A 114612-nucleotide genomic window follows, 5' to 3' on the forward strand; every position below is an offset into this window, starting at 1 on the left:
CTGCAAGATCACTCATGCCTATCACGGCACCTACACACCGTGAGCGCACTTCAGACACAAGATGGGCCCCGCCCGACATGGCAGCCGAGCGGGGCCGAGTCCTGCGCCTACGGGCACTTAGCGCCGAGTGGTCCAGTGCATGCCGGGCAGCTCGTCCCACTGTGCGAGCGGGCCGTACAGGTGCACGCAGTCAGGGCACACGAAGTGCGTGAACCAGGCGCCGCCGCTCTGCTTCTGCACTTCGCCTACGGGGACGGGTGCTGTCGTCTGGTGGCCGCAGATGCCGAGCACGGGTCGCGTGGGGGTGGTGGGCTCGCTGGTGACTCCGTCGGGGGTCATGCGGACACCTTCCGGCGCACGGCAGTGATGTTGATGGTGTCGAAGTCGTACTCGACTCCGATTTCACTGAAGGCTGCCGCACGCCACCGCTCGCGCTGGTCCGGTGTCAGGTCTTGGGCTTCCTCGGCGTGGAAGATCTCGCGAACCGTCTCGGCGCTCGGCGTCCGCCACGGCTTGAACCACGCAGGGACGGGGTCGGGCTCCGGTTCGGGCTGCCACATGGGGTCAGGGGTCGGCCGCAACGGTGGGGTGGACTGCTCCGCGGAGACTCGTCGGTCGACAAGGAACCTGGCGGTGTGCCGTCCGGGCTCGGCGCGGCGGGCTCGGGGCAGTAAGGCGAGCACCCAAGACAGGGTGCGGGCGATAGCATCACGCACGGTCGTTTCAGCTCCTGTGTAGCTGTCTCGGCAAGCCCCGGTGGACCGGTCCTACGCGGTCTGCCGGGGCGCTTTGGCTACCTGGCGCGTCTCGGCGGGCGCGACGGCGCCAGGACGACGAAGCCCCGTCCATCCGCAGCAGAGGGGCGCCGGGACGGACGGGGCGAGGAGAGATCAGCGCAGGGCGGCGAGGACGCGGCTGCGCAGCGTCTCGTCAGCGATCGTGTCGATTCCCCGCCATGCGTACCCGCTGACCTCTTCCTCCTGGAGCGTTACGGAGTGCTCGCCCGTCACCTGGAAGACGTAGCGGAAGTCAGCGTGCCAGTGAGCGGGCTCGTCCTTGCTGTCATTGGCGGGGATGGGGTGCACGTCCACGTGGACCGGGGTTGGCTGGACGGGGGCGACGCTGAGAGTGATCCCGGTTTCTTCGACCAGTTCGCGCAGGGCGGCGTGCATCAGGTTCGTGTCCTCGGGCTCCAGGTGCCCGCCGGGGGTCAGCCACTTGTCCAGGGCCACGTGGTGGATGAACAGTGCTTGGCGCTGGTCGTTGACGAGTACGGCGCCCGCGGTGGCGTGGCCGCGGAACTCCTTCCGGCTGGTCACGTCGGCTCCCTGGTCCAACAGCTCCGACAGGGGCGCGAGCGTGTGCTTGTCCTCGGGATGGGCGTCGGCGTACCCGGTGAGGGTGGTTCGGATGTGGGTTGCCGTGATGGGCATTCGATCACCTGTTGTAGTAGTGGAGCCAGGTAGCCGCGATGGCTGCCCGGTCGGTGGCGGGGACTTCGTGCAGGGTGGCGTCCAGACCGCCGCGGGCCAGCATGGCCGCGCCCGCGATGATTTCGGCTTGGACGAGGAAGATGAACGGCCCAACGCTCGCGCCGTGCAGGAAGTTGACGGCGTTGCCGCCATTCAGCAGGTAGAAGTAGTGACCCGTGGTGGTGTACCGGGTCACGTTCTCTCCGGCGCTGTCCCGGACGTAGCCCGCGGGCAGGCCGTCCAGTTCCAGTTCGTCTTCCGAACTGGTCACGGTGGCCACGTAGGCGCCGTTCTTCAGGCGAGGGAAGTCCTCGCCGCGCAAGCTGAGTCCCCCGGTGGCGCACAGCACCAGTCCAGCGGTCTCCAGAGCCTGGTCACGGTCTCGGGCTACTTCGAACCCGTGTGACATGGCTTGTGTCTGCCGTACCGGGTTGATGTCGTAGACGATGACCCGCACACCCTTGACATGCAGCAGCCGGGCGATGCTGGAACCGAGCTTGCCGAAGCCGAGGACCAGCGCGGGACGTCCGTGCAGGATGTCGCCACGCCCTCGCAGAAGGGCTTCGGCGGAGAAGACGACCGACTGGCCCACCAGGAAGTCTTCCGGGTCCTTGAGGGGCGAGCGCGCGACGGACACCACGGGGCACGGCAGCTTGTCCCTGTCGGCGTACCGCTTGTGGCCGTTCTCGGTGTCCTCGACCACGCCGAGGATGTGACCGGTGAAGCGGGTGCACAGTGCGTCCAGCGAAGGGGCGAAGTACCCGCCTACATCGAGCAGAACGACCGGCTCCCCCGCCGCCCTGGTCTCCAGGTAGGTCACGGCAGTGTCCGCGTCGGCGAAGGTCTCGCGCGTCAGTTCGTCACACGCCACGACCTGTTCCACCTCGCGCTGGGCCATCACGTCGATGGACTTCGGCTTGGGCAGCACGGCCCGCAGGACGGTTGCCTTGCCGATGGCCCTGATGAAGGCGGGGCGCTCGGGTAAGAGGTGTGTGATCAGCAATGAGGACGGCCGCTCGGGCGGCGTGAACCCATCAGCGATCCTGCTGAAGTAGTTTTCCAGTCGCGCTCGGTCCGTGGCTTCCATGGGCCCCTCTCTCTCGGGTTCCAGGCGAGAGCTGTTCGACTGCCCATCCGGGAAGATCCAGACGGCCTTCTGAGACCGCTCCGCAGATACCCCGCCTTGGGCGATTCACCAGTACAGGGATAGGCATCGGGAGGTGCCAGCGCGGGAGTGCCGCATCTCTGCCGCATCGCTGCCGCATACTGGACTCAACGGAGTCTCTGACCTGGTACAACGGCAATCCAGAGAGCGGGGAGGCGACATGGCCAGGCGAGAGAGCTTCGTGAAGCGCCGCAAGGCGATGGGTTTCAGCCAGGAGTCTCTAGCTGAAGCCATCGGAGTGGAGCGAACAACCGTGAGCCGCTGGGAGACCGGTGAAACCGCTCCGCAATCCTTCCACCGGCCGGACCTTTGCCGGGAGCTGAAGGTATCCGTATCTCAACTGGATTCATTGATCCACGGTGGAGATGGCGGCCCGCGGGCAGTGCCCGCGACAACTACCCAGTCGATGTCGTCTCTTCCTGCACATGATGACGAAATGGAAGCCCTGGAACTTGTGCGGCGAGTGGCAGCCAGTGACGTCGGGGGTGAAACGCTCTCACGCCTTGAGCTGGTTTTTGATGAACTAGCGAGGCAGTATCCGTCTTCCGCTCCGCAGGACCTCTTGGTGCGGGTGCGTAAGTACTCGGCATATGTCAGTCACTTGCTGGACGCGAGGAAGACCTTGGCCGAGCATCGGCAGTTGCTGGTCCTCGGTGGTTGGTTCTCACTGTTGGGAGCAACACTCCACATCGACCTGAACCAGGAGCATGCCGCGACGGCACGGTTGCACACAGCCATGACGCTGGCCAAGCACGCCGGGCATGCTGAAATCCAAGCCTGGTGTTTCGAGACGGACGCGTGGCGGGTCCTTACTGCTGGTGATTACGCCAAGGCTGTGGAGCTGAGCAAGGCGGCTCAAGCCCTTGCGCCGAAGGGAAGCTCCGTTGAAATCCAGGCGACGGCTCAAGAGGGGCGTGCGTACGCCAGGCTCGGACAAGTAAATGAGACGTACGGCGCCATAGGTCGAGTCAACGCGCTCGTCTCTCCCATGCGATTCCCAGACCACCCCGAGCATCATTACCAGTACGACCCTGGCAAGTCCGTTTCCTACACTGCGACTACCCTGGTTTGGGTAGGTGACCCGGCAGCCGAAGAGTACGCGCGTGAGGTGATCAATCGGCTTGCCCCATCGAATGACATCTCGACATGGCCGCGTCGCGTAGCCTCGGCCAATATCGATCTCGCACTGTCGCTGGTAGTTTCCGATCGAGTGGACGAAGCCTGTGACGCCGCGCAGCGAGCCATCCTCTCAGGGCGTGTCGTTCCCTCCAACCGCTGGCGCGCCCTGGAAGTCGTGCAGGCCGTCGAGTCTCGCAAAATTTCAGAGGCCAGTGACCTGCGAGAGGCGTATGAGGGAATGCGGCAACCCGAGATAGAGGCTCGCTAGTTAGCCTCCAAGTCACGCCATAAGCCCCCGTATTCGCCATCCTGGTAAGGGTGACGAATGCGGGGGCTTTGAGTGGGTCAGCCGTTCAGGACGCCGGTGAGGCGGGCGGCCGCCTTGCCGCCGAACAGTGCGAGACCGCAGTAGAAGTCGATACGGGTGCGGTAGACGGGCTTGTCGTGGGACTCGCCGAGGTCGGTGACCTGGATGCCGCCGTTGGTCAGGCCGGAGGCAGCGGCATCGGCTTCGGAGGAGCCGAAGCGCACGGCGTAGATGTCGCCGGTCTGCTTGCCGCCCGTGCCGGTTGTCAGGGGCAGCACGTCGGTGCCGTCTAGATTCTGTCCTGCGTCCAGGAGTGGGACGCCGTTCCAGGCAACGGTGCGCTTCCCCGCAATCTCAGAGGGGAGGAGTTCGCCGCCGCCGAGCCGGCGGAACCCGGACACGATCTTGGCGCGGATCTCGGCGTTCATGTACAGCGCGCCGTTGGCTCCGTTGATGCCGCGTATCTGCGCGGTCAGCGCGTCCAACGCATCGAAGAAGTCATAGCCGTTGACTACGGGGCCCACGCCCTTTGCGTCCAGGACTTGAGAGCCGAGCAGCCGCTTGCGCAAACCGTCGAACCCCTTGGGGTTCATCGCAGTGTCGCCGTTGAAGAACTGGTCCGCAACGTGGATGGAGGCGGCCTTGACCTTCATCACGGTCTGAATGGCCCGCTGGTCGTTCAGGTTTCCCCGGGTCTGCACGATGAACTTGTCCACGTCCGCGTCACCGCCGAGGATGGCCGGCGTCTCGTTCCGCTGGTTCACGGCACCGGTGCTCTCCGGGTATGCCTCGTTCACTGCCCGGAACGAGACGCAGGGGAGGGAGGATTCTTCGTTGTAGCGATATGCGTTCCCCGCCACGTCGATCAGCGGCAGTCGATCCAGGAGGGGAGACTCCTGAACGAACGTCTCGATCACTCCACGCCGTAGATCATCCTGAGAGAGCTTCGCGGACTCGGACAGAGTCAATGCCATAAGAGTTCTCCTTAGTAGGTAGCCGGAATTCGGCATACCAAGTGAGCGCCAGAATGCCTGGCGATGCGCATGGCCCACGGGAACACTCAAATGAGCCATGCGAGTTTTTCGCCTCCCTGCCGATCTGGCAGCGGAGAAGAGGGGGAGTACCCCCCTGGTCGAGCCGCGAACTATGTCTGAATTGGCTTCGCATTCGCGGCAGCCCAACCACCAGGTTGCCGTTTCGCGGTCTCGCGGTTGTGACAGCGAGTGCACAAAGGCCGAAGCCTGTTCGGCGCGTCCGGATCGGCGACGCCTTGCGCCACCAACTCACGCCGAGACAAAGGGAAATGGTCAGCGACCGTCGCCGTGCGACCGCACAGCAGACACCACGGGTTGCGGTACAGGTAGGCACGGCGGATGCGCTGCCAACGGGTTGCATAGCCCCGCTCGGCAGACGTACCGCGCTGCTGCTCGGCCTCGCGCCGATGCTTCTCACAGCGCCCGCCGGCCCGGGTCAGCTCGGAGCGCCCCGGGACAGAGCATGGGGGGCGGGGCTTACGGGGCATGGGGGATCGCCTCCCTGGGATGCACGTGTACGGGATGCGCGTGTACGTCCCCCTGACCCTCAGCCGGGTACTCGTCGGCGGACTCCATCCCGTCGCCGCTCACGATCACGGTCGGGAACGGCCATGATCGCGAGTCGTGGCAAATCTGTGCCACACCAATGCTTTTGCCTCCAGCGCTACGACCCGCACGCCGCCCCGGCATTCCGGCCCCGCCTTCTTCCAGCTCAGCGAGTCAGCGAGGCTCTGCGCTCGGGGTGCCGCGTTGGCCAATCGGGGTGCCGCGTTGGCCAAAGTGTCAAAGTTCGCGCGGCCCGTTTGAACAGAACCGCATCATGACGCTTACCGGGTGCGGGGAGATAGCCTCAACTCGCGATCAGCGCGATACGTCGCAGGGGCATCAGGCCCCTGATCTGCACTAGGAACCCCTTCACGCCCACGTCGTCACTGACCTCCCATCCCGAACTTGCTTCCTCAAAGTGCGAATCGGCCGATAACGACCCGGTCACTTCTCATCGCGACATAACGTCGTGCTCAACCGGATACCTCCGTCGTGGCGTTGTCGCTTTCCTTTACTTACGTCACGCAACGGCGCGCGACAGGAGCCAGAAGCCATGAAGATCAAGCAGAACGAAGCCCAGAAAGAGGACGCCCACATGAGTCGCAGCGCGGACAGCCACACTGCAACCCCTGCTGTCGAACTACGCTGCGGCGGGCTGTACTTAACCGTGCAGCGTGTGCCTGTATGGCTCGTCTCGCTGATCACCACAGCCGCCGGAGCCGGGGCCGCCTGGTGGACGAGCCGCTAAACAGCGGCCCCGAACTCCGTCGCAGTCTTGAGCTGGTGGCACCCCCGGCACAGCACCTGAACGTTGCGCGGCGCTGCCACGCTGCCTGAGCGCTCTTGGACTTCTGGCGTCCCTTCTCGTTCTGGTGGTCCTCGAACTCGGCGAGGGTGGCGTCTATCTCGGGCTGTGGGTCATAGCCGGTATCTCGATGACGCGGTTGATCTGGATCTGTCCGGCAGCCTTCAGGAACTCGTCGGTCACATGGTCGTCGACCCATTCGGCGCGCACGGTGCACGGGGCGGGGCAGTAGGTCCCGTACTTGTACGACGAGCACCGGTAGGCACCGGAGGACCGGTTCAGGTACATGCGCTCGTTGCACCCGTTGCAGTGGATGACGCGTAGCAACAGTGCCGTGGAATCGGTGCGCTCGGGAGCCCTCTGTTCGATCGGCTTGGGGGTGAGGAGTGCGGCGGCCTGGTCGAACTCTTCACGGGTGAGGATCGGCTCCGTGGTCGCCATGACCGGGTCGCCCTGGTCGTCGCGCACGGGCTTGCTCCGGTGCATCTTCCACCCCATGAGAGCTTCGTCGGTCAGCATCTTTTCGATGGTCTGTGCTCGCCACTGTGCGGGCTTCTTCGCGGGCTCGTCCGTGGCCGGGGCGGTCTTCTTCTTGGTGCGCGCCTGGTAGGCGGTCCAGTGCGCCGAGGGGGGCAGCACGCCGTCCGCGTTGAGCCCGCGCGCGATGGTGTGCAGCCCTCGGCCGTCTAGCGCCAGAACACCAGGGCATCAAACGCGTCCGGGGGCGTCAGCCATCCGCCGAGCTGTGGACGGTCGAAGGGGCCGACCAGGGACGCGGACACGTCCAGGTCGACCGCTTCCCGCAGGGCAGCGCCCTCGCCGAAGGTGAGCCGAGAGCTGCCGCCGCTGCGTCGTCGGCCTCGCGCTGCCGCTCCGGGCTCGTCGTCTCGTCGGTACGGACGGACAGCCGGATGCAGCGGACACCGCGCAGGGTTTCAGTGCACCCCGCCAATACACTCGTGTTCTTGTCCTCCATACCGTCTGTGGAGGACAGCGAGTTCCTTACGGCTGTGACCTGCGGGCATGCCACCATGACCCGATCTCTCCAGAAGTGTCACTCTGGAACATCGGGAAGGGGCGGGATTGGGGAGCCCCCGGCAGGGTCAGGCCAGAAGCCACTCGCTGAACTCCGCCGTCCCCCGACCCCCCGCACCCCCATGCGCAGCCGTCATGAACATCCCCACGTCCTGGGCGGAGGCCGCCCCGGGGACCGGGACGGAGGCGACGGTGCGCCAGGTGGCGCCGGAGTCGGTGGAGAGGGCCCCGGTGAAGGTCCCTCCGGTCCGGGAGAGGCGGAGGAGGACGGGGGCCTTGACGCCGGTGACGCGCCGGTAGGTGTCGAGGGTGCCGTCACCGGTGGTGTCGTAGGAGAGGACGACGCCGTTGGCGGGGGTGACGGCGAGGTTGAGGAAGCCGGGGGAGCCGGGGGTGGAAAGGGAGTTGCGGGCGATGATGCCGGCGCGGGCCCAGGGCCCGGTGACGGCCTGGGAGTCGACGCGGAGGGTGACGGACACCCCGTCGCGCAGGGCCCCGGGCCGGTAGAGGGTGCCGAACTCGGCGGTGCCCCGCCACAGATCGGCCCCGCTCCCGTCGATGGCGTACCGCTTGTCGAGCTCCCCGAAGACGGCCCCGCTGTTGGTGTAGGTCTCCCAGCCGGGCGCGAGGGGCCCGGCGACGAAGAGGGTGCCTTCGTGGACGGCGGGCACCCGCTTCTCGCCCAGCGGCCCGTAGCGGGCGGTGAGGGTGTAGGGGAGGGGGCGCAGCGGCCGGTCGAGGGGGGTGTCGGGGGCGTCGGCGCGCCAGGCGACGGTGCCGGTGCCCCCGGCGGGCACCCGGGGCAGGGACGTCGGCCCGTCCGGCTCGGCGTCGAGGCCGGTGAGGGTGAAGTCGACGCGGCCGGTGGCGCGCAGCCCGTTGACGTTGTGGAAGCGGGCGGTGACGCGGGCGTGCCCGCCGGGCGGGAAGGAGGGCGGCTCCGCGGTGACGTCCAGGGAGCCCTGGTAGGGGGCGCGGGCGAGGACGTCGTGGGCGCGGGCGGCGGTCCGGTGGGCGTCGCCGACGGGCCGCAGGGAAAAGTCCTTGCGCTCCCGCGTCCAGGGCTCCTCCACGGCTCCGTACCAGTCGACGGGCGTGGGCGCGCGCCCGGCGGCGAGCGCGTCGTCGAGTTCGTCGAGCCACTTCTGCCAGCGCGGCAGGTAGAAGTCGCCGGTCAGGCCGTGCCATTCGCGGTTGCCGTAGTCGTGGAGGTTGCCGGGGTCGGAGGTGGGCCGGTCGCCCCAGACGGTGATGAGGACCTTCGCGGTGCGCTCGAACTCGACGCGCTCGGTGTCGCTGGTGGCGAGGCGCCGGGCGTCCTCGATCCAGGGGCCGAGCAGGAACGCCGGATGTGTCCCTGTGACGTCGTCGGAGAGCCGCATGAGGCGCAGCCACAGGTGCGACAGGGCACGGAAGGTGTCCTGGTCCTTGCGCGTGTACGCGGCCCTGAGCTGGGGCAGGAGCTGGCGGCTGCGGTGGGCGATGGCCTGGCGTGCGACGTCGACGAGGTCGTGCTTGTAGGCGGCGCTGCGCCGCAGTCCGCCGGCGACGCCGAGGAGCCCGGCGAGGGCGGCGTCGAAGCGGCCGGGGTCGTAGGTCAGGGCGCGCGGCGCGTACTCGGCGGCGCGGTTCGCGGCCAGGTCGGGGCGGGCGGCGAAGAGCGAGTCGTGCGGGTCGCTGCGCTCGACGGCCCGGTGCTGGTACGCGGTGTCGTGCAGGGCGCGCCAGGCGGCGCGGGCGCGGCGGTCACGGCCGCCGTAGCGGAAGTCTGCGTACGCGGTGAACCAGTCGGCCCGGTCCACCTCCTCATCCATCCAGGCCAGTTCGGAGAACAGCTCGAAGGCCGCCGGGTCGCGGTCGGTGGCCTCGGGCATGTACGCGGTGCCCACGAGCGCGCTGTCCGGCTTGTCGCGCCAGGCGAAGAACCGCTCCTGCCACAGGTGCGTACGGGCGCCGATGGTGGAGCGGCCGCCGAAGTTCGGGATCGAGCCGAAGGCGTAGGGCGTGCCGCCCCAGTCCTTCTCGCGGTCGCTGACCTTCTGGTAGCGGTCGGAGACCCCGTCGACGATCAGCATCTTCTCGCGGTCGACGGCGTCCAGGAGCGCGGGCAGCGGGTTCTCCTGCCAGCCGAGGATCACCCAGGTCGCGCCGGGGTGCGCGGTCCGCAGGGCCTTCTCGACGCCCTTCGCGGCGGCCGGTACGGGCACGTCGCCCGGGGTGCCGCCCTCGTGCAGCAGGTCCATCTTGAAGTGCTGGGCCGCGCCGAAGAGTTCGCGCTGGTGGCGGTAGAAGGACGCGGCGACCCGCGCGAAGGCGTCGGTGCGCGGGTCGAGCCAGTCGGGGCGCTTGAAGCCGTGCCAGACGCCCTGCGGTACGACGCGCGCGTCACCACCGTTGCGGGCCACGAAGCCGTCGGGGACGTGCCCGTAGTAGCCGGGGAGCACCGGCGCCATGCCGAGCTCGCGCAGCCGGTCGACGATCCGGCGGCCCAGGGCGACACGGCGCTCGATGATCTCGGGGGAGAGCGGGCCGCCGTACCCGGACAGGTTCTGCAGCAGCCACCACGGCTGGTGCGAGGGCGCGGGCAGCCAGGCGCGGGACTCGGCGTCGGTGTAGTGGAAGTCCTTCAGGAGGCGGTGGTAGACGGCTTCGGTGCCCGCGATGGTGAGCACCTCGTTGCAGCCGTGCAGCGCGAGGACGTCGATCATGCGCTCCCAGTACGGCCAGTCGGCGTACGGGGCGGTGTAGCCGTCGTTGGTGTCGTTGAGGGCGAAGCGGTGGCGCAGCGCGGTGGAGCGTTCCAGCGGGCGACCGGGCGCGGGCAGGCGGCGCGGCAGGTCGAGCTGGCTGCCGTTCCAGGCGATGTGCGCGCCGCACACGTACTTCAAGTACCAGTGGACGCCGGTGAGCAGCACGGCGGGTGTGGTGCCCGACACCTCGATCCGCCCCGTGGAGCCGGTCACGCGGAAGCGGTCCCTGCCCCCTTGGGCCGGTACGAGTCTGAGTCTGAACTGATCCGCGTGATGCGGGAGGTGCCGATTGAGCACGGAGCGCGCGGAATCCGTATCGAGGGCGGGGCCCGTGGCGGGCCCCTCGGCCGCACGGGCCGGAGCCGGGGCGCCGACGGCGGCCTTGATGCTTCCGAGGCCTGTCAGGCCGATGGCGCCGGCGGTGCCGAGCATGGTGCGTCGCGACGGTCCGTACATGTGTACCCCCTGCGTCGATGACTGCGGCGCACGGTATCCGGGCGGCCTTCAGCGCTCAACGGTGCGTACGGAGAAGGCGAGTTCGCATCGCCGGACGTGACAGGAGGAAGCGATGAGGAAGATGGTGTGGGCGGCGGGAGCGCTTTCGGCCACGACGCTCGGCCTGGTCATCGCGGCGGGTCTCGCCGCGGGCTCCGACGACGGCTCCGGCGGCGACGGCGCGGACCGGGCGGCGGCCGGGGCGCCGAGGACGGCCACCGGGACCCTGGAGCAGTTGGCGGCGAAGGCCGAGTGCGCGCCCGACATCCAGACGAACGCCGACGAGCTGCGGCAGGCCAAGTGCCAGAACGAGGACGGCCGTTTCGTCCTCGCGACCTTCGCCACCGACCGCGGCGAACGCGACTGGCTGAACGCGGCCAAGGACTACGGCGGTACGTATCTCGTCGGCAGGAAGTGGGTCGCCGTCGGGGACCCGGCCGTGGTCGGCGCGCTGCGCGGCCGGCTCGGCGGGACGGTGGAACGGGCCTCGCACCACTCGCCGTGAGGGAGGGTGGTGGGGGGAGCGAGGCCTCCGGGAAGTCGCCCTGGGCACGTAGGGCGCTTTCCGCCGTCACCGCGCGGAGCCGACCGCGCAGCAGTCGGGGGGCCTCCCCGGCCGGGACGGGCCGGGGAGCGGGAGGGTCAGGTGCAGCGGCGGTTGGTGTTGATGCACTTGGCGACGCGCTGCATCAGCCGCTCGTCGAACACGTTGATGAAGTCACCGTGGTCGGTGATGGGTTTGTGCAGCTGCTCGGGGAAGGAGTCCACGGCGAAGCCGGGGCCCGGCGGCACGTCGTAGACGACGCGCTGCACGAGCTGCGGGATGGCGCGGAAGCCCTGCGGGCAGCGGCCGCTGCGCTGGTCGGCGAACGCCACGTGGGTGCGGTGGTTGGCGCTGTCGGTGTTCTGGCCGTCCCAGCAGCTCTGGAAGTTGAAGGTGCGCACGACCTTGCTGCCCTGGGGGCAGATCGGATACTTGTCCTTCAGCTGCCGGTTCTCGAACCCGGTGCAGCTCCAGGACGCGTTGGCATTGGCGTCGCCATTGGTGAAGGCCTTGGCGTCACCGGTGATGATGCGCAGGAAACGCGGCATCGCGGTCACCTTGCCGACCGGACTGCCGACGAACTTCAGCGTGACCTGGTCCGGCGTCTGGATCTCGCCGACGTTCTTGTCCTGGCCGCCGCCGTCCGCGTCGGCGTCGTTCTCGTCGTTTCCGTTCTGCAGTCGAAGCACCGGCCAGTAATACGTGGACTTGTCGCCCTGATTACGGCAACTGGTGTCACCGTTCGCGAGATCGTCGTCACCGGAGAAGGCATCCGTCTCCTGGTTTCCGACGTAATCGTGCATATGGTGGGCGCCATTGCTCACACCGGGCGCGACGATGACATTGTCCGGATTGAACTTTCCGTTCTCGTTCGTTCCGCAATTCGTGGTGAAGGTGCCGCGTGACGCGCCGCGTTGTTTGCGCGGCTTCTGGACATTGGGGCGGACCGACTTGATGTCGACGAAGTCACCGGCCTCGGGGCCGTTGCCCGCCTGGCCCTGGCCCTGGCCTTGGTCCCCGCCCTGCCCGTCGCCTTGGCCGTCGCCTTGGCCGTTGCCCTGGCCCTGGTTCTGGCCCTGGTCCTGGCCGCCGTCCTGGCCCTGGTCACCGCCGTTGCCGTCCTGGCCCTGGTCACCGCCCTGTCGGCCGCGGCCGTCGTCGTCGGCGCGCAGGGTGCACGGCGCCATGCCGTCCAGGTTCTCGGGCGCCCGGCCGTCCTGGTCGATGGCCGAGCGGATGTTCTCGATGGTCGGGCGCCGCTTCTCCTCCAGCGGGCCGAGCACGGAATTCTTGTCCTCGGCCTCGGCGAACCGCGCGTAGGCGTCGGTGATCTGGCTGTCGAGCGTGGCGAGTTCGCGGTCGACCTCGGCGCGCGCGCCCTCGGGAACCTCCGGGAGCTGATTGCCGACGTCGGGGCAGCTGATGGTGGTCGCCTGCTGCCCGCCGCCCTGAGCCTGGTTCTGTACCTGGCTTTCCGGCGGCGGACCCCCGCCGTCCTCGGCATTCGCGTAGACATTCACCGCGACAAGTCCGCCGCCGCCCAGGATGAGCGCCGCCGACGCGGCGATCGCCCGCCCGGCCAGTTTTGATCGTTTTCGTGACGTGCGTCGTGAGGTGCGTCCCATGGGGCTACGTACGCAACAGCGGTCCGCCGTGTTCAAAGCCCGCCGGGAAATTCTCGGCGCGAACTCCCGTACGTATCAACGCCCTTGATCGAGATAGGCGAGAACCGCGAGGACACGGCGGTTGTCGTCGTCCGACACCGGCAGGTCGAGCTTCGCGAAAATATTTGAGGTGTGTTTGGCGATGGCGCGCTCCGTCACCACGAGCTGCCCCGCGATCGCGGCGTTGGACCGGCCCTGCGCCATCAGTTCGAGGACCTCGCGCTCGCGCGGCGTGAGCGCGCCGAGCGGCTGATCGCTGGAGCGCCGCGAGAGCAGCTGCTGGATGACCGTCGGGTCCATCGCGGTGCCGCCCGCGGCGACCCGGCGCACCGCGTCCACGAACTGCTCCGCGTCGAAGACCCGGTCCTTGAGGAGATAGCCGACCCCGCCGTTGCCGTCGGCGAGGAGCTCGCGCGCGTACAACTGCTCCACGTGCTGCGACAGGACCAGCACCGGCAGTCCGGGACGGGCCCGCCGGGCCGCGAGCGCGCATTGCAGGCCCTCGTCCGTGTGCGAGGGCGGCAGCCGGACGTCGACCACGGCGACGTCCGGCTGCAGCTCCGCCAGGGCCTTGGTCAGCTCGGGCCCGGTCTCGACGGCCGCCGCGATCTCGAAGTCGAATGCCTCCAGCATCCGCACGAGACCGTCGCGCAGCAGGAAGAGATCTTCGGCTAGGACAACTCGCAAGGGATCTCCATGGTCACCATGGTCGGACCGCCAACGGGGCTGCTGACGGCCAGTACGCCGTCGAATGTACCCAGTCGCCGTTCGATTCCGCTCAGCCCCGACCCGGCGCCGATCTCCGCCCCGCCCTTGCCGTTGTCCGTGACCGCGATCCGCAGCATGCCGTCGGCGTGGTGCACGTCCACCCAGACGCGCTCCGCCTCCGCGTACTTCACCGCGTTCGTCAGGGTCTCGCTGACCGCGAAGTACGCGGCCGCCTCCACCGGCTCGTCCAGGCGGCCCGGCAGCTCCACGTCGACCTCCGTGTCCAGCGGGAGCCGCAGCGCGAGGGCCTTCACCGCGTCGCCGAGGCCGCGCTCGGCGAGCACCGGCGGGTGGATGCCGCGGACCAGGTCCCGCAGCTCGGTCAGCGCCTCGCCGGAGTTCTGCCGGGCCTTGGCCAGCATCTCCTTGGCCTTCGCCGGGTCCTTCTCCACCAGCGCCTCGATGGTGCCGAGGTCCATGCCCATGGCGACCAGGCGGGCCTGCGCGCCGTCGTGCAGATCGCGCTCGATGCGGCGCAGCTCGGCGGCGGAGGTGTCCACCGCGTCGTGCCGGGTCTCCTCGAGGCGGTCCACGCGCAGCGCGAGCTCGCGCTCGCGCATCGAGGTGGTGGGCGCGAGCAGGCTGCGGGCGAGCAGGAAGTGGCCGCGGACGATGGCCGGGTTGACGTACAGGGCGAGCACGCCGAGGGCCGTGCCGAGCACGGCGGCACCGCTCGCCGTCAGCTGCGAGGTGACGTGGATGAAGCCGTACCACTCGCCGCCGCCCGCCTCGTGGATCGGCCGCCACACGCCGAGGGCGAGCACCCAGCCGTACACCGGGTAGAGCACCAGCGCCGGCGCGAAGATCACGACGGTGAAACCCGCCGTCATGTCGACCAGGAGCCACTGCAGGTCACGCCAGGTCGCCGGGTCCTTCAGCATCCGCAGGCAGCGCGCGACCTGGCCGACGGCGCCGGGCGGCTCGTCCGCGGGCGGCTGCCGGTAGGGGATCGGGATGCGCACGCCCGACCACTCGGCGGCGTGCACCCGGCGCAGATTGGCGAACCTGGCCACGGCCGTGAGGACCACCGGGGTCGTGAAGAGGCCGATCCCGAGCACGATGAACGCGATCGAGACCACCGCGAGGACGAAGAGCGTGATCGACCCGGCCAGCGAGATGATCGCCAGATACAGGCCGCGCGCCCCCGACTCCAGTGCTTCGCGCACCCTCGACGTCTTCATGATGTCCCTCTCCTCAAACGGTCCGTACGCGGTCGCTGCGTCCGGCACTCGCACAGTCTCCCTGCTCAGGGCGGCCCGGGTCATGGGGCCGGGCACCCGCTTCGGGGTGTTGCCAGCACCACCTCCGGGCGGGGCCCTGTGCCTCACCGACAGGGGGGCTCGGCGGCTGGGGCCGTACGTCGCCGATTCCTAGCGTGGATCACGTCAGTTCGGCTTATCTCACGCTTACTCAACTGGGGGCGAAGGACATGAGCGCCAAGGGGCGAAACCTCGCGGCACGACTCGGGGTGTGGAGCGCACACCATCGCAAGACGGCGATCCTTGGCTGGCTGCTTTTCGTGGTCCTCGCCACCGTGATCGGCGGTGCCACCGGCACCGTCACGGCCACCGACGACGAGATGGGCGTCGGCGACTCGGCCAAGGCCTCGAAGATCCTCGACGACGCCGGGATCGACGAGCCCGCGGGCGAGCTCGTCATGGTCGGCGCCAAGTCCGCCGACGGCTGGAAGGACGCCGCGGCCGACCTCTCCCGGGCGCTCCGCGACACCGGCGAGGTCGAGAACCTGAAAGCGCCGCTGCCCTCCGAGGACGGCAAGGAGGCGCTCCTGCGCTTCGAGATGAAGGGCAAGTCCGACGAGGCCGCGGACCAGGTGCAGCCGGTGCTCGACGCCGTCGCCGCGGCCAAGGACGCCGGTGCGGAACGCGGGATCAGCGTCCACCAGTTCGGTGACGCCAGCTCCGAGAAGCACCTCAACGACCTGCTCGCCGACGACCTGAAGAAGGCCGAGTTCACCGCCGTGCCGCTGGCCCTCGGCATCCTCCTCGTCGCCTTCGGCGCCGTCGTGGCCGCGCTGCTGCCCGTCGGGCTCGCGCTCACCGCCTGCGTGGCCGCCTTCGGCCTGCTCTCCCTGGCCAGCCACTCGCTGCACCTGTTCGAGACCACGTACTCCGTCATGTTCCTGATGGGCCTCGCCGTCGGCGTCGACTACTGCCTGTTCTACCTGCGGCGCGAGCGGGACGAGCGGGCCGCGGGGCACGACGCCGAGACGGCGCTGCGCATCGCCGCCGCCACCAGCGGGCGTGCCGTCCTGGTGTCCGGCCTGACGGTCATGGTGGCCATGGCGGGCATGTTCCTGTCCGGCCTGCTCCTCTTCAAGGGCTTCGCCGTCGCCACCATCCTGGTCGTCTGCGTGGCCATGCTCGGCTCCGTCACGGTGCTGCCCGCGCTGCTCGCCTGGCTCGGCGACCGCATCGACGCAGGACGCATCCCCTTCCTCAACCGCCGTTCCAAGAAGGGTGTCCACGCCAGTGGTTCGTTCGCCGGATCGGTCCTCAAGCCGGTGCTCGCCAAGCCCAAGTTCTTCGCGGTCGGCGCGACCGTGCTGCTGCTCGCCCTGGCCGCGCCCGCCCTCGGCATGAAGACCGAACAGCTCGGCCTGGAGAAGCAGTTCGGCTCGGACGCGCCGCTCTCGGTCTCCTTCAAGGAGATCACCGAGGAGTTCCCCGGCGGTCCGGCGCCCGCCCGGATCGTGGTCAAGGCCGACGACATCACCTCCGCCCCGGCGCGCGACACCGTCCGGGCGCTGAAGCGGCAGGCGGGCAAGGCCGCCGAAGTCACCGTCCACGCACGCCAGAACGTCGCCGAGATCGCCGTGCCGCTGCCCGGCAGCGGCACCGGCCCCGACGCGAAGAAGGCCCTCGCGGACCTGCGTGACGAGGTCCGTGAGGTACGTGACGGGGGCAGCGGGGGAGTCGAGGCGTACGTCGGCGGGGACCTGGCCGAGTCCGAGGACTTCAGCGACCAGCTCTCCAAGGGCATCGTGCCGGTGTTCCTCTTCATCGCGGCCGTCACGTTCCTGCTGATGCTGTTCAGCTTCCGGTCCGTGGTGATCGCCGTGACCTCCATCGGCCTCAACCTGCTGTCCGTGGGCGCCGCGTACGGCGTCATGACCGCCGTCTTCCAGCACGGCTGGGGTGCCTCGCTGATCGGCTCGGAGAAGGTCGGCGCCATCGAGAACTGGATGCCGCTGTTCGTCCTCGTGGTCCTGTTCGGCCTGTCCATGGACTACCACGTGTTCGTGGTCTCCCGGATCCGTGAGGCGCGGGACCAAGGGCTCGGCAACCGGGACGCGATCCGTGAGGGGATCACGCGGACCGCGGGGGCGGTGACCGGTGCGGCCGTGATCATGGTGGCCGTGTTCGCCGTCTTCGGTACGTTGTCCATGCAGGACATGCAGCAGATGGGGGTCGGGCTCGGGGTCGCGGTCCTCCTCGACGCGACGGTGGTCCGGATGGTCCTCCTGCCCTCGCTCATGAGTCTGCTCGGTGAGCGGAACTGGCACACTCCGCGTTGTCTCCGGTGGCTTCCTCACGTCTCCCACGAGGCGTCGGTCCCCGGGGCCGCGGCCCCGGCGGCCCCCACCTGGCAGCGTGTCTGAGCCCCCCCACGCGGGGCCGGCCCCACTCGCCCCTGCCGGGGGTGGGTGGGGTCGGCGCTGTTCCGCCGCTAGCGCGGCGGGTGTCTCCCACCCGCCCGCCCGTTTCCAGCCGACCGGACGGTGGACGTCTCCTGCGGGGGTTGCCCGCCGTCGGCGGCCGGACGGTCGTCTTCTCCGCCGCTAGCGCGGCGGGTGTCTCCCACCCGCCCGCCCGTTTCCAGCCGACCGGACGGTGGACGCCTCCCGCGGGGGCTGCCCGCCGTCGGCGGCCGCGGGTTGGATTCCCGCTGCCGCTGCCGCTGCCGCGGTGCGGTGCGGGTGTCGGGAGTCCTGCTCTCGCCGCTGGGGGCGATCGTGCCGCAAGGCGATAGGGGGCTCCTCTGTCCGAGCCGAGCCCCCGTCCCACGGCGCCCTCGACGTCCAGGGTCACCAGCCCCGGGCAACAGCCCGGCAGACCTCCGGCCCCCGCCCCCGGCCCCCGCCGACGAACAGCACCGGGTCGAGCCACTTCACGCGCGCAGCGCCACCCCCTCCTTGTCCGGCGCCAGCCCCACCACCGGCCGGTCGGCCCGCTGCGGGGCCACCCCGCCGAGGCTCCGGAGCCAGCCCCACGTGTCGGAGGCCGTGTCGAGCGGGCTCCGGCACCGCAGTCCGGCCCGCAGGGCCTTGGTGACGCTGGTGTCGTGCATCGTGTCGTAGAGCTCGCCGGGCGGCAGCCACACGGGGAGTTCCTGCCAGGGCTCGATGCCCGCGGCGAGGACGGTCTCGGGGGGCGTCCAGACGAGCTCCACCCCGGGCGCCCCCGCCACACGCACGCACGCGTCGAGCAAGTCCCCCATGGTGACGTGCCCTTGGGGACAGATGACGTTGTAGGGACCGGAGAGCCCCGCGGCCACGGCGTCCAGCGTCCACGCGGCGAGATCGCGTACGTCCACGTACTGGACGGAGGCGCCCCGCGGCCCGGGCGCGAGCACGGCTCCGCCCCGGGCGACCCGGTTCAGCCACCACGGCAGCCGCCCGATGTTCTCGTAGGGGCCGAGGATCAGGCCGGCCCGCACGTGCAGCGTGCGCTCCGCGCCGAAGGCGCCCTCCGCGGCCAGCTCACCCCCGCGCTTGTCCTCCGCGTAGGCGACGGCATCGGCGTCGGGGTCCCCGTCCACGACGGGGTAGGACTCGTCGGACCCGGCCTCGCCGGGGTAGCGGTAGACGGAGGCGCTGGAGACGTAGGCGTAGCGCCCGGCCCGCCCGGCGAGCAGCCGCGCCGCGTCCCGGACGACCCGCGGGGCCCCGGACCACGTGTCGACGACGGCGTCCCACGTGGCGCCCTCGGCAGCGAGCGCCGCAAGGCCGGCCTCCGTGGTCCGGTCCCCGTGGACGGCCCGCGCCCCGTCCGGGGCGGCGTGCCGCCCCCGGTGGAACACCGTCACGTCCCAGCCCCGCGCGAGCGCGTCCTCGGTGATGGCCCGCCCCACGAACTCCGTACCACCCAGCATCAGAAGTCTCATGGACGACGACTCTGACGGCAGGTGCCGCCCGGGGGGAACCGGATTCCGCCAGCGGAAGAATCGTTCAGCCGCAGGAGGAATCCGGCCAGGTCCGGACGACCGCCCGGGGGAGGGTCCCGGCGGCTCTCATCCGGCGGTCGGCGGCGCGTACTTGTAGCCGACCCGCCGCACCGTCTGGATCGCCGACCGGTGCTCGACCCCGAGCTTGCGCCGCAGCCGGGCGATGTGGACGTCGACGGTCCGCCCGTCGCCCACGTGCCCGTACCCCCACACCGTCGTCACCAACTGGTCGCGGGTGTGCACCCGGTGGGGGTGGGCGACGAGATGCGCGAGCAGCTCGAACTCCAGGTACGTGAGGTCCAGCGGCTGCCCCTCGACGTGCGCGGAGCGCCGCGCGGTGTCGATGCGCACCGGCCCGCGGCCGTCCGTGTCGGGCGACGGCTCGGGCTCGGCCGCGACGGGGCCGGCGGGGATGTGTTCCTGGCCGGCGGGCAGCAGGACCAGGTAGCCGATCATGGGCGGCTGCCCGGGACGGGCGGGCAGCGTGTGCTGGGGCGCGGGCAGCAGCGTCGCGCCCGGCGGCAGGAAGCCCGAGATGTCGGCGAGGCCGGACACCTGGGCGACTTCGTCGGGGGCCACGGCACGCAGGCGGCCGCGGGCGGCGGAGGCGGTGGGGCGGGAGGCCGCCGGGGCCGTGGGGACGGCGGCGGGGGCGGCGGAGAAGGAACGGGAGTTCGCCATGAGGTCAGCTCTTTCGCGCGAAGGAGTCGTCGAGGACGTACGTCGTGCGCGTCAGGCCGGAGGCCGGGGAAACGGCTTCAGAGGGCCCGCGCGGTCAGCGCGCGGCAACACACCCGGTCGAAGTCGTGATGCTGCCGGGAAGGCCAGAAAGGCTCGAGGTCACAGTGACCCGTCGCGGTGATCTGGAAGCTGCCCATGGCTCCATTGAAGCAGATGAGGACGGGTTCGGCGGATCCCTCTCGCACCTTGATACGACCCCTTGGCGAGCGCGTGGCCCGAAACGGCCCGCTGGACGGCGGAAGTTGGGCCACGCGTTCGGGGCGCCCACCACGCGGGCGGGCGCCCCGAACGAAATCCGGCAGACCGTACGGAACGGCTCGGGTCGATCAGACCTGGCCGGCCTTCTCCAGCGCCGAGCAGCAGGTGTCGACGAGCAGCCGCGTCACGACGTACGGGTCGACGTTGGCGTTCGGGCGGCGGTCCTCGATGTAGCCCTTGCCGTCCTTCTCGACCTGCCACGGGATGCGCACGGAGGCGCCGCGGTCGGAGACGCCGTAGCTGTACTCGTTCCACGGGGCGGTCTCGTGCAGGCCGGTGAGGCGGTCGTCGATGCCCGCGCCGTAGTTCTTGACGTGGTCCATCGGCTTGGAGCCCTCGCCGAGCGACTCGCACGCGGTGATGATCGCGTCGTAGCCTTCGCGCATCGCCTTGGTGGAGAAGTTCGTGTGCGCGCCCGCGCCGTTCCAGTCGCCCTTGACCGGCTTCGGGTCGAGGGTCGCGGAGACACCGAAGTCCTCGGCGGTGCGGTACAGCAGCCAGCGGGCCACCCACAGCTGGTCGGAGACCTCCAGCGGCGACAGCGGGCCGACCTGGAACTCCCACTGGCCCGGCATCACTTCGGCGTTGATGCCGGAGATGCCGAGGCCCGCCTTCAGGCAGTTGTCCAGGTGCGCCTCGACGACGTCACGGCCGAAGATCTCGTCCGCGCCGACGCCGCAGTAGTAGCCGCCCTGCGCCGCCGGGAAGCCGCCCTCGGGAAAGCCGAGCGGGCGCGCGCCCTTGAAGAACGTGTACTCCTGCTCGATGCCGAAGATCGACTCCTGCGCGGCGTACCGCCCCGCGACCTCCGCCAGTTCGGCCCGCGTGTTCGACGCGTGCGGCGTCATGTCGATGTCCAGGACCTCGCACAGGACGAGGATGTCGTCGCCGCCGCGGATGGGGTCCGGGTAGCTGGCCACCGGCCTGAGCACGCGGTCCGAAGCGTGGCCCTCGGCCTGGTTGGTCGACGAGCCGTCGAAGCCCCAGATCGGCAGGTCCGCGACCGTGGCCGTGCGCTGGGAGTCGGCCAGTATCTTCGTCTTCGAGCGAAGCTTGGCCGTCGGCTCGGTGCCGTCGATCCAGATGTACTCAGCCTTGAAGGTCACGGGCCTCATCCTTTGACGCTTGTACGGCGCAGACGTGCGGGTGCTGCGGGCCGTGGTGATGCCGAGGAGACTGCCAACCCGCGATTTCCCGTCCGTTGCCCGTTTGTGAACCCCGTGTTACCTGGGGCGGGGGTGACGGGGGTCACGGGCTGGAAGGCGTGCGGGCGAGTTCAGCCCCTTCGTTGTTCGAGGAGCGGGGTCCGGGGTGCGTCCCGGTTTCGGCGCAGGGGTGGGCCTGGGGCGCAGCGCGAGGCCCTCGGTCTACTTGATCACCGCGTTCGCCGCCGCGATCACCACCCCGATCGCCGCGTCCGCCGCCCCGACCAGCACGGCGGCCCCCCGCCGGTACCCCACCCGCAACGCGGCGAACGTCCCCCACCCGAAGAGCAGCGCAGCGTTCAGCATCAGCCCCGCACACGTGACGTTCTCCTCCGGCCACCCCATCACTCCGGCGGTCACGAGGAGCGCGACGGTGGGCCAACAGGCGACCACCACCGGCCACTCGTCGGCCAGCGTCCAGGCGAGCTGGCGCCACCGGTGCAGCCCGCTGCCGGGCCGGTGCGTGGCCATGTGGTGGGCGTAGCCGTGCGCGAGCGCGGCCGTGCCCGCGGTGACCATGACCCAGGCGGCGTCGTAGTACGGCGTGTAGGGGGTGCCCTCGGACTGCAGGGCGGCGAGCAGCGCGCTCGCGAGGACGGTGCCGTACACGCCCCCGGACAGCCAACTCCGCACCGTGCGCTCCTTCCTCCGGACGTTCTGCGTGCCGCAGATGGAGCGCTCAACCCTATGGGCCGGTATGTAACGTTTTGCCTGCTGCTGCCGATCGGTTTCCGGTCGATCGTCGGCAGGCCGACCGGCGACGGTCGATCGGTGACGGGGCGGTCGGTGTCGGGCCGATCGCATACCGGCCGACGACCGGCTACCGCGAGAGCGCGTCCCGCACCGCCTCCTCCGTCCGCGCCACGACGGCCGTGCCGTCGTCCGCCGTGATGATGGGCCGCTGGATCAGCTTCGGGTGGGCGGCGAGCGCCTCGATCCAGGCGTCGCGCCCGGACGCGTCGCGCGGCCAGCGCGCGCGGTCCTTGAGGTCGAGCTCCTTCGCGGCGGCCTCCTGGGTGCGGGTGATGTCCCAGGGCTCCAGGCCGAGGCGGTCGAGGACGGCGCGGATCTCGTCGGGGCTCGGTACGTCCTCCAGATAGCGGCGGACGGTGTACGTGGCGCCCTCCTCGTCGAGCAGGGACAGCGCGCTGCGGCACTTCGAACAGGCGGGGTTGATCCAGATCTCCATGGCGCCCACGCTAGCGCCGCGCGCCCGGCGGCCCCGGAGCCCCGCCCGTGTTCGAATTCTGTAGTCCCACGCGCACCTCGGGGAACTAGGGTGACAGGCGGGCAAGTTCCCTGTCCACCTGCGGTTTTGACGCTCCGCGTGGACTGCTGATTGTCAGTGGCGGGCAGTAAACTGGTAGCAATGTTCGAAGGGGCCGTGAGGGCTCCTGAACGCGACAGGAGGATGCCTGTGCCCGCTGCCGCACTGCCGTCGAAGCCCGGTGTCACGCGCACCCGCACCACCGCCGCCCCGCGTCCCGCGCGCAGGTCGCGCGCCCCGCGCCCGGACCACCCCACGCTCTGTGACGTGCCGTACGTCCCGTTGGAGAAGCGCCCCCTGCCTCCCGGCCGCCCCCGCGACTGGTACATCACGCACAACCGCCGCCTCAAGGCCATGCGCCTCGCCATCGCCCTGCTCGACTCGGGCGTCCTGGTGCCGAACCAGGCGAGCAACGTACGGATACGCACCATGGCGGAGACGGTCGGCATCCACCCGCCGTCGGACACCACCTGCCACATGGTGCGGGCCCTGATGCGCTACAGCCGCTGACGCGGACCGGGGGCCGCGCCGCACCCGGCGCGGTCCGCTCGTTTCGGGACGGGGTGGAAGCGGGGAGGGGCTTCGTGGAGCCCCCCCGGCCCCACCCGCCCCGTCCCCTCTCCCGTCCACGGGAGCGAGCCCCCGGCCCAAGACCGTCAGCGTGTTCACCCTCGGCGGCACCATCTCCGCGCAGGGCGGGGACCACGCCCGACTCAGCGGCGCCCGGACCCTGCCCCGGCCGCCGCCCCGGCCCCGCCCGGCGTGGACATCGAGCTGCACGACGTCCGCCGACCCCGGCTGCCGGGGCCTCGGCGTGCTCACGGTCCTCGCCGACGAGATCCGGCTGCGGGCCGGGTGACGCGAGGGAGCCCCGGGGCCGGCCGACCCCGGGGCTCCCGATTCGTTCAGCCGGTCGTTCCGCTCAGCCAGTTGTTCCGCTCAGCCGGTCGAACGCTCAGCCGATCTGCTCCGGCGTCACCGTCAGCCACCGCTTGTCCGCCGTCACCGGCTGCCCCAACTCCCGCTGTCGCGCCGCGTTCTTCCGCTTCATCCCGTCCAGCTGCTTCATGTAGCTGTCCTTGCGGTTGACCCACACGCGCACGCCCCCGTGCCGCACGTCCGCCGAGTGGAACAGCATCGGGCCGTCGCTCACGGGGGTGTCCCCGGCGACCAGGACCGGCTTCTTCCACTCGTCGATGTACGTGGAGATGGCGGCGGGCTTGCCCTGGTACCAGGTCAGCGGTGCCCAGAGGTTCGGCGTCAGCTCGTACTTCGCGAGCCGCGCCCGGTCCTTCGGGCCGAACCGGCCTTCGGCGATCTCCTTGCGGGAACTGGTCACCCGGCCCGTCTTCGGGTCCTTGAGCTGCAGGCCGACGCCGATGACGTTCTGCGGCTTCACGCCGTACCCGTACTTCGGGTCGGCGAGCACCATCCGCACCAGGTCCTCGCTGGCCGCGCTCACCACGTACACCTCGATGCCGTGCGCGCGCAGCGACTTGTACAGCTCCCGCATGCCGGGGGAGAACTCCGGCCGTTCGACCTCGGTCTTCGTGACCTTGCCGTTCTCGTCGTAGTACGTCGCCGGGATCGGTTTGTCGTACGCGAGGAGGTCGTCCACGTACCCCTTGAGCTTCTTCAGCGTGAAGCCGGAGAAGATCTGTGCCGCCCACGGGTAGCAGACCTGGTCGTCGACCTCGCAGAGCCGGTTGTAGTAGCTGTACAGGCTCTCCTTGTGCGTGGCCGTGTCCTTGAACGGGATGACCTTCAGGGACGGGTCCATCGTCGCGCGGCTCAGGACGCCCTTCATCTCCAGGAACGGAAGGAGCGATTCCTCCAGGTCGTGGCGGTACGTCGTGTTGTCCGCGTCGAAGACCGCGTACGCGCCCTTCCCCCGGTTCTCCGCGATCACCTTGCCGAGCTTCGCCGCCACCGGCTTCGGCCAGTGCGTGAGGTCGGCCGCGGCGGCACGGGCGGCCGCGCTCGGCGCTGGGGCGTCCACCGCCTTCGCGTCCGCCGCGCTCGGCCACAGCGCGCCGCCCGCGAACACCGCCGCCGCCAGCGCCCCCGCCGCCCCGACGACCGCCGGCCTGCCCTTTGTTCGAATTGCCATGGTTCCCGTTCCCTGGAAGCGCTGAGCCGACCCGTCCGGAGCGGCGCGCCATGCTACGAGGACAAGGTGCCCGATTCCCATGATCGAGGTCACCGTGCGTGCCGGGCATGGGACGGACGGACGCGGGTAGCCGCACCGGACGACAGGCCCGTCCGCGCCCGCCCACAATGGCTTCATGGGCCCCACGGCTACGGACACCACCGCCCGCGACGGCGACACCGCCTCCCGCGAGTTCGTCCGCGCCGCGCCCCCGCCCGGCGGCCTGGTCGTGTCCGCCGTGGGCTACCGCACGCAGGGCCGGCGCACCGCTCTGCACCGCGGCCTGCCGTCCCCGTACCTCACGCTGATCTTCTCCCTCGACGGCCCCGTCATCACCGGCCGCACCCCCGGCCAGGCGACCGGACCCGACGCCGTCCGCACGGACATCGTCGTCGGCGGCCTGCACCAGAGCCCCGCGTACGTCGTCCAGCCCGAGCACGAGGCCGGCATTCAGCTCGCCGTGCATCCGCTCGCCGCCCGCGCCCTGTTCGGGCTGCCCGCCGCCGAGCTGGCCGGACAGCTCGTCACCGACGGCACCGACGTCCTCGGCCGGGTCGCCGCCGACGTCCGGGAACGCCTCTGCGAGCAGGACGCCTGGAGTGACCGGTTCGCCTTCCTCAACGCCTACTTGGCGCGCCGCGCGGCCGACGCGGAGCGCGCCGGAGGCGTCCGGCCCGAGGTCGGCGAGGCCTGGGCCTGGCTCGCCCGGCACCGCGGCGCGGGCACCCTGCGCGGTCTGTCCGCGCACGTCGCCCTCAGCGAACGCCGCCTGTCCGCGCTGTTCCGCGCCGAGACCGGCGTCACACCCAAGCAGGCCGCCCGTCTCATCCGCTTCCAGCACGCGAAGGCGGCCGTCGTCCGCGCGGTCGCCGCGGGCGCGCGCCCCGACCTCGCCCGGATCGCCGCCGACTGCGGGTACTACGACCACTCCCACCTCGTACGGGACTTCCAGCAGTACACGGGGGCGAGCCCCAGCGCCTGGATGGCCGAGGAGTGCCGGAATATCCAAGCCGGAGGGCACGCGGGCGGCGAAGACTGGGACGCATGAACAGCAACGAAAACCCGCAGAGCGAACAAAGCAGGCAGAGCGCACAGAGCGCACAGAGCGCGCAGACCACGGAGACCTTGGAGACCACGGAGGCCACGGAGGCCACGCGAAACAGCCAGGGCGGCCCGACCGGTCCGGTCGCGGCGAACCGTCGCGCGCCCGACGTCTGGGCCACCTTCCAGGCCGACGACGCACCCGCCCTGATCGACTTCCTCGTCGGTACCGTCGGCTTCCTGCGCACCGCCGTCCACGAGGACGGCGGCCGCGTCGCCCACGCCCAGCTCGACTGGCCCGAGGGCGGCGGGGTCATGCTCGGCAGCTACGACCCGAAGGCCGCCGAATGGTGTCTGCGGCCCGGCACGTTCGGGGCGTACGTCGTCACCGACCACGTCGACGACCTCTACCTCCGTCTCACCGCCGCCGGCGTGAAGGTGATCCGCGAGATCGAGGACCAGCCGTACGGCAGCCGCGAGTTCGCGGTCGCCGACCCCGAGGGCAACAAGTGGGCCTTCGGCACCTACCGCGGTGAGCCCGCCCCGACCAGGGGTGATGCCGCCCCGGAGTGATAGCTTGCGGACGCCAGTCGTACCCGCACCTGGGTCGGGGAATCCGGTGGGAATCCGGAACTGACGCGCAGCGGTGAGGGGGACGGGCGGGGCCAGCGGCCACTGGGAGTCCACGGACCCCGGGAAGGCGGCCCCGCCCGGACGAACCCGAGTCCGAAGACCTGCTGGCACCGCCGTCCGCACGGGCGGCGGAGTTCGCAGACCAGGCTCCGCGCATGAGCCCTGAGACTCGGGAAGACGTGTGCCTTCGACCCCGCGCCGCCTCGGCGTCCGCCGTACCCTCCGCCCCGCCCGCATACGCACCCGCTCCGCCGCCCTGAGCGCGGGCCTCGCCCTGGTCCTCGCCGCCACGTCCGCGTGCGGTGGCCCGGCCGCGAAGCCCGAGCGGGAGGCGCGGGCCGGATACCCCCTCACGCTCACCGCCTGCGGCGAGCGGACGAAGGTGACGGCGCCGCCGGAGCGGGCCGTCTCCCTCGACCAGGGCTCCACCGAGATCCTGCTCTCCCTCGGCCTCGCCGACCGCATGGTGGGCACCGGCACCTGGACGGACCCCGTCCTGAAGCGCCTGGCGAAGGAGAACGCGAAGGTCCCACGGCTCGCCGACCGCTACCCGTCGCTGGAGAAGGTCCTCGACAAGGAACCCGACTTCGTCAGCGCGTCGTTCCTCTACACGGTCGGCAAGGGCGGCGTCGCCGACCGGGCCAAGTTCACCGAACTCGGCGTACCCGTCTACGTCTCGCCGACCGACTGCGCGGGCAAGGACAACACCGGCGACGACGACGGCACCCGCACCAAGACCCTCACGATGGACACCGTGTACGGCGAGATCCGCGACCTCGCGCGCGTCTTCGGCGTGGCGGAGCGCGGCGAGAAGCTGATCGCGGACCTCAAGTCCCGGGCCGCGCGCGCCAAGAGGTCCGTCGACGCCTCCGGCACCACCCTCATGTACTGGTTCGCCAACTCCGAGTCCCCCTACATCGCGGGCTGCTGCGGCGCCCCCGGCATCATCACGCGCGCACTCGGCGTGCGGAACGCCTTCGCCGACACCCGCGCGGAATGGCCCCAGATCAACTGGGAGACCATCGCCGACCGCGACCCCGACGTCCTCGTCATCGGCGACCTCACGCGCAGGTCCCAGTCCGCCGAGAGCGCCCGCCAGAAGATCAAGTTCCTGGAGTCCAACCCGGCCACGAAGAACCTCACGGCCGTGCGGAAGAAGCGGTACGTCCTCCTCAGCGGCCAGGCCCTGAACCCGGGCATCAGGACCGTCGACGGCATCGAACAAGTGGCGGCGGCGCTGCGCGAGTTCGGCCTCACGAAGTGAGGGCCCTCGCGGGCGGGGGCCCGCGTCGGCTGCGTTCGGCGCTGCGCGGCGGACTCCTCGCCCTGGCCGGGCTCGCGGCCCTCTTCCTCTCCCTCGCCGTGGCCGTCACCATCGGCCCCGCCGACATCTCCGTGCCCGACGTGTGGTCGGCCGTGGCCGCCCACCTCGGCTGGGGCGAGGCCGAGCTGACGCCGATCCGCGACGGCATCGTGTGGAACCTGCGGATGCCGCGCACGGTCCTCGCGGCGGTGTGCGGCGCGGGCCTCGCCGTGTGCGGGGCGGTCCTCCAGTCGCTCCTGCGCAACCCGCTCGCCGACCCGTTCGTGCTCGGCGTCTCCTCCGGCGCGTCCACGGGCGCCGTGGCCGTCGTGGTCCTCGGCGTCGGCGGGGGAGCGCTCACGGTCTCGGCGGGCGCGTTCATCGGCGCCGTCGTGTCCTTCGCCCTGGTCCTGCTGCTCAGCCACACCCTCGGCGACACCACGGACCGCGTGGTCCTGTCCGGCGTGGCCGCCATGCAACTGTTCTCCGCGCTCACCTCCTTCGTCGTCCTCACGGCCGCCGACGCCGAGACCACCCGGGGCGTGCTGTTCTGGCTCCTCGGCTCGCTGAGCGGCGCGTCCTGGACGGACGTGTGGACGTGCGGCGCGGTGCTCGTCGTCACGCTCACCGTGTGCCTGCTGCAGGCCCGCGCCCTCGACGCGTTCGCCTTCGGCCAGGACGCGGCGGCCACCCTCGGCGTCCACGTGGACCGGGTGCGCGTGCTGCTGCTCTGCACCACGGCGCTCCTGACGGCGGCCCTGGTCAGCAGCGCCGGGGCGATCGGGTTCGTGGGCCTGGCGCTGCCGCACGCGGCCCGGGCGGTGGTCGGCGCGGGGCACCGGCGGCTCCTGCCGGTGACGGCGCTCGCGGGCGCGGTGTTCCTGATCTGGGTGGACACCCTCGCCCGCACGGTCCTCGACCCGCAGGAGGTCCCGGTGGGCGTGGTCACCTCGCTGATCGGCGTACCGGCGTTCGTGGCGGTGCTGTACCGGACGCGGAGGAGCCGATGACGTACGAGGAGGCGCGGGAGAAGTCGACGTACGAGAAGGCGGCGGAGCCGATGCGGCGCGGGAAGCCCGAATCCACCGGCGGATCCGGGCACACGGACGGGAAGTCCGCCCCCACGGACGGAAAGCCCGAGTCCACGCACGGGAAGCCCGAGTCCACGCACGGAAAGCCCGAGTCCACGCACGGGAAGCCCGAGTCCACCACCGGACTCGCGGCGGACCGGGTCGCCCACCAGGCCGGGGGCCGTCTCATCGTCGACGGCATCACCCTCGCGCCCCGCCCCGGCAGCACGCTCGGCCTCATCGGCCCGAACGGCTCCGGCAAGTCCACGCTCCTGCGCCTCCTCGCGGGCGTCCTCGCGCCCGCGGCGGGCGTGGTCACGCTGGACGGCACGCCGCTGCCCCGCCTCGGCCGCAGGGAGACGGCGCGCAGGCTCGCGGTGGTCGACCAGCACGCCACCACCCAGGTGGAGCTGACCGTACGGGAGGTGGTGGCCCTCGGCCGCATCCCGCACCGCAGGCCCTGGTCGGGCACGACACCCGCCGACGACCGCGCCGTCCGCGACGCCCTGGCCCGCACCGCCCTCACCGACCGGGCCGACCAGTCCTGGCATACTCTCTCCGGCGGCGAACGCCAACGCGCCCACATCGCGCGCGCCCTGGCCCAGGCCCCCCGCGAGCTCCTCCTCGACGAACCCACCAACCACCTGGACATCCAGCACCAGTTGGACCTCCTGAACCTGATCGCCTCGCTCCCCGTGACGACGGTGATCGCTCTGCACGACCTCAATCTGGCCGCCATGTTCTGCGACGAGATCCTGGTCCTGAAGGAGGGCAGGGCGTACGCGCACGGCACGCCCACCGAGGTCGTCACCGAGGACCTCATCGCGGAGGTGTACGGGGTGCGGGCGCGGGTGACGCCACCGGCGGACCCCCTGGACCACGTGTCGGTCCGCTTCCTGAGGACCCCGGCGCGCCGGACGGATCCTTGGACTCACCAGCCTCACCGGACTCACCGCAGAGACTCCTCCGACTCACCGGAGATCCGCAGCCCAGGGAGACACCCATGACGCGCCAGAGGACGACTCCGGACGACGACGAGGTCCCCCTCGACGTCCTCACCCACCTGCGCGCCGTGTGCCTGAACCTCCCCGAGGCGCACGAGGAACCGGCCTGGATCGGCACCCGCTGGCGCATCCGCGCGGCGACCTTCGCGCACGTCTACCTGACCGACTTGACCCGCTCGGACTCCCCGTCGGCGCGCGCCATCGCGACCGAGGGCCTCACCACGACCCTCACGTTCCGCGCGCACGGCGAGGAGTTCGAGGCCCTGACCAACGCGGGCGCCCCGTTCTTCCGCCTCTCCTGGGGCAGGAACGTCGTGGGCATGCGTCTCGACGAGGCCACCGACTGGGCCGAGGTGGCGGAACTCCTCACCGAGAGCTACCTCGTACAGGCGCCGAAGCGGCTCGCGGCGCGGGTCGGCGGCCCGCCCGCACACCCGGCGGCCGAGGCCGCGGGGGAAAACGGAGGAGATCCATCCGATCGGCGGAGGGGGGAACGTTCTTCCAGGTGAAAGGGGCGCCATTCGATCATCCGAGGTGTCACGGGGCTGCGATCCTCAGGCCGAAAGCCGCCCCGGACCGCGCACCGGCCCGGGCCGAACCGACCCCCCTCACCCAGGAGTTCCCCGTGTCCGTCCGCCGCCTGGTGACCAGTGCCCTCGCCGCCACCACCCTCGCCCTCACGTCCCTGGGCGCGGTGACCGTCACCGCGACCCCCGCGGCCGCAGACCCCTGCGGCTTCTACGAGACCTCGTCCGACGCCTTCTACAACCACTGCACGTCGGACGGCTCCCGCGTCGTCATCCACGTCAGGGTCTCCATGGCGCCCGACTACGAGCGCTGTGTCGGCCCCGGCAAGACGTGGCTCGGCTCGGCGAGCAAGATCCAGGGGGCGCACTACGTCAACCGCACCTGCTGACGGCCGGACTTCGGTGAGAGGGTGACGCTGCCGGCGGGCAGCGCCACCAGCGGCCCGGGAACGCGCGCACCAGCGCGCACCCGGGCCGCCGCCGTTCCCTCTCCGGGCCGAGCTCTCCGGGCCGAGCTCTCCTGGCCCCTCCCGGCCGACCCCTGTTGGTCTACGTCAATAAAGCGCAGTGTGTGCCTGCGCGACGTACCGAGTCGCTTCAGGCCCTGCCGGAGAGCCAGTTGATGAGGACGACATCGTCGGCTGCGACGAGGGCGAGTCCTGGCCGACGGCAGGCGCCCCCCTCCTAGAGGCTGTCCAGGAAGTTGCCGACGGCCTCCACCACGCGGTTCTTGCGGCGGTGCGCCTTGCTGCAATAGAGCCGCCTGCGCCATCTGCGCGGCTGCGGCACGGGCGTGTTGCACCACGTGCACGGCAACGTCCGCGTTCTCGCTGTCCCCGCTGTACTCGCTGTTCTTGATCCCCCGTACATGCCCGCACTCTAACCGGTGGGCTTGGTGGCGCGGACGATCGCGGACCGCATGCTGTCGGCGACGGTGTGGGTCGGGGTGATCTCGACGCCGGTGAAGCCTGCCGCTTCCAGGCCGCGCCGGTACTCGGCGAAGGACAGGGCGCCCGCGATGCAGCCCACGTGGTCGCCGCGTTCGGCCCGCTGGGCGGGGGTGAGGGTGTCGTCGGCGACGACATCCGAGACGCCGATGCGCCCTCCCGGGACCAGCACGCGGAACATCTCCGCGAAGACGGCGTCCTTGTCGGTGGACAGATTGATCACGCAGTTGGAGATCACGACGTCGACGGTGTTCGCGGGCAGCGGGACGGACTCGATGGTGCCCTTGAGGAATTCCACGTTGGTGACGCCCGCCTTCTTCTGGTTGGTCAGCGCGAGGGCGAGCATCTCCTCGGTCATGTCCAGGCCGTACGCCTTGCCGGTCGGCCCGACCCTGCGGGCGGACAGCAGGACGTCGATGCCGCCGCCGGAGCCGAGGTCGAGCACGCGCTCGCCCTCATGGAGGTCGGCCACGGCTGTGGGGTTGCCGCAGCCGAGGGAGGCGGCGACGGCCTCGGCGGGCAGGGCGGCGCGCTCGTCGGCCGCGTACAGGGCGCCGCCGAAGTTGTCGTCGACCTCGACGGGCTCGGTCCCGCAACAGCCGGTGCTGCCCTCGGCCACCTGGACAGCGGCGGCCGCGTACCGCTGGCGGACGGTCTCGCGCAGGTCGGTGGGCTGATCGCTCATGACGCGTCTCCTCAAGGGAACGGAACGGCTTCTCGGACAGACTTCTCGGGCGGGCTTCTCGGGCGGACTTCTCGGGCGAGACCTCCCGAACGGACCTTCTTGATTCGAAGCCTGTCGATGCAACGCTGCGCCTTGAATCGAAGTTTGTCAACATAGAGAAATGCCGAAACAAGAGCTTTGGTGCGGAGACAGGCCGGACTCCCGAGTGGTCACCTCGTCGTCGGCGTCCGCTCGCCCCGCGCCTCCTCGGGCAGCAGCCGGGGCACGGCCCGGACGTAGACGACCATGCCGATGACCTCGACGAGGGTCTGTGCGACCACGACGACGGCGGCGACGGCGTAGGCGTCGGGCAGCGCCAGGGCCAGGGGCAGCACGACGAGGGAGTTGCGGGTGGCGCCGGTGAAGACGAGCGCGCGTGCGCCGGGGGTGTCGAGACGGAAGAGGCGGGCGACGGCCCTGCCCGCGAATGCCATCACGAGCAGGAACAGGGCGTAGCAGGGGACCACGGCGGCCACGTCGGTGAGGTTCCCGCCGAGCTTGGGGACCTGGGAGGCGACGACGGTCAGGAGGGTCGCGGCCATGAGCGGGACCATCGTGGTGGTCGCGGCGTCGGACACCTTCTGCCCGGCCGGCGCGCGCCCGGCCCACGCCTGCACGGCCCAGGCCAGGGCGAGCGGCACGACGATCAGGACGAGGAACGCCTCCAGGAACGGGCCCGCCTCGACGATGTCGCCCAACTCCGGCCCCATGAACACGTACAGGAAGAGCGGCAGCAGGAGCATCTGGCCGATCAGCAGCAGCGGTGTCGCGGCCAGCAGACGGCGGCTCGCGCCGCCCGCGAGGCCGGAGAAGACGATCACGTAGTCCACGCACGGACACAGCAGCACGAGCAGCACGCCCACGCGCGCGGCCTGGTCGGTGGGCAGGAACGCGAACATCGCGGCGACCACGAGCGGGACGACGGCGAAGTTCACCGTCAGGGCGGCGGAGAGGAACCGGGCGTCCTTGAGCGAGCGCAGCAGTTCACGGGCCGGGACCTGGAGGAAGGTCACGAACAGCAGGGCGGCGAGGACCGGGTTGATGGCGTGTTCCAGGCCGGGCCCGGCGTCCGGCGCGGCCAGGCCGAGTGCGGCGCCAGCGGCCATCGCGATCAGGTAGATGGCCACCTGGTGGTCGTCCATCCGGCCCACCAGGCCTCGCGCGTCCTGCGACATCCGTGTGCACGCCCTTCGTGGTCGTTCCGGTCCGTTCCGGTCGGCAGGGCAGGCGGTGTCCCCGCCCGAGCGGCCACGCGAATCGGGACTACAGCTCGGGCAGCCGGGCGGCCGGAGCTTCCATCCTCACAGGACACCCTCCGACCTCGGTCGACCGACCACCCGCCCGGGCCCATCAGCCCTCGGCCTCAGCCGACCGACCACCCGGCCAGAGCCGCCACCGCCCCCAGGGCGCCGGCCGTCAGGAGCGCGCCGACCACGCCGCGGCGGGCCACCAGCAGCCAGACCGCGGCGCCGACAAGCACCCCGTACTGCCACAGGTGTTCCAGCGCCAGCGCGAGGGGGATCGCCGAGCCCATGATCGCGCCGATGACCGCGGGCCCCGCGCCGGTGAAGAACGCCTGCACACCGGCGTGGGCGCGGAGCTGGTCGAACCGGGGGCCGCCGAGGATGACGAACAGGAACGACGGGGCGAAGGCCACGGCGGCGGCCAGCAGCCCGCCCGGGATCCCGGCCGCCGCGTAGCCGACGACGGCGACGGTCTGCACGACGGGGCCGGGGGTGACCTGGCCGAGCGCGACCGCGTTCAGGAACTGGCCGTCGGTCATCCAGTGGTACGTGTGGACGGCGTCGGCCTGCATCAGCGGAATGATGACGAAGCCACCGCCGTACGACAGTGCCCCGACCTTGAACGCCACCCACGCCAGCGCGGCCGTCCCACCCACCGCGGGAGCCGCGACGGCGAGCGGCACCGGCCACGCGGCACGCCGCCCCGAAGCGCCGGGGGCGCGCACCCCGACCTCCAGCAGACCGGCCGCGACCAGCACCAGCACCATCCACGGGCCCACCACAGCGGCCGCCGCGCCGCCCGCGAGGAAGTAGCAGGCCCAACGGGCCCTGGCCGCCCGCCGGTCACCGGCCCGCCGCCAGCTCGCCGGAATCAGCGCGGTGGCCGCCTGGACGGCGACAGCGGCGACGGCCGCCCCCGCCCCGGCGGCGGCGCCGCGCACCCACAGCGGCGGATTCCCGGCGAGGAACAGGGCGGCCAGGGCGAGAATGAGGACGAGCCCCGGCACGATGAAGGCAAGGCCGCCGACCAGCGCTCCGGCCGGACCGCGCAGCCGCCAGGCGGAGAAGATGGCCAACTGGGTGGAGGCGGGCCCGGGAAGCAGATTGGTCGCCGCGATGCCGTCCTCGAACTCGGCCGCCGCGATCCACTTCCGCCGCTCCACACACAGCTTCCTGAGCAGGGCGATATGAGTGGGCGGCCCCCCGAACCCGACACACCCGATGCGTCCCCACTCCCGCAGGATGGTCCCGAGCCCCACCCGCACCCGACCACCCTCGGCCGCGCCACCTGCCCCACGGACCCCACCCACACCGCCCGCACCGGCCGTACTCTCAGCACTCCCCGCACTCCCCGCACTGCCCGCACCGTCCGAACCCCTCGCACCGCCCGCACCGCCAACACGGTCCGCACCACTCGCGCCGTTCACCACACCTCTTCCCCGCACCGGGTCTCCTCCGAGCAGCGCGACCTTACCGGCCGGGTGTGAACGGGCCTCGTCCGCGACTTGTCAGAACCACCGGACACGGCGGAAGGCCGCCACCATGCCGGTGACGGCCTCCGGATCGCCGTGCGCACGCCCACTGCGGCGAATGCGCGGCTTAGATGTCGAAGTACAGCTCGAACTCGTGCGGGTGCGGCCGCAGCTGGATCGGGGCGATCTCGTTCGTGCGCTTGTAGTCGATCCACGTCTCGATCAGGTCGGACGTGAAGACGCCGCCCGCCTGGAGGTACTCGTTGTCCGCCTCGAGGGCGTCGAGGACCGCGGGGAGGGAGGTCGGGACCTGGGGGACGCCCGCGTGCTCCTCGGGGGCGAGCTCGTACAGGTCCTTGTCGATCGGCTCGGCGGGCTCGATCTTGTTCTTGACGCCGTCCAGACCGGCCAGCAGCAGCGCGGAGAAGGCGAGGTAGGGGTTCGAGGACGGGTCGGGGGCGCGGAACTCGACGCGCTTGGCCTTCGGGTTGGAGCCCGTGATCGGGATGCGCATCGCGGCGGAGCGGTTGCGCTGCGAGTAGACCAGGTTGACCGGGGCCTCGAAGCCGGGGACCAGGCGGTGGTAGGAGTTCACCGTCGGGTTGGTGAAGGCGAGGAGGGAGGGGGCGTGCTTGAGGATGCCGCCGATGTAGTAGCGGGCGGTGTCCGAGAGGCCCGCGTAGCCCTGCTCGTCGTAGAAGAGGGGCTCGCCGCCGGTCCACAGGGACTGGTGGACGTGCATGCCCGAGCCGTTGTCGCCGAAGATCGGCTTCGGCATGAAGGTCGCGGTCTTGCCGTTGCGCCAGGCGACGTTCTTCACGATGTACTTGAAGAGCATCAGGTCGTCGGCGGCGGCCAGGAGCGTGTTGAACTTGTAGTTGATCTCGGCCTGGCCCGCCGTGCCCACCTCGTGGTGCTGGCGCTCCACCTTCAGGCCGGAGTTGGCCAGCTCCAGGGAGATCTCGGCGCGCAGGTCGGCGAAGTGGTCGACCGGCGGGGCCGGGAAGTAGCCGCCCTTGTAGCGGACCTTGTAGCCGCGGTTGTCCTCGAGCGCGCCGGTGTTCCAGGCGCCGGCCTCGGAGTCGATCTCGTACACCGAGCGGTTCGCCGTGGTCTCGAAGCGCACCGAGTCGAAGACGTAGAACTCGGCCTCGGGGCCGAAGTACGCGGTGTCGGCGATGCCGGTCGAGGCCAGGTACGCCTCGGCCTTCTTCGCCACGTTGCGCGGGTCACGGCTGTACTGCTCGCCGGTCACCGGGTCGTGGATGAAGAAGTTGACGTTGAGGGTCTTGTCACGGCGGAAGGGGTCCACGCGGGCCGTCGACAGGTCGGCCACGAGCGCCATGTCGGACTCGTGGATGGCCTGGAAGCCGCGGATGGAGGAGCCGTCGAACATCAGCTGCTCGGCCGGGTCGAACGCCTCCGCCGGGACCGTGAAGTGCTGCATGACGCCCGGCAGGTCGCAGAACCGGACGTCTACGAACTTCACGTCCTCGTCCGCGAGGAACTTCTTGGCTTCGTCGGCGTTCTGGAACATCCAGCTCCTCCTGTTCCCGCCCGGGAAGGAGCGGGGTTGCAGCTCGGTGGTGCGGCCAGTGCGGTGGCACACGCTGGGACCCGACCATAGGGACGGGGGATTTCTCAAGCATGACCCATTTGTTTCGCCGAAGTTAACCGGCCCGGGTGCGAACGCGACCCGGACCCTGCCCACGAGGAGGCGCGCAGTACCGTGGACGGGTGGACAACAGGCAAGTAATCGGATCGTGGCTCTCCGGCCCCCGCGCGGCAGCCGAGGAGGCGGGCGTCGACTTCGGATACCGGGGAGAACGGCTCGGCCTGCCCGAGGAGGGCCCCGGCTCCGTCGCTCGGCCCGGCCGCCGCATCGGCGCCATCGCCATCGACTGGGGCCTGTGCATGCTCATCGCGTACGGCCTGCTGGCCCGCGGCAACCCGCAGGCGATGGGCAACTGGGCGCTCGGGCTGCTCTTCGTGATGAGCCTGCTGACCGTCGGCACGGTCGGCAGCACGCCCGGCAAGCGCCTGCTCGGCCTGCGCGTCGTCAGTGAGGACGGCGGCCGCCTCGGCCCCGTCCGCGTCCTCGTCCGCAGCGCGCTCCTGTGCATCGGCATCCCGGCCCTCATCTGGGACCGTGACGGCCGCGGCCTTCACGACCGGCTCGCCCGCGCGGTGCAGGTCCGGATCTAGGCTCCGGCTTTCGCATACGTCCGCATACGTCGATGGGGCGCCCCGAACCACTCGGTTCGGGGCGCCCCATCGACGTAACCAGTCAGTATCCGTCAGGATCCGACGCAACCAGTCAGGTCAGTCCGGTGCGGACGCACACGCGGCCGCTCAGAGGAACAGCGGCAGCGTCACCGCATCTTCGGGCCACCGCGCGGGATGCGAGCGCCCTTCGGCATGGGGCCCTTGGGCAGTGGCATGTTGCTCATCAGGTCGCCCATCGCCTTCAGGCGGTCGTTGGTCGCCGTGACCTGCGGGCCCTGGAGGACGCGGGGGAGCTTCAGAAGCGTGGTGCGAAGCTTCTTGAGCTCGACCTGGCCCTCGCCGTTGCCGACGATCACGTCGTGCACGGGGACGTCCGCGACGATGCGGGCCATCTTCTTCTTCTCGGCGGCGAGCAGCGGCTTCAGCCGGTTCGGGTTGCCCTCGGCGACCAGGACGATGCCGGCCTTGCCGACGGTGCGGTGCACCACGTCCTGGCTGCGGTTCATCGCGATCGCGGGGGTCGTCGTCCAGCCGCGGCCGATCTTGTCGAGCACCGCGGCCGCCGCACCGGGCTGGCCCTCCATCTGCCCGAAGGCGGCGCGCTCGGCCCGGCGTCCGAAGACGATCGCCATCGCCAGGAAGGCGAGGATGAAGCCGAGAATGCCCAGGTAGATGGGGTGGTCGAGCCAGAGGCCGATCGCGAGGAAGACACCGAAGGTGACGATTCCCACAGCCGCGATGATGAGACCGATCTTGGGGTCGGCCCGCCGGGTCATCTTGTAGGTCAGGGCGATCTGCTTGAGTCGCCCGGGTTCCGCGGCCGAAGCCGCCGCGGTGGTTTCCTTCCTCGCCATGCCTCGAAGTCTACGTGGCCCGGGAAGCGACTACGACGTGCGGGTTGCCCCGGCCTCTTCCAGTACGCGCTGTGCCTCGACCCGGTCCTTCGCGCGGCGCCGGTCCTCGAGGACGGACGTCCAGGCGTTGCGGCGCGCGGTGCGCTGGCCGCTGCTCATGAGCAGCGACTCGACGACGCGCAGCGCGTCGGTGACGGACGGGATGGCGGTGGCGCGAACGGGCGCGGCCTGCATGGTGATGCCCTCCGGGAAGCGACAGTGGACGGGGGAGCGCTACGAGGGAGTACCTGGTGCTGTGGGGGAGCTCGAGTGCTCTGGATGCTCTGGGTGAAGCTCGCCGTGCTCTGGGTAAGGCTGTACGTGCGGTAATACCAGGGTCACTGATTGGTGTTACCAGGGCGTGACCGACCGGTCAAACACCGATGAAACCTTGACGCGGGGCCCCGAAACGCTGACGCGGCCCATACGGCCCCCTTCACCTGCGGAGAACGTACGGGCCGCGTCATATCGGCCGCTACTGGGCGGTATTCGCTTGTGCGCGGATTCACACGCTTGCCGGAGGACGGCCCGCGCTCGCCGCCGGTCCGCCGCGCCGGGCGGGGCCGCCCGCCCGCGCCGCGATTCCGGTTGCGCCCGGCCTCAGACCGCCTGCGAGGCCACGTACGCGCCGCGCCGCTCGATCGCCATCTGGTACAGCCGCCCCGCGCGGTACGAGGAGCGGACCAGCGGGCCGGACATGACGCCGGAGAAGCCGATCTGCTCGGCCTCGTCCTTGAGCTCCACGAACTCGTGCGGCTTGACCCAGCGCTCCACGGGGTGGTGGCGCACCGACGGGCGCAGGTACTGCGTGATCGTGATCAGCTCGCAGCCCGCGTCGTGCAGCTGGCGCAGCGCCTCGCTGACCTCCGCGCGCTCCTCGCCCATGCCGAGGATCAGGTTCGACTTCGTCACCAGACCGGCCTCGCGGGCCTCGGTGATGACCTTCAGGGAGCGCTCGAAGCGGAAGCCGGGGCGGATCCGCTTGAAGATGCGCGGCACCGTCTCCACGTTGTGCGCGAGCACCTCGGGGCGGGAGGAGAAGACCTCGGCCAGCTGGTCCGGCTCCGCGTTGAAGTCGGGGATGAGCAGCTCGACCTTGGTGTGGCCGCCCTCGCGCTCGGCGGTCATCGCGTGGATCTGGCGCACGGTCTCGGCGTACAGCCAGGCGCCGCCGTCTTCCAGGTCGTCGCGGGCGACGCCGGTGATGGTGGCGTAGTTCAGGTCCATCGTGACGACGGACTCACCGACGCGGCGGGGCTCGTCGCGGTCGAGGGCCTGCGGCTTGCCGGTGTCGATCTGGCAGAAGTCACAGCGCCGCGTGCACTGGTCGCCGCCGATGAGGAACGTGGCCTCGCGGTCCTCCCAGCACTCGTAGATGTTCGGACAGCCCGCCTCCTGGCACACCGTGTGCAGGCCCTCGCTCTTCACGAGCTGCTGCATCTTCGTGTACTCGGGGCCCATTTTCGCCCGGGTCTTGATCCACTCGGGCTTGCGCTCGATGGGGGTCTGGGCGTTTCGGACCTCCAGGCGCAGCATCTTGCGTCCGTCGGGTGCGACTGCGGACACATCGGCTCCCTGATAGCTGGCGTAACTTCGATTCGTCGGCGCACCCCAGGGTACGCCCGCGATGTCATTGGACTTCACTCTGGCCAACCTCCGGCCCGAGGGGTGCATTCCCGCCCGGGTGCCCGGGGGCCGGCCCGGAGCCGGTGCGGCTAGGCGAGCGCGGTCTCGGGGGACCCGGCGGGGGCCGCTGCCGCCTCCCGCACGGGCTGCGGCACCTCGGCGGCCGGCTTCTCCACCACCCGCGGCTTGAGGTCCGCGTTCTCCAGGACGTCGCGCAGGTGCCGCTCGGCCACCGGCAGCACGTCGGCGATCGTGATGTCGCGGCCCACCTCGTGCGCGATGGACGTCACCCCCGCGTCACGGATGCCGCACGGCACGATCCGGTCGAACCAGGTGTTGTCCGGGTTCACGTTCAGCGCGAAGCCGTGCATCGTCACGCCCTTGGCGACGCGGATGCCGATCGCGGCGACCTTGCGGTCCTCGCGGCGCTGGCCGGCGTTGGAGGGCGCGTACTCCGGGCCGTTCAGACGGGGGTCGAACTCCTCGTCCGTGAGGCGCGGATCGAAGTCCAGGCTGAGGCCGCCGAGGGCCGGGCGCGACTCCACCGGATCGCCGAGGACCCATACGCCGCTGCGCCCCTCGACGCGCGTGGTTTCGAGACCGAACTCGGCACACGTTCGGATAAGTGCGTCTTCCAGGCGGCGTACGTGTGCTACGACGTCCACCGGACGCGGCAGCTTCTGGATCGGGTAGCCCACGAGCTGCCCGGGACCGTGCCAGGTGATCTTGCCGCCGCGGTCCACGTCCACGACCGGGGTGCCGTCCAGCGGGCGCTCGCTGTCCTCGGTCCTGCGGCCCGCCGTGTAGACCGGCGGGTGCTCCAGGAGCAGGCAGGTGTCCGGGACCTCGTCCGCGAAGCGGGCGGCGTGCACCCGTCGCTGCTCGTCCCAGGCCTCCTGGTACTCGACGGACTCCGGACCGAAACCCAGCCGGATGAATCGAATCTCGCCCACGGCACGTGCCTCCCTAAGAACCATCCGCGTGCACCGGACCCTGGCCGCCACGGAAACCTTCACCGTGCACGGATCGCGCCCCTGCCACTGTACGTCCGGCGGAATCCCGTCAGCCCTCCGGCCAATCCTCACACGATCGGATGAACGGAGCTTGAAGGTCGCGATGGGACCCGTATGGGCCGCTACATTCGCGCCGTTCATGAGGCCATAAGGGCTGCTCAAGGCAGGCCCGGAAGGCAGGAGACCGCACAGCTGATGACGGAACGACCCCCGCAGCGCACCCCCAACCGCCAGCTAGCCGCGCTCATCGCGGAAGCCGGGTTCTCCAATGCGGGCCTGGCGCGCCGCGTCGATCAGCTAGGGCTCGAGCACGGTCTCGATCTCAGGTACGACAAGACATCGGTGACACGCTGGCTCAGAGGCCAGCAGCCCCGCGGCACGACCCCCGCACTGATCGCGGAGGTCTTCACCCGGCGCCTCGGACGGCGTCTGTCCGCACAGGACCTCGGGCTCGACGCGTGCGCGCCCGTCTACGCGGGCCTGGAGTTCGCCTCCTCGCCCGAGGAAGCCGTCGACATCGTCGGCGGCCTGTGGCGCAAGGACTCCGGCAGCCACGCCGAACTGCGCAAGATCGCCTTCACCCCGGCCGGGCTCGTGGTGCCGAGCCGGGACTGGCTCATCGGCCGCGCCGACGAACGCGTCGCCCGCGGCGAGCCGCCGCAGACCCCTCGCGTGCCCCCGCAGGGCCGCCCGATCGTGCCCCGGCAGCGCCGCGACACCGACCGCGGGCCCGGCCACCGGGTCACCGGCGGCGACATCGCGGCCCTGCGCTCCGTCGGCGAGCTGTTCCGCGCGCTCGACCACGCCTACGGCGGCGGGCACGCCCGCCAGGCCCTGGTGCGCTACCTGGAGCACGAGGCCGAGCCGATGCTCCGCGGCACCTACGGCGAGCAGGCCGGACGGCGCCTGTTCGCCGCCGCCGCCGACCTGACCAGGCTCGCGGGCTGGACGTCGTACGACATCGCCGCGCACGGGCTCGCCCAGCGGTACTTCGTGCAGGCCCTGCGCCTGTCGCAGGCCGCGGGCGACCGCGCGTACGGCAGCTACGTCCTGGTCACCATGAGCCGCCAGGCCGTCTACCTCGGCCACGGGCGCGAGGCCGTGCAGTTGGCGCGCGTCGCCCAGCAGGGCGTCGGCGCGTCGGCGCCGCCCGTCGTGCAGGCCCTGCTGCACGCCGTCGAGGCGCGCGGGCACGGGGTGCTCGGTGAGGTCAGGGCCAGCTCGGCGTCCATGGTGCGCGCCGAGCGCGCCCTGGAGACGGCACGGCCCGGCGACGAGGTCCCGTACTGGGCGCGGTTCTTCGACGAGGCCCAGCTCGCCGACGAGTTCGCGCACTGCAACCGCGACCTCCAGCAGTACCGCGCGGCCGCCCAGCACGCCGAGCGCTCCCTGCAACTGCGCGCCCCCGGGTACGCCCGCAGCAGGCTCTTCTGCCGCGTCGTCCTCGCCACCGCGCGCCTCGGCCTCGGCGAGCTGGAGCAGGCCTGCCAGCTGGGCGCGGAGGCGGCCCAGGCGGCGGGCGAGATGCGGTCGGTGCGGGCGGTGGAGTACGTACGCGACTTCGAGCGCCGCCTGGAGCCGTACCGGGACGCGGCGCCGGTGCGGGGGTATCGCGACAGGGTCGCGGCGCTGGGCTAGCGGCCAGTGGGGGGCGGCCGGACCGTGGCCGTCCCCTGCCGGACTCACCGCAGCCGGGCGACAGCCGAGGCGCCCAACGCCAAGTCCCACGTGGCGAGGTCGTCCAGGTCCCCGCGCAGCGCGGCCCGCTCCGTACCGACGGACCGCATCGGCAACGGAACCGACGCGGCCACCGCGCCGACCCGCACCCCGTCCGCGTACAGGACCGTGCGACCGGGCGAGGCCACCCACGTCAGCCGGGGCTGCCCGCGTGCGTCCAGCCCTTCGGGTACGGGGCGTCGTCGAAGGTCCAGTGATGGCTCGGGCGGTCCTTCACCCGGGGGCGCTTCCACGCGGGCGTGGTGCCCGGGGGGTCGCCGACGCGGGCGGCGCGGGCCCGGAAGCCGGCCAGCGTGTCCGGCGTCGGGGAGCCGTTCCACGTGCGGTCGGCGAGGATCGCGCGGGCACCCGCCATGTGCCGCTCGAAGTACTCGTCGTCGGCCCAGAAGTTGTAGTCCGCCCAGTTCACGACGCCGGAGCCGAGCATGTCGGGGGTGTTGCCCGGTGCCCAGGTGTCGTACATCCAGGGCTCGTCGGGGTACTTGTGGTGATGGTTGTTCGGCGTGTTGTAGAAGGGGCTGATGGCGATCTCGTCATGGCCGGGAACGGCGGGCTCCGCACCCGTGCCCTCCCAGGTGAGGAAGACGACCGGGGCGCGCACGCGCTGCTGCGGGGCGGCCAGGTGCTCGGAGCCGTTGTAGACGGCGGTGCGCCGGCCGTGCGAAGTGACCACGTCGTCCAGGGTGTTGATGTACCGGTTGAGCAGGTCACCGAGGGTGGACACGTCGGGCGCGGCGGCCAGGTGGTCCTGGACGCGCGGGCACTCGGCGAGCTGAACCGGCACCTCCTCCGCGCCGATGGAGAACAGCGGCGCGTCGAACCAGCCCGCGAACTCGTCGACGATCTCCTTGCTCCTGGCGATCGCCTTCTCGCCGGTCATGTCGATGATCCAGTCCGGCGTGAGGTGGGGGTGCGTATGCGCCCCCGCGCACGCGCCTGGGCCCGAGCCGAACCCGATGCCGAACGCCTCACTGATCACCGTGGCGTGGCCGGGCAGCTCCAGACCCGGCATCACCTGCACGTGATGCCGTGCGGCGAAGGCCTTCAGGTCCTCGATGTCGGCGCGGCTGTAGCTGTAGCTGTGGTCGGGGTCGGCGAGGCCGGGGAACCTCGGGCTGTACAGCCGGAAGCCCTCGGACTCCGACAGGTGCAGGAACAGGGTGTTGAGCTTCTGGTCGCCCATCCTGCGGATCAGGTTCTGCAGATACGGGATCCGCCAGTACTTGCGCCCCGCGTCCACGTGGACCATGCGGACCGCCTGCGCGGGCCGGTCGAGCGAGCGGGCGCGCGGGACGGCGCGGTGGTCGGTGGCGGTGGTGCGCAGGAGTTGGAGGAGGGTGCGGGTGCCGTAGTACAGGCCGTGTGTGGAGGCGGCGGAGACGCGGACGGGGCCGGTGCTGTCGAAGCGGTGGCCCTCGGCACCCAGGGCCCGGTCAGGGGCGAGGGTCAGGACGATGTCGTCCCGGTCCGGCCGCCCGCCCGCGACGACGCGCGGTGCGACGCCGGTGACCTGTTCCATCTCCGTACGCAGCTGGGCCGCGACGGCCCGTACGGACTGGTGCGCGGGGCCCGGGAACTCGGCACGGCCGGACGGGTGACAAGACAGCGGGACGGCTTGAAGCCCCCGCGTGGGGGGCGCGGGGGCTTAGGGGGAGCCGGTCCGGCGAGGCGGACAGGTCCGATGAGTGGGCCTGCTGGGAGAGGGCTCAGGCGGCAGCGGGCAGCGGCTCCTCGGTGTCGGCCGTACGGATGCCGAGGTCGGCGAGCGCGGCGTGCGCCGCCCTGCGCCCGGAGTGCAGCGCGCCCTGCACCGTGCTGGTGTCGCGGTGGTCGCCGCACACATAGAGCCCCGCCAACAGCCGTACGGGACGGCGCAGGTCGTGCGGTGGCGGCATCGCGGGCACCGCCTCGCGCGTGCGGTGCACGGCAAGGAGCTCCCAGCGGTCGGTCGGGGTGCCGTACAGCTGCGCGAGATGGCCGCGCACGGACCGCTCCAGGTCGTCCGGGGGCGGGCCGAGGACGGTCGAGGACACCAGGGGCCGGCCGTCGGGCGCGCGCGTGGGGTCGACGTGGCTCACGACGGCCGTGTGGGCGACCGGGCCCGCCCGGTCGGCGTCCAGGAGGAGCGCGGGCTCGGCGAGCGGTGGCTCGGGGACCGTGTGGTGCACCACGGTGACCGGGTGGAACGGCGGTACGCGCAGGCCGGGCAGGAGCTCGGCGGCGGCGCGCGCGTCGGTGGCGAGCAGGACGCCGGCGCAGGACAGCTCGCCGTGCTCGGCGGTGGTGACGCGGTTCGCGGACACCGAGGTGACGCGGACGCCGGTGCGCACGGTGCCGGGCGGCAGCGCGCCCGCGAGCAGCTCGGGCAGGGCGTCGGCGCCGCCCTCGGGCAGGCACAGGCGGCCACGCGCGAAGGCGTGCAGGGCGAGGTCGGCGCACCGGCTCGACGTCGTCAGGTCCGGGTCGCACAGCAGTGCCGACAGCAGCGGGCGCAGGAACCCTTCGACGGTGCGCGGGGGCAGCCCGCGCGCGGACAGGGCCTGGGCCGCGGGCAGTTCGGGGCGCGCGAGGAGCCGTCGCACGGGGGTCGCCGCGATCCGGGCGAGCGCCGCGCCGAGGCGGGCCTGGTCGAGTGCGCCGCCCAGGGGCGCGGTGCGGGGCGACGGCCTCGATGGCCGTGGCGTGGTCCTGGACGAGGGTCGGGGCGGGGCACCCGGGGCGGTGCGCGCGGGCCGCGGCACTCGGGGGGCGCTCGCAAGGGCGCGCGCCGCTGTGAGTGCGCCCCTCGCGCTCCGTCCGCCGCTCGGCTCCGCCATGCGGTGGTGCCTGCCGGCGCTGTGCACCAGCAGACCGGGGGCGAAGGGGCGCAGGACGAGTGCGTCGAGGCCGGGTGTGTGACGCAGTTCCGGATACGACGTGGTCAGCAGTTGCCCGATCCTGTCGAGTCGGAAGCCGTCCACCTTCTCGGTCGACATCCGGCCGCCGACGTAAGGGGCGGCCTCCAGGACAACGGTCGTTACACCGGCGCTGGTCAGCTGGTGGGCGGCCGACAGTCCCGCGACCCCGGCTCCCACGATGACGACATCCGCATGGTGCGCAGGCTCTGGCACGTGCTCCTCCCGGAGGTTGCGCGGCTCGCTCGACTGCTGGGGAGCCTTATGCCCTCACGAGGGCGGTGGAATCCCCGAGTTCCGGTCGAGGGTAGGAGCGTGGACGGCCGCTGGGAGTCGCGCACGGACCGGGCATGGTCGCACGGTGGTCGCACGGCCGTGCGGGCGCGCTCGGGGCGTCAGGCCAGCGCGGCCCTGATGGCGTCCTCGATGCCGGGGTGGGTGAACCCGAACCCGGACTCCGTGAGGCGGGTGGGCAGGACGCGCTGGCTGCCGAGGACGTCCCCGGCCATCTCGCCGAGGACGACCCGCAGGGCGGGCGCGGGCGCGGGGAACGGCGTCGGACGGCGCAGCACCCGGCCCATCGTCGCCGTCACCTCGCGGTTGGTGACCGGCTCCGGAGCCGTCAGGTTGAACGGCCCCGACAGGTCGTCCCGCGCGAGCAGATGCCGCATCGCCGCCACCTCGTCGTAGAGCGCGATGAAGCTCCAGTACTGCCGGCCGTTCCCGAGCCGCCCGCCGAGGCCCGCCTTGAAGAGCGGGAACATCCGCCCCCAGGCTCCGCCCTCGCGCGCGACCACCAGGCCGGTGCGCGTGAACACCGTGCGCACGCCCGCGTCCTGGGCCGCGGCGGCCGCCTGCTCCCACGCCACGCACATCGACGGCAGGAACCCCTCCCCAGGAGGAGCCGTCTCGTCCACCGCGCGCTGACCGGTGTCTCCGTAGTAGCCGATCGCGCTGCCGTTCAGGAACACCCGGGGCGGCTCGTCGAGGGCCGCCACGGCTTCCGCGAGCGTCCGGGTGCCGAGCACCCTGCTGTCGCGCAGCTCGCGCTTGTACGCGTCGTTCCAGCGCCGGTCGCCGATCCCGGCGCCCGCCAGGTTCACGACGGCGTCACAGCCCGCGAGCCCGGCGGCGTCGACGTACCCCTCCTTGGGGTCCCAGCGCACCTCGTCCTTCGCCCGCGGAGCCCGGCGCACGAGCCGGACCACCTCGTGGCCGTCCTCGGACAGCGAGCGCGTGAGCGCGGAGCCGATGAGGCCGGAGGCGCCGGACACGGCGACGCGGCGCGGCTCGTGCGGGGGCTCCGCCGGGTCCGCCCGGTTCGCCCGGGTCAGCGGGTCCGTCGACTCCGGGGGTGACGCGTGCTGCTCCATGGGGCCATCCTGCCGTGAAAGGGACGATCGTGCTGTCGTACGCCCGCCGTACAGTGGCGCTCATGCAGCAGTCGTACATACGCACCGCGCGGGCCGACGACGACGCCGCCCTGGCCCGCATGGACCGCGCGAACTGGTCCACGGTGCACTCCGTGCAGCCACGTCCGCAGCCTCCCTACGAGCCGTTCTTCTCCGAACGCTTCGGCCCCCGCGACCACTTGGTCGCCGAACTCGACGGGCACGTCGTCGGCTACATCAGGCTCGGGTTCCCCACCCCGCTCGCCGTGAACGCGCACGTGCGCCAGATCCTGGGATTCGTTGTCGCCGAGGAGGCGCGCGGCAAGGGCGTGGGGCGCGCGCTGCTCCAGGCCGTGGTGGCGGAGGCGCGCCGCCAGGGCGCGCGCCGCATCACGCTGCGCGTGCTCGGGCACAACACGGCGGCGCGCGCGCTCTACGAGTCCGAGAAGTTCGTGACCGAGGGCGTGCTGCCCGGCGAGTTCCTCCTGGACGGCCGGTACGTGGACGACGTCCTGATGGGCCGCTCGCTCTGACACCGGGCCGCCCCGACCCGGGCGGCCGGCCTCCCGGAGCGCCCGGTCCGCCACACCTGACGGCCCGGCCCGGCGTGCGCCCACCACGCGCGCGTAGGAGCGTGGACACGTCCTCCGCCGAGCGTGGACACGCGGGCCGCGCGAGGACGCGTCCTGCGCGGGCGTGGGCACGTCCTCGGGCCCGCGGGAAGGAGCGTCGATGATCAGGGCTGCGGCCAGGCGGCGCAGCGCCCGGGACGCGGGCTGGCCCCGTGGCGCGCCGACGCCTCCTTGGGCGCGCTGGCCCGCGCCGGTGCTCCTGGTCCTGACGTGCGTCGTCCAGCTCGTGACCCCCAGGACGCTGGACCTCAGCTTCCTGCTCGCCGCCGTGCCGCCGCTCGCCGCCCTCGCCTACGGGCCCGCGGCCACCGCGCTCCTGGGCGGCATCGTCCTGCTGCTGCTCTCCCTGCCGCACTTCGACCTGGGGCACCCAGGGACGAGCGACGCCGCGACCGTCGCCTTCGTGGCGGTGCTCAGCGTGCTCTTCTCCTGGGTGCGCAGCCGCCGCGACGCCCAGCTCGTCACCGTCCGCACGGTCGCCGAGGCGGCCCAGTTCGCGGTCCTTCCGCCGCTGCCGGAACGCGTGGGCCCGGTGCGCTGCGCGGGCCTGTACCGGGCGGCGCAGCGCGGCACCCTGGTCGGCGGTGACCTCTTCGACGTACGCAGGGGGCCCTGCGGAGTGCGGGCCCTGGTCGGCGACGTGCAGGGGCACGGGCTCGCGGCCGTCGGGACCGTCGCGGCGCTGCTCGGGGCCTTCCGGGAGGCGGTGCTCGACCAGGGCGACCTGGAGGGTGTCGCCGCCCGCCTCGACCGGCGCCTCGTCATCGACTCCGAGGACGCCGAACACGGTGAGCCCGGCGAGCTCTTCGCCACCGCCGTCCTCCTGGAGTTCGGCGCCACGGCCGGAGAACTGCGCCTGGTCTCCTGCGGTCACCCGCCGCCCCTGCTGCTGCGCGACGGCGCGGTCACCGAACTCGACGTCACGCCGGGACCGCCCCTCGGCCTCGGGATCGCTGGGGTCGTGCCGCCCGAGCCGGTCGTCGTCGGCCTCGAACCCGGCGACTGGCTGGTGACCGTCACGGACGGCGTGACCGAGGCGCGGGACACGTCCGGGGCCTTCTATCCGCTGGTGGAGCGGCTGCCCGCGTTCTTCGAGGCGCAGCGGCACGACCCGGCCGCCTTCACGGACGCGATCTGGAGGGATCTGGTCCGTTTCTCCGGTGGGGTACGGGACGACGTGGCGCTGTTGGTGTTCGTGGTGCTGGAGGAGGGGGCGGGGGAGAGGGCTGCGGCAGGGGCGTAGAGGGGAGGAGAGGGCTGTGGTGGGGCGTAGAAGGGAGGGGTGGGGGAGGAGAGGGCCGTGGCCGGGGCGTAGAGGAAGGGGCCGGGGTGCGGAGAGGCGGGAGCGAGCCTCCGGCAGCCGTCCGCCTCACTTCTCCAGGAGCCGGAGGCCGCCCGTCAGTTCGCGCAGGCAGCGGACCGCCAGTTCCGCGGGGGAGCCGGGGCCGCGCGGCGGGTCGTCCGTGGCGGCCCAGGTCTCCATGGCGATCCGGATGGCGTCGGTGGCCGCCGCGGCGGCGAGCCGCACCTCGAGCCCGTCGGCACCCTCGCCCACGAGCCGGGCCAGCACGGGGACCAGCTGCTCCTCGGACTCCTGGTTCACCCGGTACCAGACCGCGCGCAGGGCCGGGTCGTCCTGAGCGGCGCGGAGCAGGCCGCGGGTCCACTCCAGGGCCTCGTCGGTCCGGGCGTCCGTGGGGGTGAGGGCCTCGGCGATGGAGCGTTCGAGCGCGGTCGGCACGGCGGCGTCCAGGTCCGCGAGGCGGGCCCGCCACTGGGCGGCGCCCCCGGCGAGGAGCGGCGCGACCGCGTCCTGCTTGTTGCGGAAGTAGCGGTAGAAGGTGCGCAGCGCCACGCCCGCACGGTGCGCGATCTCCTCGGCGGTGGTGCCGTCCGGGCCGCGCTCGGCGAAGAGTTCGGCGGCGGCGCGGGCGATGTCGAGCTGCGTGGCCGCCTTGCGGCGCTCGGTCAGCGAGGGGCGGGTCGGCTGCGGCGCTCGCGTGGGCTGCGGCGGTTGGGTGCTCACGTTCGAAGCCTACGCGGGACACCGCCGGAATTCACAAAATGACGCTATGGCAAAACGTGCCATGAGGGCGTACATTGAAATCAGTTGGACCGTGCCGGACCCGCAGCGGGTCCGGCTGTCCGAGGCTGATCGGAGAGACCCATGAACCTGACGCGTTACGCGGACCGCCGCGCCCTCGTCACCGGCGGCGGCTCGGGCATCGGCCAGGCCACCGTGCTTCGCCTGCTCGCGGAGGGCGGCAGAGTGGTGGCCGCCGACGTCAGCGAGGCGGGCCTGAAGGACACCGAGCAGAAGGCGGGCGCCGACGCGGTCCGGCTGACGACGCTCGTGGTCGACGTGGCGGACGAGTCATCGGTGCGCGCGGGCGTGGCCGCCGCCGTCTCCGCGCTCGGCGGCCTGGACGTGCTGGTGAACGCGGCGGGCGTGCTGCGGTCCTCGCACACGCACGAGACCAGCCTCGAATCCTTCGAGCAGGTGCTCAGGATCAATCTGACCGGCACGTTCCTGATGATCCGCGAGGCCGTCCCGGCACTCCTCGAAGGCGAGGACGCGGCCGTGGTCAACTTCAGCTCCACGTCGGCGGCGTTCGCCCATCCGTACATGGCGGCGTACGCGGCCAGCAAGGGCGGCATCCAGTCCATGACCCACGCCCTGGCGAGCGAGTACGCGAAGCGGGGCATCCGCTTCACCGCCGTCCAGCCCGGCTCCATCTCCAGCGGCATGACCGACGGCAGCGGCGCCAGCGGGCAGAGCCGCGGCCCCGGCCTGCCCGAGGACGCGGACCTGAGCCTGTTCGTGAAGCTGACCCCGGCGCTCGGTCAGGGCTTCGCGGCCCCCGAGACGGTCGCGTCCGTCGTCGCGATGCTCGCGTCCGAGGACGGCGGGTTCATCACGGGCACGGAGATACGGGTGGACGGGGGCACGCACTTCTGAGCCCTCGGACGAGGCGGCGGGCCGCACGGGCCGCCGGGGGACGGCCTGCGGGGGACGGTGTCCACGCAGGCGCGCCAGGCCCGGCGTCAGCGTGCCGCGAACCGCTCCCACAGCTTCGGGTAGCGCTCGGCGAGCGCGCGGTCGTCCTCGAAGTCGATCGGGGAGCCCTCCGGCTCCGGAGGGGCGGGCGCGATGCCGAGGTCGGGGGCGACCACGCCGGTCATCCGCTCGTAGGCCTCGTCGGCGGCGTAGCCCAGCTCCTCGCCGTCGCCGTCGATCTCGTCGTCGAAGTCGTCGAGGAGTTCCGCCAGCGAGTCCGGGTCGTGCACGGCGCCCTCGAAGACCTCCCGGCCCTGCCCGATCAGCCAGCACCGGAAGTAGTCGAAGGCATCGTCGCTCGCCCCGTCGAGAACGATCCAGGCGGCGCCCCACAGATCCCAGCGATAGGCGCGGTTGTAGCGGGCCTCGAAGTGCCGCGCGAAGTCCAGGACGGCGTCCGGGTCGTACTCGAGGAGCTTGTCGATGACCAGCTCGGCCTGGTCCTCGGGGTCGCCCTCGGCGGCCTCGCGGGTGCTGTCCACGATCTCCCAGAACTCCGTCTCGTCCATCACGGGTCAAGCATCGGTCCTGGGCGGTGGGGGCGCACGCGGAGTGCGCCGGAATGCGGCTGTGTCGTTATGTGTGCACATGCCCGTGGAAAGACCGACAGGAGATGTCGGCTTTCGCTGCGAGGCTCCGTCCATGGAGAACACACAGCAGTCGGCACACCGGGCGAGCGGAGCGGAGAGCGCAGTGACGAAGCCGGAATCCGAGGGGACCGGGACGACGGGCAAGGACCGGAACCTGACCGGGAAGATCGCGCTGGTGGCGGGGGCCACGCGGGGGGCAGGGCGGGCCATGGCGGTGGAGCTGGGCCGTGCGGGAGCGACCGTGTACGTGACGGGGCGGACGACACGGCAGCACACGAGCGAGGTCGGCCGGACCCAGGAGACCATCGAGGGCACGGCGGAACTGGTCAGCGCTGCGGGCACCGAGGCGGGCACGGGTGGCACGGGCATCGCGGTGCCGACGGACCACCTCGACCCCGAGCAGGTGCGTTCCCTGGTCGAGCGGATCGAGCGGGAGCAGGGCCGCCTCGACATCCTGGTCAACGACATCTGGGGAGGTGACGTGCATGTCGAGGGGGACAAGAAGATGTGGGAGCACGACCTGGAGAAGGGCCTCAGGATCCTCCGCCTGGGCATGGAGACGCACATCGTCACCAGCCGCTTCGCACTGCCGCTCCTGATCCGCAACGCCGGCGGCCTCGTCGTCGAGGTGACCGACGGCACCGAGGAGTACAACCAGCGCTACCGCAAGCCGTTCTACTACGACCTGGCGAAGGCGGCCCCGCTGCGCATGGCCCGTGCGCTCGCGGAGGAGGTGGAGGAGTACGGCTGCACGGCGCTGTGCCTGACGCCGGGCTGGCTGCGCTCGGAGGCGATGCTCGACACGTACTTCAAGGTCACCGAGGACGACTGGATGGCGGGCACGAAGCAGAACCCGCACTTCGCGATCTCCGAGACACCGACGTTCGTGGGCCGGGCCCTGGTCGCCCTCGCCACCGACCCCGACGTGGCGCGGTGGAACGGCGCGTCCCTGTCCAGCGGCGGCCTCGCCAAGGAGTACGGCTTCACGGACGTGGACGGTTCCGCCCCGGACGCGTGGCGGTACATCACGGAGGTGGACCAGGAGAGCGAGGAGGCGGATGTGACCGGCTACCGCTAGAGCGGGCGGCGGGGAGGGGAGCCCTCGGCGGGGCGGCTAGCGGTAGAGGGCGGCCATGCGGGTCGCCGTCGCGGCGAGGCGGTCCCGCAGCTCCGGCGGCCCGAGGACCTCGGCCTCCGGGCCCAGCGTGAGGAGTTGTGAGTAGGCGACCACGGTGGACTCGACGGGCAGGGTGATGGTGACCCAGCCCCGCTCGTCGGGTTCGGCGTCCGCCAGGGCCTCGTGGGCAGCGGCGCGGTTGGTGACGTAGGGGAGCTGCCGGGCGCCGTCGGGGGACAGGCGCAGGACGGCTTGGTCGCGCAGGATGGCGCGGGCGAACTGGGCGGCACGCTCCTCCCAGAACCCGGGCAGGTCGAAGTCCTCGTCGCGCACGAAGCGGCTCTCGCCGTGGGGTTCGACGGAGGTGAAGCGGTCGATGCGGTAGACCCGGTAGGAGCCGGAGCCGGAGGTGGGATCGGAGCCGGAGGTGGGGTCGGGGACGCGGGCGCACAGGTACCAGACGCCGGCCTTCAGGACGAGGCCGTAGGGCTCCAGTTCGCGGGCGACCTCGGAGTCCTGGCGGCGGTAGCGGGCGATGAGGCGCCGGTCGTCCCACACGGCGTCAGCGACGGCGGGCAGCAGGGCCGGGGCCGGGGTCTCCTTGAACCAGCCCGGGGCGTCCAGGTGGAAGCGCTGGGCGGCGCTCTGGGAGGCGTCGCGCAAAGAGGGGAGCAGAGCGGCGGAGACCTTCAGGCGGGCTGCGGACGCGGCGTCCTCCAGGCCCATCTCGCGCAGCGCGCCCGGTACTCCGGACAGGAACAGGGCCTCGGCCTCGCTGCGGGCGAGCCCCGTCAGGCGGGTCCGGTACCCCCCGATGAGGCGGTAGCCGCCCGTCCGGCCCCGGTCCGCGTACACCGGCACACCCGCCTCCGACAGCGCCTGCGCGTCCCGCGTGATGGTGCGCTCCGAGACCTCCAGCTCCTCCGCGAGTTCGGCGGCGGTCATGGAGGCCCGCGACTGAAGCAGGAGCACCATCTTGATGAGCCGGGCAGCACGCATGCCCCCATGATGCCGCGCGCCCTCACGTGACGGCGCCCGGCACCGGGACTGAGGGGCTCGACCGGCGCAGCCCAGGGGGCGACCGGGGTCCGACAGCAGCGGGCGGGCGGGCGAACCGCCGCGGAGCGGCGGGGAAACGGCTGCCGCGGCGCCCACGCAAGAACGGGGCCCCGTCACCCTGACGGAGCCCCACCCTGCGCAATCCTGCGTACCCGAGCCGGAGGCTTCCCCCCGGTTACAGGCCGTACTTGGCCCGAGTCACAGGCCGTATTCGGCTTACAGGCCGTACTTGGCCCGAGCCTCCTTCACCGCCGCCGCAGGCACCTCGCCGCGCGAGGCGAGGCGGGCGAGCGCGGCCACGACGATCGACTCCGCGTCGACACCGAAGTGGCGGCGGGCCGCGTCACGCGTGTCGGACAGGCCGAACCCGTCGGCGCCGAGCGAGGAGTAGTCCTGCTCGACCCACTGGGCGATCTGGTCCGGGACCTGGCGCATGTAGTCGGAGACCGCGAGGACGGGGCCCTCGGCACCCTGCAGCGCCTGGCGCACGTACGGCACCCGCTCCTCGCCGCGCAGCAGCGCCGCGTCCGCCTCCAGGGCGTCGCGCCGCAGCTCGGTCCAGGAGGTCGCGGACCACACGTCGGCGGCCACGCCCCACTCCTCGGCGAGCATCTTCTGGGCGGCGAGCACCCAGTGGATGGCCGTACCGGAGCCGAGGAGCTGGATCCGCGCGGCGTTGGCGGCGGGCGAGAGCCCGGCCGTCTCCGCAGTGTTGAAGCGGTACAGGCCCTTCACGATGCCCTCGTCGACACCCGCGGGCTTCGCGGGCTGCGGCATGGGCTCGTTGTAGACGGTCAGGTAGTAGAAGACGTCCTTGTCCTCGCCCGGGGCCCCCTCGCCGTACATCCGGCGCAGACCCTCCTTGACGATCGCGCCGATCTCGTAGGCGAACGCGGGGTCGTAGGACAGGGCGGCCGGGTTCGTCGCGGCGATCACCGGCGAGTGGCCGTCGGCGTGCTGCAGACCCTCACCGGTCAGCGTCGTGCGGCCGGCGGTGGCGCCGATGAGGAAGCCGCGGCCGAGCTGGTCGCCGAGCTGCCACATCTGGTCGGCGGTCCGCTGCCAGCCGAACATCGAGTAGAAGATGTAGAAGGGGATCATCGCCTCGCCGTGCGTCGCGTACGACGACGAAGCGGCGATGAAGTCCGCCATGGAACCGGCCTCGGTGATGCCCTCGTTGAGGATCTGGCCGTTCTTGGCTTCCTTGTAGTACATGAGCTGGTCGCGGTCGACCGGCTCGTACGTCTGGCCCTTCGGCGAGTAGATGCCGAGCGAGGGGAACAGCGACTCCATGCCGAAGGTGCGCGCCTCGTCCGGGACGATCGGCACCCAGCGCTTGCCGGTCTCCTTGTCGCGTACGAGGTCCTTGACGAGCCGTACGAGCGCCATGGTCGTCGCCACCGACTGCGAGCCCGAGCCCTTGTCGAAGGCCGCGAAGGCCTTGTCGGCGGGGGCGGGCAGCGGCGCGAGCGCGTGCGTGCGGCGGGCCGGGGCCGGGCCGCCGAGGGCCGCGCGGCGCTCCTGGAGGTAGCGGACCTCGGGGGAGTCCGCGCCGGGGTGGCCGTAGGGCACGACCCCGTCCACGAACTGGCTGTCGCTGATGGGGAGTTCGAGAAGGTCCCGCATGTTCTTGAACTCGTCAGTCGTGAGCTTCTTCATCTGGTGGTTCGCGTTCTTCGACGCGAAGCCCTCACCGAGGGTGAAGCCCTTGACGGTCTGCGCCAGGATGACGGTCGGCGCGCCCTTGTGGGACAGCGCGGCCTTGTACGCGGCGTAGACCTTGCGCGGCTCGTGGCCGCCGCGGGAGAGGTGGAAGCACTCCAGGATCTTGTCGTCGGACAGCAGCTTCGCCATCTCGACGAGCGCCGGGTCCGACCCGAAGAAGTCCTGGCGGATGTAGGCGGCGTCGCGGGTCTGGTACGTCTGGACCTGCGCGTCCGGCACCTCGCGGAGGCGGCGGACCAGCGCACCGGTGGTGTCGAGCGCGAACAGCTCGTCCCAGGCGTTGCCCCACAGCGACTTCACGACGTTCCAGCCGGCGCCGCGGAACTGGGCCTCGAGCTCCTGCACGATCTTGAAGTTGGCGCGCACCGGGCCGTCGAGGCGCTGCAGGTTGCAGTTGATGACGAAGGTGAGGTTGTCGAGCTCCTCACGCGCGGCCAGTGCGAGGGCCGCCGTCGACTCCGGCTCGTCCATCTCGCCGTCGCCCAGGAACGCCCACACGTGCGAGGACGAGACGTCCTTGATGCCGCGGTTGGTGAGGTACCGGTTGAAGCGGGCCTGGTAGATCGCGGAGAGCGGGCCGAGGCCCATCGACACGGTCGGGAACTCCCACAGCCAGGGCAGCCGCCGCGGGTGCGGGTAGGACGGCAGGCCGTCGCCGCCCGCCTCCTGGCGGAAGTTGTCGAGCTGCGTCTCGTTCAGGCGGCCGTCGAGGAAGGCGCGGGCGTAGATGCCGGGGGAGGCGTGGCCCTGGATGTAGAGCTGGTCGCCGGAGCCGGGAGAGCTCTGGGATTCCTTGCCGTGGAAGAAGTGGTTGAAGCCGGTCTCGTAGAGCCAGGCCGCCGAGGCGAAGGTGGCGATGTGGCCGCCGACGCCGTACTTGGAGCCCCGGGTGACCATCGCGGCCGCGTTCCAGCGGTTCCACGCGGTGATGCGGGCCTCCATCGCCTCGTCGCCGTCGATGGCGGGCTCGGCGGAGGTCGGGATGGTGTTGACGTAGTCCGTCTCAAGAAGCTTGGGCAGGGCCAGGCCCGCGCCCTCGGCGCGCTCCAGCGTGCGGCGCATCAGGTACGCGGCACGGTGCGGCCCGGCCGCCTTGGTCACGGCGTCCAGGGAGGCCTGCCATTCGGCGGTCTCCTCCGGGTCGCGGTCCGGGAGCTGGTCGAGCTCGCTCGGCTGGATGCGGGGGTCGGTCATGACGCCGCCTTCCTGAGTCGGACGGGGTGCCCGTGCCCGAGTCGGGCGGGGTCCCTAAACGGAAAGGGTCGGGGGTGCCCTTGGTCTTTGGCAGGACAGGGCGAGGACCCTGGTGAGGGCCCGTCGTCGACTGTAAGCCCGCGATCGATGATCGATCAAAGTCTTGAAGGGAAAACTTCCTCAGATCGACAAAAGTGGGCACAGGGTGCCGCTTCAGAGGGCACGGAGTGCCTTCAAATCGAAGGGTTTACGCAGGTGGGGCGACGTATGAGCAGTCGCACCGGAGAATGAGCGGGCCATGGTCACAGTGCCCGTCCGGCCCCTGCCCGACGCCCGTGCGGCACAGGTCCGAGACGCCCGTGAGACACGGGTCCGGCGTCCGTGAGGCACGTGTCCGGCGCCCGTGAGACACGCGTCCGGCGCCCGTCAGGCCCGGGGCGCGCAGCCGAGCACATGGGCCTTCACCAGCTCCGCGATCGCCGGGTCACGCCGACGGAAGGCCGAGACGAGAGCCTCGTGCTCCTCCGCGTACGACTGCTGGACCGTGCCGAGCCACCGGATGGACAGCGCCGTGAAGACCTCGATGCCGAGCCCCTCCCAGGTGTGCAGGAGCACGGAGTTGTGCGCGGCACGCACCAGCTCGCGGTGGAAGCCGACGGTGTGCCGCACCTGCCCGGTGCCGTCGGAGGCCCTGTCGGCCTCGTACAGCGCCGCGACATGGGGTTCGAGCGCCGAGCAGTCCTCGGCGAGCCGCTCGGCGGCCAGTTCGGCGGCGATGGCCTCAAGACCGGCCCGGACGGGGTAGCTCTCCTCCAGGTCGGCGGCGGTCAAGTTCCGTACCCGTACGCCCTTGTTGGGCGCGGACTCGATCAGGCGGAGCGACTCCAGCTCCCGCAGCGCCTCCCGCACGGGCGTCTGGCTGACCTCAAGCTCGACGGCGATCCGGCGCTCCACGATCCGCTCGCCCGGCTTCCAGCGCCCGCTCACGATGCCTTCCACGATGTGCTCGCGGATCTGTTCGCGCAGCGAGTGAACGACGGGCGCGGTCATGGGGGCTCCTAAATACAGGGCAACGACCTCTAGACAATACGGCCGCGCCCCCGCCCGGAAACCTCCGGACGGGGGCGTACTCGCTGATGAGACGAGTGTTACAGCCGTATGCGGGCGACTACAGGCCGAGCTCGACCTCGAACTCGCCGGCCTCCAGGATGGCCTTGACCGTCGTCAGGTAGCGGGCGGCGTCGGCGCCGTCCACCAGACGGTGGTCGTAGGAGAGCGTCACGTACGTCATGTCCCGCACCGCGATGGTCTCGCCGAGGTCGGGGTGGTTGATGACGACCGGGCGCTTGACGGTGGCGCCGATGCCCAGGATGCCGACCTGGTTCGGGGGCACGATGATCGTGTCGAACAGGGCGCCGCGCGAGCCGGTGTTGGAGATGGTGAAGGTCGCACCGGACAGCTCGTCCGGCGTGATCTTGCTCGCCCGGACCTTGTTGGCCAGGTCGGCGGTCGCCTTGGCGATGCCGGCCAGGTTCAGGTCACCGGCGCCCTTGATGACCGGCGTCATCAGACCCTTCTCGGAGTCCACGGCGATGCCGATGTTCTCCGAGTCGAAGTACGTGATGGTGCCCTCGTCCTCGTTGATGCGGGCGTTGACGACCGGGTGGGCCTTCAGCGCCTGCGCCGCCGCCTTGACGAAGAACGGCATCGGGGACAGCTTGACGCCCTCACGGGCGGCGAAGGAGTCCTTGGCCTTGGCACGGAGCTTCATCAGCTTCGTGATGTCGACCTCGACGACGCTGGAGAGCTGCGCCTGGCCGTGCAGCGCCTTCATCATGTTGTCGCCGATGACCTTGCGCATGCGGGTCATCTTGACCGTCTGGCCGCGCAGCGGGGACGCCTCGATGACCGGGGCCTTCGACGCGGACGCCGGAGCGGCGGCAGGGGCGGCGGCCGGAGCCGGAGCCGCGGCCTTCGCGGCCTCGGCGGCGGCGAGCACGTCCTGCTTGCGGATGCGGCCACCGACGCCGCTGCCCTTGACCGAGCCCAGGTCGACGCCGTTCTCCGAGGCGAGCTTGCGCACCAGCGGGGTGACGTACGCGCCGTCGTCGGCCGGGGTGACCGGGGCGGGGGCGGCGGGGGCGGCGGGCTGCGCCGGAGCGGCCGGGGCCGCGGGCTGCGCCGGCGCCGGGGCGGCAGCGGCGGGCTGCGCGGGGGCGGCCGGAGCAGCGGGGGCGGCCGGAGCAGCCGGCGCGGCGGGGGCCGCGGGAGCCGCGGGGGCGGCCGGAGCCGGAGGGGCGGCCGGAGCCTCGGCGGGAGCGGCCGGGGCGGCAGCCGGAGCGGCGGCGGGCGCCGCACCCGGCGCACCGATGACGGCGAGCTTGGCGCCGACCTCGGCGGTCTCGTCCTCACCGACGACGATCTCGAGCAGCACGCCCGCGACCGGCGACGGAATCTCGGTGTCGACCTTGTCCGTGGAGACCTCGAGGAGGGGCTCGTCGGCCGAGACCTCCTCGCCGACCTCCTTCAGCCAGCGGGTGACGGTGCCCTCGGTGACGGACTCGCCGAGCGCGGGCAGGGTGACCTCGGTGCCCTCGGCGGCACCGCCGGCCGGGGCGGCGGACGCCTCGGCGGGGGCGGCGGCCGGAGCGGCCGGGGCCTCGGCCGCGGGGGCCGGGGCGGGCTCGGCGGCGGGAGCGGGCTCGGCGGCGGGGGCCGGGGCCTCGGCAGGCGCGCCGGACCCGTCGTCGATGACGGCCAGCTCGGCGCCGACCTCGACGGTCTCGTCCTCGGCGACCTTGATGGAGGCGAGCACGCCGGCGGCGGGGGAGGGGATCTCGGTGTCGACCTTGTCGGTCGAGACCTCGAGCAGCGGCTCGTCGGCCTCGACGCGCTCGCCCTCGGCCTTCAGCCAGCGGGTGACAGTGCCTTCAGTGACGCTCTCACCGAGCGCCGGAAGGGTTACGGAAACCGACATGGTTTCTGTTGCTCCTTAACTACGTACGTATGTGGTCGTCGCGCCCGTGTGACTGAAGGCTCAGTCGTGGGAGTGCAGCGGCTTGCCGGCGAGGGCGAGATGGGCCTCGCCGAGCGCCTCGTTCTGCGTCGGGTGGGCGTGGATGAGCTGGGCCACCTCGGCGGGCAGCGCTTCCCAGTTGTAGACCAGCTGGGCCTCGCCCACCTGCTCACCCATGCGGTCGCCGACCATGTGGACGCCGACCACGGCACCGTCCTTGACCTGGACGAGCTTGATCTCGCCCGCGGTCTTGAGGATCTTGCTCTTGCCGTTGCCCGCGAGGTTGTACTTCAGAGCGACGACCTTGTCCGCGCCGTAGACCTCCTTGGCCTTGGCCTCGGTGATGCCCACGGAGGCGACCTCGGGGTGGCAGTACGTCACCCGGGGCACGCCGTCGTAGTCGATCGGGACGGTCTTGAGACCGGCCAGACGCTCCGCCACCAGGATGCCCTCGGCGAAGCCGACGTGCGCGAGCTGGAGCGTCGGGACCAGGTCGCCGACGGCCGAGATCGTCGGCACGTTCGTCTGCATGTACTCGTCGACCAGGACGTAGCCGCGGTCCATCGCGACGCCCTGCTCCTCGTACCCGAGGCCCTGCGAGACCGGGCCGCGGCCGATCGCGACGAGCAGCACCTCGGCCTCGAAGGTCTTGCCGTCGGCGAGGGTGACGCGCACGCCGCTCTCGGTGTACTCGGCCTTGTCGAAGAAGGTGCCGAGGTTGAACTTGATGCCGCGCTTGCGGAAGGCGCGCTCAAGAAGCTTGGAGCTGTTCTCGTCCTCGACCGGCACCAGGTGCTTGAGGCCCTCGATGACCGTGACGTCGGTGCCGAAGGACTTCCAGGCGGAGGCGAACTCGACGCCGATGACGCCGCCGCCGAGGATGATCGCCGACTCCGGGACGCGGTCGAGGACCAGCGCGTGGTCGGAGGAGATGATGCGGTTGCCGTCGATCTCCAGGCCGGGCAGGGACTTCGGCACGGAGCCGGTCGCCAGCAGGATGTGGCGGCCCTGGATGCGCTGGCCGTTCACGTCCACGGAGGTCGGGGACGACAGGCGGCCCTCGCCCTCGATGTAGGTGACCTTGCGGGAGGCGACCAGGCCCTGCAGGCCCTTGTACAGGCCGGCGATCACGTCGTCCTTGTACTTGTGGACGCCCTTGATGTCGATGCCCTCGAAGGTGGCCTTGACGCCGAACTGGGCGGCCTCGCGCGCCTGGTCGGCGATCTCGCCGGCGTGCAGCAGCGCCTTCGTGGGGATGCAGCCGTTGTGCAGGCAGGTGCCGCCGAGCTTGTTCTTCTCGATCAGTGCGACGTCGAGACCCAGCTGCGAGGCGCGCAGGGCCGCGGCGTAACCGCCACTTCCACCGCCGAGGATCACTAGGTCGAAAACGGTGCTGGCGTCGTTCGCCACGTCACGTCCTCCATGCATGTGCGCCGTGCGCCGGACCCCTGTCTAGCCGGGGACGACCGGTCGGTCGGCTGGTATACGGCCGCTCTTCTTCGGCCCTGTGGTGGGGGCCCTGTCCTGCCGAGAACCCATCTTCGCACTTGTCGGCGACAGGCGGGACGCCGGGCCGGGCGATGGGACGGCCGATCGCCCGTCGAGAGGGTCAGGACCACGTGTGGACACGCGGATTTCATTCACAGCGAAATCCGTACGTCCTTGCGTACGCGCATCGGACATCGTCCCGCGCGCACTCATGGGTATGGCCCCGGAGCCGAGGCTTCCGGGGCCGTACCCAGCGGAATCAGCCGAGGTCGCCCGCGGCGGTGCGCTCGGCGAGGCGCACCAGGGTGCGGACGGCGGAGCCGGTGCCGCCCTTCGGGGTGTAGCCGAAGGGAGCGGCCTCGTTGTAGGCGGGGCCCGCGATGTCCAGGTGGGCCCAGGTGATGCCCTCGCCGACGAACTCCCGCAGGAAGAGTCCGGCGACCAGGCCGCCGCCCATGCGCTCGCCCATGTTGGCGATGTCGGCGGTGGGGGAGTCCATGCCCTTGAGCAGGTGCTCCGGCAGCGGCATCGGCCAGGAGGGCTCGCCGACCTCCTCCGCGATCTCGTGCACCGAGGTCCGGAAGGCGTCGTCGTTGGCCATGATGCCGAAGGTGCGGCCGCCCAGGGCCATCATCATGGCGCCGGTCAGGGTCGCCACGTCGACGATCGCGTCGGGCTTGTCCTCGGAGGCCTTGGCGATGGCGTCGGCCAGGACCAGGCGGCCCTCGGCGTCGGTGTTGAGCACCTCGACGGTCTTGCCGCTGTACATCCGCAGGACGTCGCCGGGTCGGGTGGCGGAGCCGGACGGCATGTTCTCGGCGAGCGCGAGCCAGCCGGTGACGTTGACCTCCAGACCCAGGCGGGCGGCGGCGATCACGGCCGCGAACACGGCGGCGGCGCCGCTCATGTCGCACTTCATGGTCTCGTTGTGCCCGGCGGGCTTCAGCGAGATGCCGCCCGAGTCGTACGTGATGCCCTTGCCGATGAAGGCGAGGTGCTTCTTCGCCTTCGACGAGGTGTAGGAGAGCTTCACGAGGCGCGGCGGGGCGTCCGAGCCCACGCCGACGCCGAGGATGCCGCCGAAGCCGCCCTTGGCGAGCGCCTTCTCGTCCAGGACCTGGATCTTGACGCCGTGCTCCTTGGCGGCGGCGGTGGCGACCGCCGCGAAGGCCTCCGGGTTCAGGTCGTTCGGCGGGGTGTTGATCAGGTCACGGGCGCGGTTGAGCTCCTCGGTGACGGCGGTCGCGCGCTCCACGGCGGCCTTGTGGGCCTTGTCGCGCGGCTTGGCGCCGAGCAGGGCGACCTCGGCGAGCGGCGCCTTGGCGCCCTTGTTGTCGTCCGCCTTGCCCTTGCCCTTGCCCTTGGCGGCCTTGGTGTCCTTGCCGTTGCCCTTGTAGGCGTCGAAGGAGTAGGCGCCGAGCAGCGCGCCCTCCGCGACGGCGCCCGTGTCGGCCGCGTCGGCGATCGGCAGGGCGAAGCCCGCCTTCTTGGTGCCCGCGAGGGCACGGGCGGCGGCGCCGGCCGCGCGACGCAGGGCGTCGGCGTCGTACGCCGAGTCCTTCTCGGGGACCGCGCCGAGGCCGACTGCCAGGACGACCGGCGCCTTGAAGCCGGACGGCGCGGGCAGCTTCGTCACCTCGCCCTCGCCGCCGGAGGCGCCGAGGGTCTCCAGGACGGACGCGAGCTTGCCGTCGTACGCCTTGTCCACGGACTCGGCGCCAAGAGCCACGACCGGCCCCTTGGCGCCCTTCGCGACACCGACGACGATCGCGTCGGCACGCAGGCCGGACGCGGCGGCGGTGCTGAGAGTCAGAGCAGTCACGGTGCTGAAGTCCCTCTTTCATAGGAGGTTTCGATGAAGTCTTGCGGGCTTTTGGGTGGTAAGCCCGTCGCGAGCCTACGCCCGTAAGTGTTGCGGTGCGCCTCACTGTGCGTGTTGGCCGAGGGCGAGCACAAGGAGGACGGTGGTGACGGTGGTTTCGGCGAGTCCTCCGAAGACATCGCCGGTGACGCCGCCGAAGCGCCGCACACAGTGCCGCAGGAGCAGCCCGGCGGCGGCGCAGCCGACCACGACGGCGGCCGCGTTGTGCGCGATCGCGGGCGCCCCGCCCGGCACTCCCGCCACGCCCGCCGCAGCCGTGGTGGCGGCGAGGACGGCCACCGCCGCGGGCGTGGGGACGGTCTCGGCGACGGCGGCGCCCAGGCCCTCGGGGCGGGCCGCGGGGACGCCGGTGCGGGCGGCCAGGGTGAGGGCGAGGCGGGCCGCGGTGGCGGCGACGACGGTGGCGGTCGCGCCGTGCGCCCAGCTCTCGTCGTACAGCTCGGCGAGTGCCGCGACCTGGGCGAGCAGCGTCAGGACGAGGGTGATGACGCCGAACGGGCCGATGTCGGACCGCTTCATGACGCGCAGCGCGTCCTCGGCCGCCTTGCCGCTGCCGAGCCCGTCGGCGGTGTCGGCGAGGCCGTCCAGGTGCAGCCCCCGGGTGGCCGCCGCGGGCACGGCGACGGCGGCGACGGACGCGAGCAGCGGGCTCGCGCCGAGGGCCAGCAGGGCCGACCCCGCGGCGGCCGCGCCGAGCCCCACGACCAGGCCCGCGAGCGGGGCGCACAGCATGCCCGCGCGGGCGGCGTCCCGGTCCCACCTGCGGACGTGGACGGGGATCACGGTGAGCGTCCCGAAGGCGAACCGGAGGCCGTCGGCGGGGGTGGGTCTGGGCATTCGGCGAGGTTACCCGGGGCGCTCGCGCCCGGCAGGGGCGGGCGGGGGCGCCCCGCGACACCACCGGCAGCCGCTCCCGCCTGCGAAAGCGGCAGGCGAACCGGAAGATGGGCCCATGGACGACTGGTGGCACCGGAACATCGTGGAGCCGGGGAAGCTGCCGCTGTTGCTCGCCCTGGTCGCCTTCGTGGGCTCCTTCCTGGTCACCCGGACCATCACCCGCCTCATCCGCGCCGGGAAGGGACCGTTCCGGAACATCAGCACGGGCGACGTCCACATCCACCACGTCGTACCGGGCATCTTCCTGATGCTGGTGGGCGGCTTCTGGGCGGTCGCCGCCGGGCGGCACAGCTTCGGGTCGATGTGCGCCGCCGTCATCTTCGGCGTCGGCGCGGGCCTGGTCCTGGACGAGTTCGCGCTGATCCTGCACCTGGACGACGTGTACTGGAGCGAGCAGGGCCGCAAGAGCGTGGAGGTCGTGGTCCTCACGACGGCCCTGGTCGTCCTCATCCTGACCGGATTCAGCCCGCTCGGCGTGAACGAGCTCTCCGCCGACGAGCGCCACGACCGCGTCGCGTTCGCCCTGAACATCACCCTGAACTGCGGCTTCGCCGTGATCGCGCTGGCCAAGGGCAAGCTGCGTACGGCCCTGATCGGGATGGTGGTGCCGTTCGTCGCGCTGGTCGGCGCGGTCCGCCTGGCCCGGCCGGGATCGGCGTGGGCGCGGCGGTTCTACCGCAACCGGCCGCGCGCCCGGGCCCGCGCGGGCCTGCGCGCGTTCCGCCACGACCGCCGCTGGACCGGTCCGCGGCGCCGCTTTCAGGACCTCATCGGCGGCAAGCCGGACCCCGAGCCGCGCTCCCGCTGACGCACCCGCGCCACCACCTCGACGACCACGGTCGCCACCACGACCCCGGCGATCGCCGCCAGGTGCTCCTTGCCCGCGAGGTTGTTCTTGATGAGCACCTCGACGATCATCAGGACGATCACCAGGGCCCCCGTGGCGTACGCCCGGTAGCGCCAGCACACGTACACCGCGAGCCCCACGACCGCCGCCGAGGGGCCGGTGTCGACCACCTGCGCGTCGGACGCGGGAAGACCGATCCAGTGGTCGGGGCCCAGCTCGATGCCGAGGCGCGCGTACAGGGTGCCGCCGAGCGTGGCCGCGTACCCGATGAGGAGCGTGCGCCACCAGCCGAGGCAGCACTCCGCGATGCCGAAGACCAGCAGGATCTGCGCGAGCGCGCCCCACACCGGCAGGTCGAGGGCGGGCACGAAGAGTGAGAGCGGGGTGCGCAGCAGGGACAGCCACAGCGGGTCCTCGGCCCGGACGCAGCCGATGTTCTGGACGAACTGGTAGCCCCAGGACTGGTTCTGGACGTACTGGAACGCCGCCGTCAGACAGACGGCGGCCAGCGTCATGGGGATCGCGCGCAGGCGCCGGGCGACAAGTCTGCCCCGGACCGTGCTGTACAGCGGGCCCCACTCGGTGCGGGCCAGCCGGGACAGGGTGCTCATCGTCGGGACTCCAGATGTGTGCGGTGCAGCCATTTCGGCAGTCCCGGCGCCTCCAGAAAACCTTCGGCGCGAGCGGACGCGATGCCGATGCGCAGCAGGTCGCCGCTCTTCTCGAAGAGGAGGAAGCGGGGTTCCCAGATGGGCCGGTACTTGGCGTTGGCGCGATACAGCGACTCGATCTGCCACCACCGGGAGAAGAAGCTGAGCAGCGAGCGCCACAGCCGGAGCACCGGGCCCGCGCCTAGCCGTGAGCCACGCTCGAAGACCGACCTGAACATCGCGAAGTTCAGTGACACCTGCGTGATCTGGATCTCCGCCGCGCGCTGGAGCAGCTCGATGACCATGAACTCCATCAGGCCGTTCTCGGAGTCGCGGTCGCGCCGCATCAGGTCGAGCGAGAGGCCGTGCGGTCCCCACGGCACGAACGAGAGCACCGCCCGCAGCTCCCCCTCGCCGTCCCGGCACTCCAGCATCACGCACTCGCCGTCCGCCGGGTCGCCGAGCCGCCCGAGCGCCATGGAGAAGCCCCGCTCGGTGGCGCCGTCGCGCCAGTCGTCGGCGCGCTCCAGGAGGTGGGCCATCTCGTCGGCGGGGATGTCGTGGTGGCGGCGGATGCGGACCTCGTAACCGGCGCGCTTGACGCGGTTGTAGGCCTGCCGGACGGTGCGCATGGCCCGGCCCTCCAGCGTGAACTCCTGGATCTCCACGATCGCCTCGTCACCCAGCTCGAGGGCGTCCAGGCCGTGCCGGGCGTAGATGGTGCCCGCCTCCTCGCTCGCGCCCATCACGGCCGGGGTCCAGCCGTGCGCGCGGGCCTCGGCGAGCCAGGGCTCGATCGCCCCCGGCCAGGCCTCGGGGTCGCCGATGGGGTCGCCGGAGGCCAGGGAGACCCCGCTCACCACCCGGTACGCGACCGCGGCCTTGCCCGTCGGCGACCACACCACGCTCTTCTCGCGGCGCAGCGCGAAGTAGCCGAGCGAGTCGCGCTCGCCGTGCCGGTCGAGCAGGGCCCGCAATCGCTCCTCGTCGTCCTCCGAGAGCGGGTCGACGGCCCGGCGGGAGCGGAACGCGGCGTACAGGACGGCGCACAGGAGGACCGTGCTCAGGACGTTGATGGTGACGTTGACCCAGCCCGGCGTGGAGATCCCGGCGAACCGGGCGTCGTCGGCGGCCAGCGACACCAGGCGCATCGTGCCGTAGCGCCAGCGGTCGAGGAACGTCGAGCGGTAGTCGTCGTGGGCGTGGTTGGTGACGGTCACGAGGAACGCGGCGAACAGGGACGTCACCAGGAGCCCGCCGACGGCGACCACCGCCGCGAGCTTGGGGTTCGAGCGGTCGCCGACGGCGTAGAACTCGCGGCGGCCGACGAGGAGGGCGGCGACGAACAGCGCGGTGAGGCCGAGCGAGATCCAGTTCTGCGCGTACTGCCTGATCTCCGGGAAGCACATCGCGAAGGCGAACAGGAGCAGGAAGAGGCCGCTCAGAACGAGGTTGAGGATCCATGCGGCCCGTTTCCTGCGCCGCATGGTGATCGCCAGGAACATCGTGAAGACGCCGGAGGCGAAGCCCGCGGTGAGCAGGTACGGGGTGAAGTAGTTCTCGGTGTTGTGGCGCCGCAGGTCCTGGCCGAGGGAGACCCACACGGCGCTGAGGAAGTTCACGAACGTGACGGCCCGCAGATACCAGACGGCCACGGCGGCCCCGCGCCGCGAGGTCACCGTGGACGTCCGGAGCCGCTGTTCGCCCGCCCGCTGTTCGCCCGCCCGTTCTTCCCCTGCCCGTTCTTCTCCCATGAAACGGGATCTTATGGGGCGTTGTGGTGTGATATGCGGTCAGCGCGACGGGCTGCCACGGCAGTCGGGGCCGCGCCGGGGCTAGTCGGTGGGCCCGCCCTCCGCCTTGTCGGCCTCGGCGGCGGCGTTGTCGGCCTCGCCCGCCGCCTTGTCGGCCTCGGCGGATTCTCCGGACTCGGCGGCTGCCATGGGCAGTTCGGCCGACAGGGCCGCCGCGGCCCGCACCACCGGCACCGCGAGGAGGGCGCCCACGCCCTCGCCGACCTTCACGCCGTGCGCGAGCAGGGGTTCGAGCGCCATCCGGTCCAGGGCCTTGGCCTGCGCAGGCTCCCCGCTGTCGTGCGCGGCGAGCCACCAGTCCGGCGCCCGGAACGCCACCCGCTGGGCCACCAGCGCCGCGGCCGCCGACACGACCCCGTCCAGGATCACCGGCGTGCGCCGCACCGCGCACTGCAACAGGAACCCCGTCATCGCCGCGACATCGGCACCGCCCACCGTCGCGAGCAGTTCCAGCTGGTCGCCGAGGACCGGCCGGGCCCGCCGCAGCGCGTCCCGCACCGCCGCGCACTTGCGCATCCACGCGAGGTCGTCGATCGGCGCCCCGCCCCGCCCGGTGACGACGGAGGCGTCCGTGCCGCAGAGCGCGGCGATCAGCGTGGCCGCGGGCGTCGTGCCGCCGACGCTGATGTCGCCGAGCACGACCAGGTCCGTGCCGGAGTCGGCCTCCTCGTCGGCCAGCGCGACGCCCGCGGCGACGGCACGCTCGGCCTCCTTCTGCGTCAGCGCGTCCTCGATGTCGACGCGTCCGGAGCCGCGTCGCACCCGGTGCCCCGCGACCTCGGCGGGCAACGACCCGGGATCGCAGTCCAGGGCCATGTCGACGACCCGCACGGGTACGTCGAGCTGCCGCGCGAGCACGGCCGCCGGGCTCGCTCCGCTCAGCACGGCGCGCACGAGATCGGCCGCGCCGCCCGCCGCCCGCGCGGAGACGCCGAGCTCGGCCACTCCGTGATCGCCCGCGAAGAGCACCGCACGAGGCCGCTCGATCGGCTTGACCGGCACCGCGCCCTGCGCCGCCGACAGCCATTCCGCGAGGTCGTCGAGGCGGCCCAGCGCGCCGGGCGGCACGGCCTGGCGCTCCCTGCGCTCTTCGGCGTCCCGGCGCACCCCGCCGTCGGGCCGCTCGATCAGGTCGGTGAAGTCGTCGAGAATCAGCGAGCTCATTCGGCGAACAGTACCGGCGGACCGTGCCGCGCGCGTGAACGGGCCCGGAGGCCCGGGCCACGGGCGAGGCCGACGTGACGCTCCGTCAGCCCGCCCCCGCGGTGCCCACCCCGTGCCCGGTTACGCCATGCGACGCAGGCGCGCCCCAGCGTCGTTGAATCCCCGCAACCTGTCCCTTACGTTCCGAATGTCCCGCATGTATCGCATGGTCGTACCGCCGGCCGTCCCTCCGGCGCGCTGTCGCCCCGCGCGAGCGTCCCGCGGGCCGGAAGCGTCCGGGAGTACGTCATGGACCTCGCCCAGCAGCCCACCGAACCCCGCTCCGCCTGCCTCGCCCGCATCGCCGACGGCACCGCCCGGTTCCACGAACCCCGGCGCGAGGACTGCCCCTGGTGCGGCTCGACCCGTCTGCGCGTGCGGCTGCGCACCGCCGACCTGATCCAGCGCAAGCCGGGCGGCTTCACCCTGGAGCGGTGCGACGACTGCGCCCACACCTTCCAGAACCCCCGCCTCACCGCCGACGGCCTCGACTTCTACCGCCTCGGCTCGGTCCGCCACGACCTCGGCCACCGGGACCACTGGCGCCAGGACCTGTGCCACGGGCTCACCGGCGGCGCCCCGGCGCTCCTGGCCCGGGCCGGGGCCGGCCGCGCCCGGCGGCTCGCCGGGGTCCGCGCGCTGAGCCGCATCGACGAGCCCGAGAGCTGGCTCGACGTGGGCACCGGCCGCGGCCGCTTCCCTGAGGCCGCCAGGGACGTGCTGCCGTACACGGCCTTCGACGGACTCGACACCGACCCGGGCCTCGCCGAGGGCGTGCGGCGCGGACGCATCGAGGAGGCCCACCGCGGCCGCCTCACCGACCTGGCCGAGCGCATCGCAGGGCGCTACGACGTGCTCAGCATGATCCACTACCTGCAACGCCGCCCCGACCCGCGCGCGGAACTCGCGGCGGCCCGCACCGTGCTGCGCCCCGGCGGCCACCTGCTGATCGAGGCCCCGGACCCCGAGTGCCGCTCGGCCCGGCTGCTCGGCAAGTGGTGGGCGTCCTACCGCCAGCCGCGCCACCCGCACTTCGTGCCGCTCACCAACCTCTGCCGGGAACTGGACGAGCTCGGCTTCACCGTCGTCGACGTCGACCGCCGCACCCCGCACGTCCCGTCCGACCTGACCACGGCCTGCGCGCTCGTCCTCAACCGGCTCCTGCCCGAGGCAGACCGCCCCTGGCGCACCCGCGCGCCGAGCGCCCTGCACCAGCGCCTGCGCCGCACGGCCTGGCACGCGGCCACCCCCCTGCTCGCCCTCGCGTACGCGGCGGACCTGCTGCTCGCGCCCCTGCTGACGCGCACGGGAGGCGGGAACACATACCGGGTGATCGCGCGCCGGCAGGCGGACGGGTGAGGCGGGAGGGCGCCGCCCCGTAAGCCCGCCCGCACCGCACCGGGCACCCCCGCCCCGTTCAGCCCCGCCCCGGGCTCATCCCGCCCCGGTCACCCCCGCAGCGTCAGCGACTGCCCCGCCACCACCAGCAGCACATGCTCGCACTCGGTGGCGAACGCGGCGTTGAGGCGGCCGAGTTCGTCGCGGTAGCGGCGGCCGGAGGCGGTCGCGGGGACGATGCCCGAGCCGACCTCGTTGGACACCGCGACGACGACCCGGCGCGTGCCGCGCACCGCGTCCGTGAGCTCCGTGACCCGCTTGCGCAGCGACCGTTCCCCGCCGCCCGCCCACTCGGCGTCGTCCCAGGCGTTCACCTCGTCCATGGCGTGCGTCAGCCACAGCGAGAGACAGTCGACGAGCAGCGGCGGCCCCGGCTCCATGAGCAGCGGTACGAGATCGCAGGTCTCCGTGGTCCGCCAGGAACCGGGACGCCGCTCGCGGTGCGCCCGCACCCGCTCCGCCCACTCGCCGTCCCCGCCCCGGGTACCGCCCGTGGCCACGTACAGCACGTCCGGGAAGGCCTCCAGGCGCCGCTCCGCCTCGACCGACTTGCCCGAGCGGGCCCCACCCAGGATCAGGGTGCGGCGCGGCAGGTCGGGCACGTCCTCGTAGGCGCCGACGGTCAGCGTCGTGCCGTCGGGCACGGCCCGCGCCCCGGCCGCCGCGAGCCGCCGCGTCAGCTCCGCACCGGCGGGCGCCCCGTGCCCGATGTGCACGGCCACGACGTCCGTCGTCGGGGTCACGCCCCCGGCCGCGCGCAGCCGGGCCAGGCCGTCGGGGCGGCCGACGACGTCCGCGACGACCATCTCGTACGCGACCTGCTCCGCGGGGAAGCCGGCGGGCGCCGCGCCCGGCGGCAGGTACAGGAGCCGGTCGCCGTCGGGCCCGGTCACCTCGTAGCCGGTGCCGGGCGCGTCCGTCGCCACCGCGCGCACCCGGTGCCCGGTCAGGAGCGCGAGCTCACGGCCGTCCGGCACCCGCCCCGGCTGCGGAAGCCCGGCGGGCACCTCCACGGCGGGCCCGTCGTGCGGGTGCGAGAGCAGCACCTGGCGCACCCCGCCGAGGGAGTGTCCGGCGCGGGCGGCGGCGAAGGCGGCGCCGGGCGTGAGGTCGAGCAGCAGGACGCCGTCGACGAGCAGCGCCGTGGCGGCCCGCGCCGCGTCGCCGAGCGCGGTCGCGCACACGGCGCAGGGGCAGCCGGGGTACGGCAGCCCTTCGGGGGCTCCGGTGCCGAGCAGAGTCAGTTCCACAGGAAGATCCTCCCGCGTCGCCCCCGGCGCCGCGCGCCCGGCTAGGCTTCAAGCGGCTCCGGCTCCCGCTCCGGGCGGCTGCCGGGACACCCACTGGACCTCGGGAGGCTGACATGGCGGCATGGACGTGGCGGTTCGAGAAGGCGGACGGGACGGAGGTCCAGCCTGCCGTGCAGCCCGAGGAGTTCACCACCCAGGGAGACGCGGAGACCTGGCTCGGCGAGCACTGGAAGGACCTGAGCGAGGGCGGCGCGGACCAGGTCACCCTCTTCGAGGACACCACGGAGATCTACGGCCCGATGAGCCTGCACGCCCAGGACGCGGGCAGCGCCCAGGGCTGACGGACTTCGGCGGGGGCGGCGCGCTCGCGTCGCCCCCGCCCGCCGTCCGGGCCCCGTCCGGCGGAGCGAGCGCCCGCCGAGGACGCCGTACGGCTACATCTCGCCGAGCGTGACCTCGGCCGTCCGCTCGTCCCCGTCCCGTACGTACGTCACCCGCTCCTTGGCGCCCGGCTCCACCGCCGCGAGCGTCTCGGAGAGCGAGGTGACGGTGGTGATGGGGGTGCCGCCGAGGTCGGTGATGATGTCACCGGGCTCGAGGCCCGCCTCGGCCGCGGCGCCGCCGTCCTGCACCTCGACGAGCGCGACGCCCGCGGGGCGGTAGTCGTCGCCGAGCACGGTGCGGGCGGTGACGCCGAGCGCGGCCCGGCCCGAGTCGGTGACCCGGCCGCTCTTCACGATCTGCCCGGCCACCGTCTTGACCATGGACGAGGGGATCGCGAAGCCGATGCCGGGAGCCGCGCCGTCGCCCATGTCCGGGTCGGTCGCGGCGAGCGTCGGGATGCCGATGACCGAGCCGTCGAGGTCGACGAGGGCGCCACCGCTGTTGCCCGGGTTGATCGCGGCCGACGTCTGCACCATGTTGGCGATCGTCGCGCCGGTGCCGCCGTCCTGGCGGCCCTCGCTGACCGTACGTCCGGTCGCCGAGACGATGCCCTGGGTGACGCTCGACGACAGGCCGAGCGGCGAGCCCATGGCGAGCACGATCGTGCCGACGTCGACCTTCGTGGAGTCGCCGAACTTCGCGGCCTTCAGCCCGCTCGGCACCTTGTCCAGCTTGATCACGGCGAGGTCCTGCTCCGGGTACGCCGACACCAGCTTCGCCTCGAGCGGCTGCTCGCCGGTGGCCGTGGTCACCCGGAACGCCTTCTCCTCGCCCACGACATGGGCGTTGGTGACGATGTGCCCCTTGTCGTCGTAGACCACCCCGGAGCCGAGGCTGTCGGACGCGTCGATCTGCACGACCGACGGCAGCACGTCCTTGATCACCTTCTGGTAGTCGTCCTGAAGGTCGCTCGCGGCGGCGGGCGCCGCCTGTGTGGTCGACCGGTCCACCTCGTCCGCCCGGTCGCCGTCCCCGCCGCCGGAACACCCGGCGACGAGGACGACCAGGACGGCGGTGGCGGGAAGCAGCGGGACGCGGGTGCGCGGCAGTCTCATGGTCCGAGTCTCGGCCGGGCCCGGCGCCCCGTCCTGCGGGGAGCGTCCGAACAGGGGGCCGCCGGTCCGGCGGCCCCCAGGGGCTCCGTACCTCGGTACGAGGCGTCAGTCCCGCCCGCCGCACAGGTGCAGCATCGCCGCCACCCGCCGGTAGGGATCCGTGCGCCCGGCGCGGGTCTCGGCGGTGAGCAGTGCCTCAAGGCCGGGGCCGGCGGCCGGTATGTCGGTGGCCTCGGAGAACACCCCGACCCCGTACCAGGCGACCAGCGGTGCCGCGATGCCCGCGAGGGACTGCCCGACGGCGTCGAGGCGGTGCGCGCGGACCTCGGCGCCGCTCTCGTCGCGGTAGGTGTCGGAGCCGAAGGCCGCGAGCGCGCCGGACCAGTCGGCCCGCAGCCCGGGGCGCATGGCGAGGGCGTCGGCGTTGCGCACCACCAGGGACAGCAGTCCGCCGGGCGCGAGCACCCGGCCGAGCCCGGCGAGGAGCGCGTCGGGCTCGTCGACGTGCATCAGGCCACCGTGGCACAGCACGACGTCGAAGCTCCCCGGCAGGAAGTGCACGCCGGTGTCCCGCGCGTCGCCCTCGACGACCCGCATCCGCGACCGGATGCCCTCGGGCTCCGCGGCCACCTCCGCGCGCACGGCGGCCAGGGCGTCCGCGTCCTGCTCGACGCCCGTCACCTCGTGCCCGCCGCGGGCCAGACGCAGCGCCTGCGCCCCGCGCCCCATGCCGACGTCGAGGACGCGAAGGCGCTTGCCCAGCGGGAACCGCGCCACTATCCGCTCGTCCAGCTGGCGGCCGACCAGCTCGTTCCTGACGGCCGTGCCCGCGCGGTCGGGGCTCGCGCCCCGGTCCTCGCTCAGGACCGGCCCCCGCGCTTGCCCTGCGGCTTCGGCAGCCGCAGCCGGCGCATCTGGAGGCTGCGCATCAGGGCGTACGCGACGGCGCCCTTCTTGTTCTCGTCCGGGAAGCGCTCGTTCAGGCGCTTCTTGAGCCGGATCGCCGTGGCGACGGAGTCGACCACGATCAGGACGATCACGAAGAGCCACAGGAGCAGCGCGATGTTCTGCAGCTGCGGGACGCGGACCATGCTCAGGACGAGGATGATCACGGCCATCGGCAGGAAGAACTCGGCGACGCAGAACCGCGAGTCCACGAACTCACGTGCGTACTTGCGCACCGGACCCTTGTCACGCGCGGGCAGATACCGCTCGTCGCCGCTGGCCAGCGCCTCGCGCTGCTTGGCCATCGCGGCGCGGCGCTCGTCGCGCTGGCGCTTGGCTGCCTCCTTGCGCGTCGTCGGCGTGTTCATCACGCTGCGGCGCTGGGACTGGGCCAGGGCACGCTTGGGGGTGGGGCGGCCCTTGGGGGCCTGCGGGTCTCGGGGCGCGGACGGAGAGTCGGTCACCGGGGCCTTGGCTGCCGGGGCCTTCTCGTCCTTGGATCGGCTACGGAACACAAAGCCCAAGGGTACGGGGTAGTCAAGGGGCGCGGGGCCGAAGGCCCCTCTTTGCCAGGGTGGTGGTGGGAGACCGGCGGGCATGGACCGCCGTTGCGTGGGGAACGATCCCGCAACACCGGACGTCTTGATTATGTGGCTAAGGGGCCTTGCGGGGCGGTTTCCCCAGGGGCGCACCTACTCCTTGCGCCGGAGAGTCGGGCAGTGCAGTCGTCCTTGGGGATGAGCGCATCCGCTCGCGAACAGTGCGGTAATGGATACAGACCCCGTACCGTGGGTTCTGTTGCAGTAGCTGGAGCTGGAAGTCCGTCAGAAGGGGGCGCGCGAAGCCCATGAGCGGTGTCATGAAGCGTATGGGGATGATCTTCCGCGCGAAGGCGAACAAGGCCCTTGACCGGGCCGAGGACCCGCGCGAAACCCTCGATTACTCGTACCAGAAGCAGCTGGAGCTGTTGCAGAAGGTGCGCCGCGGCGTCGCCGACGTGGCGACCTCCCGCAAGCGCCTCGAGCTGCAGCTGAATCAGCTCCAGAAGCAGTCCTCCACCCTGGAGGACCAGGGCCGCAAGGCCCTCGCGCTCGGCCGTGAGGACCTGGCCCGCGAGGCCCTGTCCCGCCGCGCCGCCCTCCAGCAGCAGGTCAGCGACCTGGAGGTACAGCACCAGACGCTCCAGGGCGAGGAGGAGAAGCTCACTCTCGCGGCCCAGCGCCTGCAGGCCAAGGTGGACGCCTTCCGCACGAAGAAGGAGACCATCAAGGCGACGTACACCGCCGCCGAGGCCCAGACCCGCATCGGCGAGGCCTTCTCCGGCATCTCCGAGGAGATGGGCGATGTCGGCATGGCGATCCAGCGCGCCGAGGACAAGACCGCGACGCTCCAGGCGCGAGCCGGCGCGATCGACGAACTTCTCGCCTCCGGCGCCCTCGACGACTCCTCCGGCCTGGCCAAGGACGACATCCAGTCCGAGCTCGACCGGCTCTCCGGTGGTACGGATGTAGAGCTGGAGCTGCAGCGCATGAAGGCCGAGCTGGCCGGCGGCTCCAGCACGTCGCAGCAGGCCATCGAGGGCGGTCAGGGTCAGAGCCAGCAGCTGCAGCCGCGGGACACCCCGCGCTTCGACAAGCAGTGACGCTCGGGCCGTTTCCGAACCGCGCACGTCCGAGGAGGGCGTCATGATCGTACGGATCATGGGGGAGGGACAGGTGAAGCTGGCCGACAGCCACTTCACCGAGTTGAACAAGCTGGACGACGAGCTGCTCGAAGAGATGGAGAGCGGCGACGAGTCCGGCTTCCGCAGGACGCTGCACGCGCTCCTGGACAAGGTGCGGGAGCTGGGCGAGCCACTGCCCGACGACGCCCTGGAGCCGTCCGAGCTGATCCTCCCCGCGCCCGACGCGACCCTGGACGAGGTCCGCTCCATGCTCTCCGACGACGGACTCATCCCGGGCTAGCCCCGGGGTGGTCGGAGGGCCAGGACCAGGACCGGCCGAGCACGGGGCGACGGCCGGTCCGGGGCGTGCCACGGCATGCCCCGCCCCCGCAGGGACCAGGCGTGTCAACGGGTCGCGTCAACGCCCGGCCAGGGAATCCCCTTTCCGTTCCCTCCGTCTGAGCGGCCCCGTACCGTTTAGTACGTGACCAACTTTGAACGGTGCCGCGGCTGGGCCAGAACGCACCCGTTGGCCGTCGACGCGGTCCTCGCCGCCGTCGCCCTCGTCTGCATGGTCATCGGCTCCTTCGCCGAGCCCTATGGGGAGCACGGTTCCACCTGGAACGTCCACGCCCCGGGCAATCTGAGCCTCACCCTCATGGGCCTCGGCGCCGCCACCCTTGTCCTCCGCCGCCGCGCCCCCTGGACCGTGCTCGCGGCCACCTGCGGCTTCTCCATCGTGGAACTGGTGACCAGCGGCCCGCGCGCCCCCGTCGTGATGTGCGCCGTCATCGCCCTGTACACGGTCGCCGCCACCACCAACCGCCCCACCACCTGGCGCATCGGCCTGGTCACGATGGCGGGCCTGACCGGCGTCGCCATGCTCGCGGGCCCCTTGCCCTGGTACGCGCAGGAGAACCTCGGCATCTTCGCCTGGACCGGCATGGCCGCGGCCGCCGGTGACGCCGTCCGCAGCCGCCGCGCCTTCGTCGACGCCATCAGGGAGCGGGCCGAGCGCGCGGAACGCACCCGCGAGGAGGAGGCCCGGCGCCGGGTGGCGGAGGAGCGGCTGCGCATCGCCCGCGATCTGCACGACGTGGTCGCCCACCACATCGCCCTGGTCAACGTGCAGGCCGGGGTCGCCGCGCACGTCATGGACAAGCGGCCCGACCAGGCCAAGGAGGCGCTCGCCCACGTCCGCGACGCCAGCCGCTCCGCGCTCGGTGAACTGCGCGCCACCGTCGGCCTGCTGCGCCAGACCGGTGACCCCGAGGCCCCCACCGAGCCGGCCCCGGGCCTCGGCCGCCTCGACGACCTCGTCGACACCTTCCGCAACGCGGGCCTGCCCGTGGAGGTGGCCCGCGGCGACGCCGACCTGTCGCCCCCGGCCGCCGTCGACCTGGCCGCGTACCGCATCATCCAGGAAGCCCTCACCAACGTGCAGAAGCACGCGGGGGAGCACGCCAAGGCCGAGGTCAGCGTCGTGCGGGTGGGGCCGAACCTGGAGATCACCGTCCTGGACGACGGCGCCGGTGAGGACGCCCAGGCCGTCGACGACCCGGACCGCGGCGGCGGGCACGGCCTCCTCGGCATGCGCGAGCGCGTCAGTGCCCTCGGCGGGAGGTGCAGCGCGGGGCCCCGGTACGGAGGTGGTTTCCGGGTACATGCGATCCTGCCCGTCACGACCGCGAAACAGGGCGACCGGGGTCAGACTCCGGTCAAGGGAGGGACGACCGCGTGACGATCCGGGTGCTGCTCGCCGACGACCAGGCGCTGTTGCGCAGCGCGTTCAAGGTCCTCGTCGACTCCGAGCCCGACATGGAGGTCGTCGGCGAGGCCTCCGACGGCGCGCAGGCGGTGCGGCTCGCGAAGTCCGAGTCGGCCGACGTCGTCCTGATGGACATCCGGATGCCCGGCACGGACGGCCTGGCCGCGACCCGGATGATCAGCGACGATCCGGCGATGTCCCACGTACGTGTGGTGATGCTGACCACCTTCGAGGTCGACGAGTACGTCGTGCAGTCGCTGCGGGCCGGGGCCTCGGGCTTCCTCGGCAAGGGCGCGGAGCCGGACGAACTGCTCGGCGCCATCCGGATCGCGGCGGCGGGCGAGGCGCTGCTCTCGCCCACGGCGACGAAGGGCCTGATCGCCAGGTTCCTCGCGCAGGGCGAGGGCTCCGACGGGGACGCGCCCGCCCGCAGCGAGCGCCTCGACGCGCTCACGGGCCGGGAGCGGGAGGTCCTGGTGCAGGTCGCGGGCGGTCACTCGAACGACGAGATCGCCGAACGTCTTGAGGTCAGCCCGCTCACGGTGAAGACCCATGTGAACCGCGCGATGGCCAAGCTCGGCGCCCGCGACCGGGCCCAACTCGTCGTCATCGCCTACGAGTCGGGCCTGGTGCGGCCGCGGGGCGAGTGAGCTACGGCAGCGCCAGCATCCGCTCCAGGGCGAGCTTCGCGAACTGCTCGGTCTCGCGGTCGACCTCGATGCGGTTGACGAGCTTGCCGTCGGCGAGGGACTCCAGGGTCCACACCAGGTGCGGCAGGTCGATGCGGTTCATGGTCGAGCAGAAGCAGACCGTCTTGTCGAGGAAGACGATCTCCTTGTCCTCGGCGGCGAAGCGGTTCGCGAGGCGCCGCACCAGGTTCAGTTCGGTGCCTATCGCCCACTTCGATCCTGCCGGGGCCGCCTCCAGGGTCTTGATGATGTGCTCGGTGGAGCCCACGTAGTCCGCGGCGGCCACGACCTCGTGCTTGCACTCGGGGTGGACGAGCACGTTCACGCCGGGGATGCGGGCCCGCACGTCCTCGACCGACTCCAGCGAGAAGCGCCCGTGCACCGAGCAGTGGCCGCGCCAGAGGATCATCTTCGCGTCCCGCAGCTGCTCGGCGGTCAGGCCGCCGTTCGGCTTGTGGGGGTTGTAGACGACGCAGTCCTCCAGGGACATGCCCATGTCGCGGACGGCGGTGTTGCGGCCGAGGTGCTGGTCGGGCAGGAAGAGGACCTTGCCGGTCGTGGCGTCGACCTGCTCGAAGGCCCACTCCAGGGCCCGCTTCGCGTTCGACGACGTACAGATCGTGCCGCCGTGCTTGCCCGTGAACGCCTTGATGTCGGCGGAGGAGTTCATGTACGAGACGGGGATCACCTGCTCGGCGATGCCTGCCTCGGTCAGCACGTCCCAGCACTCGGCGACCTGCTCGGCCGTCGCCATGTCGGCCATCGAGCAGCCCGCGGCCAGGTCCGGGAGCACCACCTTCTGCTCGTCGCCGGTCAGGATGTCGGCGGATTCGGCCATGAAGTGCACACCGCAGAAGACGATGTACTCGGCCTCCGGGCGAGCGGCCGCGTCCCGGGCCAGCTTGAAGGAGTCACCGGTGACGTCGGCGAACTGGATGACCTCGTCGCGCTGGTAGTGGTGGCCGAGCACGAAGACCTTGTCGCCGAGCCGCTCCTTGGCGGCGCGGGCGCGCTCCACCAGACCGGGGTCCGAGGGCGAGGGCAGGTCGCCGGGGCACTCCACGCCGCGCTCGCTGCGGGGGTCGGCCTCGCGGCCGAGCAGCAGCAGGGCGAGCGGGGTCGGCTGTACGTCGAGCTCGGAGCGGTCCACGGTGGACTGGGCGGTGGTCACGACACACACCCTTTCTTCTGTGATGAACGCGGCCGGGGCCGCGTCCGAAGTGGGCCGGAGGTCGGCACCACGGATCCTTTTCGTCGAATTGACGCTATCTATCATAACTGCTTCACGTCAGTTTGACGATGGCCATAGTGTCGATGTGACGCATCCCCCGTGCGGCCCTGTGTGCGAGCATGGGAATGAACACGCCGCTCCGCCGGTTGCAACCGTCGGCAAGCAGTCTCCGTACAACCCGGGAGAGAAGCAGATGTCCGTATCGGACGAGACCACCACCGTGAGCGACGGCATCCTCCTGTCCGACGCCGCCGCGGAGAAGGTCAAGGCCCTCCTTGACCAGGAAGGCCGGGACGACCTGGCGCTGCGCGTGGCCGTTCAGCCCGGTGGCTGCTCGGGCCTGCGGTACCAGCTCTTCTTCGACGAGCGCTCGCTCGACGGCGACGTCGTCAAGGAGTTCGGCAGCGTGAAGGTCGTCACCGACCGCATGAGCGCTCCGTACCTGGGCGGTGCCTCCATCGACTTCGTCGACACCATCGAGAAGCAGGGCTTCACGATCGACAACCCGAACGCCACCGGCTCCTGCGCCTGCGGCGACTCGTTCAGCTGAGCCGGTCCGCCCGCCCCGTGCGGGCGACGACCAGGCAGCACGTACGAAGGCGGCGGCTCCCCCCGAAGGGAGCCGCCGCCTTCGTCGTGCCCGGCTTCGTCTGCCCGGCTCCGTCGTGCCCGGCCGCATGGCCCAGGACCGGGCGCTACTTCTGGGGCGCCGGAGTCCCCTTGCGCGTGCCGTCGTCGCGCGGCACCGCCTTGCCGCTCTCGGTCACGACCTTCCGGTCGCCGAGCGGCGCGTCCAGCTTCACCGACAGGACGTAGGACCGCGCCATCGCGACGCACACCGTGCCCTTCTTCGTGGTCGAGGTGACCTTCACCTCGACCTGCCCGCCGCGCTCCTTCGCCGAGGCCGCGAACGTGCTGCACACCCCGTCCGTGAAGTGCAGGGTCAGGGTCCGGCCCGACGCCGTGTAACCGTCGACCTTCACGTCCTCGGTGCGGGTGTCCGGGTCACCGGGCCGCACGGTCGGCCCCTCCGAAGGGCCGATCGTGCCGGACCCACCCGGCGTCCGCAGGTACTTCGGGTGCACTGCGGGGTGCGTCACCGTGTAGGCCTCAGGGGCACCCGCGGGCTTCACCTCGAACAGCCACGACGGCACGAGCGCCGTCCGCCCGTCCACGAACTGCGCCGCGAGCCCGAACTCGGCGTCCTCGACCGCGATCGGCTGCGGCGTCGGCGGCTTCGGGGACGGCGGGCACGGGGCGTTCTCGCCGGGGGCGGGCTCGCCGGGCGCCACACCGTCCGCGCCCTGGCCCTGCCGCCTGTCGCCGCCGTCCGCGCCCCGCCCCTGCCGCGCGTCCTCGCCGTCCGCGTGCGGCACTGGCCGCGCACACCCGCCGACGCCCCCGCGCACATCGCCCCGGCCGGCCTTGTTCAGCAGGTCGAGGGCCTTGGCCGCGCCCACGACGGGGTACGTCGCGCCCTTCTCCGGCTCGGTCAGGTGACCGCTGCCGCCGACCACTTGGCCGTCGGCGCCGACCTGCACCCCCGTCGACCAGCCGTACGTCGGCAGTCCGGCCACCTCCGGGTCGGCGTTCACCACCCGCACCGCCCCCATGAGCTGGCGCGCGTCGAGCTTCGCGTCGTCCAGGCCGACGGCCTTCAGGACGGGGGCGGCGGCCTTCTTCGCGGTGGCCTCGCTGACGGCGCCGCCGGAGTCGTCGGCCGGACGGCGGTCGGGGGCCCCGGTGCTCGTACCCGTGTCGGAGCCCGTGCCCGGGCACCGCTTGCCCTTCAGGCAGTTGTCGCCGCCCGGGGCCGCGTGCCGCGTGTACGTCCACGTGCCCGGCGCCGACTTGCTCACCCGCAGCGAGGGGCCGGCGCCGTCGTTGGCGGGCCCGATCCACCAGGCCCCGTCCTTGCTGACCGGGGCGCCGGAGACGCCCAGGGCCTGCGCGAGCCGCTCCACCCGGTCCCGGGGCACGCCGTCGCGCACCTGGTGCACGGCCGCCGAGTCCGGCCCGTCGGGCAGCTCGCCCACGGCCTTGTACGTCGCGCCGTTCGGGTCGGGCTCGCCCGGCGCGATGCCTTCGGTGCCGCCGTCGGGGCCCTGGCTGCTGCGGCCGTCGCGGTCGCCCGTGTACGCGTCGAGGGTGAGCGGCGGCGGCGTGCCTCCGTCACCCGTCGCCGAGTCGCGGCCCCCGTCGCCGTCGGACGACACCGTCGCCAGATAGGCCCCGCCGCCGCCCGCGAGCAGCACCGCGGCCGCGACCGAGGCGACCATCAGCGGCGACCGCCGCCGCGGTTCGTCCTGCTGTCCGTCCTGCGTCTGCTCGCTGCTCACCGCATCGCTCCTTAGAACGCCGAGCCGTCCCTGGTCGCAGAAACCCCACCCAGAGGGTTTCGGCGTACATCGCATCCCCTCTGAAGGGGACAGCGATGGGACGCGGCGGGGGAGCGCACGGTTCCCTCAGCGCGCGCCGGGCGGCGCGGCCGGTGTCGGTGCCCGCGCTCCGGTCTCAGTGGCCGAAGTCCGGCATCCGGTCGATGACGCGGGCGGACGCGGCCGGGACCGTGACCCCGTGGATCAGCGACGGCGGCACGGGCGCGGCCACCACGGTCGGCACCACCCAGTGCGGGGCCATGCGGGCGCAGTCGCCGCGCAGCGTTTCCAGGGTCTCGGCGCGCGGCACCTCCACGGCTTCGGCGGAGTGCTGCGGAACGCTGTGCTTCGGGATGACGGCCATAACGGAACCGTATGCACCGCTACGGCGAAGAAGAAAGACCTACTATTGGGTATTTTTGGCCAGTTCAATGTTGGGTGTTCGACCGGATAGCGTTAACCGTCAACCCCTCGCCTCGCCGCAGGAGCTCTCAGCCGTGCGAATCGCAGTCACCGGCTCCATCGCCACCGACCACCTCATGACCTTCCCCGGCCGTTTCGCCGACCAGCTGGTCGCCGACCAGCTGCACACGGTCTCCCTCTCCTTTCTGGTCGATGCCCTAGACGTCCGCCGCGGCGGCGTCGCCGCGAACATCTGCTTCGGCATGGGCCAGCTCGGCACCGGCCCCGTCCTCGTCGGCGCCGCCGGCGCCGACTTCGACGAGTACCGCGCCTGGCTCGACCGGCACGGGGTGGACACCGCCTCGGTCCGTATCTCCGAGACCTTGCACACCGCCCGCTTCGTGTGCACCACGGACGCCGACCACAACCAGATCGGCTCCTTCTACACCGGCGCGATGAGCGAGGCCCGCCTCATCGAGCTGAAGACGGTCGCCGACCGGGTCGGCGGCCTCGACCTGGTCCTGATCGGCGCCGACGACCCGGAGGCGATGCTCCGCCACACGGAGGAGTGCCGCACCCGCGGGATCCCGTTCGCCGCGGACTTCTCCCAGCAGATCGCCCGCATGACCGGCGACGACATCCGCACCCTCCTGGAGGGCGCGACGTACCTCTTCTCCAACGAGTACGAGAAGGGGCTCATCGAGTCCAAGACCGGCTGGAGCAACGCCGAGATCCTGGCCAAGGTCGGCCACCGCGTCACCACCCTCGGCGCGAACGGCGTGCGCATCGAGGCCGTCGGCGAGGACCCGGTCGAGGTCGGCGTGCCCGAGGAGAAGGCCAAGGCCGACCCGACGGGCGTCGGCGACGCCTTCCGCGCCGGATTCCTCTCCGGCCTGGCCTGGGGCGTCTCGCACGAGCGCGCCGCCCAGGTCGGCTGCATGCTCGCCACCCTGGTGATCGAGACCACCGGCACCCAGGAGTACGAGCTGCAGCGCGTCGCGTTCATGGAGCGCTTCACCAAGCAGTACGGCGACGAGGCCGCGGCCGAGGTCAAGGTCCACCTGCCGTGACGGCCGCCGGGTGCGGGCACCGACCGGAGCCCGCACCCGGCACCCGCCCGGCTACACCAGCCGCCGCACCTCGTAGGCCACCCCGTCCGCCCGCTCCCGGGCCCCGACGTACTCCTGCCGCTGCGTCCAGCACCACGCCGGGATGTCCACGGCCGCGACCTCGTCGTCCGAGAGGACGGTGACCGTGCCGCCGACCCGGACCCGGGGCAGCGCCTTCGCCAGCTCGATCACGGGCAGCGGGCAGCGCTCGCCCAGGGCGTCGACGGTCAGCTCGTCCAGGGTGCCCGCCGCGGCCGTGCCGACCGGCGCGCCCAGCTTCTCGCGCACCCCGGCCACGGCGCCGGGCAGCACGTCGAGGAAGCGCTCGACCTCGGCGGCCTCGGTGCCCGGCGGCAGCGACACCCTCACATTGCCCTCGCTCACCACCCCCATCGCCGTGAGCACATGGCTCGGCGTCAGCGTGCTGCTCGTACAGGACGAACCGGACGACACCGAGAAGCCCGCCCGGTCCAGCTCGTGCAGCAGGGTCTCCCCGTCGACATAGAGACAGGAGAAGGTGACGAGGTGGGGCAGCCGCCGCACCGGATCGCCGACGACCTCCACGTCCGGCACCAGCTCGGGCACCCGCGCCCGGATCCGCTCCGTCAACTCCCGCAGCCGCGCCGCCTGCGCCACCGCCTCGGCCCGCGCCGCCCGCAGCGCCGCCGCGGCCGCCACGATCGCCGGAATGTTCTCGAAGCCGGGGGAGCGCCCCGACTCCCGCTCGTCCACCGGCCCCCGCGGCGCGAACCGCACCCCCTTGCGCACCACGAGGAGACCGACCCCGGCGGGCCCGCCCCACTTGTGGGAACTGGCGGCGAGCAGCGACCAGTCGCCGTCCACCGCACCCCAGGGCAGGGACTGCGCCGCGTCCACGAGCAGCGGCACCCCGGCCGCACGGCAGACGTCGGCGACCTCGGCCACCGGCTGCTCGGTGCCGACCTCGTGGTTGGCGGACTGCAGACACGCGAGGGCCGTGTCCTCGCGCAGCGCGTCCGCGTACGCCGCCGCCGTCACCGCGCCCGCCCGGTCCACGCCGACCTCGGTCACCGCGCCGCCCGCCGCCTCGTGCGCCGCGGCCGAATGGAGTACGGCCGAATGTTCGACCGCGGACACCGCCAGATGCCGCCCCACCCGCCGCCGTCCGGCGAGGGCGCCCGCGATGCCGTCGTGCAGGGCCCGCGTCCCCGATGGAGTGAACACCAGCTCGTCCGGCCTGCACCCCACGGCCTCGGCGGCGGCCTCCCGCGCCGCGTCGAGCAGCATCCGGGCCCGCCGCCCCTCCCGGTACAGCCGCGCCGGATCGGCCCACCCCTCGTCGAGAGAGGCCATCAGCGCCTGCCGGGCCACGGGATGAAGGGGTGCGGCGGAGGCGGCATCGAAGTAGGACACACCGCAAAACTAACGTTCGGGCCGGTGGCCCGTGCCCAAGGGGCGCGGGGAACCGCGCGACCAGCCACAGCGCACCCGCAGCCGCCGGACCCCGGTGGAACCGACCTGGAAGGCGCCCCAACCCTCCGTCAGATACCGGCCGACGGAGGGGCATCCCACCTCTTCAGGGTGACCCGCGGCGCGTTAGGCACCCTCCCCGCGCGACCCCAAATAGCGTCCAGTAGGGTTTGGTCCGCATAAACATCCAAACCCCTGCCCGACGCAGGGCGGCGACCGACCACCGAGAAGGCCGCAGCCAACAGCGCGGGCGAGACTCTCGGGAAGGCGCTACGTGAGTCCCAACGGCTCCGACCGCTCGCCGCGGCGCCCGATGCGGCGGAAGCTGCTGCAGGCATTGACTGCGGGCCTGGTCCTGGTAACCGCCACCGGTTGCACATACAAGGACTTTCCCCGCCTTGGTATGCCGACCCCGGTCACGGAGGAGGCTCCGCGGATCCTCTCCCTCTGGCAGGGCTCGTGGGCGGCTGCGCTCGCCACGGGCGTCCTGGTCTGGGGCCTGATCCTGTGGAGCATCATCTTCCACCGGCGCAGCCGCACCAAGGTGGAGGTCCCTCCGCAGACGCGTTACAACATGCCCATCGAGGCGCTGTACACGGTGGTCCCGCTCATCATCGTCTCGGTGCTCTTCTACTTCACGGCACGCGATGAGTCCAAGCTCCTGAAGCTCGACGACAAGCCCGCCCACACCATCAACGTGGTCGGCTTCCAGTGGAGCTGGGGCTTCAACTACATCGAGAACGTGAAGGGCTCCAACAAGGACAACGCCAGGACCGCCAAGGAACTGGACGCCATTCCGGACCGGTTCCGCAAGGACTTCCCGGCCAATGCCGGCGGCGTCTACCAGGTCGGTACGCCCGGCGAGCGGAACCCGCAGAACGGCAACCCCGGCCCGACCCTCTGGCTCCCCAAGGGCGAGAAGGTCCGCTTCGTACTGACTTCGCGTGACGTCATCCACTCCTTCTGGGTGGTTCCGTTCCTGATGAAGCAGGACGTCATCCCGGGTCACACCAACGCCTTCGAGGTCACTCCGAACAAGGAGGGCACCTTCATGGGCAAGTGCGCCGAGCTCTGCGGCGTCGACCACTCCCGGATGCTCTTCAACGTCAAGGTCGTCTCTCCCGAGCGCTACCAGAAGCACCTCGAGGACCTCGCGAAGAAGAACCAGACCGGTTACATCCCGGCCGGCATCGAGCAGACGGGCCACGAGAAGAACCGGGAGACGAACAACCTGTGAGCATCCTCAACGAACCCCAGGGTGCCGCGGCAGCAGCCGACTCGTACGAGGACGAGCTGCCGGTCAGGCGCAAGCAGCCGGGAAACGTCGTCATCAAGTGGCTGACCACCACTGACCACAAGACGATCGGCACGCTCTATCTGGTCACGTCGTTCGCGTTCTTCTGCATCGGCGGCGTCATGGCGCTCTTCATGCGCGCCGAGCTCGCCCGCCCGGGTACGCAGATCATGTCGAACGAGCAGTTCAACCAGGCGTTCACGATGCACGGCACGATCATGCTGCTGATGTTCGCGACGCCGCTGTTCGCGGGCTTCGCGAACTGGATCATGCCGCTCCAGATCGGCGCTCCCGACGTGGCCTTCCCGCGTCTGAACATGTTCGCCTACTGGCTGTACCTGTTCGGCTCGCTGATCGCCGTCGGCGGCTTCCTCACCCCGAACGGCGCCGCGGACTTCGGTTGGTTCGCCTACTCGCCGCTCTCGGACGCGGTCCGGTCGCCCGGCATCGGCGCCGACATGTGGATCATGGGTCTGGCCTTCTCCGGCTTCGGCACGATCCTCGGCTCGGTCAACTTCATCACCACCATCATCTGCATGCGCGCCCCCGGCATGACGATGTTCCGCATGCCGATCTTCGTGTGGAACGTGCTGCTCACCGCCGTGCTCGTGCTGCTCGCGTTCCCGGTGCTGGCCGCCGCGCTGTTCGCCCTGGAGGCGGACCGCAAATTCGGTGCCCATATCTTCGACGCGGCCAATGGCGGGGCCTTGCTGTGGCAACACCTCTTCTGGTTCTTCGGCCATCCAGAGGTGTACATCATCGCGCTGCCATTCTTCGGAATCATTTCCGAAGTCATCCCGGTCTTCTCCCGCAAGCCGATGTTCGGCTACATGGGTCTCATCGGCGCGACCATCGCCATCGCCGGTCTTTCGGTGACGGTGTGGGCGCACCACATGTACGTCACGGGCGGCGTACTCCTACCGTTCTTCTCCTTCATGACGTTCCTGATCGCCGTGCCAACAGGCGTGAAGTTCTTCAACTGGATCGGAACGATGTGGAAGGGGTCCCTGTCCTTCGAGACCCCGATGCTCTGGGCGATCGGCTTCCTGATCACCTTCACCTTCGGTGGTCTGACGGGCGTCATCCTGGCCTCGCCGCCGATGGACTTCCACGTGTCGGACTCGTACTTCGTGGTCGCGCACTTCCACTACGTCGTCTTCGGCACCGTGGTGTTCGCGATGTTCGCCGGCTTCCACTTCTGGTGGCCCAAGTTCACCGGCAAGATGCTGGACGAGCGGCTCGGCAAGATCACGTTCTGGACGCTGTTCATCGGCTTCCACGGCACGTTCCTCGTCCAGCACTGGCTGGGCGCGGAGGGCATGCCGCGCCGGTACGCGGACTACCTGGACGCCGACGGCTTCACCGCCCTGAACACGATCTCGACGATCGCCTCGTTCCTGCTCGGCCTGTCGATCCTGCCGTTCTTCTACAACATCTGGAAGACCGCCAAGTACGGCAAGAAGATCGAGGTCGACGACCCGTGGGGCTACGGCCGTTCGCTGGAGTGGGCGACGTCCTGCCCGCCGCCACGGCACAACTTCCTCACCCTGCCGCGTATTCGTAGCGAATCCCCGGCGTTCGACCTGCACCACCCGGAGATCGCCGCTCTCGACCAGCTCGAGAACGCCGGTCACGGCGAGAAGGCTCTCGCCGGCGGCAAGGAGGCCGGCAAGTGAAGATCCAGGGCAAGATGTTCATCTGGCTGAGCGTCTTCGTACTGGCCATGGCGATCGTCTATGGCTGGTGGTCGAAGGAGCCCGCCGGTACCACCGCGCTCTTCCTGGCCTTCGGCCTGTGCATCATGATCGGCTACTACCTGGCCTTCACGGCCCGGCGTGTCGACGCCTCCGCACAGGACAACACCGAGGCCGACGTCGCCGACGAGGCCGGCGAAGTGGGCTTCTTCAGCCCGCACAGCTGGCAGCCGCTCTCCCTGGCCGTCGGTGGCGCGCTCGCCTTCATGGGCGTCGTCTTCGGCTGGTGGCTGCTGTACTTCTCCGCTCCGCTGCTCCTCATCGGACTGTGGGGCTGGGTCTTCGAGTACTACCGCGGCGAGAACCAGAACCAGTAGCTCGCCCGCACCAGCGGTCCCGAGGGGCCCGGACACTCCGTCAGGAGCGTCCGGGCCCCTCGGCCGTTCGGCCGTTCGGCCTTTCGGGGGAACTCGTACGGGTCACTCGGCGCGCCGGTCCTGACGAATCTTCATAGCGTGTGCTCATGAGACACTCACCGCGAATCCGCACGGTACTGAGCTGCACGATGCTGGTGGTCGCCCTCGGTGCGGGGGCCACGGCCTGCGGCAGCGACGGCCATCCGCTCTCGGCCAAGCCGTACGACGCGGCGAGCCAGATCGCCTTCAACGGCCCCGCGGGCAGCCAGAAGGCGGACCCCGACAAGCCGCTCGAAATCACCGCGGAGGGCGACGAGGGCCGCATCACCGACGTCACGGCCACCGACGCCATGGGCCGGTACGTGGCGGGCGAGCTCACCGCCGACGGCTCCCGGTGGCACAGCACGGCCCCCCTCGCGGCGGGCGCGGACTACACGGTGCGGGTCAGCACCGAGGACGACGAGGGCTCACCGGGCCGCAAGGTCCTGAACTTCGCCACCGACAAGGCCGCCAAGAAGAAGCAGCTGAAGGTCACCCTCGGCCCCGCGGCGGGCAAGTACGGCGTCGGCCAGCCCGTCACGGCCAAGCTCAGCGCCAAGGTCAAGGGCAAGGAGGCGAGGGCCGTCGTCGAACGCGCCCTGAAGGTCCGCTCGCGGCCCGCCACGGACGGCGCCTGGCACTGGGTGGACAGCCGGACGCTGCACTACCGCCCCAAGGACTACTGGCCCGCCAACGCCACCGTCGACGTCCGCAGCAACCTCGAGGGCATCAAGGTCACCGACAAGCTCTGGGGCGCAGAGACCAAGCCGCTGCGCTTCACCACCGGCGACAAGATCGTGGCGGTGACCGACGCCGGCTCGCACTGGATGACCGTCTACCGCAACGGCGAGGAAATCAACTCCATGCCGGTCACCACCGGCAAGCCCGGCTACGCCACCCGCAACGGCATCAAGGTGGTCCTGGGCAAGGAGTACGCGGTCCGCATGACCAGCGCCAGCATCGGCGCCTCGGACTTCTACGACAAGATGGTCTACTACGCGACCAGGGTCACCGACAGCGGCGAGTACGTGCACGCCGCCCCCTGGTCGGTGGGCTCCCAGGGCTACGCCAACACCAGCCACGGCTGCACCGGCATGAGCACCGGCAACGCCGCGTGGTTCTACGAGACCGTCCGTCAGGGTGACATCGTGAAGGTCGTCAACAGCAACGGCGCCGACATGGACCCGTTCGGGAACGGATTCGGCGACTGGAACGTGAGCTGGAAGAAGTGGGTCGAGGGCAGTGCCCTCCTCGGCGGCGCCAAGGAGGGCTCCGAGCCCGCGGACGCGGCGAGACTGCGTCCCCAGTCGGTCTGAGCCCCGTCAGGCGCTCAGGGCCGCCCTGTCACGCAGCAGGGCGGCCAGTGAGGACGCGAACTCCACCGGGTCGACCGGCAGGGTCACCGCGGCCTCCGCGCGGCTCCAGGTGGCCAGCCAGGCGTCCTGCGGGCGCCCGATGAGCAGCAGCACCGGCGGGGCCTGGAAGATCTCGTCCTTGATCTGCCTGCACACGCCCATGCCGCCCGCGGGCACGGCCTCGCCGTCAAGGACGCAGGCGTCGATCCCGCCCCGTTCGAGTTCGGTGAGGACCGCGGGCAGGGTCGCGCACTCGATGAAGCGGACTTCTGGGACATCGCTGGCCGGCCGGCGTCCGGTGGCCAGGCGGACCTGCTCACGGGTGTTCGCGTTGTCGCTGTAGACCAGCACCGTGGCGGTCGGCTGCATGGTTCCTCCGCTTGGTCGAGGGCATCTCGCGCGGATGCTACTCCTCCCGACACCCCGTCAACAGCGCTTCGGACACCGCTCCGATGGGCCATCCGGGCAGGACACACCCCACAGACACTCCGAACGGCACCCCCCGGGGTGAGGGCGGGATAAGCGACCGACATAATGTCGGTCGTGGCGACAGCAACGACAGTAGATACCGGGCACGCGCACCCGCCGGTCAATCGACCGAACCTCACCAGCGTCGGAACCATCATCTGGCTGAGTTCCGAGCTGATGTTCTTCGCGGCCCTCTTCGCGATGTACTTCACCCTGCGATCGGTTACGGGTCCCGATCACTGGAAGGAAATGGCGTCGAGCCTGAACTTCCCGTTCTCGGCGACGAACACCACGATCCTGGTGCTCTCCTCCCTCACCTGCCAGCTCGGCGTTTTCGCCGCCGAGCGCGGTGATGTGAAGAAGCTCCGGATGTGGTTCATCGTCACCTTCATCATGGGTGCGATCTTCATCGGTGGTCAGGTCTTCGAGTACACGGAGCTGGTCAAGCACGAGGGCCTCTCGCTCTCGTCCGACCCGTACGGCTCGGTGTTCTACCTGACCACCGGCTTCCACGGACTGCATGTGACAGGCGGCCTGATCGCCTTCCTGCTGGTCCTCGGCCGCACCTACGCGGCCAGGAGGTTCACCCACGAGCAGGCGACCGCCGCCATCGTCGTGTCCTACTACTGGCACTTCGTCGATGTCGTCTGGATCGGCCTCTTCGCCACGATCTACATGATCAAGTAGACGGTAGCGGGGACCGCGGCGGCTCTCGGCCGGACGCACCCGACGTACCGACACATTCCAGAAGCATCGACGCAGAAGATCCTGACACCGGGGTAATCCGTGAAAAAGCTCTCCGCACGACGACGCCATCCGCTGGCGGCGGTCGTCGTCCTACTCCTCGCGCTGGCGGCCACCGGGGGGCTGTACGCCGCGTTCGCGCCGGCGGACAAGGCGCAGGCCGACGAAACCGCTCAGTCCCTCGCCATCGACGAGGGCAAGAAGCTCTATGCCGTGGGCTGCTCCAGCTGCCACGGAACCGGCGGTCAGGGCACCTCCGACGGTCCGAGCCTGGTGGGCGTGGGCGCCGCCGCTGTCGACTTCCAGGTCGGCACCGGTCGGATGCCGCTCCAGCAGCAGGGCGCCCAGGCGCCCAAGAAGAAGGTCATCTACAGCCAGGCGGAGATCGACCAGCTCGCCGCGTACATCGCCTCGCTCGGCGCGGGACCCAACATCCCCACCGAGAAGCAGGTCAGTCCCGAGGGCGCCGACATCGCCAAGGGCGGCGAACTGTTCCGCACCAACTGCGCCCAGTGCCACAACTTCACCGGTGAAGGCGGCGCGCTGACACACGGCAAGTTCGCTCCGAGCCTGGAGGGCGTCAGCCCCAAGCACATCTACGAGGCCATGCAGACGGGCCCGCAGAACATGCCGTCCTTCCCCGACACGACGATGCCGGAGAAGGCCAAGAAGGACATCATCGCGTACCTCGACGCGGTCAACGGTGAGAAGACCGAGAGCCCCGGCGGTCTCAAGCTGGGCGGTCTCGGACCGGTCAGCGAAGGCCTCTTCGCCTGGATCTTCGGCCTCGGCGCGCTGATCGCGGTCGCCGTGTGGGTCGCCGCCCGGACCGCAAAGGCCAAGAAGTCATGAGTAGCCAAGAGAATCCAGAAGAGAACCTGCCCAGCGAGCAGGAATCCGCCGCCCACGGCGCGGTAGCCGTGGCCGATGAGGCCGACCCGTTCGCGGACCCGGGGCTGCCGCCCCACGAGCACCGCGTCCAGGACATCGACGAGCAGGCCGCCCGGCGCTCCGAGCGCACGGTCGCGCTCCTGTTCACCGTCTCGATGCTGGCCACGATCGGCTTCATCGCCTCGTACGTGGCCTTCCCGGTCGACAAGAGCGTCTACATCTGGCCCATCGGCCACATCAGCGCGCTCAACTTCTCCCTGGGCATGACCCTCGGCGTGGCGCTCTTCTGCATCGGCGCGGGCGCGGTCCACTGGGCCCGCACCCTGATGTCCGACGTGGAGGTCGCCGACGACCGGCACCCCATCGAGGCCGAGCCCGAGGTCAAGGCCAAGGTGATGGCGGACTTCGCGGCCGGCGCGAAGGAGTCCCAGCTCGGCCGGCGCAAGCTGATCCGCAACACCATGTTCGGCGCGCTCGCCATGGTTCCGCTGTCCGGTGTCGTCCTGCTGCGTGACCTCGGTCCGCTGCCGGAGGACAAGCTGCGGCACACCCTGTGGTCCAAGGGCAAGCTGCTCGTGAACATGAACACGAACGAGCCGCTGCGCCCCGCGGACATCCCGGTCGGATCGCTCACCTTCGCCAAGCCCGAGGGCCTGGAGGAGCACGACCACGACTTCCAGACCCAGATCGCCAAGGCGGCCCTGATGATCGTCCGGATCCAGCCGGACAACATCAAGGACAAGCGCGAGCTGGAGTGGTCGCACGAGGGTGTCGTCGCGTACTCCAAGATCTGCACCCACGTGGGCTGCCCGATCTCCCTGTACGAGCAGCAGACGCACCACGCGCTCTGCCCGTGCCACCAGTCCACCTTCGACCTCTCCGACGGCGCCCGAGTCATCTTCGGCCCCGCCGGTCACGCCCTTCCGCAGTTGAAGATCGGCGTGAACGAGGAGGGCTATCTCGAGGCGCACGGCGACTTCGAAGAGCCCGTCGGTCCTGCCTTCTGGGAGCGCGGATGAGTACCGAGAACACCACGGTGACCGAGGCCCCGGCCACCGACACACGCAAGAAGGCGCCCGCCGGTGAGCGGGTCGCCGACTGGGCCGACGGCCGCCTGGGGATCTACTCCCTGGCCAAGGCCAACATGCGCAAGATCTTCCCGGACCACTGGTCCTTCATGCTCGGTGAGATCTGCCTCTACAGCTTCATCATCATCATCCTCACGGGTGTGTACCTGACGCTGTTCTTCCACCCGTCGATGAACGAGGTGGAGTACCACGGCAGCTACGTGCCCCTGCAGGGCCAGCTGATGTCCGAGGCGTTCAACTCGACCATGCACATCTCCTTCGATGTGCGCGGTGGTCTGCTGATCCGGCAGATCCACCACTGGGCGGCGCTGATCTTCCTCGCGGCCATGTTCGTGCACATGATGCGCGTCTTCTTCACGGGCGCCTTCCGCAAGCCGCGCGAGGTCAACTGGCTGTTCGGCTTCCTGCTGTTCGTCCTCGGCATGTTCACCGGCTTCACCGGTTACTCGCTCCCGGACGACTTGTTGTCGGGCACCGGTGTCCGCTTCATGCAGGGCGCCGTGCTCTCGGTGCCGATCGTCGGAACGTACCTCTCGATGTTCCTGTTCGGCGGGGAGTTCCCCGGCGGCGACTTCGTGGCACGGTTCTACTCGGTCCACATCCTGCTGCTGCCGGGCATCATGCTCGGCCTCGTGGTGGCGCACCTGATCCTGGTCTTCTACCACAAGCACACGCAGTTCGCGGGCCCCGGCAAGACCAACAAGAACGTCGTCGGCATGCCGCTGCTCCCGGTCTACATGGCCAAGGCCGGAGGCTTCTTCTTCCTGGTCTTCGGTGTCATCGCGGCCGTCTCGGCGATCGCCACGATCAACCCGATCTGGGCTCTCGGGCCCTACCGTCCGGACCAGGTGTCCACGGGCGCCCAGCCCGACTGGTACATGGGCTTCTCCGAAGGCCTGATCCGTGTCATGCCGGGCTGGGAGATCAACCTCTGGGGACACACGCTCGTCCTGGGTGTGTTCATCCCGTTGATCATCTTCCCGCTGGTCCTGGTGGCCATCGCGGTCTACCCGTTCATCGAGGCCTGGGTCACCGGGGACAAGCGCGAGCACCACATCCTGGACCGCCCGCGCAACGCCCCGACCCGCACCGCCTTCGGTGTGGCCTGGATGACCTGGTACTTCGTCCTGCTCGTCGGTGGTGGAAACGACCTGTGGGCCACCCACTTCCACCTGTCGATCAACTCGATCACCTGGTTCGTCCGGATCTTCTTCTTCGCCGGACCGGTCATCGCGTTCATCGTCACCAAGCGGATCTGCCTGGGCCTGCAGCGGCGCGACAAGGACAAGGTGCTGCACGGACGCGAGTCCGGCATCATCAAGCGCCTGCCGCACGGTGAGTTCATCGAGGTGCACGAGCCGCTCAACAAGGAGCAGCTGCACACCCTGACCGCGCACGAGCAGTACAAGCCGCTCGAGATCGGCCCGACGGTCGACGAGAACGGCGTGGAGCGCAAGGTCAAGGGTCCGCAGAAGCTGCGGGCGAAGCTCTCCAAGGGCTTCTACGGCGAGGACAGCCAGATCCCGAAGCCCACCGCGGAGGAGTACAAGGAGATCACGAGCGGCCACGGCCACCACTGATCACCTGAGCGCCACCAGGCGCTGACCCGAAGGTCGCCACGGCAGGAGCCCCGTCCAGTGCATGGACGGGGCTCTTTGCCGTCCTGGGGGCTGGATAGGGTGGACCCACCCCAAGAAGCTTGGGATGCCTTCGTCTACGAAACCAGGAGCGGCCATGAGCGCTGTGACCCCCGCAGGAGGCGACACCGCGGCGGCCCGTTCCTGGCCCGACGTACTGAACGGGCTGCTCGACGGGCGCGACCAGAGCGCGGACGACACGGCCTGGGCCATGGACCGCATCATGAGCGGCGAGGCCACGGACGCGCAGATCGCGGGCTTCGCGGTGGCGCTGCGCGCCAAGGGCGAGACCGTCGAGGAGATCTCCGGCCTGGTCCGGACGATGTACGAGCACGCCCACACCATCGACGTGCCCGGGCCGAGCGTCGACATCGTCGGCACCGGCGGCGACGGCGCCAAGACCGTGAACATCTCCACCATGTCGGCGATCGTCGTCGCCGGGACCGGCGCGAAGGTCGTCAAGCACGGCAACCGCGCGGCGTCCTCCGCGAGCGGCGCCTCCGACGTCCTGGAGAAGCTCGGCGTGAACCTGGAGCTCACCCCCAGACGGGTGCGGGAGGTCGCCGAGGAGGCCGGGATCACCTTCTGCTTCGCGGTGAAGTTCCACCCCGCGCTCCGGCACGTGGCGCCCGCGCGCCGCGAACTGGGCATCCGGACCACCTTCAACTTCCTCGGCCCGCTCACCAACCCGGCCAGGGTGCGGGCCCAGGCCACCGGTGTCGCCGACGCGCGGATGGCGCCGATCCTCGCCGGCGTCCTCGCCGAGCGCGGCTCTTCGGCGCTCGTCTTCCGCGGCGACGACGGGCTCGACGAGCTGACGACGACGGCCACGTCGCGGGTGTGGGTGGTCAGGGACGGGGGCGTCCACGAGGAGGCCTTCGACCCGCGGGACGTCGGCATCGACCTGGTGCCGGTCGAGGCGCTGCGGGGCGCCGACGCCTCGTACAACGCGGAGGTCGCGCGGCGGCTTCTGGACGGTGAGACGGGGCCGGTGCGGGACGCGGTGCTGCTGAACTCGGCGGCGGCGCTGGTCGCCCTGGGGCCGGGCGAGGGGTCCCTGGCGGGGCAGATCAGGACGGGGATGGCCAAGGCGGCCGACGCCATCGACTCCGGGGCAGCGAAGGGTGTGCTGGCGCGCTGGGTGGCGGCGAGTAACAGCTAAGCCCCTGGAAGGGGCGCGGGGAACTGCGCGACCAGCCACAACAAAGCCGCAGACGCATCTGCCAGGTACTCCGCAGACGCGTCTGCGGCTTTTCGCGCGCTGAGCGCGCAGTTCCCCGCGCCCCTGACGGGGCGCCCCGGTCCGGATTGTGGACGGCGATGTTGCGCGCCCTTGGGCGTGTGGCAGGATGTCCGGCAGGTCATGAGTGACAGCGACTACGGCCCCGGCCCGCTGTCCGGCAACCCTCCGTCCGTGGCGGGGTGCCCCGGGTGAAGACCAGGCGGTGGACAGCAAGGTCCGCCGCAAGCGCGGACCCCTTTGAACCCTGGGGTCCTGGTCCTCAAGGGAGCAGTCTCGTGAGCAAGCGAATGCGATAGGGCGTCGACGCCCCTTTTCCGCGCACCCATTTCACCTTTTCCTGAGCTGTCGACCGACGTCCGGCCCAGTGATCTCGCCTGCCTCTTACGGGAGTTCGCCATGTCTGCCACCCCTGCTGCCACCGCGTCCGCCGCCCGGTCCGCCGAGCCCGCCGACTCCGCCGACCCCTGCTGCGCCGCCCCGCTGCCGGTCCTCGGCCGCGACGTCACCGTCCCCCTCGTCACCGGCGGCGAGGTGACCTACGCCGCGCTCGACTACGCCGCGAGCGCCCCGGCCCTGCAGCGGGTCTGGGACGACGTGGCCGCGTACGCGCCGTACTACGGGAGCGTGCACCGCGGCGCCGGGTACCTGTCGCAGCTGTCGACCGACCTGTTCGAGAACGCCCGCAGGACCGTCGCCGAGTTCCTGGGCTGCCGCGACGGCGACCAGGTGGTGTTCACGCGGTCGACCACCGACTCGCTGAACCTGCTCGCCGCCGCCCTGCCCGCCGACTGCGAGGTCTTCGTGTTCGAGACCGAGCACCACGCCTCGCTGCTGCCCTGGCGCGACGCCCGCGTCACCTACCTCGACGCCCCGCGCACCCACGACGAGGCCGTCCACACCCTGGAGCGCGCACTCGCCGACCGCGACCCCTCCCCGAGCTCTCCGCTTCGTTCGAGCGGGGGAGGCCCCTACGGCCCCGCCCTCGTGTGCGTCACCGGCGCCTCGAACGTCACCGGTGAGCTGTGGCCGGTCCGTGAGCTGGCCGCCGTCGCGCACGCGCACGGCGCCCGCATCGTCCTCGACGCCGCCCAGCTCGCACCCCACCACCCCGTGGACATCGCGGAGTTGGACGTCGACTGGGTCGCCTTCTCCGGGCACAAGCTGTACGCGCCCTTCGGCTCCGGCGTGCTCGCCGGGCGGGCCGACTGGCTGCAGGCCGCCGAGCCGTACCTCGCCGGCGGCGGCGCCTCGCGCAAGGTCGCGCGGCGCGCCGACGGGGGAGTGGACGTCGAGTGGCACGACACGGCCGCCCGGCACGAAGCCGGGTCGCCCAACGTCATCGGCGCCTACTCCATCGCCTCCGCCTGCAAGGCCCTTCAGGAGGCCGGGTTCGACGCGCTCGTGGAGCGGGAGCGGCACCTGATCGCGACGGTCACCGCGGGGCTCGCGGATGTGCCGCAGGTGCGGGTGCTCTCCCTGTTCGGGGACGACGCGCCGCGCGTCGGCGTCATCTCCTTCGTCGTCGACGGCTGGAACAGCTCGCACTTCGCGGCCGCCCTGTCCGCCGAGTACGGCATCGGCGTGCGCGACGGCCTCTTCTGCGCCCACCCGCTCGTGCGCACCCTGCTCGGCGGCGCCCCCGACGAGCCCGGCGAGTGCGGCGCCCCGGAGGCCGCGCCCGGTGAGCGGTCCCTGAACGCGATCCGGGTGAGCTTCGGCGCGGGCACCCCCGACGAGCACGTGGAGCGCTTCGTGCGCGCCGTCCGCGAGCTGGTGGCCGACGGGGCGCGCTGGAACTACCGTACGGAGGACGGGCGTTGCGTGCCGGACACCGGTGCGGCGGACAGCGCCGTCGCCGGTGCCGCGGACGCCGCCGCTGCCTGACGCCGCAGCCGGGACCCCAGGACGATCATGCGCAGGGCGCGCTCCGTCGCGTCCGTCAGGAACTCGCCGCCCCGGCTCAGCGCCTCGGTGAGCGACACCGGGGCGGGCAGGATCGCGCTGTAGGCGTCCACGCCGAGTTCGCGGACCGCGTGCGCCCCGTCCCCGATGGTGCCCGCGAGCACCAGGACGGGTCGCCCGAACCGCTTGGCGCGCCGGGCCACCTCGGCCGGGACCTTGCCGCGCGGCGTCTGGTGGTCGAGGGCGCCCTCCGCGGTGACGACCAGGTCGGCGCGGGCGAGGCGGGCGTCCAGGTCGAGATGGTCCAGGAGCACGTCGAAGCGGGGCAGGAGCCGGGCGCCGAGCGCGGCGAGCCCCGCGCCGAGGCCCCCGGAGGCGCCGGTCCCGACGCCGTTGTAGAGGTCGGCGGTGACGTTCAGATCGCGGGTCAGGACGTACGCCCAGTGTTCGAGGCCCGCCGCGAGCTGCTCGACCTGGGCGGGGGTCGCGCCCTTCTGCGGGCCGAAGACGCGGGCCACGCCGCGTGCGCCGCACAGGACGTTGTGCGGGTTGCAGGCGACGAGCAACTCGGTGTCCGCGAGGCGCGGGTCGAGGCCGCTGGTGTCGATGTGGTGCAGGCGCATCAGCTCCCGCCCGCCGTACGGCAGCTCCCAGCCGTCCTCGTCCAGGAGCCGGGCGCCGAGGGCCTGCAGGGCGCCCGCGCCCCCGTCCGACGTGCCGGAGTCGCCGCAGCCCACCAGGATGCGGCGGGCGCCGGTGTCCAGGGCGGCGCGGATCAGCTCGCCGACGCCGTACGTGGTGGTGGCGCCCGGGTCGCGCAGGTCCCGCGGGACCAGGCTGAGGCCCGCCGCCGCTGCCATCTCGACGACGGCGGTGCCGGAGCCGAGGAGCGCGAAGTGGGTGCCGATGCGCTCGCCCACGGGGCCCGTCGCGGGCAGCGCCACCAGGCGGCCCCCGGACGCGGCGGCCAGCGCCTGCGCGGTGCCCTCGCCGCCGTCGACCAGCGGGATCAGGTCGACCTCGGCGTCCGGCACGACCCGCCGCACCCCGGCCGCGATGGCTGCCGCGACGGACTGGGCGGACAGGGACTCCTTGAAGCCGCTGGGCGCGACGGCGAAACGGGTGAGGGGCATGGACGTACTCCTTGACGGGTGAACGAGCGACGCAGGATGGGGGGCGGGCTCCGAGTGGCCCGCGGAACCCCTGGCGGCCGGGCCGGGGCTCAGCGGACGACGGGCACGCCGAGCAGCGGCCACACCGCGAGGGCGAACAGCAGGACGAGGGCGGCCGTCAGGGGAGCCAGGACGGCGGACAGGCGCAGCAGGTCGCGCGGGGTGTAGGTGGGCGTGCCGGGTATCTCGGCGAAGAGCGTCACCGGCTTGGCGGAGGCGGGCAGCGTGTGGCAGAAACCGGCGGCGGCCGTGGACGCGAGCGCCGCCGCGACCGGGTTCACTCCCGCGCCCACGGCGGCCGCGACCACCAGCGGCACCAGGACGGACGAGCGGGCCGAACGGGACTGGAGCACCAGGTGCGCCGCCGTGCTGATCGCGACGACGGCGGCCAGGAACAGGCCCGGCGGCAGGTCGACGGGAAGCCCCGACACCAGCCACTTCGCCGCACCCGAGTCGGCGAGCGCCACGCCCATCGCCATCGTCGCCGCCATGAAGAGCAGCAGCGCCCACGGCACGGTCCTCAGGGCGTCCTTCAGGCGTACGGTGCCGAGCGCGGGCGAGGACGCGACGACCGCGCCGATCAACGCGACCACGGCGGGCGGCACTTGGTGCAGGGGCTCGCTGCACCACAGGGCGACGACGGTGGCCAGGAGCAGGGCGCAGCGCGTCTCGGCGGGCTCCCAGGGGCCGGTGACGGGGTGTTCGCTGTGCTCCTGGATCTGCTCGACGGTGATGTGGACGGGGCCCGTGCGGTCGGCGCGGCGGGTCGTCGTCCACAGCACGGCCTCGGCGGCCAGGTGCGAGGACGCCATGGCGAGGGGCAGGCCGAGCAGCAGCCACTGGGTGAAGCCGATGCGGTCGCCGGTGGCCTCCCACAGAACCGACACGGTGATCAGGTGCGCGCCCGCGCCGATCAGGGTCGCGACGGCGGAGAGCAGGATCACGGTCGGGAACAGCAGCGCCAGCATCACGACGAGCCGCTTGCGGTCGGCCAGGACCTGGGCGAGCGCGAGGAAGACGGGCAGCGCGAGCGCGGCCCGCCCGGAGGTGGCCGGCACCGCGAAGGCCGTGACGACCAGGGCGGCGGTCGTCAGATGCGTCAGCTGGCGCACGCTGCGCGCCCCGCTGACCAGGAACGCCGCCGCTCGCCCCGCGAGCCCGCTGCGCGCGACGGCGGCGGCGAGCACGAACGCGCAGATCAGCAGCCAGACCGTCTCGTCGCCGAGGGTCCCGAAGAGGGTGTCGCTGCTGATCACGCCGGTGGCGGTGAGGGCGAGGCCCGCGCCGAGCGCGATGTACGTGTCGTCGATCGGCGTGCCGATCCAGGCACACGTGGCCAGGGCGAAGACGGCGAGGGTGAGGCGGGCGTCACCGCTCAGGCCGGGGAAGCTGCCGGGGACGACGAGGAGCGCGCACAGGCTCAGGGCCAGGCAGAGCAGGATCGTTTGCCGCGGGGTCAGGGTCACGGCAGTCAGCGTCCCGGCGCGCCGTGAGCCTTCGATGAGCCGAAGATGAAAGGAACTTCACCGGCGGCCCGCACCGGGCCCCCGCTCTCACGCGGGCAGCCGGTACCCCATGCCCCGCACCGTCTCCACCCGCTCCGCACCGAGCTTCTTGCGCAGGGCGCGCACGTACACGTCCACGATGTTCGACCCCGGGTCGAAGTCGTAGCCCCACACGTGCGACAGGATCTGCTCCCGGGAGAGCACCTGCCCGGGGTGGCGCAGGAACAGCTCCAGGAGCACGAACTCACGCGCCGTCAGGTCCACCGTGCGCGCGCCCGAACGGGCCCTGCGCGTGCGCAGGTCGAGCGTCACCTCGCCGCCGCGCAATACGGTCACCTCGGGCGCACGCGCCGCCGTGCGCAGCCGCAGGCGCACCCGCGCGAGCAGTTCCTCGAACCGGAACGGCTTCGTCATCCAGTCGTCGGCGCCGCCTTCGAGTCCGGCGACCGTGTCGCGCACGGAGTCGCGCGCCGTCAGCACGATCACCGGAACCGACACCCGCGCCTCGCGCAGCTCCCTGAGCACGGTGAAGCCGTCCCGGCCCGGCAGCCCGATGTCGAGCAGGATCAGGTCGAAGCCGCCGGTGAGGGCGTAGTCGTAGGCCGCGTCGCCGTCGCCCACGATCGTCGTCGTGAACCCGTTGGCCCGCAGCCCCTTGTCGACGAAGGAGGCGATGCGCTCCTCGTCCTCCACGATCAGCACCCGGCTCATGCGCGGCCTCCGGTGGTCGCGGTGCGGCTCATGTCTGGTCCTCCAGTACGAGTACGAAGGTGGCGCCGCCGCCGTCGGTGGGGCGCAGGTCGACCTCGCCGCGGTGGCCGCGGGCGATCGCGCGGACGATCGAGAGCCCGAGGCCGGCGCCGCTGGTCCTGGCCCCGCGCCGGGCCGTGCCGCGCCGGAAGCGTTCGAAGATGACCTCGGCGTCCTGCGCCTGGACGCCGGGGCCGCTGTCGGCGACGTACAGCTCGATCCGCCCGGACACCAGGCGCGAGCCGACGCGGATCCGCCCGCCGGGCACCGTGTGCTGCACGGCGTTCTGGGCGAGCTGGACCATCGCCTGGGTGATGCGCTGCGGGTCGAGCCGGGCCTCGCGGTCGGCGACCTCGGCCAGTTCCCAGCCGCGCTCGCCGAGCGCGCGGGCCTTCACGAAGACGTCGGCGGTCAGCTCGGCGAGCTGCACCGGCTCCGGCCGGATGAAGTCGGGGCGCTCGGCCTTGGCGAGGAGCAGCAGGTCCTCGACGATGCGGCTCATCCGGTCGAGCTCGTCGGTGACGAGCCGGACGGTCTCCTCGCGCTCGGCCGGGTCGTCGCCCATCAGCTCCAGGTGGCCGCGGACGATGGTGATGGGGGTGCGCAGCTCGTGCCCGGCGTCGTCGACGAACTCGCGCTGCGCGGCGAACGCCCGCTCCAGGCGGTCCAGCATGCCGTTGAAGGTGTCGGCGAGCGCGGCGATGTCGTCCTTGCCGTGCACGGGGATGCGCCGGGTCAGGTCTTGCTCGGTGAGCTGGGCGGCGGCGGTGCGCACCAGACGCACGGGTTTGAGGATGCGCCCGGCGACGGCCCAGGCGATGCCCGTCGTCAGGACGAGGGCGACGCCGGAGATGGCGAGCAGGATGCGGAAGACGTCGTCCGCCTTGGCCTGTTCGGCGGCCGGGTGGAAGGCGACGACGAACGCGGCCTCCGGCTCGTCGCCGTACCGGGCCACCTCGACCTTGGCCCAGCGCAGCTCGCCGGACGCGCGGTCCAGGGTGCCCGTGGAGCCGTCCGCCGCGAAGATCGCCCGCCGGGCTGCCGGGTCGCGGTGCAGCGGGTCGCGCACCGAAAGCTCCCGGGGCTGGCTGAGCTGGGCCGGGCCCGCGCCCTCCCGGCGCACGAGGCCGATCAGCTCCTCGTCGGGGTCCGCGTACTGCCGTTCCAGGAAGACCTTGAGCAGCTTGCGCGGGTCGGTGAAGCCCTTGCCGGTGTCCGGATCGACGCCCCGGTTCACGAAGTTGGTGAACTCGCCGGTCTCCTGGGTGAGCAGTCGGTCGACGCGGTGGTCGACGTCGCGCAGCAGGATCGAGCGGGTGGTCGCGGCCACCGCGGCGAGCGCGACCGCCATCACCAGGAGCAGCCAGAGCAGGATGCGGACGCGCGCGGAGACGCGGCGGTGCGCGGGGCCGGGCGACTCGGCCGTCGCCGGGCCGGTCGCCGCCGGGCCGGTCGACATCGGATCAGTCGTCGCCGGGCCCGTCGTCCGCGTCGTCGTCCCCCGAGGAGCCGGGCCCGCCGGTCGGTGCGGGGGTGTGGGATCCGGTGCTGCTGCCGTCGTCGTCATCGTCGCCCTGATCGTCCTCGTCGCCCCCGCCGTCCGTGGAGTTCTCGCCGACCGGGGGCGGCGAGACCACCTGGTCGCTGGGGGTGGGCTGGGGCTTCGACGGCGCCGTGGACGGGGAGCCGCTGTCGAGTTCGACCTTGGGCGGCACCTTCGGTGCGGTGGGGCTGTCGGTGAGGGCGTAGCTCGTCACGGCGATGCCCAGCGGAATCGCCACGACGGCCGCCAGGGCCGCGATGCGATGGGAGAAGACCATGGCCGCGATGGTGCGCGGCGTACCGCGTCGTCAGCATGAGCCGCAGATGAAGAATCCCTCATCCGGGAGCGAGCCGGGCGCGGGTGCCCGTCGGCCGGTCCGGGGAGGGGCTAGGAGTCCAGGCCGATCGCGAACGCCGCTTCCAGGTCGTGCTGCGAGTACGTACGGAAGGCCACGTGCGTGTCCGTGCCCTCCACGCCGGGGATCTTGCTGATCCGGCCGGGGATGACGTCCGCCAGGTCGTCGTGGCGGGACACCCGGACCATGGCGATCAGGTCGTAGGTGCCGGTGACGGAGAAGACCTCGCTGACGCAGTCGAGGGCGGCGATCGACTCGGCGATCTCGGGGATCCGGTCCACGCTGGTCTTGATGAGCACGATCGCGGTGATCACGGCTGACTGTCTCCCTCGGTGGCCGTTCCAGAGGCTTTCACTCTACTTGGCCCCCGACGCCGCCCCCAGGCGTAGACAAACCCCAAGGAAAAGCCCACCAGGTGTGCCAGATACGCCACCCCGGGCCCCTGCCGCTCCTGCCCCGCCGCCGCCCACTGCAGCGCCACCCAGAACGGCAGCACCACCCACGCGGGAAACCGCAGCGGAAGGAAGAACAGGAACGGGAAGAGGCTGGTGACCCGCGCCTTCGGGAAGAGATACAGAAAGGCGCCGAGCGCGGCGGAGATCGCCCCCGAGGCGCCCACCAGGGTCTGGCCGGAGTCCGCGTGCGCGATCGCGTAGGCGAGCAGGGCGAGGGACCCGCAGCCGAGGTAGAAGAGCGCGTACTGGAGGTGGCCCATGCGTTCCTCGACCATCACGCCGAACACGTACAGGAAGAGCATGTTGCCGAGCAGATGCAGCCAGCTGCCGTGCACGAACAGCGCCGTCACGGCGGTGAGCGCGGCCCGCGGTTTCCCGCTGAGCAGTTCGACGGGTACGACCCCCCAGCGCTCGAAGTAGGCCCGCTGCGCGGCGAGCAGCGCGTCGCCGGTGCCGTAGGAGGGGTTGAGACCGGAGCCGGGGGAGATCAGGAAGATCAGGCAGCACGCGACGATCAGCGCGTACGTCACCGGAGCCGCCTGTCGCCCGACCATCCGGCCGGCGGCCGGGACCCACGCAGTGATCATCGACAAAGCATGACGCAACCGGACCTGTCCCCGCAGATCGCCTCGCCCGCCCATGTGCGTACGGAGCCCCTTACACAGGCCTTAGGGTTACGGGCAATACGCACCACGGTTCCCGAAGGAAAGCGAACGTCACGATGACGGTTCCCCTGCCGACCGAAACCACCCGATGGCGCTGCGCCCTCTGCGGCAACCTCACGCGCTTCGACGTGACCCGCTCCTCGAAGGTCGTCGAGTATGTGCACCTCGACCTGGCCGGAGCGCCGAAGGTCGAAGAACGCGAGGTCGTCAGTGAGACCATCGAGTCGGTCCGCTGCCGGTGGTGCAACGCGGTGGACCAGGTGGAACTCGTGGACAGGCCCGGGGCCGGCTCCTGAAGAGGGAGCGGGCCCCGCACAGCTAGTGGGGTGACCGATGGTGGAGAGCGCGGGCGGAACGCCGGAGGACGGCGCCGCTGAGGTGCTCGACCGTCCGCTGCCCGACGGCGTGCGGCGGGCGGTCGTGCAGATCGTGTCGGACGGCTTCGGCGGCCTCACGGTCGCGGAACTTCCGGCTCAGCTGCGTCAGTACGCGCGCTTCACCCCGAGCAGGCGGGTGAAGTTCGCGGCCAACGCCATGGCCGCGGCCCTGGAGAGCGACCCCCTGTTCCGCCAGCGCATCGGCGAACGCCTGCGCGAGGCGCAGCCCGAGCTCGCCGAGGCCCTGGACGCCGGCACGCCGCCGCCCGCCGCCGACCCGCTGGACGTCGCGGCCGCCGCCTACGTGCTGCGCCCGCTCGGCTGGGTGAAGCTGGTCACCGCCGCGGGCGAGGAGGCCCAGCGCGCGGACGCCGAGCGCGCCGACGAGGAGACCCGGGCCGAACTGGAGCGGCTGCGCGCCGAGCTGGCCGCCGCCCGCGCCCACACCAAGGCCGAGACCGAGCGCCTGCGCGCCGAGCTGGACGCGGCCAGACGCGAGACCGACGCCACCCACCGCAAGCTGCGCGGCGCGCTCAGCGACATCAAGCGCGGCGAGGCGGCACTGCGCAAGGCGGCCGCCGAGGCCGACGCCGCGCGCGCCGAGGGCCAGGCCCAGCTGTCCGCCGCCGAGAGCGAGGCGCGGCGCCTCAAGGCCCGCCTCGGTGAGGCCGAGGCGGCCCTGGAGGCCACCCGCAGGGCCGCGCGCGAGGGCCGCAGCGTGGAGGACATGCGGGTGCGGCTGCTGCTCGACACGGTCCTGGAGGCGGCCCAGGGGCTGCGCCGCGAGCTGGCCCTGCCGCCGGTCTCGGTGCGGCCCGCCGAGACCGTGGACGCCGACGAGCCCGGCCGGATGACGCCGAAGGACATCGCCGCCCGCGCGCTGTCCGAGAACGATCCCGCCATTCTCGACCAGTTGCTCGCCCTGCCGCAGGCGCATCTGGTCGTCGACGGTTACAACGTCACCAAGACCGGCTATCCCACGATGCCCCTGGAGAAGCAGCGGCTGCGGCTGCTCGGCTCCCTCTCCCAGCTCGCGCTGCAGAGCGGGGCCGAGGTGACCTGCGTCTTCGACGGCGCCGAGCTGGCCGCTCCGGTGCTGCTCGCGCCGCCGCGCGGGGTGCGGGTGCTCTTCTCCAAGGCCGGGGTGACGGCGGACGAGCTGATCCGGCAGCTGGTGCGCGCCGAACCGCCGGGGCGGCCCGTCATCGTGGTGTCGACCGACCGCGAGGTGGCCGACGGGATCGCCAAGGCGGGGGCGCGCCCGGTGGCGTCCGCGGTGCTCCTGAAGCGGCTTTCACGGGGCTGAGCCCCATCCGTAACTCCCGTACCGTATGCCCGAATTGGGTCATGGGTGCGCGAGACGGAGCGTCAAATGACCGCTACGGCGCGTCGATTCTTCGTAAAGAAAACGCTTGGCGGCGGACTTTTTCATGGTCAGGATTTGATCTGATCATCGGCGGGTCACTAGGGTCACGCCCAGACCTCCGCTCTGTTGATCACTCATCGAAGGAGCCGCCTTCGTGGCGTCACACCGTCGACCCAAGCAGCCGGGCCGTGCCCGTGTGACCGTGCTGACCGCGACCGCCGCCGCGGCCGTCGCGCTCACCTCGCAGGCAGCGAACGCCGCGCCGAACGAGAAGCCGAGCAAGGACGAGGTCAAGTCCAAGGTCGACAAGCTCTACGAAGAGGCCGAGAAGGCGACCGAGAAGTACAACGGCGCCAAGGAGAAGCAGCAGAAGCTGGAGAAGCAGGTCGACACCCTGCAGGACAAGGTCGCCCGCGGTCAGGACGACCTCAACGAGCTGCGCAGCGGCCTCGGTTCGCTCGCCAGCGCCCAGTACCGCTCCGGCGGCATCGACCCCTCCCTGCAGCTGTTCCTCTCCTCCGACCCGGACAACTACCTCGACAAGGCCTCCGCGCTCGACCAGCTCAGCAGCAAGCAGGCCGAGGCCCTGAAGAAGATCCAGAGCAAGCAGCGCACCCTCGCGCAGCAGCGCAAGGAAGCCGCGGACAAGCTCGGCGACCTCGCCACCACGCGCGCCGAACTCGGCAAGAAGAAGAAGGAGGTGCAGGGCAAGCTCGGTGAGGCGCAGCGCCTCCTGAACTCCCTGTCCGCCGCCGAGCGCGCCGCCCTCAAGGCCAAGGAGGACCGGGCCTCGCGCGACTCCGAGCGCCAGGCCCTCGACAAGCCCGACTCCAAGGGCGGCGCCCCCGCCAAGGGTTCGGGCCGTGCCGCGTCCGCGTACGCCGCCGCGCAGAGCAAGATCGGCTCGCCCTACGTCTACGGCGCGACCGGTCCTTCCTCCTTCGACTGCTCCGGCCTCACCTCCTGGGCCTACGCCCAGGCTGGCATGGACATCCCGCGCACCTCGCAGGCGCAGGCCAACTACGGCACGCGCATCGCCTCGCAGAGCGACCTGCGCGTCGGCGACCTCGTCATCTTCTACGGCGACCTGCACCACGTCGGCTTCTACGCGGGCAACGGCCAGGTCCTGCACGCGCCGCGCACCGGCACCGTGGTCCGCTACGAGTCGATCAACAACATGCCGTTCCAGTTCGGCGTCCGCATCTGACGCCCGCCCCACCGGAGTCCGGCGCACCGTCCGATCGGGCGAATTCCGGTAACTTCCGCTGACCCCGCGCCCCGCCGATGACCTGCGTCTGAGGCGGGGCGTCACTGTGCGTAGGCGCTCAGGGTCTTTGGCCGGGGCCTGATCACGCCGCTACTGTCGCGCGCGTTCCCCGATTCCGGGGAGCGGCCCCCGCCCTCGCGCGGGGGAGCCGACAGCCCCCGCCCGGCGGGGGTCCGTTCCAGCGGAAGGGAGAGCGGCTTCCCGTGGGATCCCATCGCCGTCCCGCAGTACCCACCGGTCCCGACCGGTGCGTACGCACCGCCACCATCACCGTCCTGTCCGCCGCGGCCGCCGCGGCGGCCCTGGCCGCGACACCCGCGGGCGCCGCCCCGCAGGACCCGCGGTCCGACACCAAGTCCAAGGTGGACCGCCTCTACGAGCAGGCCGAGAAGGCGACGGAGGCGTACAACAAGGCGGACGAGCGCGCGGACACGCTGCGCGACCAGGTCGAACGGGCCAAGGACAAGGTCGCGCGAGGCCAGGAGCGCATCAACGCGATGCGCGGCGCCCTCGGTACGCTCGCCGGCGCCCAGTACCGCTCGGGCGGCATCGACCCCGCGCTCGCCCTGATGCTCTCCTCCGACCCCGACGGCTACCTGGACCGCGCCTCGGCCCTGAGCCGGATCAGCTCCCGGCAGAGCGGTGAACTCACCGAGCTCCAGCGGGCCCAGCGCGAACTCGCCCAGGAGCGCTCCGAGGCCACGCGCAAGCTGACCGAGCTGGAGGAGAGCCGCAAGACGGTCGCCCGCCACAAGCGCACCGTCGAGACCAAGCTCGCCAAGGCCCGGCAGCTGCTCAACTCGCTGCCACGGGCCGAGCGCGAGCGCGACGACAGGTCCTCACGGTCGAGCCGCCCCGACATGCCCGACCTCGCGGGCGCCGGAGCCCCGGCGTCGGGCCGCGCGGCGGCCGCGATCGCCGCGGCCCGCTCGGCGGTCGGCAAGCCGTACGTGTGGGGCGCCAACGGGCCCACCGGCTTCGACTGTTCGGGCCTGACCCAGTGGTCCTACGCGCAGGCGGGCGTCGGCCTGCCCCGCACCTCGCAGGCCCAGGCGGGCGCGGGCCGGCGGGTGCCGCTCGGCCAGGCGCAGCCCGGCGACCTGGTGGCCTACCGCGACGACGCCAGCCACATCGGCATGTACGTCGGCAACGGCCAGGTGGTGCACGCGCCCTACCCCGGCGCGGCGGTGCGCTACGACCCGGTGGGGATGATGCCGGTGTCGTCCGTGACCCGGGTCTGATCGACGGTCTTCGGCCGCACGGGCCGGGGCGGCGGCCCGGGGTCCCCGTACGATCGGGAACGTGGCTGGTCGAGGGCAAGGACGTGGGCGGGGCGCGCGGGCGGCGGCGGGCGTGGGCGTGTGCCTCGCGGTGCTCGCCCCCGCCGGGCTCGCGGGCTGCGGCCGCGACGACCCGGCGGACGCCGCCCCCGCCGACGTGCGGCGGCTGCTCGACCGGCGCGCCGAGGCGGTCCTGGAGCGCGACCCCCGGGCCTATCGGGCGACGGGCGGCCCCTCCGCCGCCTACGACCGGCTGCGCGACGTCCCCCTGAAGTCCTGGACGTACCGCCTCAGGGACTTCGAGCGCGACGGCAGCCGGGCCACCGCCACCGCCGACCTGCACTACCGCGTCGCGGGCTACGACCGCGCGTCCCTCACCGCCGAGCGGACCCTGTCCCTCCAGCGGCGCGACGGACGCTGGTACGTCACCGCGGAGCGCCCGGCGGCGAAGGCCACCGAGCAACTCTGGGACCAGGGCCGCGTCGACGCCGTGCGCGGCACCCACAGCCTCGTCCTCGGCGTCGGCCGCGAGCGGGCGGAGCTGCGGCGGTACGCGGAGCTGGCCGACCGCGCCGTGCCCGCCGTGCGGGACGCCTGGCGCGGTCCCTGGCCCGGCAAGGTCGTCGTCCTCGTGCCCAAGTCCCTCAACGGCATGGCCGACCTCCTGGGCGCGCCCGCCTCCGGCTACCAGGGGATCGCCGCCGTCACCACCGGCGAGGCGGGCGGCTCCGGCCGGACGCCCGCCGATCGGATCGTCGTCAACCCCGACGCGTACGGCGTCCTCGGCGCGTTGGGCAAGCAGGTCGTCCTCACCCACGAGACCACCCACGTCGCCACCCGCACCAGGACCTCCCGTGCCACCCCGCTCTGGCTCTCCGAAGGCTTCGCCGACTGGGTCGGCTACCGCGGCACCGACCGCACCCCCCACCAGGCCGCCCCCGAACTGCGCCGCGCGGTCCTCGACGGCCGCCTGCCCGCCGCCCTGCCCGCCGACGACGCCTTCGGCTTCAGCGGCGACGCGGGCGGGCTCGCGCGGGCCTACGAGGGGTCCTGGCTGGCCTGCCGGATGATCGCCGAGGAGTGGGGCGAGGAGAAGCTGCGCGCCTTCTACGAGGCCGTGGGGCGGCATCGGCAGCGGGCCGGGGCGGTGGAGGGGGCCCTGCGGGATGTGCTCGGCACGACGGGGGAGGAGTTCACGGGGCGGTGGCGGGCTTATGTGCGGGAGGAGTTGGGCTGAGGGCGGTCCCTGCCGGGGGCTGCCCGATCCCGCTCCCGCACTGCCGGAGGGGCTGGATGGCGTCAGCCCGTCCGGCGTGTGAGGACGAGGCGCGGAGCGCCGATCAGCGCGGGTCCAGGGGGCGGCAGCCCCCGGTTTCGGGAAAGGGGCGGGACTGGGGCGCCCCGCGAGGCACCGCCCCCCGCCACACCGCCCGGCACGCCAGCACCGTCGCTGCGACCAGCAGCCCGTTGCGGACGACGAGAAGCGCCACGCCCAACGCGTCGCTGGCGACCACGTGCGAGAACCACAACGGAAACTCCAGGAACGTCACGAACGTGGCCGCGAGGACGAGCCCGACCGGCCACCCCATCCGACTGCCGCGCCAGCCAAGGCAGACCGCGCCGATCCCGACGAGCCACAGCATGTACTGGGGACTGATCACCCGACTCGTCGTGGTGAAGAGCAGCACCGCCGCGAACGCCGCGTCCGCGGGCGTGGACGCCGACCACACCCGTGCCCGGACCCGCCACAGCACCAGCCACCCGAGCGCGGCCACCGACAGCGCCTGCGCCACCCCGCTGACCAGCGGGACGTACGGGCCGATGAACTCCACCGAGCCGTAGTTGAGCCGCACTTCGCCGGACCAGCCCAGATGGCGCGCCCCATGGAAGACGAGGGCGCCGAGCGACTCGACCTCCGTGCCCCGGTCGCGCTGGAACGTCAGGAACGCCAGTGCCCCCGGCATCGCCACCACGAACGCCAGCGTGACGGCCCCCGCCGTGAGGACCGCGGCACCCCAGGATCGCCGGGCCGCCCGCCCCCGCGGCGCGCCGACGAGCAGCAGCACCGGCCACACCTTCACCACCGCCCCGAACCCGGCGAGCACCCCCGCCGCGCCCGCCCTGCGCGCCCCGGCGAGCAGCGCGGCGACGGCGACGGCGGTCACCATCAGGTCGTAGCGGGCGTACGCGGTCGGCCCGAGCAGGGCGACCCCCGCCGTCCACACCCAGGCCCCCCGCAGCGTCCTGCCGGGCCGCCCGCCCGCGTGCACGAGCAGCCCCGTCACCACCGCGTCGGCCACGAACGCGAGCAGGAAGAACGCGGCGGGGTAGCCGAGGAAGGGCACGACGGCCGGGCTGAGGATCGCGAGCGCTGCGGCGGGCGGGTACTGCCAGGTGACGTCGTCGAGCGGGAACGTGCCGGTGCGGAGCACCTCGTACCAGCTCTGGTAGATGAACGAGACGTCGCTGGTGACGTCCGGGCCGGGGATGACGACGACACGGAAGACGCAGAGCAGGAGGAGGGCGCGGGTGGGGACCCAGAGGGCGAGGAGGCGGAGTTCGGGGGCGATGAGGGAGCGGGGGAAGCGGGTGGAGCGGGTGGAGCGGGGAGAGTGGGAGGCGCGGGAGGGGCGGGAGCTGTGGGAGGTGTGGGGTGGGTGGGGGTGTTCGGGGGTGTTCGGCTGGGGGGCGTCCGGCCTGGCTTGGTGTGGCGGGGTTTCGTCCGGGCCCGCTTCGTGCGGCTCGGTTCCGGTCGGCCCGGCCCCCGGCGTGCGGGCCCCCGCAGCGGGGGCTTCCGCGGTGAGGGCCCCCGCCGTGAGGGCTTCCCCGGTCTCCTGCTGTCCCGTGCCCGCCATGTGCACCTCGCCCGCTTTTGATGCGTTTAAGTATGTTTCGGGAAGTCATGATGCCGGGCCGGGCGGCGCGGGCGGGCGAGGCGGGGCCGTGCGGCGCGGGCGGGCGTCCGGCCGGTACTGTCGGCGGCGATGCACAAGACCCTGATCGTCACGAACGACTTCCCGCCCCGGCCCGGTGGCATCCAGGCGTTCCTGCACAACATGGCGCTGCGCCTGGACCCCGACCGGATCGTCGTCTACGCCTCCACCTGGAAGCGCGGCCGCGAGGGCGCCGAGGCCACCGCGGCCTTCGACGCCGAACAGCCCTTCCAGGTCGTCCGCGACCCCACGACGATGCTGCTCCCCACGCCCCGCGTCACCCGCAGGGCCGTCGCGCTGCTGCGTGAACACGACTGCGCGTCGGTGTGGTTCGGGGCGGCCGCCCCCCTCGGCCTGATGGCGCCCGCGCTGCGCCGGGCCGGGGCGCGGCGTCTGGTCGCGACCACGCACGGCCACGAGGCCGGGTGGGCGCAGCTGCCCGCGTCCCGGCAACTCCTGCGCCGGATCGGCGATTCGACGGACACGGTCACCTACCTCGGCGAGTACACCCGCTCCCGCATCGCCGCCGCGCTCAGCCCCGCCGCGGCCGGGCGCATGGTCCAACTCCCGCCCGGCGTCGACGAGAAGACCTTCCACCCCGGCTCCGGCGGCGACGCCGTGCGGGCCCGGCTCGGGCTCACCGACCGGCCGGTGATCGTGTGCGTCTCGCGGCTCGTGCCGCGCAAGGGGCAGGACACGCTGATCCTCGCGATGCCGCGGATTCTGGCGCGGGAGCCGGACGCGGTGCTGCTCGTCGTCGGGGGCGGGCCCTACGAGAAGGAGCTGCGCAAGCTCGCCGCGGAGACGCGGGTCGCCGAGTCCGTGGTGTTCACCGGGGCCGTGCCGTGGGCTGAGCTGCCCGCCCACTACGGGGCCGGGGACGTCTTCGCCATGCCGTGCCGTACGCGGCGTGGCGGGCTCGACGTCGAAGGGCTCGGCATCGTCTACCTGGAGGCCTCCGCCACGGGGCTGCCTGTCGTGGCCGGGGATTCCGGCGGGGCGCCGGACGCCGTTCTGGACGGGGAGACCGGGTGGGTCGTGCGGGGTGGCTCCGCGGAGGATGCCGCCGATCGGATCGTGGCGCTGCTCGGTGATGCGGAGTTGCGGGAGCGGATGGGGGAGCGGGGGCGGAGCTGGGTCGAGGAGCGGTGGCGGTGGGACCTGCTGGCGGAGCGGCTGCGGGAGCTGCTGTAGGCCTCGCGGTGCGCCCCGGTCCCGCCCTTCTCCGAAACCGGGGGCCGCGCCCCCTGGCCCCCGCTATCGGCGCTCCGCGCCTCGCCCTCCAGTGCCGGACGGGCTGGACAATGTGCGGCTGGGTTCCAGCCCCTCCGGCGTTCGAGGAGCGGGGGCCGGGGCGGAGCCCCAGTTCCGGGAAGGGGCGGGACCGGGGGCCCCGGCGACGCCCCGAACCTCACCCCCGGTACAACGCCTCGATCTCGTCCGCGTAGTCCTTGGCGACAACGTTCCGCTTCAGCTTCAGCGAAGGCGTGAGGTGCCCGGACTCCTCGGTGAACTGGGCCGGCAGCACCCGGAACTTCCGGACGGACTCGGCCTTGGAGACCGCCGCGTTCCCGTCGTCGACCGCCTGCTGGACGGCGGCGAGCAGGTCGGCGTCCTCCCGCAGGGAGGCGGCCGAGGCCCCGGCCGGCTTGCCGTGCTCGGCGGCCCACCGCACGAGGAACTCCTCGTCGATGGTGACGAGCGCCCCGACGAAGGGCCGTCCGTCCCCGACGACCATGCACTCGGCGACGAGCGCGTGCGCGCGGATGCGGTCCTCGATGACGGCGGGAGCGACGTTCTTGCCGCCGGCCGTCACGATGATCTCCTTCTTGCGGCCGGTGATCCGCAGATAGCCGTCCTCGTCGAGGGTGCCGATGTCCCCGGTGTGGAACCAGCCGTCGGCGAGGGCCTCCTCGGTGGCGGCCTCGTTGTTCCAGTAGCGCGAGAACAGGTGCTCGCCGTGGAGCAGGACCTCGCCGTCGTCGGCGATGCGGACGACGGAGCCGGGCAGCGGCTGCCCGACGGTGCCGATCTTCTGCCGGTCCCAGGGGTTGAAGGCGGTGGCGGCGCAGGACTCGGTGAGGCCGTAGCCCTCCAGGACGGTGAAGCCGATGCCGCGGAAGAAGTGACCGAGGCGCTCGCCGAGCGGGGCGCCGCCGGAGATGGCGTACTCGCCGCGCCCGCCGAGGACGGCACGCAGCTTGCTGAAGACCAGCTTGTCGAAGATCTTGTGCTTGACGCGGAGCCCGATCGAGGGTCCGCCCGGGGTGTCGAGGGCGCGGCTGTAGGCGATCGCCGCGTCGGCGGCCTTGTCGAAGATCTTGCCCTTGCCGTCGGCCTGCGCCTTGGCGCGGGCACCGTTGTAGACCTTCTCGAAGACGCGCGGCACGCCGAGGATCAACGTGGGCCGGAACGCGGCGAGTTCGTCGGTGAGGTGCTTGATGTCGGGCGCGTGGCCGAGCTTGATGGGGGCCATCAGGGCGGCCACCTCCACCAGGCGGCCGAAGACGTGCGCGACGGGCAGGAAGAGGAGCACCGAGCACTCGCCGGTGCGGAAGAGCGGTTTCAGGCGCTCCACCACGTTGCCGCACTCCGCGAAGAAGCTGCGGTGGGTGAGCACGCAGCCCTTGGGGCGGCCCGTGGTGCCCGAGGTGTAGACGATGGTCGCGGGGTCGTCGGCGCCCGCGACGGCGCCGCGCTCGTCGACGGTCTCGTCGGAGACCTCCGCGCCCGCCCGGTTGAGCTCCTCGACGCCGTCCCGGTCGATCTGCCACATGTGGACGAGGGACGGCAGGCGGTCGCGCACCGACTCCACGGCGGCGGCGTGCGTGTCGGTCTCCACGACGCAGGCCACCGCGCCCGAGTCGCCGAGGATCCACTGGATCTGCTCGGCCGAGCTGGTCTCGTACACCGGCACGGAGACCGCGCCCGCGCTCCAGATCGCGAAGTCGAACAGCGTCCACTCGTAGCGCGTGCGCGACATCAGGCCGACCCGGTCGCCGGGCCGTACGCCCGCCGCGATCAGGCCCTTCGCGGCGGCCCGCACCTCGGCGCGGAAGGCCGTGGCCGTGACGTCCTGCCAACTGCCGTTCACCTTGCGGCCGATGACCGCCACATCCGGGTGCTGCGCGGCGTTTCTGCGGACGATGTCGGTCAGATTGCCGTCCGCGGGGACCTCGTACAGGGCCGGAAGGCTGAACTCGCGCAAGACTGCTGCTCCTACATAGGGCGCCGACGCCACGACGTTGTGCGATGCGACGGTGCGGTCCAAGGTCGGGCAGGTGCTCAGTCGGGGGGCTCTGGGGGTCCTCGGGATTTCGTTGAGGGGCTGAGCACTACTGGACTGCCCGGACGTTACCCACCGGTATGGCTGGTTCGGTAGGGGGGCCGGGCCAGATGTTCCGTGCGTCACACGACGTTATGGTCTGAACCGCACAGTACGCCACGCTCTTCCTGACTCGGAAGTAACCGCAGGTCCGCCGCCCCCGCCCGCCCGGGCACCCCGCCCTGGTCGGCCCCGCCCCGCCGTCCTAAGGTGACCGGCATGCGAGGTTTCCGGGTCCATGTGGTCAGTGACGTGCACGGCAACGCCGCGGACCTGGCCCGTGCGGGGGACGGCGCCGACGCCTTGATCTGCCTGGGTGACCTGGTCCTCTTCCTCGACTACGCGAACCACGCGCGCGGCATCTTCCCCGACCTGTTCGGCGCCGAGAACGCCACCCGCCTCGTCGAGCTGCGCACCGCCCGCCGCTTCGAGGAGGCCCGCGCCTTCGGCGCCTCGCTGTGGGCGGGCCTCGACCGCGGCCCGGCCGTGGAGCGGGCGGTCCGCAAGCAGTACGCCGAGCTGTTCGCCGCCTTCCCCACCCCTACGTACGCCACGTACGGCAATGTCGACATGCCGCGGCTGTGGCGCGAATACGCCGGTCCCGGCACCACCGTCCTCGACGGCGAGCGCGTCGAGATCGGCGGCCGCGTCTTCGGCTTCGTCGGCGGCGGCCTCAAGACCCCGATGCGCACGCCGTACGAGATCAGTGACGAGGAGTACGCCGCCAAGATCGAGGCCGTCGGCGAGGTCGACGTGCTCTGCACCCACATCCCGCCGGAGGTGCCCGAGCTGGTGTACGACACGGTGGCGCGCCGCTTCGAGCGGGGCAGTCGCGCGCTCCTCGACGCGATCCGGCGCACCCGGCCGCGGTACGCGCTCTTCGGCCATGTGCACCAGCCGTTGGTCAGCCGGATGCGGATCGGGTCGACCGAGTGCGTGAACGTCGGGCACTTCGCGGGGTCCGGGCGGCCCTGGGCGTTGGCGTGGACGGGGTGACCGTCGCAGGTCGCGTGCGCGGTAGCCTTCAGCGGGCAGACACAAGCCCCCGCACCGGACCGCATCTGGAGGAGCCACCGCGATGGCGGAATACACCAGCTCGAGCATCACGATCGAGGCGGCACCGGCCGACGTCATGGACGTGATCGCCGACTTCGCCCGCTATCCGGAATGGACCGGCGAGGTCAAGGAGGCCCAGGTCCTCCAGGCCGACGACTCCGGCCGCGCCGAACAGGTCCGGCTCGTCATGGACGCCGGAGCGATCAAGGACGACCAGACCCTCGCGTACACCTGGAGCGGCCCGCACGAGGTGTCCTGGACCCTGGTCAAGTCCCAGATGCTGCGCTCCCTGGACGGCTCCTACCTCCTGAAGCCCGCGGGCACCGGCACCGAGGTCACCTACCAGCTGACCGTCGACGTCAAGATCCCCATGCTCGGCATGATCAAGCGCAAGGCGGAGAAGGTCATCATCGACCGCGCCCTGGCAGGCCTGAAGAAGCGCGTGGAGACCAAGGCCTAGCTCGTCGGCGCGGCGTGCGCACCGGCCCGCGGTGAGGGGGGCGGGCCACCCCCGCCCCCGCCGACGTAGAGTCCCACCGCATGCGCACCCTCCTCCTCACCGGCCCCGGCGGAGCCGGCCGCACCA

Annotated in this window: 104 protein-coding genes, 1 pseudogene and 2 riboswitches (1 of these 107 only partly in view); of the genes and pseudogenes, 47 read left to right on the plus strand and 58 right to left on the minus strand. The window is 71.7% G+C overall.

Annotated features, from left to right (window positions below; translation table 11 throughout):
• Positions 1-117: 117 nt before the first annotated feature.
• The 4 genes from QUY26_RS28955 to QUY26_RS28970 form a co-directional block, all read right to left on the minus strand.
• Positions 118-339, minus strand: coding sequence for a hypothetical protein (locus tag QUY26_RS28955; RefSeq protein ID WP_289951693.1), 222 nt, complete (start codon positions 337-339; stop codon positions 118-120).
• Entirely contained in the window at positions 336-560 is a 225-nt protein-coding gene (locus QUY26_RS28960; protein ID WP_289951695.1) for a hypothetical protein, read from the minus strand. The genes QUY26_RS28955 and QUY26_RS28960 overlap by 4 nt, the downstream gene beginning before the upstream one ends.
• 330 nt (positions 561-890) lie before the next feature.
• The gene (locus QUY26_RS28965; protein WP_289951697.1) at positions 891-1433 is read right to left on the minus strand and encodes an NUDIX hydrolase; all 543 of its coding nucleotides are present in this window, start codon (positions 1431-1433) and stop codon (positions 891-893) included.
• 4 nt (positions 1434-1437) lie between these two features.
• On the minus strand, positions 1438-2559 hold the full coding sequence (locus QUY26_RS28970; protein ID WP_289951699.1) for an adenosylhomocysteinase: 1122 nt from the start codon (positions 2557-2559) through the stop codon (positions 1438-1440).
• A 238-nt stretch (positions 2560-2797) separates the two neighbouring features.
• On the opposite strand from QUY26_RS28970, the gene QUY26_RS28975 reads away from it, so the two are divergent.
• A complete protein-coding gene (locus tag QUY26_RS28975; protein WP_289951700.1) occupies positions 2798-4024 on the plus strand; it encodes a helix-turn-helix domain-containing protein in 1227 nt (408 codons plus the stop codon).
• 77 nt (positions 4025-4101) lie between these two features.
• Here the strand turns inward: QUY26_RS28975 and QUY26_RS28980 are convergent, their stop codons facing one another.
• Complete coding sequence (locus QUY26_RS28980) at positions 4102-5037, minus strand: major capsid protein (RefSeq protein WP_289951703.1); 936 nt, start codon at positions 5035-5037, stop codon at positions 4102-4104.
• A 1159-nt stretch (positions 5038-6196) separates the two neighbouring features.
• On the opposite strand from QUY26_RS28980, the gene QUY26_RS28985 reads away from it, so the two are divergent.
• A complete protein-coding gene (locus QUY26_RS28985) occupies positions 6197-6391 on the plus strand; it encodes a hypothetical protein (RefSeq protein WP_289951705.1) in 195 nt (64 codons plus the stop codon).
• A 153-nt stretch (positions 6392-6544) separates the two neighbouring features.
• On the opposite strand, the gene QUY26_RS28990 is transcribed toward QUY26_RS28985, so the two are convergent.
• Positions 6545-7087 (minus strand): recombinase family protein, encoded by a 543-nt coding sequence (locus QUY26_RS28990; RefSeq protein WP_289951707.1) that lies wholly within the window; start codon positions 7085-7087, stop codon positions 6545-6547.
• 464 nt (positions 7088-7551) lie between these two features.
• Positions 7552-10689 (minus strand): alpha-N-acetylglucosaminidase, encoded by a 3138-nt coding sequence (locus tag QUY26_RS28995; RefSeq protein WP_289951709.1) that lies wholly within the window; start codon positions 10687-10689, stop codon positions 7552-7554.
• Positions 10690-10801: 112 nt separating this feature from the next.
• Here QUY26_RS28995 and QUY26_RS29000 point away from each other — a divergent pair.
• Positions 10802-11256, plus strand: a pseudogene (locus QUY26_RS29000) (hypothetical protein); the annotation flags it as partial.
• A gap of 114 nt (positions 11257-11370) precedes the next feature.
• Here the strand turns inward: QUY26_RS29000 and QUY26_RS29005 are convergent.
• The 3 genes from QUY26_RS29005 to QUY26_RS29015 all read right to left on the minus strand — a co-directional run bounded on the left by QUY26_RS29005 (position 11371) and on the right by QUY26_RS29015 (position 14885).
• Positions 11371-12897, minus strand: coding sequence for a DUF1996 domain-containing protein (locus tag QUY26_RS29005; RefSeq protein ID WP_289951713.1), 1527 nt, complete (start codon positions 12895-12897; stop codon positions 11371-11373).
• A gap of 75 nt (positions 12898-12972) precedes the next feature.
• Positions 12973-13623, minus strand: coding sequence for a LuxR C-terminal-related transcriptional regulator (locus tag QUY26_RS29010; RefSeq protein WP_289951715.1), 651 nt, complete (start codon positions 13621-13623; stop codon positions 12973-12975).
• On the minus strand, positions 13608-14885 hold the full coding sequence (locus QUY26_RS29015; protein WP_289951718.1) for a sensor histidine kinase: 1278 nt from the start codon (positions 14883-14885) through the stop codon (positions 13608-13610). The genes QUY26_RS29010 and QUY26_RS29015 overlap by 16 nt, the downstream gene beginning before the upstream one ends.
• A gap of 248 nt (positions 14886-15133) precedes the next feature.
• On the opposite strand from QUY26_RS29015, the gene QUY26_RS29020 reads away from it, so the two are divergent.
• Positions 15134-17323, plus strand: a complete 2190-nt coding sequence (locus QUY26_RS29020) for an MMPL family transporter (protein WP_289951720.1) — start codon at positions 15134-15136, stop codon at positions 17321-17323.
• Between the two features lie 509 nt (positions 17324-17832).
• Here the strand turns inward: QUY26_RS29020 and QUY26_RS29025 are convergent.
• The 5 genes from QUY26_RS29025 to QUY26_RS29045 all read right to left on the minus strand — a co-directional run bounded on the left by QUY26_RS29025 (position 17833) and on the right by QUY26_RS29045 (position 22281).
• Positions 17833-18828, minus strand: a complete 996-nt coding sequence (locus QUY26_RS29025) for an NAD-dependent epimerase/dehydratase family protein (protein WP_289951722.1) — start codon at positions 18826-18828, stop codon at positions 17833-17835.
• A 126-nt stretch (positions 18829-18954) separates the two neighbouring features.
• Positions 18955-19569 (minus strand): winged helix family transcriptional regulator, encoded by a 615-nt coding sequence (locus QUY26_RS29030; protein WP_289951724.1) that lies wholly within the window; start codon positions 19567-19569, stop codon positions 18955-18957.
• Positions 19570-19955: 386 nt separating this feature from the next.
• Positions 19956-20993, minus strand: coding sequence for a glutamine synthetase (glnII, locus tag QUY26_RS29035; RefSeq protein WP_289951727.1), 1038 nt, complete (start codon positions 20991-20993; stop codon positions 19956-19958).
• A 261-nt stretch (positions 20994-21254) separates the two neighbouring features.
• On the minus strand, positions 21255-21725 hold the full coding sequence (locus tag QUY26_RS29040) for a hypothetical protein (protein WP_289951729.1): 471 nt from the start codon (positions 21723-21725) through the stop codon (positions 21255-21257).
• A 187-nt stretch (positions 21726-21912) separates the two neighbouring features.
• Positions 21913-22281 (minus strand): arsenate reductase family protein, encoded by a 369-nt coding sequence (locus tag QUY26_RS29045; RefSeq protein WP_289951731.1) that lies wholly within the window; start codon positions 22279-22281, stop codon positions 21913-21915.
• A gap of 228 nt (positions 22282-22509) precedes the next feature.
• Between QUY26_RS29045 and QUY26_RS29050 the strand changes: the two genes are divergently transcribed.
• Complete coding sequence (locus QUY26_RS29050; protein ID WP_289951733.1) at positions 22510-22869, plus strand: hypothetical protein; 360 nt, start codon at positions 22510-22512, stop codon at positions 22867-22869.
• A 151-nt stretch (positions 22870-23020) separates the two neighbouring features.
• The gene (locus QUY26_RS29055; protein ID WP_289951734.1) at positions 23021-23218 is read left to right on the plus strand and encodes a hypothetical protein; all 198 of its coding nucleotides are present in this window, start codon (positions 23021-23023) and stop codon (positions 23216-23218) included.
• A 96-nt stretch (positions 23219-23314) separates the two neighbouring features.
• Here QUY26_RS29055 and QUY26_RS29060 read toward each other — a convergent pair whose 3' ends face one another.
• Positions 23315-24469, minus strand: coding sequence for a haloacid dehalogenase-like hydrolase (locus tag QUY26_RS29060; RefSeq protein ID WP_289951735.1), 1155 nt, complete (start codon positions 24467-24469; stop codon positions 23315-23317).
• A 175-nt stretch (positions 24470-24644) separates the two neighbouring features.
• Here QUY26_RS29060 and QUY26_RS29065 point away from each other — a divergent pair, with 175 nt between their 5' ends.
• The 7 genes from QUY26_RS29065 (at position 24645) to QUY26_RS29095 (ending at position 30475) form a co-directional block, all read left to right on the plus strand.
• The gene (locus QUY26_RS29065) at positions 24645-25556 is read left to right on the plus strand and encodes a helix-turn-helix transcriptional regulator (protein ID WP_289951737.1); all 912 of its coding nucleotides are present in this window, start codon (positions 24645-24647) and stop codon (positions 25554-25556) included.
• On the plus strand, positions 25553-26122 hold the full coding sequence (locus QUY26_RS29070) for a VOC family protein (RefSeq protein WP_436840424.1): 570 nt from the start codon (positions 25553-25555) through the stop codon (positions 26120-26122). Before QUY26_RS29065 ends, QUY26_RS29070 begins: the two co-directional genes overlap by 4 nt.
• Positions 26120-26305, plus strand: a riboswitch (cobalamin riboswitch). It overlaps the preceding gene by 3 nt.
• A 151-nt stretch (positions 26306-26456) precedes the next feature.
• Positions 26457-27446, plus strand: a complete 990-nt coding sequence (locus QUY26_RS29075) for an ABC transporter substrate-binding protein (RefSeq protein WP_289956152.1) — start codon at positions 26457-26459, stop codon at positions 27444-27446.
• A complete protein-coding gene (locus tag QUY26_RS29080) occupies positions 27443-28495 on the plus strand; it encodes a FecCD family ABC transporter permease (protein ID WP_436840425.1) in 1053 nt (350 codons plus the stop codon). The genes QUY26_RS29075 and QUY26_RS29080 overlap by 4 nt, the downstream gene beginning before the upstream one ends.
• Before the next feature lie 248 nt (positions 28496-28743).
• On the plus strand, positions 28744-29562 hold the full coding sequence (locus tag QUY26_RS29085; RefSeq protein ID WP_436840532.1) for an ABC transporter ATP-binding protein: 819 nt from the start codon (positions 28744-28746) through the stop codon (positions 29560-29562).
• Entirely contained in the window at positions 29559-30068 is a 510-nt protein-coding gene (locus tag QUY26_RS29090) for an MmcQ/YjbR family DNA-binding protein (protein WP_289951739.1), read from the plus strand. Before QUY26_RS29085 ends, QUY26_RS29090 begins: the two co-directional genes overlap by 4 nt.
• Before the next feature lie 116 nt (positions 30069-30184).
• Positions 30185-30475 carry a DUF6355 family natural product biosynthesis protein gene (locus QUY26_RS29095; protein WP_289951741.1) on the plus strand — a complete coding sequence of 97 codons (291 nt, stop codon included), beginning with the start codon at positions 30185-30187 and terminating at the stop codon, positions 30473-30475.
• 490 nt (positions 30476-30965) lie between these two features.
• On the opposite strand, the gene arsM is transcribed toward QUY26_RS29095, so the two are convergent.
• The 4 genes from arsM to glnA all read right to left on the minus strand — a co-directional run bounded on the left by arsM (position 30966) and on the right by glnA (position 36010).
• Positions 30966-31718, minus strand: a complete 753-nt coding sequence (arsM, locus tag QUY26_RS29100) for an arsenite methyltransferase (protein ID WP_289951743.1) — start codon at positions 31716-31718, stop codon at positions 30966-30968.
• A 209-nt stretch (positions 31719-31927) separates the two neighbouring features.
• Entirely contained in the window at positions 31928-32932 is a 1005-nt protein-coding gene (locus tag QUY26_RS29105) for an arsenic resistance protein (protein ID WP_289951745.1), read from the minus strand.
• 188 nt (positions 32933-33120) lie between these two features.
• Positions 33121-34431 (minus strand): chromate efflux transporter, encoded by a 1311-nt coding sequence (gene chrA / locus QUY26_RS29110; RefSeq protein WP_436840533.1) that lies wholly within the window; start codon positions 34429-34431, stop codon positions 33121-33123.
• Positions 34432-34600: 169 nt separating this feature from the next.
• A complete protein-coding gene (gene glnA / locus QUY26_RS29115) occupies positions 34601-36010 on the minus strand; it encodes a type I glutamate--ammonia ligase (protein ID WP_289951750.1) in 1410 nt (469 codons plus the stop codon).
• A gap of 200 nt (positions 36011-36210) precedes the next feature.
• Between glnA and QUY26_RS29120 the strand changes: the two genes are divergently transcribed.
• Positions 36211-36678: an RDD family protein gene (locus tag QUY26_RS29120; RefSeq protein ID WP_289951752.1), complete on the plus strand. Its 468-nt coding sequence runs from the start codon at positions 36211-36213 to the stop codon at positions 36676-36678.
• 167 nt (positions 36679-36845) lie between these two features.
• On the opposite strand, the gene QUY26_RS29125 is transcribed toward QUY26_RS29120, so the two are convergent.
• The 4 genes from QUY26_RS29125 to lipB form a co-directional block, all read right to left on the minus strand.
• Positions 36846-37553, minus strand: coding sequence for a DUF4191 domain-containing protein (locus tag QUY26_RS29125; protein WP_289951754.1), 708 nt, complete (start codon positions 37551-37553; stop codon positions 36846-36848).
• Positions 37554-37583: 30 nt separating this feature from the next.
• Positions 37584-37787 carry an SCO2195 family GlnR-regulated protein gene (locus QUY26_RS29130; RefSeq protein ID WP_289951755.1) on the minus strand — a complete coding sequence of 68 codons (204 nt, stop codon included), beginning with the start codon at positions 37785-37787 and terminating at the stop codon, positions 37584-37586.
• Positions 37788-38192: 405 nt separating this feature from the next.
• Positions 38193-39158, minus strand: a complete 966-nt coding sequence (locus QUY26_RS29135) for a lipoyl synthase (RefSeq protein WP_087883784.1) — start codon at positions 39156-39158, stop codon at positions 38193-38195.
• Between the two features lie 149 nt (positions 39159-39307).
• Entirely contained in the window at positions 39308-40171 is an 864-nt protein-coding gene (gene lipB, locus QUY26_RS29140) for a lipoyl(octanoyl) transferase LipB (protein WP_289951759.1), read from the minus strand.
• A gap of 255 nt (positions 40172-40426) precedes the next feature.
• Between lipB and QUY26_RS29145 the strand changes: the two genes are divergently transcribed.
• Complete coding sequence (locus QUY26_RS29145; protein ID WP_289951762.1) at positions 40427-41869, plus strand: regulator; 1443 nt, start codon at positions 40427-40429, stop codon at positions 41867-41869.
• Positions 41870-41913: 44 nt separating this feature from the next.
• Here QUY26_RS29145 and QUY26_RS29150 read toward each other — a convergent pair whose 3' ends face one another.
• From QUY26_RS29150 to QUY26_RS29165, 4 genes are all read right to left on the minus strand, one after another.
• On the minus strand, positions 41914-42096 hold the full coding sequence (locus tag QUY26_RS29150) for a hypothetical protein (RefSeq protein WP_289951763.1): 183 nt from the start codon (positions 42094-42096) through the stop codon (positions 41914-41916).
• Between the two features lie 5 nt (positions 42097-42101).
• On the minus strand, positions 42102-43487 hold the full coding sequence (locus tag QUY26_RS29155) for a family 20 glycosylhydrolase (RefSeq protein ID WP_289951764.1): 1386 nt from the start codon (positions 43485-43487) through the stop codon (positions 42102-42104).
• Positions 43488-43674: 187 nt separating this feature from the next.
• Positions 43675-45078: an NAD(P)/FAD-dependent oxidoreductase gene (locus QUY26_RS29160; RefSeq protein WP_289951766.1), complete on the minus strand. Its 1404-nt coding sequence runs from the start codon at positions 45076-45078 to the stop codon at positions 43675-43677.
• 179 nt (positions 45079-45257) lie between these two features.
• Positions 45258-46235: a TIGR01777 family oxidoreductase gene (locus QUY26_RS29165; RefSeq protein ID WP_289951768.1), complete on the minus strand. Its 978-nt coding sequence runs from the start codon at positions 46233-46235 to the stop codon at positions 45258-45260.
• A gap of 62 nt (positions 46236-46297) precedes the next feature.
• On the opposite strand from QUY26_RS29165, the gene QUY26_RS29170 reads away from it, so the two are divergent.
• The gene (locus QUY26_RS29170; RefSeq protein WP_289956154.1) at positions 46298-46786 is read left to right on the plus strand and encodes a GNAT family N-acetyltransferase; all 489 of its coding nucleotides are present in this window, start codon (positions 46298-46300) and stop codon (positions 46784-46786) included.
• A gap of 199 nt (positions 46787-46985) precedes the next feature.
• Positions 46986-48128 (plus strand): PP2C family protein-serine/threonine phosphatase, encoded by a 1143-nt coding sequence (locus QUY26_RS29175; protein WP_289951769.1) that lies wholly within the window; start codon positions 46986-46988, stop codon positions 48126-48128.
• Positions 48129-48254: 126 nt separating this feature from the next.
• Here QUY26_RS29175 and QUY26_RS29180 read toward each other — a convergent pair whose 3' ends face one another.
• Positions 48255-48911: a TetR/AcrR family transcriptional regulator gene (locus tag QUY26_RS29180; protein ID WP_289951771.1), complete on the minus strand. Its 657-nt coding sequence runs from the start codon at positions 48909-48911 to the stop codon at positions 48255-48257.
• 141 nt (positions 48912-49052) lie between these two features.
• Here QUY26_RS29180 and QUY26_RS29185 point away from each other — a divergent pair, with 141 nt between their 5' ends.
• The gene (locus tag QUY26_RS29185) at positions 49053-49844 is read left to right on the plus strand and encodes an SDR family NAD(P)-dependent oxidoreductase (protein WP_289951773.1); all 792 of its coding nucleotides are present in this window, start codon (positions 49053-49055) and stop codon (positions 49842-49844) included.
• Between the two features lie 86 nt (positions 49845-49930).
• On the opposite strand, the gene QUY26_RS29190 is transcribed toward QUY26_RS29185, so the two are convergent.
• On the minus strand, positions 49931-50452 hold the full coding sequence (locus QUY26_RS29190; protein WP_289956155.1) for a DUF4240 domain-containing protein: 522 nt from the start codon (positions 50450-50452) through the stop codon (positions 49931-49933).
• Positions 50453-50636: 184 nt separating this feature from the next.
• Between QUY26_RS29190 and QUY26_RS29195 the strand changes: the two genes are divergently transcribed.
• On the plus strand, positions 50637-51611 hold the full coding sequence (locus QUY26_RS29195; RefSeq protein ID WP_289951775.1) for an SDR family oxidoreductase: 975 nt from the start codon (positions 50637-50639) through the stop codon (positions 51609-51611).
• 36 nt (positions 51612-51647) lie between these two features.
• On the opposite strand, the gene QUY26_RS29200 is transcribed toward QUY26_RS29195, so the two are convergent.
• The 7 genes from QUY26_RS29200 to QUY26_RS29230 form a co-directional block, all read right to left on the minus strand.
• A complete protein-coding gene (locus tag QUY26_RS29200) occupies positions 51648-52649 on the minus strand; it encodes a helix-turn-helix transcriptional regulator (RefSeq protein ID WP_289951777.1) in 1002 nt (333 codons plus the stop codon).
• A 276-nt stretch (positions 52650-52925) separates the two neighbouring features.
• Positions 52926-55628 carry a pyruvate dehydrogenase (acetyl-transferring), homodimeric type gene (aceE, locus tag QUY26_RS29205; RefSeq protein ID WP_289951779.1) on the minus strand — a complete coding sequence of 901 codons (2703 nt, stop codon included), beginning with the start codon at positions 55626-55628 and terminating at the stop codon, positions 52926-52928.
• 426 nt (positions 55629-56054) lie between these two features.
• Positions 56055-56678 carry a GntR family transcriptional regulator gene (locus QUY26_RS29210; RefSeq protein WP_289951781.1) on the minus strand — a complete coding sequence of 208 codons (624 nt, stop codon included), beginning with the start codon at positions 56676-56678 and terminating at the stop codon, positions 56055-56057.
• Between the two features lie 118 nt (positions 56679-56796).
• Positions 56797-58605: a 2-oxoglutarate dehydrogenase, E2 component, dihydrolipoamide succinyltransferase gene (gene sucB, locus QUY26_RS29215; RefSeq protein ID WP_289951782.1), complete on the minus strand. Its 1809-nt coding sequence runs from the start codon at positions 58603-58605 to the stop codon at positions 56797-56799.
• 60 nt (positions 58606-58665) lie between these two features.
• Positions 58666-60054, minus strand: a complete 1389-nt coding sequence (gene lpdA, locus QUY26_RS29220; RefSeq protein ID WP_289951784.1) for a dihydrolipoyl dehydrogenase — start codon at positions 60052-60054, stop codon at positions 58666-58668.
• Between the two features lie 337 nt (positions 60055-60391).
• Positions 60392-61954, minus strand: coding sequence for a leucyl aminopeptidase (locus QUY26_RS29225; RefSeq protein ID WP_289951786.1), 1563 nt, complete (start codon positions 61952-61954; stop codon positions 60392-60394).
• 102 nt (positions 61955-62056) lie between these two features.
• Entirely contained in the window at positions 62057-62851 is a 795-nt protein-coding gene (locus QUY26_RS29230) for an adenosylcobinamide-GDP ribazoletransferase (protein ID WP_289951787.1), read from the minus strand.
• A 115-nt stretch (positions 62852-62966) separates the two neighbouring features.
• Here QUY26_RS29230 and QUY26_RS29235 point away from each other — a divergent pair, with 115 nt between their 5' ends.
• Complete coding sequence (locus QUY26_RS29235) at positions 62967-63719, plus strand: hypothetical protein (RefSeq protein WP_289951788.1); 753 nt, start codon at positions 62967-62969, stop codon at positions 63717-63719.
• On the opposite strand, the gene QUY26_RS29240 is transcribed toward QUY26_RS29235, so the two are convergent.
• The 3 genes from QUY26_RS29240 to cobT all read right to left on the minus strand — a co-directional run bounded on the left by QUY26_RS29240 (position 63671) and on the right by cobT (position 67386).
• Positions 63671-64369: a hypothetical protein gene (locus QUY26_RS29240; protein ID WP_289951790.1), complete on the minus strand. Its 699-nt coding sequence runs from the start codon at positions 64367-64369 to the stop codon at positions 63671-63673. The genes QUY26_RS29235 and QUY26_RS29240 overlap by 49 nt on opposite strands.
• Positions 64366-66162, minus strand: coding sequence for a phosphatidylglycerol lysyltransferase domain-containing protein (locus tag QUY26_RS29245; protein WP_289951793.1), 1797 nt, complete (start codon positions 66160-66162; stop codon positions 64366-64368). Before QUY26_RS29245 ends, QUY26_RS29240 begins: the two co-directional genes overlap by 4 nt.
• An 81-nt stretch (positions 66163-66243) precedes the next feature.
• Positions 66244-67386: a nicotinate-nucleotide--dimethylbenzimidazole phosphoribosyltransferase gene (gene cobT, locus QUY26_RS29250; RefSeq protein ID WP_289951794.1), complete on the minus strand. Its 1143-nt coding sequence runs from the start codon at positions 67384-67386 to the stop codon at positions 66244-66246.
• Positions 67387-67674: 288 nt separating this feature from the next.
• Between cobT and QUY26_RS29255 the strand changes: the two genes are divergently transcribed.
• Positions 67675-68784 (plus strand): class I SAM-dependent methyltransferase, encoded by a 1110-nt coding sequence (locus tag QUY26_RS29255; protein ID WP_289951797.1) that lies wholly within the window; start codon positions 67675-67677, stop codon positions 68782-68784.
• An 89-nt stretch (positions 68785-68873) separates the two neighbouring features.
• On the opposite strand, the gene QUY26_RS29260 is transcribed toward QUY26_RS29255, so the two are convergent.
• Positions 68874-70073 (minus strand): bifunctional adenosylcobinamide kinase/adenosylcobinamide-phosphate guanylyltransferase, encoded by a 1200-nt coding sequence (locus QUY26_RS29260; protein ID WP_289951798.1) that lies wholly within the window; start codon positions 70071-70073, stop codon positions 68874-68876.
• Between the two features lie 113 nt (positions 70074-70186).
• On the opposite strand from QUY26_RS29260, the gene QUY26_RS29265 reads away from it, so the two are divergent.
• A complete protein-coding gene (locus QUY26_RS29265) occupies positions 70187-70414 on the plus strand; it encodes a hypothetical protein (protein WP_289951800.1) in 228 nt (75 codons plus the stop codon).
• A 93-nt stretch (positions 70415-70507) separates the two neighbouring features.
• On the opposite strand, the gene QUY26_RS29270 is transcribed toward QUY26_RS29265, so the two are convergent.
• From QUY26_RS29270 to QUY26_RS29280, 3 genes are all read right to left on the minus strand, one after another.
• The gene (locus tag QUY26_RS29270; protein ID WP_289951801.1) at positions 70508-71572 is read right to left on the minus strand and encodes a S1C family serine protease; all 1065 of its coding nucleotides are present in this window, start codon (positions 71570-71572) and stop codon (positions 70508-70510) included.
• A 105-nt stretch (positions 71573-71677) separates the two neighbouring features.
• The gene (locus QUY26_RS29275) at positions 71678-72436 is read right to left on the minus strand and encodes a class I SAM-dependent methyltransferase (protein ID WP_436840534.1); all 759 of its coding nucleotides are present in this window, start codon (positions 72434-72436) and stop codon (positions 71678-71680) included.
• Positions 72433-73032: a DUF3043 domain-containing protein gene (locus QUY26_RS29280; RefSeq protein WP_354670719.1), complete on the minus strand. Its 600-nt coding sequence runs from the start codon at positions 73030-73032 to the stop codon at positions 72433-72435. The genes QUY26_RS29275 and QUY26_RS29280 overlap by 4 nt, the downstream gene beginning before the upstream one ends.
• A 332-nt stretch (positions 73033-73364) precedes the next feature.
• Between QUY26_RS29280 and QUY26_RS29285 the strand changes: the two genes are divergently transcribed.
• The 4 genes from QUY26_RS29285 (at position 73365) to QUY26_RS29300 (ending at position 76598) form a co-directional block, all read left to right on the plus strand.
• The gene (locus tag QUY26_RS29285) at positions 73365-74159 is read left to right on the plus strand and encodes a PspA/IM30 family protein (protein ID WP_289951807.1); all 795 of its coding nucleotides are present in this window, start codon (positions 73365-73367) and stop codon (positions 74157-74159) included.
• Between the two features lie 43 nt (positions 74160-74202).
• On the plus strand, positions 74203-74481 hold the full coding sequence (pspAA, locus tag QUY26_RS29290; RefSeq protein WP_289951808.1) for a PspA-associated protein PspAA: 279 nt from the start codon (positions 74203-74205) through the stop codon (positions 74479-74481).
• Positions 74482-74664: 183 nt separating this feature from the next.
• On the plus strand, positions 74665-75921 hold the full coding sequence (locus tag QUY26_RS29295; RefSeq protein WP_289951809.1) for a sensor histidine kinase: 1257 nt from the start codon (positions 74665-74667) through the stop codon (positions 75919-75921).
• A complete protein-coding gene (locus QUY26_RS29300) occupies positions 75918-76598 on the plus strand; it encodes a response regulator (protein ID WP_289951812.1) in 681 nt (226 codons plus the stop codon). Before QUY26_RS29295 ends, QUY26_RS29300 begins: the two co-directional genes overlap by 4 nt.
• Before the next feature lies 1 nt (position 76599).
• Here QUY26_RS29300 and nadA read toward each other — a convergent pair whose 3' ends face one another.
• Positions 76600-77808: a quinolinate synthase NadA gene (gene nadA, locus QUY26_RS29305; RefSeq protein ID WP_289951813.1), complete on the minus strand. Its 1209-nt coding sequence runs from the start codon at positions 77806-77808 to the stop codon at positions 76600-76602.
• Positions 77809-78061: 253 nt separating this feature from the next.
• Here nadA and QUY26_RS29310 point away from each other — a divergent pair, with 253 nt between their 5' ends.
• Complete coding sequence (locus QUY26_RS29310) at positions 78062-78418, plus strand: HesB/IscA family protein (protein ID WP_030360910.1); 357 nt, start codon at positions 78062-78064, stop codon at positions 78416-78418.
• 145 nt (positions 78419-78563) lie between these two features.
• Here the strand turns inward: QUY26_RS29310 and QUY26_RS29315 are convergent, their stop codons facing one another.
• Both QUY26_RS29315 and QUY26_RS29320 read right to left on the minus strand, forming a co-directional pair.
• Positions 78564-80147, minus strand: a complete 1584-nt coding sequence (locus QUY26_RS29315) for a hypothetical protein (protein ID WP_436840535.1) — start codon at positions 80145-80147, stop codon at positions 78564-78566.
• Between the two features lie 235 nt (positions 80148-80382).
• Positions 80383-80610, minus strand: a complete 228-nt coding sequence (locus tag QUY26_RS29320; protein WP_289951817.1) for a hypothetical protein — start codon at positions 80608-80610, stop codon at positions 80383-80385.
• A gap of 133 nt (positions 80611-80743) precedes the next feature.
• On the opposite strand from QUY26_RS29320, the gene QUY26_RS29325 reads away from it, so the two are divergent.
• Positions 80744-81718: a carbohydrate kinase family protein gene (locus QUY26_RS29325; protein ID WP_289951818.1), complete on the plus strand. Its 975-nt coding sequence runs from the start codon at positions 80744-80746 to the stop codon at positions 81716-81718.
• 51 nt (positions 81719-81769) lie between these two features.
• Here the strand turns inward: QUY26_RS29325 and QUY26_RS29330 are convergent, their stop codons facing one another.
• A complete protein-coding gene (locus QUY26_RS29330; RefSeq protein ID WP_289951820.1) occupies positions 81770-83149 on the minus strand; it encodes a cysteine desulfurase/sulfurtransferase TusA family protein in 1380 nt (459 codons plus the stop codon).
• A 331-nt stretch (positions 83150-83480) separates the two neighbouring features.
• On the opposite strand from QUY26_RS29330, the gene ctaC reads away from it, so the two are divergent.
• The 4 genes from ctaC (at position 83481) to QUY26_RS29350 (ending at position 87965) form a co-directional block, all read left to right on the plus strand.
• A complete protein-coding gene (ctaC, locus tag QUY26_RS29335) occupies positions 83481-84443 on the plus strand; it encodes an aa3-type cytochrome oxidase subunit II (protein WP_289951822.1) in 963 nt (320 codons plus the stop codon).
• Positions 84440-86176 carry an aa3-type cytochrome oxidase subunit I gene (ctaD, locus tag QUY26_RS29340; RefSeq protein WP_087883761.1) on the plus strand — a complete coding sequence of 579 codons (1737 nt, stop codon included), beginning with the start codon at positions 84440-84442 and terminating at the stop codon, positions 86174-86176. Before ctaC ends, ctaD begins: the two co-directional genes overlap by 4 nt.
• Positions 86173-86571, plus strand: a complete 399-nt coding sequence (locus tag QUY26_RS29345; protein ID WP_030360903.1) for a cytochrome c oxidase subunit 4 — start codon at positions 86173-86175, stop codon at positions 86569-86571. Before ctaD ends, QUY26_RS29345 begins: the two co-directional genes overlap by 4 nt.
• A gap of 146 nt (positions 86572-86717) precedes the next feature.
• Entirely contained in the window at positions 86718-87965 is a 1248-nt protein-coding gene (locus QUY26_RS29350; protein WP_289951830.1) for a L,D-transpeptidase, read from the plus strand.
• A gap of 6 nt (positions 87966-87971) precedes the next feature.
• On the opposite strand, the gene QUY26_RS29355 is transcribed toward QUY26_RS29350, so the two are convergent.
• Positions 87972-88373: a hypothetical protein gene (locus tag QUY26_RS29355; protein WP_289951831.1), complete on the minus strand. Its 402-nt coding sequence runs from the start codon at positions 88371-88373 to the stop codon at positions 87972-87974.
• Between the two features lie 165 nt (positions 88374-88538).
• On the opposite strand from QUY26_RS29355, the gene ctaE reads away from it, so the two are divergent.
• The 6 genes from ctaE to QUY26_RS29385 all read left to right on the plus strand — a co-directional run bounded on the left by ctaE (position 88539) and on the right by QUY26_RS29385 (position 95959).
• Positions 88539-89159, plus strand: coding sequence for an aa3-type cytochrome oxidase subunit III (gene ctaE / locus QUY26_RS29360; protein WP_030360900.1), 621 nt, complete (start codon positions 88539-88541; stop codon positions 89157-89159).
• 99 nt (positions 89160-89258) lie between these two features.
• Complete coding sequence (gene qcrC, locus QUY26_RS29365; protein WP_289951834.1) at positions 89259-90068, plus strand: cytochrome bc1 complex diheme cytochrome c subunit; 810 nt, start codon at positions 89259-89261, stop codon at positions 90066-90068.
• The gene (gene qcrA, locus QUY26_RS29370; RefSeq protein ID WP_289951836.1) at positions 90065-91126 is read left to right on the plus strand and encodes a cytochrome bc1 complex Rieske iron-sulfur subunit; all 1062 of its coding nucleotides are present in this window, start codon (positions 90065-90067) and stop codon (positions 91124-91126) included. Before qcrC ends, qcrA begins: the two co-directional genes overlap by 4 nt.
• The gene (qcrB, locus tag QUY26_RS29375; RefSeq protein WP_289951838.1) at positions 91123-92775 is read left to right on the plus strand and encodes a cytochrome bc1 complex cytochrome b subunit; all 1653 of its coding nucleotides are present in this window, start codon (positions 91123-91125) and stop codon (positions 92773-92775) included. Before qcrA ends, qcrB begins: the two co-directional genes overlap by 4 nt.
• A gap of 154 nt (positions 92776-92929) precedes the next feature.
• Positions 92930-93994, plus strand: a complete 1065-nt coding sequence (gene trpD / locus QUY26_RS29380; protein ID WP_289951840.1) for an anthranilate phosphoribosyltransferase — start codon at positions 92930-92932, stop codon at positions 93992-93994.
• Positions 93995-94191: 197 nt separating this feature from the next.
• Positions 94192-94309: riboswitch (SAM riboswitch) on the plus strand.
• Positions 94310-94471: 162 nt separating this feature from the next.
• A complete protein-coding gene (locus QUY26_RS29385) occupies positions 94472-95959 on the plus strand; it encodes an aminotransferase class V-fold PLP-dependent enzyme (RefSeq protein WP_289951841.1) in 1488 nt (495 codons plus the stop codon).
• Here QUY26_RS29385 and QUY26_RS29390 read toward each other — a convergent pair.
• From QUY26_RS29390 to QUY26_RS29420, 7 genes are all read right to left on the minus strand, one after another.
• Positions 95872-97110, minus strand: coding sequence for a glycerate kinase family protein (locus QUY26_RS29390; RefSeq protein ID WP_289951843.1), 1239 nt, complete (start codon positions 97108-97110; stop codon positions 95872-95874). The genes QUY26_RS29385 and QUY26_RS29390 overlap by 88 nt on opposite strands.
• Positions 97111-97199: 89 nt before the next feature.
• Complete coding sequence (locus QUY26_RS29395; RefSeq protein WP_289951845.1) at positions 97200-98615, minus strand: SLC13 family permease; 1416 nt, start codon at positions 98613-98615, stop codon at positions 97200-97202.
• Between the two features lie 87 nt (positions 98616-98702).
• Entirely contained in the window at positions 98703-99365 is a 663-nt protein-coding gene (locus QUY26_RS29400; protein ID WP_289951847.1) for a response regulator transcription factor, read from the minus strand.
• Positions 99366-99393: 28 nt separating this feature from the next.
• Positions 99394-100863, minus strand: a complete 1470-nt coding sequence (locus QUY26_RS29405) for a sensor histidine kinase (protein ID WP_289951850.1) — start codon at positions 100861-100863, stop codon at positions 99394-99396.
• A 4-nt stretch (positions 100864-100867) separates the two neighbouring features.
• On the minus strand, positions 100868-101224 hold the full coding sequence (locus QUY26_RS29410; protein ID WP_289951852.1) for a small secreted hydrophilic protein: 357 nt from the start codon (positions 101222-101224) through the stop codon (positions 100868-100870).
• A gap of 110 nt (positions 101225-101334) precedes the next feature.
• Positions 101335-101616, minus strand: coding sequence for an Lrp/AsnC family transcriptional regulator (locus tag QUY26_RS29415; RefSeq protein WP_030679502.1), 282 nt, complete (start codon positions 101614-101616; stop codon positions 101335-101337).
• Positions 101613-102344 carry a rhomboid family intramembrane serine protease gene (locus QUY26_RS29420; RefSeq protein WP_289951854.1) on the minus strand — a complete coding sequence of 244 codons (732 nt, stop codon included), beginning with the start codon at positions 102342-102344 and terminating at the stop codon, positions 101613-101615. The genes QUY26_RS29415 and QUY26_RS29420 overlap by 4 nt, the downstream gene beginning before the upstream one ends.
• A 134-nt stretch (positions 102345-102478) precedes the next feature.
• Between QUY26_RS29420 and QUY26_RS29425 the strand changes: the two genes are divergently transcribed.
• The 5 genes from QUY26_RS29425 (at position 102479) to QUY26_RS29445 (ending at position 107949) form a co-directional block, all read left to right on the plus strand.
• Positions 102479-102718, plus strand: a complete 240-nt coding sequence (locus tag QUY26_RS29425; RefSeq protein ID WP_030360887.1) for a hypothetical protein — start codon at positions 102479-102481, stop codon at positions 102716-102718.
• A gap of 37 nt (positions 102719-102755) precedes the next feature.
• A complete protein-coding gene (locus QUY26_RS29430; protein WP_289951856.1) occupies positions 102756-104105 on the plus strand; it encodes an NYN domain-containing protein in 1350 nt (449 codons plus the stop codon).
• A 214-nt stretch (positions 104106-104319) separates the two neighbouring features.
• A complete protein-coding gene (locus QUY26_RS29435) occupies positions 104320-105372 on the plus strand; it encodes a C40 family peptidase (protein ID WP_289951858.1) in 1053 nt (350 codons plus the stop codon).
• Between the two features lie 263 nt (positions 105373-105635).
• A complete protein-coding gene (locus QUY26_RS29440) occupies positions 105636-106673 on the plus strand; it encodes an NlpC/P60 family protein (RefSeq protein WP_289951860.1) in 1038 nt (345 codons plus the stop codon).
• Between the two features lie 118 nt (positions 106674-106791).
• A complete protein-coding gene (locus QUY26_RS29445) occupies positions 106792-107949 on the plus strand; it encodes a hypothetical protein (RefSeq protein ID WP_289956159.1) in 1158 nt (385 codons plus the stop codon).
• Positions 107950-108052: 103 nt separating this feature from the next.
• Here the strand turns inward: QUY26_RS29445 and QUY26_RS29450 are convergent, their stop codons facing one another.
• The gene (locus tag QUY26_RS29450) at positions 108053-109567 is read right to left on the minus strand and encodes a glycosyltransferase 87 family protein (RefSeq protein WP_289951865.1); all 1515 of its coding nucleotides are present in this window, start codon (positions 109565-109567) and stop codon (positions 108053-108055) included.
• Positions 109568-109696: 129 nt separating this feature from the next.
• On the opposite strand from QUY26_RS29450, the gene QUY26_RS29455 reads away from it, so the two are divergent.
• Positions 109697-110839, plus strand: a complete 1143-nt coding sequence (locus QUY26_RS29455; RefSeq protein WP_289951867.1) for a glycosyltransferase family 4 protein — start codon at positions 109697-109699, stop codon at positions 110837-110839.
• Positions 110840-111056: 217 nt separating this feature from the next.
• On the opposite strand, the gene QUY26_RS29460 is transcribed toward QUY26_RS29455, so the two are convergent.
• Complete coding sequence (locus tag QUY26_RS29460) at positions 111057-112853, minus strand: AMP-dependent synthetase/ligase (RefSeq protein ID WP_289951868.1); 1797 nt, start codon at positions 112851-112853, stop codon at positions 111057-111059.
• Between the two features lie 336 nt (positions 112854-113189).
• Here QUY26_RS29460 and QUY26_RS29465 point away from each other — a divergent pair, with 336 nt between their 5' ends.
• From QUY26_RS29465 to QUY26_RS29475, 3 genes are all read left to right on the plus strand, one after another.
• On the plus strand, positions 113190-113966 hold the full coding sequence (locus tag QUY26_RS29465) for a metallophosphoesterase family protein (RefSeq protein WP_289951870.1): 777 nt from the start codon (positions 113190-113192) through the stop codon (positions 113964-113966).
• Between the two features lie 82 nt (positions 113967-114048).
• Positions 114049-114486, plus strand: coding sequence for an SRPBCC family protein (locus QUY26_RS29470; RefSeq protein WP_289951871.1), 438 nt, complete (start codon positions 114049-114051; stop codon positions 114484-114486).
• An 80-nt stretch (positions 114487-114566) separates the two neighbouring features.
• A protein-coding gene (locus QUY26_RS29475; RefSeq protein ID WP_289951873.1) for an ArsA family ATPase crosses the window boundary here: on the plus strand, positions 114567-114612 show its 5' end (the start). The gene runs 1127 nt beyond the window's last position; only the first 46 of its 1173 coding nucleotides appear in the window; it begins with the start codon at positions 114567-114569; its stop codon lies off the right edge, out of view.

This window comes from Streptomyces flavofungini, assembly GCF_030388665.1.
GTDB classification, from domain to species: Bacteria; Actinomycetota; Actinomycetes; order Streptomycetales; family Streptomycetaceae; genus Streptomyces; species Streptomyces flavofungini_A.

Excerpts from the sequence above, each read along its gene's own strand:
- QUY26_RS28955 (WP_289951693.1), bottom strand. The coding sequence starts at position 339 with ATGACCCCCGACGGAGTCACCAGCGAGCCCACCACCCCCACGCGACCC.
- QUY26_RS28960 (WP_289951695.1), bottom strand. The coding sequence starts at position 560 with ATGTGGCAGCCCGAACCGGAGCCCGACCCCGTCCCTGCGTGGTTCAAG.
- QUY26_RS28965 (WP_289951697.1), bottom strand. The coding sequence starts at position 1,433 with ATGCCCATCACGGCAACCCACATCCGAACCACCCTCACCGGGTACGCC.
- QUY26_RS28970 (WP_289951699.1), bottom strand. The coding sequence starts at position 2,559 with ATGGAAGCCACGGACCGAGCGCGACTGGAAAACTACTTCAGCAGGATC.
- QUY26_RS28975 (WP_289951700.1), top strand. The coding sequence starts at position 2,798 with ATGGCCAGGCGAGAGAGCTTCGTGAAGCGCCGCAAGGCGATGGGTTTC.
- QUY26_RS28980 (WP_289951703.1), bottom strand. The coding sequence starts at position 5,037 with ATGGCATTGACTCTGTCCGAGTCCGCGAAGCTCTCTCAGGATGATCTA.
- QUY26_RS28985 (WP_289951705.1), top strand. The coding sequence starts at position 6,197 with ATGAAGATCAAGCAGAACGAAGCCCAGAAAGAGGACGCCCACATGAGT.
- QUY26_RS28995 (WP_289951709.1), bottom strand. The coding sequence starts at position 10,689 with ATGTACGGACCGTCGCGACGCACCATGCTCGGCACCGCCGGCGCCATC.
- QUY26_RS29005 (WP_289951713.1), bottom strand. The coding sequence starts at position 12,897 with ATGGGACGCACCTCACGACGCACGTCACGAAAACGATCAAAACTGGCC.
- QUY26_RS29015 (WP_289951718.1), bottom strand. The coding sequence starts at position 14,885 with ATGAAGACGTCGAGGGTGCGCGAAGCACTGGAGTCGGGGGCGCGCGGC.
- QUY26_RS29020 (WP_289951720.1), top strand. The coding sequence starts at position 15,134 with ATGAGCGCCAAGGGGCGAAACCTCGCGGCACGACTCGGGGTGTGGAGC.
- QUY26_RS29025 (WP_289951722.1), bottom strand. The coding sequence starts at position 18,828 with ATGAGACTTCTGATGCTGGGTGGTACGGAGTTCGTGGGGCGGGCCATC.
- QUY26_RS29030 (WP_289951724.1), bottom strand. The coding sequence starts at position 19,569 with ATGGCGAACTCCCGTTCCTTCTCCGCCGCCCCCGCCGCCGTCCCCACG.
- QUY26_RS29045 (WP_289951731.1), bottom strand. The coding sequence starts at position 22,281 with ATGGAGATCTGGATCAACCCCGCCTGTTCGAAGTGCCGCAGCGCGCTG.
- QUY26_RS29060 (WP_289951735.1), bottom strand. The coding sequence starts at position 24,469 with ATGGCAATTCGAACAAAGGGCAGGCCGGCGGTCGTCGGGGCGGCGGGG.
- QUY26_RS29065 (WP_289951737.1), top strand. The coding sequence starts at position 24,645 with ATGGGCCCCACGGCTACGGACACCACCGCCCGCGACGGCGACACCGCC.
- QUY26_RS29070 (WP_436840424.1), top strand. The coding sequence starts at position 25,553 with ATGAACAGCAACGAAAACCCGCAGAGCGAACAAAGCAGGCAGAGCGCA.
- QUY26_RS29090 (WP_289951739.1), top strand. The coding sequence starts at position 29,559 with ATGACGCGCCAGAGGACGACTCCGGACGACGACGAGGTCCCCCTCGAC.
- arsM (WP_289951743.1), bottom strand. The coding sequence starts at position 31,718 with ATGAGCGATCAGCCCACCGACCTGCGCGAGACCGTCCGCCAGCGGTAC.
- QUY26_RS29105 (WP_289951745.1), bottom strand. The coding sequence starts at position 32,932 with ATGTCGCAGGACGCGCGAGGCCTGGTGGGCCGGATGGACGACCACCAG.
- glnA (WP_289951750.1), bottom strand. The coding sequence starts at position 36,010 with ATGTTCCAGAACGCCGACGAAGCCAAGAAGTTCCTCGCGGACGAGGAC.
- QUY26_RS29125 (WP_289951754.1), bottom strand. The coding sequence starts at position 37,553 with ATGGCGAGGAAGGAAACCACCGCGGCGGCTTCGGCCGCGGAACCCGGG.
- QUY26_RS29130 (WP_289951755.1), bottom strand. The coding sequence starts at position 37,787 with ATGCAGGCCGCGCCCGTTCGCGCCACCGCCATCCCGTCCGTCACCGAC.
- QUY26_RS29145 (WP_289951762.1), top strand. The coding sequence starts at position 40,427 with ATGACGGAACGACCCCCGCAGCGCACCCCCAACCGCCAGCTAGCCGCG.
- QUY26_RS29155 (WP_289951764.1), bottom strand. The coding sequence starts at position 43,487 with ATGGAACAGGTCACCGGCGTCGCACCGCGCGTCGTCGCGGGCGGGCGG.
- QUY26_RS29165 (WP_289951768.1), bottom strand. The coding sequence starts at position 46,235 with ATGGAGCAGCACGCGTCACCCCCGGAGTCGACGGACCCGCTGACCCGG.
- QUY26_RS29170 (WP_289956154.1), top strand. The coding sequence starts at position 46,298 with ATGCAGCAGTCGTACATACGCACCGCGCGGGCCGACGACGACGCCGCC.
- QUY26_RS29175 (WP_289951769.1), top strand. The coding sequence starts at position 46,986 with ATGATCAGGGCTGCGGCCAGGCGGCGCAGCGCCCGGGACGCGGGCTGG.
- QUY26_RS29185 (WP_289951773.1), top strand. The coding sequence starts at position 49,053 with ATGAACCTGACGCGTTACGCGGACCGCCGCGCCCTCGTCACCGGCGGC.
- QUY26_RS29190 (WP_289956155.1), bottom strand. The coding sequence starts at position 50,452 with ATGGACGAGACGGAGTTCTGGGAGATCGTGGACAGCACCCGCGAGGCC.
- QUY26_RS29200 (WP_289951777.1), bottom strand. The coding sequence starts at position 52,649 with ATGCGTGCTGCCCGGCTCATCAAGATGGTGCTCCTGCTTCAGTCGCGG.
- aceE (WP_289951779.1), bottom strand. The coding sequence starts at position 55,628 with ATGACCGACCCCCGCATCCAGCCGAGCGAGCTCGACCAGCTCCCGGAC.
- QUY26_RS29210 (WP_289951781.1), bottom strand. The coding sequence starts at position 56,678 with ATGACCGCGCCCGTCGTTCACTCGCTGCGCGAACAGATCCGCGAGCAC.
- sucB (WP_289951782.1), bottom strand. The coding sequence starts at position 58,605 with ATGTCGGTTTCCGTAACCCTTCCGGCGCTCGGTGAGAGCGTCACTGAA.
- QUY26_RS29230 (WP_289951787.1), bottom strand. The coding sequence starts at position 62,851 with ATGCCCAGACCCACCCCCGCCGACGGCCTCCGGTTCGCCTTCGGGACG.
- QUY26_RS29235 (WP_289951788.1), top strand. The coding sequence starts at position 62,967 with ATGGACGACTGGTGGCACCGGAACATCGTGGAGCCGGGGAAGCTGCCG.
- QUY26_RS29240 (WP_289951790.1), bottom strand. The coding sequence starts at position 64,369 with ATGAGCACCCTGTCCCGGCTGGCCCGCACCGAGTGGGGCCCGCTGTAC.
- QUY26_RS29245 (WP_289951793.1), bottom strand. The coding sequence starts at position 66,162 with ATGGGAGAAGAACGGGCAGGGGAAGAACGGGCGGGCGAACAGCGGGCG.
- cobT (WP_289951794.1), bottom strand. The coding sequence starts at position 67,386 with ATGAGCTCGCTGATTCTCGACGACTTCACCGACCTGATCGAGCGGCCC.
- QUY26_RS29255 (WP_289951797.1), top strand. The coding sequence starts at position 67,675 with ATGGACCTCGCCCAGCAGCCCACCGAACCCCGCTCCGCCTGCCTCGCC.
- QUY26_RS29265 (WP_289951800.1), top strand. The coding sequence starts at position 70,187 with ATGGCGGCATGGACGTGGCGGTTCGAGAAGGCGGACGGGACGGAGGTC.
- QUY26_RS29270 (WP_289951801.1), bottom strand. The coding sequence starts at position 71,572 with ATGAGACTGCCGCGCACCCGCGTCCCGCTGCTTCCCGCCACCGCCGTC.
- QUY26_RS29285 (WP_289951807.1), top strand. The coding sequence starts at position 73,365 with ATGAGCGGTGTCATGAAGCGTATGGGGATGATCTTCCGCGCGAAGGCG.
- pspAA (WP_289951808.1), top strand. The coding sequence starts at position 74,203 with ATGATCGTACGGATCATGGGGGAGGGACAGGTGAAGCTGGCCGACAGC.
- QUY26_RS29310 (WP_030360910.1), top strand. The coding sequence starts at position 78,062 with ATGTCCGTATCGGACGAGACCACCACCGTGAGCGACGGCATCCTCCTG.
- QUY26_RS29315 (WP_436840535.1), bottom strand. The coding sequence starts at position 80,147 with ATGGTCGCCTCGGTCGCGGCCGCGGTGCTGCTCGCGGGCGGCGGCGGG.
- QUY26_RS29320 (WP_289951817.1), bottom strand. The coding sequence starts at position 80,610 with ATGGCCGTCATCCCGAAGCACAGCGTTCCGCAGCACTCCGCCGAAGCC.
- QUY26_RS29350 (WP_289951830.1), top strand. The coding sequence starts at position 86,718 with ATGAGACACTCACCGCGAATCCGCACGGTACTGAGCTGCACGATGCTG.
- QUY26_RS29355 (WP_289951831.1), bottom strand. The coding sequence starts at position 88,373 with ATGCAGCCGACCGCCACGGTGCTGGTCTACAGCGACAACGCGAACACC.
- ctaE (WP_030360900.1), top strand. The coding sequence starts at position 88,539 with ATGTCGGTCGTGGCGACAGCAACGACAGTAGATACCGGGCACGCGCAC.
- qcrA (WP_289951836.1), top strand. The coding sequence starts at position 90,065 with ATGAGTAGCCAAGAGAATCCAGAAGAGAACCTGCCCAGCGAGCAGGAA.
- qcrB (WP_289951838.1), top strand. The coding sequence starts at position 91,123 with ATGAGTACCGAGAACACCACGGTGACCGAGGCCCCGGCCACCGACACA.
- trpD (WP_289951840.1), top strand. The coding sequence starts at position 92,930 with ATGAGCGCTGTGACCCCCGCAGGAGGCGACACCGCGGCGGCCCGTTCC.
- QUY26_RS29385 (WP_289951841.1), top strand. The coding sequence starts at position 94,472 with ATGTCTGCCACCCCTGCTGCCACCGCGTCCGCCGCCCGGTCCGCCGAG.
- QUY26_RS29390 (WP_289951843.1), bottom strand. The coding sequence starts at position 97,110 with ATGCCCCTCACCCGTTTCGCCGTCGCGCCCAGCGGCTTCAAGGAGTCC.
- QUY26_RS29400 (WP_289951847.1), bottom strand. The coding sequence starts at position 99,365 with ATGAGCCGGGTGCTGATCGTGGAGGACGAGGAGCGCATCGCCTCCTTC.
- QUY26_RS29405 (WP_289951850.1), bottom strand. The coding sequence starts at position 100,863 with ATGTCGACCGGCCCGGCGGCGACCGGCCCGGCGACGGCCGAGTCGCCC.
- QUY26_RS29410 (WP_289951852.1), bottom strand. The coding sequence starts at position 101,224 with ATGGTCTTCTCCCATCGCATCGCGGCCCTGGCGGCCGTCGTGGCGATT.
- QUY26_RS29420 (WP_289951854.1), bottom strand. The coding sequence starts at position 102,344 with ATGATCACTGCGTGGGTCCCGGCCGCCGGCCGGATGGTCGGGCGACAG.
- QUY26_RS29425 (WP_030360887.1), top strand. The coding sequence starts at position 102,479 with ATGACGGTTCCCCTGCCGACCGAAACCACCCGATGGCGCTGCGCCCTC.
- QUY26_RS29430 (WP_289951856.1), top strand. The coding sequence starts at position 102,756 with ATGGTGGAGAGCGCGGGCGGAACGCCGGAGGACGGCGCCGCTGAGGTG.
- QUY26_RS29450 (WP_289951865.1), bottom strand. The coding sequence starts at position 109,567 with ATGGCGGGCACGGGACAGCAGGAGACCGGGGAAGCCCTCACGGCGGGG.
- QUY26_RS29455 (WP_289951867.1), top strand. The coding sequence starts at position 109,697 with ATGCACAAGACCCTGATCGTCACGAACGACTTCCCGCCCCGGCCCGGT.
- QUY26_RS29465 (WP_289951870.1), top strand. The coding sequence starts at position 113,190 with ATGCGAGGTTTCCGGGTCCATGTGGTCAGTGACGTGCACGGCAACGCC.
- QUY26_RS29470 (WP_289951871.1), top strand. The coding sequence starts at position 114,049 with ATGGCGGAATACACCAGCTCGAGCATCACGATCGAGGCGGCACCGGCC.